The sequence below is a fragment of the Streptomyces sp. NPDC043685 genome (genome assembly GCF_056436585.1).
In genome coordinates, this window is sequence record NZ_JBWKCH010000006.1 from 519,043 (window position 1) to 631,507 (window position 112,465).

Annotated in this window: 99 protein-coding genes and 2 pseudogenes (2 of these 101 running past the window's edge); 43 read left to right on the top strand and 58 right to left on the bottom strand. The window is 72.4% G+C overall.

Annotated features, from left to right (window positions below; all coding sequences use genetic code 11):
• Nucleotides 1–671: the start of an MMPL family transporter gene (locus AC0665_RS22200; protein ID WP_468403065.1), read on the bottom strand. It extends 1,582 nt beyond the left edge of the window; 671 of the gene's 2,253 nt are visible here — the first part of the coding sequence; its start codon is at nucleotides 669–671; its stop codon lies beyond the left edge, outside the window.
• A gap of 342 nt (nucleotides 672–1,013) precedes the next feature.
• Between AC0665_RS22200 and AC0665_RS22205 the strand changes: the two genes are divergently transcribed.
• The 3 genes from AC0665_RS22205 (at nucleotide 1,014) to AC0665_RS22215 (ending at nucleotide 2,936) form a co-directional block, all read left to right on the top strand.
• Nucleotides 1,014–1,562 carry a DUF1697 domain-containing protein gene (locus AC0665_RS22205; RefSeq protein WP_478510352.1) on the top strand — a complete coding sequence of 183 codons (549 nt, stop codon included), beginning with the start codon at nucleotides 1,014–1,016 and terminating at the stop codon, nucleotides 1,560–1,562.
• Nucleotides 1,555–1,929, top strand: coding sequence for a nuclear transport factor 2 family protein (locus tag AC0665_RS22210; protein WP_468403069.1), 375 nt, complete (start codon nucleotides 1,555–1,557; stop codon nucleotides 1,927–1,929). The genes AC0665_RS22205 and AC0665_RS22210 overlap by 8 nt, the downstream gene beginning before the upstream one ends.
• Before the next feature lie 179 nt (nucleotides 1,930–2,108).
• On the top strand, nucleotides 2,109–2,936 hold the full coding sequence (locus AC0665_RS22215; protein WP_478705639.1) for a GvpL/GvpF family gas vesicle protein: 828 nt from the start codon (nucleotides 2,109–2,111) through the stop codon (nucleotides 2,934–2,936).
• 3 nt (nucleotides 2,937–2,939) lie between these two features.
• Here the strand turns inward: AC0665_RS22215 and AC0665_RS22220 are convergent, their stop codons facing one another.
• The 15 genes from AC0665_RS22220 to AC0665_RS22290 form a co-directional block, all read right to left on the bottom strand.
• Nucleotides 2,940–3,692: a sirohydrochlorin chelatase gene (locus tag AC0665_RS22220; RefSeq protein WP_478603959.1), complete on the bottom strand. Its 753-nt coding sequence runs from the start codon at nucleotides 3,690–3,692 to the stop codon at nucleotides 2,940–2,942.
• A 5-nt stretch (nucleotides 3,693–3,697) separates the two neighbouring features.
• On the bottom strand, nucleotides 3,698–4,594 hold the full coding sequence (locus AC0665_RS22225) for an ABC transporter permease (protein ID WP_478510350.1): 897 nt from the start codon (nucleotides 4,592–4,594) through the stop codon (nucleotides 3,698–3,700).
• Nucleotides 4,581–5,369 (bottom strand): ABC transporter ATP-binding protein, encoded by a 789-nt coding sequence (locus AC0665_RS22230; protein ID WP_363119208.1) that lies wholly within the window; start codon nucleotides 5,367–5,369, stop codon nucleotides 4,581–4,583. The genes AC0665_RS22225 and AC0665_RS22230 overlap by 14 nt, the downstream gene beginning before the upstream one ends.
• Nucleotides 5,370–5,415: 46 nt before the next feature.
• Nucleotides 5,416–6,519 (bottom strand): ABC transporter substrate-binding protein, encoded by a 1,104-nt coding sequence (locus tag AC0665_RS22235; protein WP_478705640.1) that lies wholly within the window; start codon nucleotides 6,517–6,519, stop codon nucleotides 5,416–5,418.
• A gap of 222 nt (nucleotides 6,520–6,741) precedes the next feature.
• Nucleotides 6,742–8,076: a sulfate adenylyltransferase subunit 1 gene (locus AC0665_RS22240; protein WP_468403079.1), complete on the bottom strand. Its 1,335-nt coding sequence runs from the start codon at nucleotides 8,074–8,076 to the stop codon at nucleotides 6,742–6,744.
• A gap of 2 nt (nucleotides 8,077–8,078) precedes the next feature.
• On the bottom strand, nucleotides 8,079–9,017 hold the full coding sequence (gene cysD, locus AC0665_RS22245; protein WP_468403081.1) for a sulfate adenylyltransferase subunit CysD: 939 nt from the start codon (nucleotides 9,015–9,017) through the stop codon (nucleotides 8,079–8,081).
• Nucleotides 9,014–9,550, bottom strand: coding sequence for an adenylyl-sulfate kinase (gene cysC / locus AC0665_RS22250; protein ID WP_363119057.1), 537 nt, complete (start codon nucleotides 9,548–9,550; stop codon nucleotides 9,014–9,016). The genes cysD and cysC overlap by 4 nt, the downstream gene beginning before the upstream one ends.
• Before the next feature lie 23 nt (nucleotides 9,551–9,573).
• The gene (locus tag AC0665_RS22255) at nucleotides 9,574–10,284 is read right to left on the bottom strand and encodes a phosphoadenylyl-sulfate reductase (protein WP_478705641.1); all 711 of its coding nucleotides are present in this window, start codon (nucleotides 10,282–10,284) and stop codon (nucleotides 9,574–9,576) included.
• A complete protein-coding gene (locus AC0665_RS22260) occupies nucleotides 10,281–10,460 on the bottom strand; it encodes a hypothetical protein (RefSeq protein WP_363119059.1) in 180 nt (59 codons plus the stop codon). Before AC0665_RS22260 ends, AC0665_RS22255 begins: the two co-directional genes overlap by 4 nt.
• Complete coding sequence (locus AC0665_RS22265; RefSeq protein WP_468403085.1) at nucleotides 10,457–12,154, bottom strand: nitrite/sulfite reductase; 1,698 nt, start codon at nucleotides 12,152–12,154, stop codon at nucleotides 10,457–10,459. Before AC0665_RS22265 ends, AC0665_RS22260 begins: the two co-directional genes overlap by 4 nt.
• Before the next feature lie 129 nt (nucleotides 12,155–12,283).
• The gene (locus AC0665_RS22270) at nucleotides 12,284–12,367 is read right to left on the bottom strand and encodes a putative leader peptide (RefSeq protein WP_311241247.1); all 84 of its coding nucleotides are present in this window, start codon (nucleotides 12,365–12,367) and stop codon (nucleotides 12,284–12,286) included.
• Between the two features lie 126 nt (nucleotides 12,368–12,493).
• A complete protein-coding gene (locus tag AC0665_RS22275) occupies nucleotides 12,494–13,066 on the bottom strand; it encodes a GNAT family N-acetyltransferase (RefSeq protein ID WP_478705642.1) in 573 nt (190 codons plus the stop codon).
• 67 nt (nucleotides 13,067–13,133) lie between these two features.
• A complete protein-coding gene (locus tag AC0665_RS22280; protein ID WP_478603947.1) occupies nucleotides 13,134–14,444 on the bottom strand; it encodes a hypothetical protein in 1,311 nt (436 codons plus the stop codon).
• A 186-nt stretch (nucleotides 14,445–14,630) separates the two neighbouring features.
• Nucleotides 14,631–15,908: a GAF domain-containing protein gene (locus AC0665_RS22285; protein WP_478603944.1), complete on the bottom strand. Its 1,278-nt coding sequence runs from the start codon at nucleotides 15,906–15,908 to the stop codon at nucleotides 14,631–14,633.
• Nucleotides 15,909–16,168: 260 nt separating this feature from the next.
• Nucleotides 16,169–17,803 (bottom strand): acyl-CoA dehydrogenase family protein, encoded by a 1,635-nt coding sequence (locus AC0665_RS22290; protein ID WP_468631801.1) that lies wholly within the window; start codon nucleotides 17,801–17,803, stop codon nucleotides 16,169–16,171.
• A gap of 109 nt (nucleotides 17,804–17,912) precedes the next feature.
• Between AC0665_RS22290 and AC0665_RS22295 the strand changes: the two genes are divergently transcribed.
• Nucleotides 17,913–19,094 carry a YihY/virulence factor BrkB family protein gene (locus AC0665_RS22295; protein WP_468403095.1) on the top strand — a complete coding sequence of 394 codons (1,182 nt, stop codon included), beginning with the start codon at nucleotides 17,913–17,915 and terminating at the stop codon, nucleotides 19,092–19,094.
• Between the two features lie 13 nt (nucleotides 19,095–19,107).
• On the opposite strand, the gene AC0665_RS22300 is transcribed toward AC0665_RS22295, so the two are convergent.
• On the bottom strand, nucleotides 19,108–19,965 hold the full coding sequence (locus tag AC0665_RS22300; RefSeq protein ID WP_478705643.1) for an NmrA family NAD(P)-binding protein: 858 nt from the start codon (nucleotides 19,963–19,965) through the stop codon (nucleotides 19,108–19,110).
• A gap of 110 nt (nucleotides 19,966–20,075) precedes the next feature.
• Here AC0665_RS22300 and AC0665_RS22305 point away from each other — a divergent pair, with 110 nt between their 5' ends.
• Together AC0665_RS22305 and AC0665_RS22310 are read left to right on the top strand one after the other, a co-directional pair.
• Nucleotides 20,076–21,017 carry an AraC family transcriptional regulator gene (locus AC0665_RS22305; RefSeq protein WP_478604597.1) on the top strand — a complete coding sequence of 314 codons (942 nt, stop codon included), beginning with the start codon at nucleotides 20,076–20,078 and terminating at the stop codon, nucleotides 21,015–21,017.
• Between the two features lie 137 nt (nucleotides 21,018–21,154).
• The gene (locus tag AC0665_RS22310; protein ID WP_478603940.1) at nucleotides 21,155–21,844 is read left to right on the top strand and encodes a helix-turn-helix domain-containing protein; all 690 of its coding nucleotides are present in this window, start codon (nucleotides 21,155–21,157) and stop codon (nucleotides 21,842–21,844) included.
• Here the strand turns inward: AC0665_RS22310 and AC0665_RS22315 are convergent.
• Entirely contained in the window at nucleotides 21,824–22,228 is a 405-nt protein-coding gene (locus tag AC0665_RS22315) for a VOC family protein (RefSeq protein ID WP_468631805.1), read from the bottom strand. The genes AC0665_RS22310 and AC0665_RS22315 overlap by 21 nt on opposite strands.
• Before the next feature lie 74 nt (nucleotides 22,229–22,302).
• On the opposite strand from AC0665_RS22315, the gene AC0665_RS22320 reads away from it, so the two are divergent.
• Nucleotides 22,303–22,950 carry a ThuA domain-containing protein gene (locus AC0665_RS22320; RefSeq protein ID WP_478603936.1) on the top strand — a complete coding sequence of 216 codons (648 nt, stop codon included), beginning with the start codon at nucleotides 22,303–22,305 and terminating at the stop codon, nucleotides 22,948–22,950.
• A 257-nt stretch (nucleotides 22,951–23,207) separates the two neighbouring features.
• Complete coding sequence (locus AC0665_RS22325; RefSeq protein WP_468631809.1) at nucleotides 23,208–23,747, top strand: peptidoglycan-binding domain-containing protein; 540 nt, start codon at nucleotides 23,208–23,210, stop codon at nucleotides 23,745–23,747.
• A gap of 94 nt (nucleotides 23,748–23,841) precedes the next feature.
• Here AC0665_RS22325 and AC0665_RS22330 read toward each other — a convergent pair whose 3' ends face one another.
• A complete protein-coding gene (locus tag AC0665_RS22330; RefSeq protein ID WP_478603934.1) occupies nucleotides 23,842–24,213 on the bottom strand; it encodes a VOC family protein in 372 nt (123 codons plus the stop codon).
• A gap of 79 nt (nucleotides 24,214–24,292) precedes the next feature.
• Here AC0665_RS22330 and AC0665_RS22335 point away from each other — a divergent pair, with 79 nt between their 5' ends.
• Nucleotides 24,293–25,138, top strand: coding sequence for an MOSC domain-containing protein (locus AC0665_RS22335; RefSeq protein WP_478603931.1), 846 nt, complete (start codon nucleotides 24,293–24,295; stop codon nucleotides 25,136–25,138).
• A 155-nt stretch (nucleotides 25,139–25,293) separates the two neighbouring features.
• Here the strand turns inward: AC0665_RS22335 and AC0665_RS22340 are convergent, their stop codons facing one another.
• The 3 genes from AC0665_RS22340 to AC0665_RS22350 form a co-directional block, all read right to left on the bottom strand.
• Nucleotides 25,294–25,719 (bottom strand): helix-turn-helix domain-containing protein, encoded by a 426-nt coding sequence (locus AC0665_RS22340; protein ID WP_478510340.1) that lies wholly within the window; start codon nucleotides 25,717–25,719, stop codon nucleotides 25,294–25,296.
• A gap of 188 nt (nucleotides 25,720–25,907) precedes the next feature.
• Nucleotides 25,908–26,330, bottom strand: coding sequence for a RidA family protein (locus AC0665_RS22345; protein ID WP_478705644.1), 423 nt, complete (start codon nucleotides 26,328–26,330; stop codon nucleotides 25,908–25,910).
• A 178-nt stretch (nucleotides 26,331–26,508) separates the two neighbouring features.
• Complete coding sequence (locus AC0665_RS22350) at nucleotides 26,509–27,552, bottom strand: LacI family DNA-binding transcriptional regulator (RefSeq protein ID WP_468403105.1); 1,044 nt, start codon at nucleotides 27,550–27,552, stop codon at nucleotides 26,509–26,511.
• A 388-nt stretch (nucleotides 27,553–27,940) separates the two neighbouring features.
• On the opposite strand from AC0665_RS22350, the gene AC0665_RS22355 reads away from it, so the two are divergent.
• Nucleotides 27,941–29,548 (top strand): carboxylesterase/lipase family protein, encoded by a 1,608-nt coding sequence (locus tag AC0665_RS22355; protein WP_478705645.1) that lies wholly within the window; start codon nucleotides 27,941–27,943, stop codon nucleotides 29,546–29,548.
• Between the two features lie 467 nt (nucleotides 29,549–30,015).
• Here the strand turns inward: AC0665_RS22355 and mmuM are convergent, their stop codons facing one another.
• A complete protein-coding gene (mmuM, locus tag AC0665_RS22360; RefSeq protein WP_478705646.1) occupies nucleotides 30,016–30,948 on the bottom strand; it encodes a homocysteine S-methyltransferase in 933 nt (310 codons plus the stop codon).
• A gap of 130 nt (nucleotides 30,949–31,078) precedes the next feature.
• Between mmuM and AC0665_RS22365 the strand changes: the two genes are divergently transcribed.
• The 3 genes and pseudogenes from AC0665_RS22365 (at nucleotide 31,079) to AC0665_RS22375 (ending at nucleotide 34,438) form a co-directional block, all read left to right on the top strand.
• A complete protein-coding gene (locus AC0665_RS22365) occupies nucleotides 31,079–32,464 on the top strand; it encodes an amino acid permease (RefSeq protein WP_478705647.1) in 1,386 nt (461 codons plus the stop codon).
• A gap of 9 nt (nucleotides 32,465–32,473) precedes the next feature.
• Nucleotides 32,474–33,586 (top strand): aminoglycoside phosphotransferase, encoded by a 1,113-nt coding sequence (locus AC0665_RS22370; protein ID WP_478705648.1) that lies wholly within the window; start codon nucleotides 32,474–32,476, stop codon nucleotides 33,584–33,586.
• Between the two features lie 23 nt (nucleotides 33,587–33,609).
• Nucleotides 33,610–34,438, top strand: a pseudogene (locus AC0665_RS22375) (MOSC domain-containing protein).
• 134 nt (nucleotides 34,439–34,572) lie between these two features.
• Here AC0665_RS22375 and AC0665_RS22380 read toward each other — a convergent pair.
• The 4 genes from AC0665_RS22380 to AC0665_RS22395 all read right to left on the bottom strand — a co-directional run bounded on the left by AC0665_RS22380 (nucleotide 34,573) and on the right by AC0665_RS22395 (nucleotide 37,469).
• Complete coding sequence (locus AC0665_RS22380; RefSeq protein ID WP_468631825.1) at nucleotides 34,573–34,806, bottom strand: hypothetical protein; 234 nt, start codon at nucleotides 34,804–34,806, stop codon at nucleotides 34,573–34,575.
• Nucleotides 34,807–34,988: 182 nt separating this feature from the next.
• Nucleotides 34,989–35,930 carry an ABC transporter gene (locus tag AC0665_RS22385; RefSeq protein ID WP_478705649.1) on the bottom strand — a complete coding sequence of 314 codons (942 nt, stop codon included), beginning with the start codon at nucleotides 35,928–35,930 and terminating at the stop codon, nucleotides 34,989–34,991.
• Nucleotides 35,931–36,079: 149 nt separating this feature from the next.
• Nucleotides 36,080–37,012, bottom strand: coding sequence for an ABC transporter ATP-binding protein (locus tag AC0665_RS22390; RefSeq protein ID WP_468633095.1), 933 nt, complete (start codon nucleotides 37,010–37,012; stop codon nucleotides 36,080–36,082).
• A gap of 4 nt (nucleotides 37,013–37,016) precedes the next feature.
• A complete protein-coding gene (locus AC0665_RS22395) occupies nucleotides 37,017–37,469 on the bottom strand; it encodes a GntR family transcriptional regulator (RefSeq protein WP_468403121.1) in 453 nt (150 codons plus the stop codon).
• 501 nt (nucleotides 37,470–37,970) lie between these two features.
• Here AC0665_RS22395 and AC0665_RS22400 point away from each other — a divergent pair.
• Entirely contained in the window at nucleotides 37,971–39,098 is a 1,128-nt protein-coding gene (locus AC0665_RS22400) for a glycoside hydrolase family 43 protein (protein ID WP_468403123.1), read from the top strand.
• A gap of 1 nt (nucleotide 39,099) precedes the next feature.
• Complete coding sequence (locus AC0665_RS22405) at nucleotides 39,100–40,512, top strand: RICIN domain-containing protein (protein WP_468631829.1); 1,413 nt, start codon at nucleotides 39,100–39,102, stop codon at nucleotides 40,510–40,512.
• A 9-nt stretch (nucleotides 40,513–40,521) separates the two neighbouring features.
• On the opposite strand, the gene AC0665_RS22410 is transcribed toward AC0665_RS22405, so the two are convergent.
• A complete protein-coding gene (locus tag AC0665_RS22410; RefSeq protein WP_478705650.1) occupies nucleotides 40,522–42,186 on the bottom strand; it encodes a rhamnogalacturonan lyase B N-terminal domain-containing protein in 1,665 nt (554 codons plus the stop codon).
• A gap of 190 nt (nucleotides 42,187–42,376) precedes the next feature.
• On the opposite strand from AC0665_RS22410, the gene AC0665_RS22415 reads away from it, so the two are divergent.
• The 3 genes from AC0665_RS22415 (at nucleotide 42,377) to AC0665_RS22425 (ending at nucleotide 46,050) form a co-directional block, all read left to right on the top strand.
• Entirely contained in the window at nucleotides 42,377–43,423 is a 1,047-nt protein-coding gene (locus AC0665_RS22415; protein WP_478705651.1) for a rhamnogalacturonan acetylesterase, read from the top strand.
• Nucleotides 43,424–43,501: 78 nt separating this feature from the next.
• On the top strand, nucleotides 43,502–45,184 hold the full coding sequence (locus tag AC0665_RS22420; protein WP_478705652.1) for a DUF2264 domain-containing protein: 1,683 nt from the start codon (nucleotides 43,502–43,504) through the stop codon (nucleotides 45,182–45,184).
• A 77-nt stretch (nucleotides 45,185–45,261) separates the two neighbouring features.
• Nucleotides 45,262–46,050, top strand: a complete 789-nt coding sequence (locus AC0665_RS22425) for an isocitrate lyase/PEP mutase family protein (RefSeq protein ID WP_478705653.1) — start codon at nucleotides 45,262–45,264, stop codon at nucleotides 46,048–46,050.
• Nucleotides 46,051–46,113: 63 nt separating this feature from the next.
• Here AC0665_RS22425 and AC0665_RS22430 read toward each other — a convergent pair whose 3' ends face one another.
• From AC0665_RS22430 to AC0665_RS22490, 13 genes are all read right to left on the bottom strand, one after another.
• Nucleotides 46,114–46,686, bottom strand: coding sequence for a TetR/AcrR family transcriptional regulator (locus tag AC0665_RS22430; RefSeq protein ID WP_478705654.1), 573 nt, complete (start codon nucleotides 46,684–46,686; stop codon nucleotides 46,114–46,116).
• A gap of 167 nt (nucleotides 46,687–46,853) precedes the next feature.
• A complete protein-coding gene (locus AC0665_RS22435) occupies nucleotides 46,854–48,173 on the bottom strand; it encodes a jacalin-like lectin (protein WP_468403134.1) in 1,320 nt (439 codons plus the stop codon).
• A gap of 117 nt (nucleotides 48,174–48,290) precedes the next feature.
• Nucleotides 48,291–49,085, bottom strand: a complete 795-nt coding sequence (locus tag AC0665_RS22440; RefSeq protein ID WP_478705655.1) for a hypothetical protein — start codon at nucleotides 49,083–49,085, stop codon at nucleotides 48,291–48,293.
• 257 nt (nucleotides 49,086–49,342) lie between these two features.
• On the bottom strand, nucleotides 49,343–49,906 hold the full coding sequence (locus AC0665_RS22445; RefSeq protein ID WP_468631843.1) for a hypothetical protein: 564 nt from the start codon (nucleotides 49,904–49,906) through the stop codon (nucleotides 49,343–49,345).
• The gene (locus AC0665_RS22450) at nucleotides 49,903–50,709 is read right to left on the bottom strand and encodes an ABC transporter permease (RefSeq protein WP_478603900.1); all 807 of its coding nucleotides are present in this window, start codon (nucleotides 50,707–50,709) and stop codon (nucleotides 49,903–49,905) included. The genes AC0665_RS22445 and AC0665_RS22450 overlap by 4 nt, the downstream gene beginning before the upstream one ends.
• Before the next feature lies 1 nt (nucleotide 50,710).
• Nucleotides 50,711–51,514, bottom strand: a complete 804-nt coding sequence (locus AC0665_RS22455) for an ABC transporter permease (RefSeq protein WP_468403141.1) — start codon at nucleotides 51,512–51,514, stop codon at nucleotides 50,711–50,713.
• Between the two features lies 1 nt (nucleotide 51,515).
• Nucleotides 51,516–52,511 (bottom strand): ABC transporter ATP-binding protein, encoded by a 996-nt coding sequence (locus AC0665_RS22460; RefSeq protein ID WP_468404793.1) that lies wholly within the window; start codon nucleotides 52,509–52,511, stop codon nucleotides 51,516–51,518.
• A 126-nt stretch (nucleotides 52,512–52,637) separates the two neighbouring features.
• Nucleotides 52,638–55,511, bottom strand: a complete 2,874-nt coding sequence (locus AC0665_RS22465; RefSeq protein ID WP_478705656.1) for a glycoside hydrolase family 2 TIM barrel-domain containing protein — start codon at nucleotides 55,509–55,511, stop codon at nucleotides 52,638–52,640.
• Nucleotides 55,512–55,523: 12 nt separating this feature from the next.
• Nucleotides 55,524–56,408 carry a carbohydrate ABC transporter permease gene (locus tag AC0665_RS22470; RefSeq protein ID WP_468403145.1) on the bottom strand — a complete coding sequence of 295 codons (885 nt, stop codon included), beginning with the start codon at nucleotides 56,406–56,408 and terminating at the stop codon, nucleotides 55,524–55,526.
• Nucleotides 56,405–57,370: a carbohydrate ABC transporter permease gene (locus AC0665_RS22475; protein ID WP_478603895.1), complete on the bottom strand. Its 966-nt coding sequence runs from the start codon at nucleotides 57,368–57,370 to the stop codon at nucleotides 56,405–56,407. Before AC0665_RS22475 ends, AC0665_RS22470 begins: the two co-directional genes overlap by 4 nt.
• A 20-nt stretch (nucleotides 57,371–57,390) precedes the next feature.
• Nucleotides 57,391–58,653, bottom strand: coding sequence for an ABC transporter substrate-binding protein (locus tag AC0665_RS22480; RefSeq protein WP_468403149.1), 1,263 nt, complete (start codon nucleotides 58,651–58,653; stop codon nucleotides 57,391–57,393).
• Nucleotides 58,654–58,873: 220 nt separating this feature from the next.
• On the bottom strand, nucleotides 58,874–60,121 hold the full coding sequence (locus AC0665_RS22485) for an ROK family transcriptional regulator (protein ID WP_478603892.1): 1,248 nt from the start codon (nucleotides 60,119–60,121) through the stop codon (nucleotides 58,874–58,876).
• A gap of 220 nt (nucleotides 60,122–60,341) precedes the next feature.
• Nucleotides 60,342–61,004 carry an ANTAR domain-containing protein gene (locus AC0665_RS22490; RefSeq protein ID WP_478603890.1) on the bottom strand — a complete coding sequence of 221 codons (663 nt, stop codon included), beginning with the start codon at nucleotides 61,002–61,004 and terminating at the stop codon, nucleotides 60,342–60,344.
• Between the two features lie 236 nt (nucleotides 61,005–61,240).
• Between AC0665_RS22490 and AC0665_RS22495 the strand changes: the two genes are divergently transcribed.
• Nucleotides 61,241–61,591, top strand: coding sequence for a helix-turn-helix transcriptional regulator (locus AC0665_RS22495; RefSeq protein WP_468403155.1), 351 nt, complete (start codon nucleotides 61,241–61,243; stop codon nucleotides 61,589–61,591).
• A 393-nt stretch (nucleotides 61,592–61,984) separates the two neighbouring features.
• On the opposite strand, the gene AC0665_RS22500 is transcribed toward AC0665_RS22495, so the two are convergent.
• Complete coding sequence (locus AC0665_RS22500; protein ID WP_478705657.1) at nucleotides 61,985–63,241, bottom strand: D-arabinono-1,4-lactone oxidase; 1,257 nt, start codon at nucleotides 63,239–63,241, stop codon at nucleotides 61,985–61,987.
• A 184-nt stretch (nucleotides 63,242–63,425) separates the two neighbouring features.
• On the opposite strand from AC0665_RS22500, the gene AC0665_RS22505 reads away from it, so the two are divergent.
• The 6 genes from AC0665_RS22505 to AC0665_RS22530 all read left to right on the top strand — a co-directional run bounded on the left by AC0665_RS22505 (nucleotide 63,426) and on the right by AC0665_RS22530 (nucleotide 71,329).
• Nucleotides 63,426–64,433: a hydroxyacid dehydrogenase gene (locus AC0665_RS22505; RefSeq protein WP_478603881.1), complete on the top strand. Its 1,008-nt coding sequence runs from the start codon at nucleotides 63,426–63,428 to the stop codon at nucleotides 64,431–64,433.
• A 124-nt stretch (nucleotides 64,434–64,557) separates the two neighbouring features.
• Complete coding sequence (locus AC0665_RS22510; RefSeq protein WP_468403161.1) at nucleotides 64,558–65,877, top strand: radical SAM protein; 1,320 nt, start codon at nucleotides 64,558–64,560, stop codon at nucleotides 65,875–65,877.
• A 237-nt stretch (nucleotides 65,878–66,114) separates the two neighbouring features.
• Nucleotides 66,115–67,605 carry a cellulose binding domain-containing protein gene (locus AC0665_RS22515; protein ID WP_478603879.1) on the top strand — a complete coding sequence of 497 codons (1,491 nt, stop codon included), beginning with the start codon at nucleotides 66,115–66,117 and terminating at the stop codon, nucleotides 67,603–67,605.
• Between the two features lie 210 nt (nucleotides 67,606–67,815).
• Complete coding sequence (rsgA, locus tag AC0665_RS22520; protein ID WP_478705658.1) at nucleotides 67,816–68,922, top strand: ribosome small subunit-dependent GTPase A; 1,107 nt, start codon at nucleotides 67,816–67,818, stop codon at nucleotides 68,920–68,922.
• Nucleotides 68,923–69,422: 500 nt separating this feature from the next.
• A complete protein-coding gene (locus AC0665_RS22525) occupies nucleotides 69,423–70,835 on the top strand; it encodes a DNA-3-methyladenine glycosylase 2 family protein (RefSeq protein WP_478705659.1) in 1,413 nt (470 codons plus the stop codon).
• Nucleotides 70,835–71,329 (top strand): methylated-DNA--[protein]-cysteine S-methyltransferase, encoded by a 495-nt coding sequence (locus AC0665_RS22530; protein WP_478510318.1) that lies wholly within the window; start codon nucleotides 70,835–70,837, stop codon nucleotides 71,327–71,329. The genes AC0665_RS22525 and AC0665_RS22530 overlap by 1 nt, the downstream gene beginning before the upstream one ends.
• A 3-nt stretch (nucleotides 71,330–71,332) precedes the next feature.
• Here AC0665_RS22530 and AC0665_RS22535 read toward each other — a convergent pair whose 3' ends face one another.
• A complete protein-coding gene (locus tag AC0665_RS22535; RefSeq protein ID WP_468403171.1) occupies nucleotides 71,333–71,815 on the bottom strand; it encodes a DUF456 domain-containing protein in 483 nt (160 codons plus the stop codon).
• A gap of 210 nt (nucleotides 71,816–72,025) precedes the next feature.
• Here AC0665_RS22535 and AC0665_RS22540 point away from each other — a divergent pair, with 210 nt between their 5' ends.
• The gene (locus AC0665_RS22540) at nucleotides 72,026–73,786 is read left to right on the top strand and encodes a protein phosphatase 2C domain-containing protein (RefSeq protein WP_478705660.1); all 1,761 of its coding nucleotides are present in this window, start codon (nucleotides 72,026–72,028) and stop codon (nucleotides 73,784–73,786) included.
• Between the two features lie 66 nt (nucleotides 73,787–73,852).
• Nucleotides 73,853–75,595 (top strand): pyruvate dehydrogenase, encoded by a 1,743-nt coding sequence (locus AC0665_RS22545; RefSeq protein WP_478510316.1) that lies wholly within the window; start codon nucleotides 73,853–73,855, stop codon nucleotides 75,593–75,595.
• On the opposite strand, the gene AC0665_RS22550 is transcribed toward AC0665_RS22545, so the two are convergent.
• Nucleotides 75,592–76,917, bottom strand: a complete 1,326-nt coding sequence (locus tag AC0665_RS22550; protein WP_478705661.1) for a helix-turn-helix domain-containing protein — start codon at nucleotides 76,915–76,917, stop codon at nucleotides 75,592–75,594. The genes AC0665_RS22545 and AC0665_RS22550 overlap by 4 nt on opposite strands.
• Before the next feature lie 238 nt (nucleotides 76,918–77,155).
• Here AC0665_RS22550 and AC0665_RS22555 point away from each other — a divergent pair, with 238 nt between their 5' ends.
• Nucleotides 77,156–77,779 (top strand): hypothetical protein, encoded by a 624-nt coding sequence (locus AC0665_RS22555; RefSeq protein ID WP_478603864.1) that lies wholly within the window; start codon nucleotides 77,156–77,158, stop codon nucleotides 77,777–77,779.
• Nucleotides 77,780–78,207: 428 nt separating this feature from the next.
• Complete coding sequence (locus AC0665_RS22560; protein ID WP_468403181.1) at nucleotides 78,208–78,690, top strand: ATP-binding protein; 483 nt, start codon at nucleotides 78,208–78,210, stop codon at nucleotides 78,688–78,690.
• Between the two features lie 58 nt (nucleotides 78,691–78,748).
• On the opposite strand, the gene AC0665_RS22565 is transcribed toward AC0665_RS22560, so the two are convergent.
• Both AC0665_RS22565 and AC0665_RS22570 read right to left on the bottom strand, forming a co-directional pair.
• Complete coding sequence (locus AC0665_RS22565) at nucleotides 78,749–79,789, bottom strand: DUF2637 domain-containing protein (RefSeq protein WP_363119116.1); 1,041 nt, start codon at nucleotides 79,787–79,789, stop codon at nucleotides 78,749–78,751.
• 304 nt (nucleotides 79,790–80,093) lie between these two features.
• Entirely contained in the window at nucleotides 80,094–80,945 is an 852-nt protein-coding gene (locus AC0665_RS22570) for a (2Fe-2S)-binding protein (RefSeq protein WP_478603862.1), read from the bottom strand.
• Nucleotides 80,946–81,122: 177 nt separating this feature from the next.
• Between AC0665_RS22570 and AC0665_RS22575 the strand changes: the two genes are divergently transcribed.
• Complete coding sequence (locus AC0665_RS22575) at nucleotides 81,123–81,929, top strand: GntR family transcriptional regulator (protein WP_478603860.1); 807 nt, start codon at nucleotides 81,123–81,125, stop codon at nucleotides 81,927–81,929.
• A gap of 312 nt (nucleotides 81,930–82,241) precedes the next feature.
• Here the strand turns inward: AC0665_RS22575 and AC0665_RS22580 are convergent, their stop codons facing one another.
• Both AC0665_RS22580 and AC0665_RS22585 read right to left on the bottom strand, forming a co-directional pair.
• Nucleotides 82,242–83,009: a hypothetical protein gene (locus AC0665_RS22580; protein WP_468631882.1), complete on the bottom strand. Its 768-nt coding sequence runs from the start codon at nucleotides 83,007–83,009 to the stop codon at nucleotides 82,242–82,244.
• A 165-nt stretch (nucleotides 83,010–83,174) separates the two neighbouring features.
• Nucleotides 83,175–84,848: a PucR family transcriptional regulator gene (locus AC0665_RS22585; protein WP_478705662.1), complete on the bottom strand. Its 1,674-nt coding sequence runs from the start codon at nucleotides 84,846–84,848 to the stop codon at nucleotides 83,175–83,177.
• Between the two features lie 306 nt (nucleotides 84,849–85,154).
• On the opposite strand from AC0665_RS22585, the gene AC0665_RS22590 reads away from it, so the two are divergent.
• The 5 genes from AC0665_RS22590 to AC0665_RS22610 all read left to right on the top strand — a co-directional run bounded on the left by AC0665_RS22590 (nucleotide 85,155) and on the right by AC0665_RS22610 (nucleotide 91,785).
• Nucleotides 85,155–86,045, top strand: a complete 891-nt coding sequence (locus AC0665_RS22590) for an FAD binding domain-containing protein (RefSeq protein WP_468403191.1) — start codon at nucleotides 85,155–85,157, stop codon at nucleotides 86,043–86,045.
• Complete coding sequence (locus AC0665_RS22595; protein WP_478705663.1) at nucleotides 86,045–86,626, top strand: (2Fe-2S)-binding protein; 582 nt, start codon at nucleotides 86,045–86,047, stop codon at nucleotides 86,624–86,626. The genes AC0665_RS22590 and AC0665_RS22595 overlap by 1 nt, the downstream gene beginning before the upstream one ends.
• A gap of 2 nt (nucleotides 86,627–86,628) precedes the next feature.
• Entirely contained in the window at nucleotides 86,629–89,028 is a 2,400-nt protein-coding gene (locus AC0665_RS22600; RefSeq protein ID WP_478705664.1) for a xanthine dehydrogenase family protein molybdopterin-binding subunit, read from the top strand.
• 110 nt (nucleotides 89,029–89,138) lie between these two features.
• On the top strand, nucleotides 89,139–90,596 hold the full coding sequence (locus tag AC0665_RS22605) for an NCS2 family permease (RefSeq protein ID WP_478603852.1): 1,458 nt from the start codon (nucleotides 89,139–89,141) through the stop codon (nucleotides 90,594–90,596).
• Between the two features lie 37 nt (nucleotides 90,597–90,633).
• On the top strand, nucleotides 90,634–91,785 hold the full coding sequence (locus AC0665_RS22610) for an XdhC family protein (RefSeq protein WP_478705665.1): 1,152 nt from the start codon (nucleotides 90,634–90,636) through the stop codon (nucleotides 91,783–91,785).
• Nucleotides 91,786–91,789: 4 nt separating this feature from the next.
• Here AC0665_RS22610 and AC0665_RS22615 read toward each other — a convergent pair whose 3' ends face one another.
• Together AC0665_RS22615 and AC0665_RS22620 are read right to left on the bottom strand one after the other, a co-directional pair.
• Nucleotides 91,790–92,230 carry an SRPBCC family protein gene (locus tag AC0665_RS22615; protein ID WP_468403201.1) on the bottom strand — a complete coding sequence of 147 codons (441 nt, stop codon included), beginning with the start codon at nucleotides 92,228–92,230 and terminating at the stop codon, nucleotides 91,790–91,792.
• Nucleotides 92,231–92,258: 28 nt separating this feature from the next.
• Nucleotides 92,259–93,047 carry a polysaccharide deacetylase family protein gene (locus AC0665_RS22620; RefSeq protein WP_478603846.1) on the bottom strand — a complete coding sequence of 263 codons (789 nt, stop codon included), beginning with the start codon at nucleotides 93,045–93,047 and terminating at the stop codon, nucleotides 92,259–92,261.
• A 191-nt stretch (nucleotides 93,048–93,238) separates the two neighbouring features.
• Between AC0665_RS22620 and AC0665_RS22625 the strand changes: the two genes are divergently transcribed.
• On the top strand, nucleotides 93,239–93,838 hold the full coding sequence (locus AC0665_RS22625) for a D-glycero-alpha-D-manno-heptose-1,7-bisphosphate 7-phosphatase (RefSeq protein WP_468403205.1): 600 nt from the start codon (nucleotides 93,239–93,241) through the stop codon (nucleotides 93,836–93,838).
• Between the two features lie 477 nt (nucleotides 93,839–94,315).
• Nucleotides 94,316–95,293, top strand: coding sequence for a glycosyltransferase family 9 protein (locus AC0665_RS22630; protein ID WP_478705666.1), 978 nt, complete (start codon nucleotides 94,316–94,318; stop codon nucleotides 95,291–95,293).
• A gap of 15 nt (nucleotides 95,294–95,308) precedes the next feature.
• On the opposite strand, the gene AC0665_RS22635 is transcribed toward AC0665_RS22630, so the two are convergent.
• The 3 genes from AC0665_RS22635 to AC0665_RS22645 form a co-directional block, all read right to left on the bottom strand.
• A complete protein-coding gene (locus AC0665_RS22635; protein WP_468631898.1) occupies nucleotides 95,309–95,629 on the bottom strand; it encodes a DUF3040 domain-containing protein in 321 nt (106 codons plus the stop codon).
• Between the two features lie 106 nt (nucleotides 95,630–95,735).
• Nucleotides 95,736–96,683, bottom strand: a complete 948-nt coding sequence (locus AC0665_RS22640) for a polysaccharide pyruvyl transferase family protein (RefSeq protein WP_363119130.1) — start codon at nucleotides 96,681–96,683, stop codon at nucleotides 95,736–95,738.
• A gap of 40 nt (nucleotides 96,684–96,723) precedes the next feature.
• Complete coding sequence (locus AC0665_RS22645; RefSeq protein WP_478705667.1) at nucleotides 96,724–98,166, bottom strand: family 43 glycosylhydrolase; 1,443 nt, start codon at nucleotides 98,164–98,166, stop codon at nucleotides 96,724–96,726.
• Nucleotides 98,167–98,330: 164 nt separating this feature from the next.
• Between AC0665_RS22645 and AC0665_RS22650 the strand changes: the two genes are divergently transcribed.
• Together AC0665_RS22650 and AC0665_RS22655 are read left to right on the top strand one after the other, a co-directional pair.
• Nucleotides 98,331–99,173, top strand: a complete 843-nt coding sequence (locus AC0665_RS22650; protein WP_478705668.1) for a helix-turn-helix domain-containing protein — start codon at nucleotides 98,331–98,333, stop codon at nucleotides 99,171–99,173.
• A 63-nt stretch (nucleotides 99,174–99,236) separates the two neighbouring features.
• A complete protein-coding gene (locus AC0665_RS22655; RefSeq protein WP_478705669.1) occupies nucleotides 99,237–99,692 on the top strand; it encodes a VOC family protein in 456 nt (151 codons plus the stop codon).
• A 22-nt stretch (nucleotides 99,693–99,714) separates the two neighbouring features.
• Here AC0665_RS22655 and AC0665_RS22660 read toward each other — a convergent pair whose 3' ends face one another.
• Nucleotides 99,715–101,244 (bottom strand): MFS transporter, encoded by a 1,530-nt coding sequence (locus tag AC0665_RS22660; protein ID WP_478604595.1) that lies wholly within the window; start codon nucleotides 101,242–101,244, stop codon nucleotides 99,715–99,717.
• A 295-nt stretch (nucleotides 101,245–101,539) separates the two neighbouring features.
• On the opposite strand from AC0665_RS22660, the gene AC0665_RS22665 reads away from it, so the two are divergent.
• The 3 genes from AC0665_RS22665 (at nucleotide 101,540) to AC0665_RS22675 (ending at nucleotide 105,378) form a co-directional block, all read left to right on the top strand.
• Nucleotides 101,540–103,093, top strand: a complete 1,554-nt coding sequence (locus tag AC0665_RS22665) for a Re/Si-specific NAD(P)(+) transhydrogenase subunit alpha (protein ID WP_478705670.1) — start codon at nucleotides 101,540–101,542, stop codon at nucleotides 103,091–103,093.
• Nucleotides 103,094–103,098: 5 nt separating this feature from the next.
• On the top strand, nucleotides 103,099–104,532 hold the full coding sequence (gene pntB / locus AC0665_RS22670) for a Re/Si-specific NAD(P)(+) transhydrogenase subunit beta (RefSeq protein ID WP_478705671.1): 1,434 nt from the start codon (nucleotides 103,099–103,101) through the stop codon (nucleotides 104,530–104,532).
• Nucleotides 104,533–104,691: 159 nt separating this feature from the next.
• A complete protein-coding gene (locus tag AC0665_RS22675) occupies nucleotides 104,692–105,378 on the top strand; it encodes a neutral zinc metallopeptidase (protein ID WP_478705672.1) in 687 nt (228 codons plus the stop codon).
• A 65-nt stretch (nucleotides 105,379–105,443) separates the two neighbouring features.
• Here the strand turns inward: AC0665_RS22675 and argG are convergent, their stop codons facing one another.
• From argG to AC0665_RS22695, 4 genes are all read right to left on the bottom strand, one after another.
• The gene (gene argG / locus AC0665_RS22680) at nucleotides 105,444–106,898 is read right to left on the bottom strand and encodes an argininosuccinate synthase (protein ID WP_468403223.1); all 1,455 of its coding nucleotides are present in this window, start codon (nucleotides 106,896–106,898) and stop codon (nucleotides 105,444–105,446) included.
• Nucleotides 106,899–106,971: 73 nt separating this feature from the next.
• Nucleotides 106,972–107,964: a methylmalonyl Co-A mutase-associated GTPase MeaB gene (gene meaB / locus AC0665_RS22685; protein ID WP_478705673.1), complete on the bottom strand. Its 993-nt coding sequence runs from the start codon at nucleotides 107,962–107,964 to the stop codon at nucleotides 106,972–106,974.
• Nucleotides 107,961–110,147, bottom strand: coding sequence for a methylmalonyl-CoA mutase (gene scpA, locus AC0665_RS22690; RefSeq protein WP_468403227.1), 2,187 nt, complete (start codon nucleotides 110,145–110,147; stop codon nucleotides 107,961–107,963). The genes meaB and scpA overlap by 4 nt, the downstream gene beginning before the upstream one ends.
• Entirely contained in the window at nucleotides 110,144–111,955 is a 1,812-nt protein-coding gene (locus tag AC0665_RS22695; RefSeq protein WP_478705674.1) for a methylmalonyl-CoA mutase family protein, read from the bottom strand. Before AC0665_RS22695 ends, scpA begins: the two co-directional genes overlap by 4 nt.
• A gap of 268 nt (nucleotides 111,956–112,223) precedes the next feature.
• On the opposite strand from AC0665_RS22695, the pseudogene AC0665_RS22700 reads away from it, so the two are divergent.
• A pseudogene (locus AC0665_RS22700) lies at nucleotides 112,224–112,465 on the top strand (ATP-binding protein); its annotated part runs 160 nt beyond the window's last position; the annotation flags it as partial.

A 112,465-nucleotide genomic window follows, 5' to 3' on the forward strand; every position in this document is an offset into this window, starting at 1 on the left:
ATGATCGCGGTGAGCGCCAGCGCCACCGGCAGCAGCGCCGCGACCAGCGCGCCGAACGCGATCAGCAGGATGCCGAAGGCCACCGGCACCGCGGAGTACTCGGCCTTCTGGAAGTCGTTGCCGAACGCGTCGGAGAACGTCTTCATCATGCTGGCGCCGCCGATCTCCTCGATCCGCAGCGACGTGTGGTCCCGCTGGACCTTCTCGACGGCCTTCAGCACCGGCTCGACCCGCTCACCGGCGGTGTCCGGCTCGCCGCGCATGTCGAACTGCACCAGCGCGCTGCGGCCGTCCTTCGAGATCGTTTTCGTGTCGTACGGCGAGGTCACCTCGGCGACCCGGCCGGTCCCCTCCACGGCCCGCACGACGGCGTCGACGGCGTCCCGGAACTCGCGGTCGGTCGCCTTCAGGTCACCGCCCTTCGCCTGGATCAGCACGGTCTCACCGGCCGGCTCGTCGATCCCGGCGTCCTCGATGATCCGCGCGGCGGTGTGCGTCTCGCCCTTCAACTGGTCGCTGTCCTTGACGTCGACCCGGCCCGCCGCCGAACCGAGCCCCATCGCCAGAACGACGAACAGCACCCAGATGCCGACGGCGGCCCATCGGTGCCGGGCGCTCCAGCCGCCGGCCCGGGCGGCGAAACCCCGCACCCGTATGTCTCCGTTCCCCATGACGGGCCTGCCCCCTCGTGATGCGGTGGCGACCCCCTGCCGCCCCCTTCCGATACGAAGGTATGGGCCGGATAAGGCCATCTCGTCGTGCTGCCCGGTGAGGTGACGGGGCCGGACCTCATCCCCGCGGACCGAGCCCTCTCCCCACTGGGGAGGAGCCGCACGGAAGGTGGCCCCTTACACCTATCGGCGGACGGGCCGGGCCGCCCCGGGGTGTGTGGATCCTGAGCAGACGGTTGTGCCCCACAACGACCGGTGAGTAATTTACGGGCCCGGGCAGTCGCCCGGAGCGGCCGTCGTGCCCACCCCCACGGGGCACGACGGCCGCCTTATCGTGAGCGGATGACGACGACATACGCGGCCCTGCTGCGCGGAATCAACGTGGGCGGGAGCAGGAAGGTCCCCATGGCCGACCTGCGCGCGCTCCTGACGGACCTCGGTCTCGACGACGTCCGTACCCACCTCCAGAGCGGCCAGGCCGTGTTCGCCTCCGCCCACGGGGACGAGGAGACGCTGGCCGCGCAGATCGCGCGGGCCGTCGAGAAGCGCTTCGGCTTCCGGGTCGACCTGATCGTGCGCGACCACGCCTATCTGCGGGCGATCGCCGACGCCTGCCCGTTCCCGGCCGCCGACCTGGAGCCCAAGCAGCTCCACGTCACCTACTTCTCCGCGCCCGTCACCCCCGACCGCTTCGCGGAGATCGACCAAGAGGCCTACCTCCCCGAGGAGTTCCGCCTCGGCGACCGGGCGCTGTACCTGTACGCGCCGCAGGGCCTGGGCCGCTCCAAACTGGCCGAACACCTGTCGAAGCCGCGCCTCAACAAGGGCCTGATCGCCACGACCCGCAACTGGAACACCGTCGTCAAACTGGTGGAGATGACAGATGCCTGAGCACAACGCGGCCGTCGAGGCGGCGATGGAGGGCGAACTGGCCCTGCTCACCCCGGAGATCCGGCGTTCGCCCGAGCGGGCCGGGGCGCTGCTGCACCCCGACTTCCAGGAGTTCGGGGCCTCCGGCCGGCACTGGAGCCGCGCCGCGATCATCGCCTCGCTGGCCGCGACCACCGAGCCGGGAGCCCGGCCCGTCGCCGTCTCCGCCCTGCGCGGCGTGCAGCTCGCCCCGGACCTGGTCCACCTGACCTACGACACGGCGTACGACGGCAGCCGCGCCCACCGCAGTTCGCTGTGGCGGCGGACGGAGGGCCGTTGGCTGCTCTGGTTCCATCAAGCGACCCCGTTCGACGTCCGGGCGACGTGACGCCGCGGCTCCCCGTGCAGGGCGCGTAGGAGATCTCCAGCCGGCCCCTTCGTGTCGGGGCCGGCCCGTTCACCGTTCACCTGAACACCTGTGCCGCGCCCGCCGTACCTACGGACGGACGGCACGAGAACGGAGCATCGCGAGAGGCATCGCACGGCCACCGACAGGAGCCCGCAGTCATGAGCGACACGAACCTCGTCTACGCCTACGCGGTCCTGCGCCGCACCCCCGAGGCCGCGGCCGCCACCGCCCGCCTGCGCGGTGTGGCCGGGGAGCCGGTCCACCTGGTCGACCCGGCGATCACCGGCCCCGGCCTCGCCTTCGCCGTCGGCCGTGTCCCGCCCGCCGACTACGCCGACGCTCCCCTCCAGGCCCACCTCCACGACGTGGACTGGATGGAGTCCACGGTCCGCTCCCACCACGCCGTGGTGGCCGCCCTGGCCGCCTCGGGCGCCGCCGTGCTCCCCCTGCGCCTGGCCACCGTCTACCGCGACGAGGACACCGCCCGGCAGGCCCTGGACACCCGCCGCGCCTACTTCCTCTCCCTGCTCGACCGCCTCACCGGCTCCGTCGAACTCGGCGTCAAGCTCTACGCCGCTGCGGACATCACCCCGCCCGGGGCCGACACGGAGCCCGCGCAGGACCCCCTGACGGGCCTCGGCGTCGGACGCGCCTACCAGGTCATCCGCCGCCGCAGACAGCGCAGGAACGAGGAGGCCTGGCGCACCGTCGCCCTGGCCGCGGCCCGCCTCACGGAAACGGCCGACGCCCTCGCCGTCGACCGCGTCGCCCACACCCTCGAACGCGGCAGCCCGGCGGGCCCGGTCCCGGGCACCAACATCGCCAACGCCGCCTACCTCGTCCCGAAGGACCGTGTCGCGGCGTTCCGCACGGGCGTTCTCGCGGCGGCCCGGGGCGTCCCCGGCCTCCGCGTGGACATCAGCGGCCCGTGGGCCCCCTACTCCTTCGCGCTCCAGCCGCAACCGCACGAGGAGACGGCGGCCTGACCGTCAGGCGCTCACAGCCGCCGGCAGCGGCACCCGCGCCGCCTCGTAGCGCTCCAGCACCACCCGCGCCACCTCCGGCGCCGCCCCCAGCACGTCCGCCAGGACGTCCGCGTCCGCCGCGCCTCGGGCGATGCGGTCCGGGAGGAAGCCGGGGGCCAGGACGTACGGGGCGACGGCGACGCGGGAGCAGCCCAGGGCGCGCAGTTCGCGTACGGCGTCCTCGGTGCGGGGAAACCCCGCGGGAGAACCGGCGGAGGCGAACGCAGGCCGCACGGCGCACCAACCGGTGTGCCGCCACTCCCGCGCGATGTCTGCGATCACTGCGATCGCCTCCGGGTCGGTGGACCCCGCCGAGGCCAGGACGACCCCGGTCGAGGACTTGTCGGCGGGGGTCAGACCCGCCTCGTGCAGGCGGCGCTCCAGGGCGGCCGTGAGCAGGGGGGACGGGCCGAGGACGTCCGCCTGGTGGATGCGCAGCCGCGGGGGCGCGTCGGCGAGGACCGCGGGGATGTCGGCCTTCGCGTGGAACGCCCGGGTGAGGAGCAGGGGCAGCGCGACGACATCGCGCACGCCCTGCACCGCGAGGGACTCCAGGACCCCCTGCACCGAGGGGACGTTGAAGTCCAGGAAGCCCGTCTCCACCCGCACGTCGGGGCGCGTCGCGCGCACCCGGCGCACCAGGGCGTGCACCGTCGCGGCATGGCGCGGGTCGCGGCTGCCGTGGGCGATGACGAGGAGGACGGGCTTGTTGTTCATGGGCGTCAGCTCTTCACCAGCAGGCCGCGGCTGCGCAGCACCCACCGCTCCAGCGGGCTGAAGATCAGCAGGTCGATGGCGATGCCGACGATCAGGATGAGCAGGATGGCCTCGAAGACCATGGCCATGTCGCTGGCGTTGCGGCCGTTCTCCAGCAACTGGCCGAGGCCGACGCCGAGGTCGGGGAAGGACGCGATGATCTCGGCGGCCATCAGCGAGCGCCAGGAGAAGGCCCAGCCCTGCTTCAGGCCCGCCACATAGCCGGGCAGGGCGGCCGGAAGGACGATGTGCCAGGTGCCCTTCAGGCCGGTGGCGCCGAGCGTGCGGCCCGCCCGCAGGAACAGCGGCGGCACCTGGTCGACACCGGAGACCAGGCCGTTGGCGATCGACGGGACCGCGCCGAGCAGGATCACCGCGTACATCATCGAGTTGTTCAGGCCCAGCCAGATCACCGCCGGGGGCACCCAGGCGACCGACGGCAGGGACTGCAGGCCCGACAGGATCGGGCCGATCGCGGCGCGGATGAACTTCACCCGGGCGACGATCAGACCCAGCGGCGTGCCGATCACGAGGGCGAGGCAGAAGCCGAGCAGACCGCGCGAGACGCTGGTCCAGATGTAGTCGAGCAACTCGCCCCGCAGCCACGCCGTCCGGACCACGTCCCACACCGCGGACGGAGCGGGCAGCTTGGTCGGGTCGTCGACGACCTTGAAAGACACGAGCGCCTGCCAGACGGCCAGCACCAGCGCGACGGCGAGAACGGGCGGCAGGATCTTCTCGACGAGGGTTTGCCGCAGCGGCGTACGGAGCGTCTGCCGCGACTCCAGCGCGTCGAGCCCCGCCTCCAGACCGGCGAGATCGCTGCCGTCCTTGGCGGCGGTCGTCGAATCAGTGCTGGCCATGACGGCGGATCTCCCCACGCAGTTCTTCGGTGATCTCTACGGACAGCTCCGCCACGGCGGTGTCCTCGATGCGGCGCGGATGCGCGATGTCCACCCGCCATTCGCGGGCGATGCGGCCCGGGCGGGAGGACAGCAGCACCACGCGCTGCGCGAGCCGGACCGCCTCGCGCACGTTGTGCGTGACGAACAGGACGGACACCTGCGTCTCGCGCCAGATCCGGGTCAGCTCGTCGTGCAGCACGTCCCGGGTGATGGCGTCGAGCGCCGCGAACGGCTCGTCCATCAGCAGCAGCTTGCTCTCCTGGGCGAGGGCCCGTGCCAGCGCGACACGCTGGCGCATACCGCCCGACAGCTCGTGCACCCGCTTGCCGTAGGCGCCCTTGAGCCGCACCAGTTCGAGCAGTTCCTCGGCGCGCTCGCGGCGCTCGGGCTTGGGCACGCCCCGCAGTTTCAGGGCGAGCTCGATGTTCTTGCCGGCGGTCAGCCACGGGAACAGCGCGTGCTCCTGGAACATCAGCGCGGGCCGGCCGTCCGTGGCGATCTCACCGGCGGTGGGCCGGTCCAGGCCCGCCACCAGGTTGAGCAGGGTGGACTTTCCGCAGCCCGAGGCCCCCAGGAGGGTGACGAACTCTCCGGGCGCGACATCGAGGGTGATGTCGTCCAGGACGAGCTGCTGCCCGGCGGGCCCTGCGAACGACTTCGACACGTGTGCGATCCGGGCGGCGTGCGTGGCAGCCTCGGTGCCGTCTGCGGCCTTGGCGAGGGTCGTGGCCATGGTCGTCACCTCCTGGGAACTCTTCATGCGGCTTCGGGATGCGGGCTTACTTCACGCCGAGACCGGCGTCGTCGACCGCGGGCTCGCCCTCGGCCTTGAGGACCTTGTTCAGCGGCGCGAGGTCGTAGATGCCCTTCAGGTCCGGCTTCTCGAGCAGCCCGGCCTTGACCGCGTGCTCCGCCTCGGTGTTGAGGGTGGAGGCCAGCGGGTCGTCGGTGAACCGGATCGACTTCCATGCCGGGTCCAGCACGTCGGCGGGCAGCGCCTTGCCGGAGTCCTGCTCCAGCCGCTTGTTCGCCGCCTGCTTCGCCGCGTCCGGGTTGGCGTTGATCCACTTGTTGGTCTCGACGGAGGCCTTGAGCACGGCCTCGACGACCTTCGGGTGCTCCTTCAGGAAGTCCTGGCGCACGATGATGTTCGTGATCACGAACTTCTTGTCCGGCCACAGCGTCGACTCGTCGAGCAGCACCTTGCCGCCCTCGGCGACCAGCTTCGACGCGGTCGGCTCAGGCACCCAGGCGCCGTCGATGGAACCCGACTTGAAGGCGTCAGGGGTGACCTTGTTGTCGCTGCGGACGACCGTGACGTCGCCCTTGCCGCTCTGCGGGTCGACCTTCCAGCCCTGCTCCGCGGCCCAGTTGAGGAAGGCCACGTCCTGCGTGTTGCCCAGCTGCGGGGTCGCGATCCGCTTGCCCTTGACGCCCTTCAGCGACTTGACCTTGTCCGGGTTCACCACGAGCTTCACGCCGCCGGACGCCGAACCGCCGATGATGCGCAGGTTCTTGCCGTTCGACTTCACGTAGCCGTTGATCGCAGGGGACGGGCCGATCCAGCCGATGTCGATGGACTTGGAGTTCAGCGCCTCGATCTCCGAGGGGCCGGCGTTGAAGATGGCCGGCTCGACCTTGGTGGCGCCCAGGGCCTTCTGGAAGATGCCCTGCTGGAAGCCCACCAGCGCGGTGCCGTGGGTGAGGTTGCCGAAGTAGCCGATCTTGACGGTGTCGAGACCGTCGATCTTCTTCGCCCCGGCGGCGACCTTGGCGGCGCCGTCGTCCTCGGCCTGGGAGCCGTAGCCGCAGGCGGCCAGAGTGAGCAGGGGAAGCGTGGCGATGACCGCGAGACTGCGGCGAAGAGCGGATGAAGCAGGCACGGGAGGTGGTCCTCTCGGAGGCCCGGCGGTCACGGTCTTTCAGGTCGTGGCCGGGAGGTCGGCAGGTTTTCGTCTACGGCGGTGGGGGGTGAGGGCGCGCAAGCGGTGCGCGTACGTCAGCGCACACATCGCGCCACTCCGCCCTGCCCGCTGCCGAGAGCACCGCTGCCGACGCGGCCGCCCTCCTTGGCGAACATCGAGTAGAAATCGGGGGAGTTCATGTCAGAAGTCCCACCCGTCGTCGTCGGACCCGTCCTTGACCGGCTCCGGCGCCGCGAAGGACTCGCCGACCATGCCGGCGGTGAGGGTGGTGCCGTCGTTCGGGTCGATCAGGATGAACGAGCCGGTCCGGCGCGAGTCGGCGTAGGAGTCGACCGGCAGCGGCTCGGCGGTTCGGATCTTCACCCGGCCGATGTCGTTGGCGATGAGCTGTCCCGGATGCGGGTGCAGGGACAGGTCGTCCAGCGTGAGGCGGGACGGGATGTCCTTGACGATCGCCTTGACGGTGCGGGTGCCGTGCTTGAGCAGCACCCGGTGCCCGACGGTCAGCGGGGCGTCGGCGACATGGCAGACGGTCGCCTCGATGTCCTGGGTGGTCGCGGGCGCGTCCTTGCTGGGCACGATCAGGTCGCCGCGGGAGATGTCGATGTCGTCCTCCAGCAGGAGGGTCACCGACTGCGTCGTCCAGGCCACGTCCACCGGCTCGCCCAGCAGGTCGATGCCGGAGATCCTCGAGGCGCGGCCCGACGGCAGCACCGTGACGGACTCGCCGACGCGGAAGGAACCGGCGGCGATCTGACCGGCGTAGCCCCGGTAGTCCGGGTGGTCCGCGCTCTGCGGCCGGATCACGTACTGCACGGGCAGCCGGGCGTGGCAGTGGCTCAGGTCGTGGCTGACCGGCACCGTCTCCAGGTGCTCCAGCACGGTCGGGCCGCCGTACCAGTCCATGTGGGAGGAGACGTCCACGACGTTGTCGCCGACGAGCGCCGAGATCGGGATCGCGGTGACCTCGGGGACGCCCAGCTCGGTCGCGTACGCCGTGAACTCCTCGGCGATGGCGGCGAACACCTTCTCCTCGTAGCCGACGAGGTCCATCTTGTTCACGGCGAGGACGACGTGCGGGACGCGCAGCAGGGCGGCGATCGCGGCGTGCCGGCGGGTCTGCTCGACGACGCCGTTGCGCGCGTCGACCAGGATCACCGTCAGCTCGGCGGTGGAGGCGCCGGTCACCATGTTGCGCGTGTACTGCACATGGCCCGGGGTGTCGGCGAGGATGAACCGCCGCCGGGGTGTGGCGAAGTAGCGGTACGCCACGTCGATGGTGATGCCCTGCTCCCGCTCGGCCCGCAGGCCGTCCGTGAGCAGCGCGAGGTCCGGGGCCTCCTGGCCGCGGCTGGCGGAGACGCGCTCCACGGCCTCCAGCTGGTCGGTGAGGACCGACTTGGAGTCGTGCAGCAGCCGCCCGACGAGGGTGGACTTGCCGTCGTCGACGGAACCGGCGGTGGCGAACCGCAGGAGGGTGGTCTCCGCGAGTTCCTCGGTGGTGATGGTGCTCATCTCTAGAAGTACCCCTCGCGCTTGCGGTCTTCCATCGCGGCCTCGGACATCTTGTCGTCGGCGCGGGTGGCACCGCGCTCGGTGAGCCGGGAGGCGGCGATCTCCACGATCACCTTCTCGATGGTGTCGGCGTCGGAGTCCACCGCGCCGGTGCAGGACATGTCACCCACGGTCCGGTAGCGCACCAGCCGCTTCTCGACCCTCTCGCCGTCCTTCGGCCCGCCCCACTCGCCGGCGGTCAGCCACATGCCGCTGCGGGAGAACACCTCGCGCTCGTGCGCGTAGTAGATCTCCGGCAGCTCGATGCCCTCCCGGGCGATGTACTGCCACACGTCCAGCTCGGTCCAGTTGGACAGCGGGAACACCCGGACGTGCTCGCCCGGCGCGTGGCGGCCGTTGTACAGGTTCCACAGCTCGGGGCGCTGGCGGCGCGGGTCCCACTGGGAGAACTCGTCGCGCAGCGAGAACACCCGCTCCTTGGCCCGGGCCTTCTCCTCGTCGCGGCGGCCGCCGCCGAAGACCGCGTCGAACTTCTCCGCCTGGATCTTCTCGGTCAGCGGCAGCGTCTGGAGCGGGTTGCGGGTGCCGTCCGGGCGTTCCTTGAGCACACCGCGGTCGATGTAGTCCTGCACCGAGGCCACGTGCAGCCGCAGCCCGTGCTTGGCCACCGTGCGGTCGCGGTAGTCGAGGACCTCGGGGAAGTTGTGCCCGGTGTCCACGTGCAGCAGCGAGAACGGCACCGTCGCCGGCCGGAAGGCCTTCAGCGCCAGGTGCAGCATGACGATGGAGTCCTTGCCGCCGGAGAAGAGGATCACCGGCCGCTCGAACTCGCCCGCCACCTCGCGGAAGATGTGCACCGCCTCGGACTCGAGGGCGTCGAGGTGGGAGAGCGCGTAGGGGCTTTCCGTCCCCTCGGAAACGGTGGCGACGGTCGTCGTCATGCCAGTCCCCTTTCGCTGAGCAGGGCGTACACGGAAGCGGCGGACTCCCGCACGGTCTGGTTCTGCGACTCGATGCGCAGATCGGGCGACTCGGGCGCCTCGTACGGGTCGTCGACCCCGGTGAGCCCGGTGAGCTCGCCCGCGGCCTGCTTGGCGTACAGGCCCTTCACGTCCCGCTCGCTGCACACCTCGACCGGCGTGGCCACATGCACCTCGACATAGGCGGTGCCGTTCGCCTGGTGGCGCTTGCGGACCGCGTCCCGGCTGTCCTGGTACGGCGCGATGACCGGGACGAGGGCCAGCACGCCGTTGCGGGCGAGCAGTTCGGCGACGAAGCCGATGCGCTGCACGTTGGTGTGCCGGTCCTCGCGGCTGAAGCCGAGGCCCGCCGAGATGAACTCGCGGATCTCGTCGCCGTCGAGCACCTCGACCCGCCGGCCCTCCTCGCGGAGCCGGCCGGCCAGTTCGTAGGCGATCGTGGTCTTGCCGGCGCTCGGCAGACCCGTGAGCCAGACGGTGGCTCCGGTCGTCACGTCACTCTCCTGAATCGTCGTCGTCATCCGTGCAGCCCGCACTCGGTCTTGCTGCGGCCGGCCCAGCGGCCGGCGCGCGCGTCCTCGCCCTGAAGGACCCGGCGGGTGCAGGGGGCGCAGCCGACGGAGGCGTAGCCGTCCATCAGCAGCGGGTTGGTCAGAACACCGTGCTCGGTGACGTACGCGTCCACGTCGTCCTGCGTCCAGCGGGCGATCGGGGAGATCTTGACCTTCTGCCGCTTGTCGTCCCAGCCGACCACCGGGGTGTTCGCCCGGGTCGGGGACTCGTCGCGGCGCAGACCGGTCGCCCAGGCCTGGTAGTCCTTCAGGCCCTGCTCCAGCGGCTGCACCTTGCGCAGCTTGCAGCACAGGTCCGGGTCGCGGTCGTGCAGCTTCGGGCCGTGCTGGGCGTCCTGCTCGGCGACCGTCTGAACGGGGGTGAGCGTGATGAGGTTGACGTCCATCACGGCCTCGACCGCGTCGCGGGTGCCGATGGTCTCCTCGAAGTGGTAGCCGGTGTCGAGGAAGACCACGTCGACGCCGGGCATGGCGCGGGCGGCGAGATGGGCGACCACCGCGTCCTCCATCGAGGAGGTCACGCAGAAGCGCTTGCCGAACGTCTTCGCCGCCCACTGGAGGATCTCCAGCGCGGAGGCGTCCTCCAGATCGCGGCCCGCCTGCTCGGCGAGCCGCTTGAGATCCTCGGCGGTGCGTTCTTCCTGAACGGTCGTCATATCTGTGCCCCTCCGGAATCGGATCGCTTCAGCCCCTGGGCCAGCAGCCCGAGGAACTTCAGCTGAAAGGCTCGACTGCACGCCGCGCATTCCCACGCGCCGTGCCCCTCCTCGCTGGGGCGCAGGTCCTCGTCCCCGCAGTAGGGGCAGTGGAACGGGGCCATCCGCTCGCTCACGACAGGGCCTCCTCGTCGGCCCGGGCCGCCCAGGCGGCGAACCGCTCGCCGTCCTCGCGCTCGGCCTGGAACCGCTTCAGGACGCGCTCGATGTAGTCGGGCAGCTCGTCGGAGGTGACCTTCAGACCGCGCACCTTGCGGCCGAAGCCGGCCTCCAGGCCCAGGGCACCGCCCAGGTGGACCTGGTAGCCCTCGACCTGCTCGCCCTCGTCGTTCAGCATGAGCTGGCCCTTGAGACCGATGTCCGCGACCTGGATACGGGCGCAGGCGTTCGGGCAGCCGTTGAGGTTGATGGTGAGCGGCTCGTCGAACTCCGGCAGGCGGCGCTCCAGTTCGTCGATCAGCTGCGCACCGCGCTGCTTGGTCTCGACGATGGCCAGCTTGCAGAACTCGATGCCGGTGCAGGCCATGGTGCCGCGCCGGAACGAGGACGGGCGGGCGGTCAGGTCGAGCGCCTCCAGGGCCTCGACGAGCGAGTCGACCTTGTCCTCATGCACGTCGAGGACGATCATCTTCTGCTCGACGGTGGTACGCACCCGGCCCGAGCCGTGGGCCTCGGCGAGGTCGGCGATCTTCGTGAGCGTCGCGCCGTCGACGCGTCCGACGCGCGGGGCGAAGCCGACGTAGAAGCGGCCGTCCTTCTGCCGGTGCACACCGATGTGGTCGCGCCACTGGCTGGACGGCTGCTCGGGGGCCGGGCCGTCGGTGAGCTTGCGCTTGAGGTACTCGTCCTCCAGGACCTGCCGGAACTTCTCCGGACCCCAGTCGGCGACGAGGAACTTCAGGCGGGCGCGGTTGCGCAGCCGGCGGTAGCCGTAGTCGCGGAAGATCGAGATGACGCCCTCGTAGACGTCCGGCACGTCGTCGATCGACACCCAGGTGCCCAGGCGCACGCCCAGCTTGGGGTTGGTGGACAGGCCGCCGCCGACCCACACGTCGAAGCCGGGGCCGTGCTCGGGGTGCCGCACACCGACGAACGCGACGTCGTTGATCTCGTGCACCACGTCCAGCAGCGGCGAACCCGAGATGGCGGTCTTGAACTTCCGCGGGAGGTTCGAGTACGCCGGGTTGTTCAGGACGCGGCGCTTCATCTCCTCCAGCGCCGGGGTGGCGTCGATGATCTCGTCCTCGGCGATGCCCGCCACCGGCGAGCCGATCATCACACGCGGGGTGTCGCCGCAGGCGGTGACCGTGGACAGGCCCACGCCCTCCAGCCGGTTCCAGATCTCGGGCACGTCCTCGATGCGGATCCAGTGGTACTGGACGTTCTGCCGGTCCGTGATGTCGGCGGTGCCGCGCGCGAACTCCTGCGAGATCTCGCCGATGACCCGCAGCTGCCGGGTGGTCAGCGCCCCGCCGTCGATGCGGACGCGCAGCATGAAGTACGAGTCGTCCAGCTCCTCCGGCTCCAGTACGGCCGTCTTGCCGCCGTCGATGCCGGGCTTGCGCTGGGTGTACAGCCCCCACCAGCGCATGCGGCCGCGCAGGTCGTTGGGGTCGATCGAGTCGAAGCCCCGCTTGGAGTAGATCGTCTCAATGCGTGTCCGCACATTGAGACCGTCGTCGTCCTTCTTGAACTGCTCGTTGCCGTTCAGTGGGGTGTGGTGCCCCACGGCCCACTGGCCCTCACCGCGGTGACGGCTCACCTTGCGGCGGGGAGTCGCGGCGGCAGGCTTCTGCGGGGTGGCGGCCATGGTTGATACGTCCTTCGGGACAGGCGAAAATGCGGCTCTGACCTGCGCATGCGGGCGCATGGGCATAGGGCGCGTCATTGCGCGGGTGTGAGGCAGGAAGGGAAGATGCCGGGCGTGGGCTGAGTACGCTCAGTGCGCCGGACAGATGGCGCTGGACATGCGGCCGAGGTCGACGTGCCGCCGACTCACCAAGGCAATTCCAGTTCCGGACATGACGGAAGCGTGTCACGGCGATCTGGACACAGTCCAGCTTCGTCCAAGATGCGGACACCCTTGTCTCGCACAGCAAGACAAGGGTGTCCTTGGTCACATCGGGCACCGCTCAGGTGCCCGTCCAGGTCAGCCGGGGAAGGCCCCAGGCCACGGCCCCGGAGCCGCGACCTCCGCCTCCTGTTCGACCTTGGTGTCGAACAGGGTGAAGCCCCGCCGCCGGTAGTTGTCCATCGCGTGCGCGCCGTCCTTGCTGCACGTGTGCAGCCAGACCCGCTTCGTGGGCGCCAGTCCCGCCCAGCGGTCCGCGACATCCCAGGCCCGGGCCGTGCCGTACGACAGCAGGTGCCCGCCGATGCGCCGGCCCCGGAAGGCCGGGAGCAGCCCGAAGTAGACGATCTCCACGACCGCGTCGTCCTGCGCCTCCAGCTCCACGTACCCCGCGGGCGTGCCCCGGTCGTAAGCCACCCACGTCTCCACCCCGGGCCGCTCCAGGTGTTCCACCCACCGCGCGTACGACCAGCCGAGCCGGTCCGTCCAGCGGATGTCGCCGCCCACCGACGCGTACAGGAACCGGCTGAACTCGGGCGAGGCGACCTCGGAGCGGACGACCCGGACGTCCCCCTCCGGCACGGGGGCAGGCACCAGGTCGGTCGGGGCAGTCTGCTCCAGGGACCACGTGGTCACGGCGATGCTGGTCATGCGGGCCAGAAAACCATCCGACCCACACGTCTGTCGATCGGCCCCCCTGCTCCGCGAGCGGCACCGGTCAGCGCAGCGCCCGGTCGATCGACGCCAGCGGCAGCGCGAACAGCATCCGCCCCGACTGGGACCAGACCTCGCCGGTCTCCTGCCAGTAGGACAGGGAGGCGGACCGGCCGCTCCAGCAGTGCCGTGTCTCGTCCGTCCCGCACTCCGCCGCCCGCGCGCCCTCGGTGTCCTGGCGCCACAGCGTCCCGTGCCCGCCGGGGTCGCCCGCCGCGCGGTCCAGGTACCAGCCCGAGCGGTGCGCCAGCACGCCCCGCACATCGGTCGTCTTCGTCTCGTACGCCTCGACCGGGTCCGCCTTCCCGGAGGAGCCGGTGGCGAGCAGGCCGGTGCGGTCCGGGTCCCGGCTCAGCGTGTAGCGCCACAGCCGGGTGCGCCGGTCACCGTCCGCAGGCACCCACTCGCTCGCGACCAGACTGTCGGGGGAGGTGCTGCGGTCCAGGGAGACGGTGGCCGGACGGGGCACGCCGTCGCCGCCGGGCAGCGTGTACGAGGCCACGGCGGGCAGCACGTACCGGGAGCCGTGCGCCGCCCAGCCGCCCCGCACCCGGCCGACCGCGTCGGACGTCACGGTGGCGCGCTGGATACGGTCCATGTCGTAGACGAACAGCGCGTCCCGGTCGCGCTCACGGGTCGTCACCAGCAGCTTGTCCTGGTACCAGACCATGCCGGACAGCGGGGAGACCAGCCCCCGGTAGTCCCGCCCGCCGTCCACCGGGACGGCCAGCAGGGCCCAGGTGTAGCGCAGCCGGGCGGGGTCGTTCGCGTCGACGAAGGCGACCCTGGCCAGGCCCTGCCCCGGAGCCGGGCCGTCCAGTGAGCCGCCCTCGGCGGCGCCCCGGGACCAGCCGGAGAGGATCACGCGGTCGCCGCCCCAGCGGCCGTCATCGTCCGCGTCGCCCGAGGTGGTGACCGCGCCGGCCCGCCAGTCCCGGGTGTCGGATCCCGCGAAGCAGTACGCGCGCGACGCCGCCGGCTCCACCGGCAGGCTGCGGCGCTCGGCGGCCGGGCAGTCGGCCGCCCGCCGCAGCGGGCGGTCGGCGTCCTCCAGCACCGCGCCGACACCGACGGGCCGGCCCATCGCCGACGCGAGCCGGTCCAGCCACGCCCCCGGCACCCGGTGTTCGGCCAGCGGCAGCCGCCCGCCCTCGTCGGACGCGACCGTCCGGAGAGCACCGGGGGCGTCGGCGACGGTGGCCTGCGAGGCGCTGATCAGGGTGGCGGCGGCGGTCAGCGCGAGGGCCGTCCCGGCCAGGGTCGCGCGCAGCGCCCTGCCCCGCCTGCGCCGCCGGTGTCTGCCGCGATGCTTCATAACGTCCTCCCGAGACGGACCAACTGCGCCTGGTGATCCGCACGTTGACGGAGGAGCAGGTGGGGTGGCCCGTACAGGGATGCTACGGCAGGTGAGCGGCGCGGGGGACGAAGACCCCGCAAATATGCGAAAGATGCACTCCTCGGGGCGGCTTGTGACGGCTCCGCCCGGCACACGAAGTGAACCTCAGGGCGCCGGTGCGGCCCCTCGCCGCCTGCTCACCGCCGGTGCCGACGAGTGGGGCAGCAGATCCCGCGGGTCGTCCGGGAGCAGCACCTCCACCTCGGCGTCCTCCGCGAACCGGTACGGCCGGTGCTCCAGGAACGCCCCCAGATACCGCCGCACCCGCGACATCTCGGCACGCACCGTCACCGTGCGGGCCGGGTCGCCGAACAGGTCCCCGGCCAGTCCCGAGGCGCTGCGGCCGGAGCGGTTCACGGCGAGGAGGTACAGCAACTCCGCGTGCCGGGGGCTCAGTTCCCGCGTCCAGGGGCCCGCCCCGCCGAGCACCTCCACCGACCAGCGCCGCGCCCGCCTGAGGTCCAGCACGATCCGGGCCGGGCCGCGCGGCACCGGCTCCTCGGCGACCGCCGACAGCAGCCAGCCCCCGGGCAGCGGCTCCACCGAGCACAGCCCGAGCACCGGCAGCCATCTCGGCCCCGGTGACAGCGACTTCGGCAGGGCCACCCGTCGCACGTACGGCATCCCGCTGACCGCCGCCGTCCAGCCGTCCGGGTCGACCGCCAGGGCACGGCCGCCGAGCCGGGCCAGCACCGGAGCCGCCACCGCCCGCAGCCGCTCCAGCGACTGCGTGTGCATCTCCCGCAGCCGGGCCTCGGCCAGCTTGGCCACCGAGCCGACCCAGGCGAGCGTGGCCGGATGCATGGTCTCCAGCGGCCCGCTCACGTCCACCACACCGAGCAGCCGCCCGTCCCTCGGATCGGTCAGGGGAGCGCCCGCGCACGTCCAGCCGGCCTGGGAGCGCACGAAGTGCTCCGAGGCGAAGACCTGCACCGGCCTGCGCACCACCGCCGGGGTGCCCACACCGTTCGTGCCGACCACGTCCTCACGCCAGTCGGCGCCGAGTTCGAAGCCGAGCCCGTCGGCCTTGCGCAGCACCGGCGGGCTGCCCTCGCGCCACAGCACCCGGCCGTCCTCGTCGGCCACCACCATGATGTGGTGGGCGACGTCCGCGGCCGCCAGCAGTCCCTCCCGCAGCACCGGCAGCACATGGCGCAATACCGACGTCTCGCGCCGCCGCTGCACCTCCCCGCGGGACAGCGGATCCGCCCGGACGTCCCGCTCCGGATCGACACCACTGCGCAGCATCCGCTCCCAGGACCGCTCGATCACCGGACGCGGCGCCAGCGGAGCGGGCTGCCCGGCCAGCCGGGCGGAACGGACCTCGCTGAGGACCCGGGCCGCGCGCGAACTGTCCACGGCGGCCCAGTGCGTGACGTCCATACGCGTGCGCCCCCCGGAGTCGCTTCTGACCGACCGTCCCATAGTGACGCCTGTCCGAGGTCCGCGCGCACCGTCCGCACACAGTCAGCAGCAAGTTGCAACCCCCTGCAACCCTGGTGGACGACCCGGCCGTGGCCGAAAATTGAGCGACGCCGTCCCGAGCGGCGTTCAGTGGCTCGAACGGGCCAGTGCGGCGGGGGTGGTGCCGTGTCGGCGCAGCACCACCCCCGCTCCGCGCCCACCCGGGCCCGCGCGGCGCATCAGGACACCGGCCGGGCCCGCTCCACCACCGCCGCCAGGTCCAGCGTGTGCGGCAGCGTCCCGAAGGCCGCGCCCCCGTCGCCCCCGAGCCGCCCCGCGCAGAACGCGTCGGCGACCTGCGGTGGCGCGAAACGGACCAGCAGCGAACCCTGCAACACCAGTGCCAGCCGCTCCGCCAGCCGCCGCGCCCGCGCCTCCACGCCCTCCAGATCGGCGAGTTCGGTCAGCAGGTCCTTGATGGCCCCGTCCAGGCGGTGATCGGCGCCCCGCGCCTGGCCCACCTCCCGCAGATACGCGTCCAGCGCCGCCGGCTCCCGCTGCAACACCCGCACCACGTCCAGCGCCTGGACGTTGCCCGCGCCCTCCCAGACGGAGTTCAACGGCGACTCGCGCACCAGCCGGGGCATCCCGGACTCCTCCACGTACCCGTTGCCGCCGAGGCACTCCGCCGCCTCCACGGCGACGGGCGCGCACCGCTTGGTCACCCAGTACTTCGCCGCCGGCACCGCGATCCTCAGCAGCGCCCGCTCCCGCTCACCGCCGTCGTCACAGGCCGCCGCCAGCCGCAGCGCCAGGGTCGTCGCCGCCTCCGACTCCAGCGCCAGATCGGCCAGCACGTTGCGCATGAGCGGCTTGTCGAGGAGTTTCCCGCCGAACGCCTCGCGGTGAGTGCAGTGGTGCACCGCCTGCGCCACGGCCTGCCGCATCAGCCCGGCCGAGCCCAGTACGCAGTCCAAGCGGGTCGCCGCCACCATCTCGATGATGGTGCGCACCCCGCGCCCCTCCTCGCCGACCCGGCGCGCCCAGGTCCCCTCGAACTCGACCTCGCCCGAGGCGTTCGACCGGTTGCCGAGCTTGTCCTTGAGCCGCTGGATCCGGAACACGTTGCGCGTGCCGTCCTGGAGCACCCTCGGCACCAGGAAGCAGGTCAGCCCGCCCGGCGCCTGCGCCAGCACCAGGAAACCGTCGGACATGGGCGCCGAGCAGAACCACTTGTGCCCGGTCAGCTCGTAGGTCCCGTCCTCGGCGAGCGGACGCGCCGACGTGGTGTTCGCCCGTACGTCGCTGCCGCCCTGCTTCTCCGTCATGCCCATCCCGAACAGCGCCCCGGCCTTGAGGTGCGCGGGCCGCAGCTCACGGTCGTAGACCATGGACGTCAGCCGCGGCTCCCACTCGGCGGCCAGGTCCGGGTCGGTGCGCAGGGCCGGCACCGCCGCGTGCGTCATCGACAGCGGGCAGCCGTTGCCGGCCTCCACCTGCGTCCACACCAGGAAGGCGGCGGCCCGCCGCACATGCCCCGCCGGCCGGCCCCACGCGGCCGTCAGACCCGCCGAGACCCCCTTGCCGAGCAGCCGGTGCCAGGAGGGGTGGAACTCGACCTCGTCGAGCCGGTTGCCGTACCGGTCGTGGGTGAGCAGCCGCGGCGGGTTGTCGTTGGCCAGCCTCCCCCACTCCTGCACCTGCGCCGAGCCGGAGGTCCGGCCCAGTGCCGCCAGCTCGCCGAGGACCTCCTCGCGCAGCTCCGGATCGCAGTGCCGGCCGACCGCGGCGGCCAGGGCCCGGTCGGCGGAGAAGACGTCGTAGCCGACCAGCGGCGGGACCTGGTTCGTCACGGTGTGCGTGCTGCCTGCCATGCTGCGAAAGTACCCCGCGCCGGCACCTTGGCACCCGGCGGACCCGGCCGGTCCGCGAAGACCCGGCCTGTGGGTGAGTGGGGCGGGGCACGACGGATACCGTTAGGGGGTGCAGCCAGCAAGTGAAACCCCCGACACGCCCTCCGGGCGCCTCCACCGGGCGCGGGCCCTCTACCGGAACGTCTCCAAACGCAGGACCGCCTGGCTGTTGCTCAAGGACACCGTCAACTCCTGCGTCGAGTACCGCATCCTGGGGCTCGCCGCCGAGGCCGCGTTCTTCACGCTGCTGTCGGTGCCGCCGCTGCTGCTGAGCATGATCGGACTGCTCGGCTACGTCGACGCCTGGACCGGCGCCGACACCATCGAGAGCCTCCAGACCAACCTGCTGGTGGCCTCCCGCACCGTCCTGTCCGACCAGGGCGTGCGCGAGATCGCCCAGCCGATCCTGCACGACGTGATGAAGGGCGGCCGGCCCGACGTCATCTCCCTCGGCTTCCTGTTCGCCCTGTGGTCGGGCTCCCGCGCGGTGAACGTCTTCATCGACACCATCACCGTGATGTACGGCCTCGACGGCGTCCGGGGCATCGTCAAGACCCGGCTCATGGCCTTCCTGCTGTTCATCGTGGCCCTGCTCATCGGCTCGGTCGCACTGCCGCTGATGGTGGCCGGGCCGGACGCCGTGGTGCGGGTCGTGCCCTGGTCGACGACGGTCGTGCAGGTCCTGTACTGGCCGGTGGTGATCCTGCTGTCGATCGCCTTCCTGACGACGCTGTACCACGTGTCCGTCCCGGTCCGCTCCCCGTGGATCGAGGACGTGCCGGGTGCGCTCGTCGCCCTCGGCATGTGGGTGCTGGGCAGCTTCCTGCTGCGGATCTACCTGACCAGCACGGTCGAGGGCCCCACCATCTACGGCTCCCTGGCGGCGCCCGTCGCCGTGCTGCTGTGGATCGGCGTGTCCGCGTTCGCCGTGCTCGTCGGGGCCGCGGTCAACGCCGCCATCGACCGGGTCTGGCCGGCCGCCGCCACCGCCGCGGCCCGCGAGGCCAACGAGCGGCTGCGGCAGGCCCAGGTCGCCGAGTACGTCGCCCGCGCCACCGCCGCGGGCGAGGCCGACCCCGACATGCCCTCCGAGTTCCCGGAGCGCTGGTCCCGTTTCCTGCCCCCGGAGGACGTCTCGGCCCGGCTGCGCACCCATGTGAAGAGCGCCCACGTGAAGGCCCCCCACGTGAAGAACAACCACGTCAAGAGCCCGCAGACCGACGGGGAGGGGAAGCCGCCCGGGGCGACGTGACGGAACGCCCCCGTCAGGCCCGCCAGGTCCCGGCCGCGGCCTCCTCGCGCACGAAGTCCCCGAAGTCCCGGGGCGCACGGCCCAGAACCTCCCGCACCCCGTCCGACAGGTGCGCGTTGCGGCCGTCGAGAAGGGTGTCGAAGATCTCCGTCAGGGCCGCCACCTCCTCCGGCGGCACCCCGAACCCGGCCAGGGCCTGACCGTAGTCCCGCGTCGAGACGGCCCGGTAGGTCAGCGGGCGCCCCGTCGCCCCGGCGATCTCCGCGACCGCCTCCCCGAAGGACAGCGACCGCGGCCCGGTCAGCGTGAGCGTCCGCCCCGCGTACCGCTCGCCGTCCGTCAGCGCGGCCACCACCACGTCGGCGATGTCCCGCACGTCCAGGAACGGCTCCCGCACCTCGCCGGCCGGGAACACCAGCTCCCCGCTCTGCCGCAGCTCCGCCACGAGCGGACCCTCGCTGAAGTTCTGCGCGAACCACGCGGCCCGCACGACCGTCCAGTCCGCCCCCGAGGCCCGCAGCGCCTCCTCGGTGGGCAGCGCCTGGTCCTCACCCCGCGCGGACAGCAGCACCAGCCGCCGCACCCCCAGCCCCACCGCCTCCCGCGCGAGCGCGCCGACCACCTCAGCGGCGCCCGGAGCGCCGACGTCCGAGGGGTGGACGAGGTACGCCGCGTCCGCGCCGCGCAGGGTGCCCGCCCAGGTCGAGGCGTCCCACCAGTCGAAGCCCGTGGCCCGCGACGCCGCGCGCACCGTGAGCCCGGCCGCCGCCGCGGCCCGCGCCACCCGGCTTCCGGTACGCCCCGAGGCGCCCGTCACCACCACCGTCATGTCCCGCGTGTCCCGCGCCGTGTTCTGTGTCGTGTGCGTCATGCCCCGAGTCAACCGCCGCCCACCGCACGCAACCATCGCCGAACGGCTCATTCCCATACGCCCGCGTCTACGCTGGCCGCATGGACGCGCCCCCACGCTCGAACTCGCTGATGCGGGGGGACCCCCTCGCAGGTCTCCTGGAGGGCCCCCGCGCGCGGGGCGCGTTCATGATCAGGGCCTGTTTCGACCCGCCGTGGGCGGTGCGCGTGGAGGACCGGGCCCCGCTCACCGTGATGCTCGTCGTCCGCGGCGAGGTCTGGATCGTGCCCGACCGGGGCGAGAGGGCGCGGCTCACGGCCGGGGACCTCGCCATCGCCCGCGGCCCGGACCCCTACACCTGCGCCGACGCCCCCGACACGGCACCGCAGGCGGTGATCCTTCCGGACCAGGAGTGCCGCTACCCCGACGGACGGCCCCTCAACGGCTCCATGGACCTGGGCGTGCGCACCTGGGGCGGGAGGCCCGACGGCGCCACCATGATGCTGATCGGCACGTACCCGATGCGGGGCGAGGTCGGCGGGCGGCTGCTGGACGCCCTGCCGCCGCTGCTCACCCTCACGTCCGACGTGTGGGACTGCCCGCTCACGCCCTACCTCGCCGAGGAGATCGTCCGGGACGAGCCGGGGCAGGAGGTCGTCCTGGACCGGCTGCTCGACCTGCTGGTCATCGCGGCGCTGCGGGAGTGGTTCGCCCGCCCCGACGCCCGGGCACCGGCCTGGTACCGGGCCCTGGCCGACCCGGTCGTCGGCGGCGTCCTGCGCCTGCTCCAGGACGACCCGGCCCACCCCTGGACCGTCGCCGCGCTCGCCGGGAAGGCCGGGGTGTCCCGCGCGGCGCTGGCCCGCCGCTTCACCGCCCTGGTGGGCGAGCCCTTGATGACCTACCTCACCGGCTGGCGCCTCGCCCTGGCCGCCGACCGCCTGCGCGACTCCACCGACACCCTCGACGCGATCGCCCGCAGGGTGGGCTACGGCAGCGCGTTCGCCCTGTCCACGGCGTTCAAGCGGGTGTACGGGGTGAGTCCGGTGGAGTATCGGGGGCGGGGGGCCTAGCGGGACGGGGCCGGGAGTGGCGGGGCGTGGCCGTGCGCGGGATGTGGCACCGGCCCCGAGACCCCGCGAGGGAGCAGAGACGCGGCAGCCAATCCGCCCCCGCCCCCGCCTCCGTCTCCCGGCGTAGCCTGGCCCTCGTGTACGTGGAGCGGGCGGCGCGGCTGCCCGGGGCGGTCGTGTGGACCAACACCCCGTCCCGGGCCGGGGTGGGGCGGGTCCTGCCCGACGGGTGCATGGATCTGCTGTGGCACGACGGGCGGCTGCTGGTCGCCGGGCCCGACACCCGCGCCCACGTGCCGGACGGTACGACCGGTTCCTGGTCCGGGATCCGCTTCTACCCGGGCACGGCCCCGGCGCTCCTGGGCGTACCGGCGCACGAACTGCGCGACCGTCGCGTCGAGCTGACCGACCTGTGGCCGGCCGCGCGGGTGCGGCGCCTGGCCGACCGGGTGAACACGGCCCCCGACCCGGCGAGCGGCCTGGAGGAGCTGGCCCTGCGGGAGGCGGCCGGTGCCGAACCCCCGGACCCGCTGCTCCGGCAGATCGTCGCCGCCCTCGACGCGGGCCGTACGGTCGCCGCCACCGCCGACGAACTCGGCCTCGGAGCACGCCGGTTGCACCGCCGCTCGCTGTCCGCCTTCGGTTACGGGCCCAAGACCCTGGCCCGCATCCTGCGGCTGAAGCGCGCCCTCGCACTGGCCGGGCGCGGTGTGCCCTTCGCGGAGACGGCCACCAGGGCGGGATACGCCGACCAGGCCCATCTGGCCCGTGAGGTCCGGGAGTTGACGGGCCTGCCGCTGGGGGAGCTACTCGGGCGCGGCGGCTAGCGGGGCGTAGAGGTCCACCCCGTTGCCGTCCGGGTCGTGCACCACGGCGTACCGCTGCCCCCAGAAGGCGTCCCAGGGCTTGAGCTCGCCGTGGTACCCGGAGCCGACCAGCTCGCCGTACAACGCGTCCACCTCCTCGGGTCCTTCGCAGCGCAGGGCCAGTGAGGCCCGGCCCCGGCCCACGGGCGGCTGCCAGTGGGGCAGGAAGGAGCGGACCGTCTCCTCGGTGTCGAGCATCAGCCGCAGCCCGCCGGGCAGTCCGGCCTCGGCGTGGGGCAGCTCTTCGGCACCGTCCGGGAAGGCGAACCCGAGCCGGCGGTAGAACGCGACGGACGCGGCCATGTCGGAGACGACCAGGCCGATGGCATCGAATCGTGCAGTCATGGAGCCACCGTAGGCAGGCCGTGATGCCCGGTCTTGAACGAATCGGACACCCGGCCCGGCTAGGTTCGGGTGTCATGGCCCCACGACTGCTCGTCCACACCCGCACCACCGGCTATCGGCACGACTCCATCCCGGCCGGCATCGCCGCCCTGCGCGCCGCCGGGGACTTCGAGGTCGACGCCACGGAGGACCCGGCCGCCCTCGAACAGCCCCTGGACGACTACGCGGCCGTGGTGTTCCTCTCCACCAGCGGTGAGATCCTCACCCCCGCCGGACGTGAACGGCTCGCCGCCTACGTGGAGTCGGGCGGCGGCTTCGTGGGCGTGCACGCGGCGGCCTGCACGGAGGACGACTGGCCGTACTACGGCGACCTGCTGGGCGCGAGGTTCGCCCGCCACCCGCTCCACCAGTCCGGCAGGGCCCTCGTCGAGGACCACGACCATCCGGCGACCCGGCACCTGCCGGCCGTGTGGAACGTCACCGACGAGTGGTACGACTTCCGCACCAACCCCCGGGGCAGCGTCCGCGTCCTGGTCACCGCCGACGAGTCCTCCTACGAGGGCGGCGGCATGGGCGCCGACCACCCCTTGGCCTGGTGCCACGACCACGGCGAGGGCCGCGTCTTCTACACGGCGCTCGGCCACGCCCCCGAGGCCTACGAGGATCCGGCCTTCCGCGCCCACCTCCTGGGCGGCATCACCTGGGCGGCCCGGCTGCCCTGAGCCGCCGGTGCCCGCGGCGAGGCCTGCCGGTGTCCGCCCGCGCCGCGTCCAGCTGCCCCCGACCCGGTCGGACCCACGGTGACCCGCCCTCGCCCGGGACACCGCCGCCCCGCGCCCGAACCGTCCCTGGGCGGCCCGGGGACGCCGCCAGGCCTCGCCGCGGGCGCGTTCGGGCCCTGACGCTGTGCCGTGGCAGACGAGACGAGCCGCCCCGGGGGCGACCCGCCGGGGGACGGCGCTTCGAAAAGGACAACCGCATGAGCATGCGCGATCGGACCGTGGCGATGATGACGGCCGTGCTGCTGGGCGCCGGGGGCACCGGCATCGCCCTGGCGCCGGCGGCGAACGCCGCACCCGCCTACTTCGGCATCGACGGCACGGGTGCCGTGACCAACGACTGGGAGGACGAGGAGAACCTCGGCGTCGACGCCTACGCCAGGGGCAACGCCGTCGCCCTGTGGGAGACCGTGCTGTGGGCGGACGGCGCCCAGTGGGAGGACGACGAGGGCGAGTGGCAGCCCTTCCGCAAGAGCCGCATCGACGGCTCGTTCGGCCCGGAGACCGAGTCGGCCACGCAGTGGTGGCAGAGCCGGCACAACCTCCCCGACACCGACGGCACCGTCGACAGCGAGAGCTGGGACTTCGCCCAGACCCGGCTCCAGAGCCTGCCGGGCAACATCGTCCAGTACAAGGGCCTCGTGCGGAACGTCACCTTCAAGCGCGTGGGCGGCAAGTACCAGGTGAAGCTGAAGAACGTCGGACCGTGGAAGTATGCCCATTACCGCACGCTCGGCTGAGCTTGCGCTCCCGGGGCGGCCGTCCGGGCCGGGGCCCCGTGGGGTGGAGTGATGCCCGCTCCGTCGGTTCCGTCGGGGGTTTCCGAAGACGGGGTCAGGCTCCCTCGGGAGTGATCAGGCAGAAGGGATGGCCGACGGGGTCCGCGTAGACGCGGTAACCGATCGGCTTGTCCGAGCCGTCCAGCAGCGTCGCACCGAGGGCGAGCACCTGGGCCTCAGCCGTATCGAGGTCCGTGACCATCACGTCGATGTGCATTTGTTGAGGACGCGCGGGATCCGTCCACCGCGGCGCGCGAAAGTCGTCCACCCGCTGGAAGAGGACCACCGGGGTGCCCGCCTCGTTCTGGAGCACGACGTAATCGCCGGTGTCGGCCTGTCGTGACAGCGACAGCAGCTTCTCGTAGAAACCGGCGAGTTCATCCGGGTCGGGGCAGTCGATGACAACGGTGTACAGGCGTCCGATCATCCGGCTCACTCTGCCACCGGCCGCCGTCGGGCCGAACAACAGGGGTCCCGACGGCGGGCCGGCGCCATAATCGGTCTCCATGACAACTGTGACGGCGTTATGGCGGTACCCGGTGAAGTCCATGCTGGGCGAGCCGCTCGCGTCCGCGGTGGTGACGCACGCGGGGCTGGCCGGGGACCGGACGCACGCCGTTCTCGATGACTCGGGCGCGATCGGCAGCGCCAAGCATCCGCGCAAGTGGGGGCAACTGCTGGGTTGCCGAAGCCGGGTGACCGAGGACGGCACCGTCGAGGTCGAACTGCCCGACCGAACCGCCTTCACGGCCGGGGACCCCGCTCTGGACGCCCGGCTGTCGCAGCTGCTGGGCCGTCGGGTGCTCGTCTCGGCGAGCGCGCCGGCGCACAGCAGGCTGGAGCGTGCCGTGCCGGAGTACGAAGGTGGCGTCCCGGATGCCGTACGAGCGGCGGCGTCCGTGGACGGCACCGGAGAGAACATCACCGTCGGCAAGGTCGCCCCGGGGACGTTCTTCGACTACGGCCGGGTCCACCTGATCACCACGTCATCGCTGGCGAAGCTCCGCTCCGTCTGTCCGGAAGGGGATGTCGATCCGCGTCGCTTCCGGCCGAACCTGCTGGTGGACACCGGCCAGGCGCCGGCCTTCGTGGAGGACGGCTGGCAGGGCGGGCGGCTGCGCGTGGGCGAGGCGCTGTTTCGCGTACTCGTGCCCACCCCACGCTGCGTGGTGCCCACGCTGGGCCATGACGAGCTGAAGGCCCACCCGGGCATCATGCGTGCGATCGCCCGCGAACACCGGGTGCCGGTCTTCGACCTGGGCCGGCTGGCTTGCTTCGGGGTGTACCTGGAGGTTCTCGAACCCGGCGCCATCCGGCCGGGGGACACGATCACGCGGGAGGACGACGCCTGATCAGGCCGTCCGCCACCGCAGGCGGTGTGGGGGGGGCGACCGGGTCGCGCGACCGGCCCGCCGTGCGGGGATCCGGACGGGCGGTTCGGGACCGGGCACCTGGAGACACCGGGCGCCGGGAGACACCGGCGCCGGGGAGCGGACGGCCGGTCCGGTCATCCGCTCCCCGCCGGCAGCACCCACAACAGCCCCGCCAGCAGCACCACGATGACCCCGAACGACACCAGAGCCGCCGCTCGCCAACGCCGGTACGCCGCACCGGCCGTCGACGCGTCCGCCACCGGCGCCGCCGCCCCGGCCGGCGCCGTCGACCCGTGCGGCCACGTCCGGTCGGCCAGGTCCCACAGCGCCAGCAGCCGCGCCTGGTCCGCCCCCGCCACCCGGCACAGCGCCTGCACCGCGCCGCTCGGCGGCTGCTTGGCCCCGCTGAGGTACCGCTGCCACGACGACTTGCTGTACGCGGTCCGCCGGGCCAGCTCCGCGAGGCTCAGGCCCGTGCGGTCCTTCAGGGCCCGCAGCTGCTCGACCAGGTGCCGTCCCTCCCTCGGCAGTACGTCCGGAAGCGGCTGCCAGCGCGTCATGGTCGTCCCCCCACCGCTCGCCGCCGCCTCGCCCCCGGGCGACGGCCCCTCCCCACCGCATCGTTCGACGCCGGCCCGCCCCGGCCAGTTCCCCTGAACGGCGGGCGCGCGACGCGCACGAGGGGTGTGCGGCGGACACCCGCGCGACCAGGGGCCGGCGTCCCGTGCGCCCGCGGGGACCGTGTCCGTCAGGCCCCGTCCCGCACCGTCGGCCGTACCGCGACCGCGTCGACCTCGAACAGCATCCCCGGCAGCGCCAGCGAGGCGACCCCGCTCAGCGTCTGCGCCGGGAGCCGCTCCCTGAAGCGGGCGTGCAGGACCTTGCCCAGGGTCTCCAGCTTGCCGAGATCGTGGTCCACGATGAACGTGCCGAGCCGTACGACGTGTTCGTAGCCGAGGCCGACCCCCTCCAGAGCCGAACGCAGCCGGTCGAAGGCCAGTTCCACCTGTGCGGCGAAGTCGCCCGGCACCGGCGCGCCGGTGGGGTCCGAAGCGTACTGACCGCCGATGAAGACGGTTTCACCCGGCGCCGACACGGCGTGACTGTAACCGAAGGGCGTGGGGTCGTGGAGCGTGACCGGGTTGGTGATCGTGCGCTGATCGGGCGTCATGACCGGCGTCCTCTCGCTGACTGCGGCCGCCGTCGCCCCGACGGCGGCACCCTGACACCACGCTCAACTCCCGTCGCACGTAAGCGCATTCCCGCCGTGGAGACACCATCGGCGCGACGTCCGGCACCGGCACGCGAGGTCCGTCCGCGACCGGCCGAAGGCGTTTTCGCGGCACCTCCTACGCGCGCGGCGCCGCTGTGCTCGCCCGTTCCACCAGCCGCGTCGACAGCTCCGTGCGTGTGCTCTCCGGATGGTGGCCGTCCATCATGCGCAGCAGCGACCGCAGGGCCGTCGCGGCCATCTCGGACAGCGGCTGGCGGACGGTGGTCAGACCGGGGGAGGCCCAGCGGGCCTCGGGCAGGTCGTCGAAGCCGACCACACTGATGTCGTCCGGCACGCTCAACCCGCGTGCGGCCAAGGCCTCGTAGACGCCCAGCGCCATCCGGTCCGAGCAGACGAAGACGGCGGTCGGCGGCTCGGGCAGATCGAGCAGTTCCAGCATGCGGCGGCGGGCCACGGCCTCGTCGAAACCGGCGTGCCGGACGTACTCGGGGCGGTGCCGGATCCCGGCGGACGTGAGCGCCGAGCGGTATCCGGCGACCCGGGCGCTGCTGCACAGCGTGCGCCGGGGCCCGGCGATGACGGCGACCCGCTCGTGCCCCAGGGACAGCAGATGCTCCGTGGCCGTCAGACCGCCCTGCCAGTTCGCGGCCCCGACCGAGACGACACCCTCCGGCGGTTCCTGCACCGGGTCGATCATCACGAACGGGATGCGGTGCTGCTCCAGCCACGCGTACTGCGAATCGCTGAGCTCGGCCAGGTTGAACAGGACCCCGGACGAGCCACGGGCGACCAGTTTGTCCAGCCAGCCGCGTTCCGGGCGCCCGACCCGGGAGCGGATCAGCGCCGCCGACACCACGACCTCCAGGCCCGCGTCGTGCGCCGCCTCCTCCACCCCGTGCAGCACCGCGCCCGACCAGGAACTCTCCAGCGAGTGCACGACCAGATCGACGAGCCGGGGCGCCTTCGCCGCGTCGAAACGGGGTCTGCGTACGTACCCGAGCCGGTCGAGCGCCTCGGTCACCCGCCGCCGGGTCTCGGGCGCCACGTCCTCGCGGCCGTTGACCACCTTGGACGCGGTCGGCACCGACACCCCCGCCTCGCGCGCCACGACCGCCAGTGTCGGACCGGCCGCCACGCTCGCACTCGCCGTACGGACCATCGGGAACCCACCTCTCCGGCCCGCCCGAGGGCCGTGGAAAGTTTCGACCAGCGCTGCACACGGCGATCACGGGATCCGGCCGGGCAGAAAGCGCTTCCTACTGTAAGTGCGGCGCAGGGCGGCGGGAAGGGAAAGTGAATTCACCGCCGCGCGCCGGTCAAAACTTTCGAAACCCCGAACAGCACCCTCGGCCGGGTGGGCAGGTCAGTCGAAACCCGGTGAATTCCGCCGTGAACGCCGCGTCCATCAGGTGCCGGGCATGGATCGCCACGAAGCAGCCGTGTACGCCGAACAGCCCTCCCCGCCGCCCGTGCGCCGGAATACCGGGCGACCATGAGTTGCTCTGATCTTCACGGTGCACGAGCGCGGTGAGGAGGCTGGTGGACGGATGACGGAAGACCAGGCGGACCCCGTGGTGAGCACGCCGTACGGTGCCGTGCGGGGCCGGTACGAGCGCGGTGTCGCGGTCTTCCGCGGCATCCCCTACGCCGCCCCTCCCTCCGGCCCCCGCCGCTTCCGCCCGCCCGTGCCGCCGCCGCCCTGGGACGGCGTGCGCGACGCCGGCGCCTTCGGCCCCACCGCGCCGAAACCGCCGTACTCCGACGCCTTCGCCCCCTATCTGTCCGACCCGGTCGTGCCCGGCGACGACTGCCTCAACCTCAACGTCTGGACCCCGCAGCCCGGCCCCGGGGCCCGCCTCCCCGTCCTGGTCTGGCTGCACGGCGGCGCCCTGACCAGGGGATCGTCGGCCGTACCCGTCTACGACGGCCACGCCTTCGCCCGTGACGGCGTGGTCTGTGTATCGATCAACTACCGGTTGGGTGTCGAGGGCTACGGGCTGTTCCCCGACACACCCCCGAACCCCGGCCTGCGCGACCAGATCGCCGCCCTGACCTGGGTGCACGAGACCATCGAGGCCTTCGGTGGCGATCCCGGACGCATCACCCTCGCCGGACAGTCCGCCGGGGCCATCAGCGTCGGCGCCCTCATCGCCGCCCCGCAGACCCAGGGCCTGGTCCGCCGGGCCGTCCTGCAGAGCGGGCCGCCCGAGGTGTCCGAGCGGGCCCGGGTACGGCGGATGGTGCGCCGGATGGCGACCCGGCTGAAGATCCCCGCCACCGCCGAGGCCTTCGCCGCCGTCGACCGCGACCTGCTGCTGCGCACCCAGGCCGACGTGGGCAGACTGAGCAGCCCGGTGATCGGCGGACCCGCCTTCGGCCTCGTCGTCGACGGCGACGTCGTCCCGTGCGACCCCCATCAGGCCCTCACGGAGGGGGGCGCCGCGGCGGGCGTGGAACTGCTGCTGGGCTGGACCCGCGACGAGCACCGGCTGTGGCTGGTGCCGGGCGGCCTGATGGAACGCGTCGACCGGCTCGGAGCCGTCGCCTTCGCGGGCGCCATGGCCCGCTGCCGCTGCGGCAGCGAGGTGCCGCGCGGCTACCGCACCCTGCACCCCCGGGCGGGCACGGCGGACCTCGTCGGCCGGCTCGTCACCGACCACCTGCTCCGCATCCCCCTGCACCACCTGGCCGACGCCCGTGAGGAACCGACGTACGTCTACGAGTTCGCCTGGCCCTCGAACCTGCCGGGGCTCGGCGCCTGCCATGCACTGGAGCTGGGCTTCGTCTTCGACACCGGGCAGGCCGAGGAGTCCCGGAAACTGGCGGGGGAGGGGGCGCCGCAGGAGCTCGCGGACGCGATGCACTCGGCATGGGTGCGGTTCGCGGCGGACGGCGACCCGGGCTGGGAACGCTGGAACGAGGACCACCCGGTACGGGTGTTCGGGGACCGCGCGCCCGGCGCCGACGACGGCCCGGCCCACACCGCCCACGGCCCCCACGACCGCGAACTGGCCCTCTGGCGGGCCGACGCCCTCCGCCCGCCCGAACCGCCACCCGCACCGGTCCCGTCCGACGGCGGCGCGCCTGCCCGCAGCACGGAACTGCGCTCAGCCGTGCGACGCCTGCGCCGCTCCGGGGCGCTCCGCCGGCAGTGACGTCGCGCGCCCGCCGAGCGGCCGGTGCGAGGGAGTAGGCCCCACCGAGTCCCTCACCACCACATGCGTGCCCGGCGACAGGTGCTCGTCCGGGGCGCCCCGGGGCGCGGTCCGGGGCCGTGCGGACGGCGAGGCGGCCGACTCCCTCGTAGGGCACGTCGACCGCCCTTGCGAAGTCGCCGTGCAGCACCAGGGACGGGTCGGGAGTGAGGCCGCGGGCCCGGTGCGCGGCGAGGCAACCGCGTTCACGGCCCGGGGAGGTGGTGTGGTCCGCCCGGCCGCCGAGGTGGAGCACGCGGCGGTGGCCCCGCGCGAGCACACGGGCCACAAGCGGGTGGGCGCTGCCCTCGTTGTCGTACCTGCGGCAACGCCGATGGCCATCCGTTCCCACGGTGGAGGCCGGTAGCGGGGGAGAGGAAGGGGGGCTGCGCGGACCGGCCGTCCTCGGCGGTGACCGCTGCGCGAGGTCAGGCCGGGGTGCCGTCGCCGCGCGCCGCCGCCAGCGTCCCCGTGATGCCGGTGATCGCGTCCGGGCCCACCCGGCAGCAGCCGCCGATCAGCCGCGCCCCTGCCCGCTGCCAGCCCTCCACCTGGCCGGCGGTGAAGGTCGAGCGGCCGGTCCAGGCCCGGGCCGCCGCGTCCCAGGTCTCCCCGCTGTTGGGGTAGACGACGACCGGCTTGCCGGTGACCCGCGCCGCCGTCGCCGCCGCGGCCTCCACGTCCTGCGGCGCGCAGCAGTTCACCCCGACCGCGATCACCTCGTCCGCCTCCGCGGCCAGGGCGAAGGCCTCCTCCAGCGGCTGCCCGGCCCGCGTGCGGTCACCGGCGACGGAGTACGTCAGCCAGGCCGGCACCCCGAGCCCGCGCACCGCCCGCAGCAGGGCCGTGGCCTCGTCGGCGTCCGGGACCGTCTCCAGCGCGAGGACGTCGGGACCGGCGGCGGCCAGCACCTCGAGGCGCGGCCGGTGAAAACGCTCCAGTGCGTCCACGCTCACCCCGTAGCGACCCCGGTACTCCGAGCCGTCGGCGAGCATCGCACCGTACGGACCGGCCGACGCCGCCACCCACAGGGGCCGTGAGACCCCCGCCCGCCGGGCCGCCTCCCGGGCCGACTCCACGCTCAGCGCCATGAGTTCGGCCGCCCGGTCACGGCTGATCCCGCGCTGGGCGAACCCCTCGAACGTGGCCTGGTAGCTGGCGGTGATCGCCACGTCCGCGCCCGCCCGGAAGTAGGCCAGGTGCGCCTCGGTCACCGCCTCGGGCCGTTCGGCGAGCAGCCGCGCCGACCACAGCTCGTCGCTCAGGTCGTGCCCGGCCGATTCGAGCTGGTTGGACATGCCGCCGTCCAGGACGACCGTCCCGGCGGCGAGGGCTTCAGCGAGGGTGAGGGTGCTGGTCATGCCGACGACGGTAATCGAGAAACGCCGGCGCGCCCCAGCCGAGGGTGTCCATTACATGAACAGGTCGACCAGCATGTGGGACAGCGGGTTAGGATCGCCGCCCTCCCCCTCCGCTCGTACAGGAACGCCCATGACCGTCCCCCGCCCCACCGAGGCCGCCGACCCCACGACCTCCGGGCCGGCCGCCGCGCCCCCGTCCCCCCGCCGCACCTTCGGCCTGGCCGCCGCCACGGCCCTCGTTATGGGCAACATCATCGGCGGCGGCATCTTCGCCCTGCCCGCCACCGTCGCCCCCTACGGCACGGTCAGCCTGCTCGCCTTCCTCGTGCTCTCCGTCGGAGCCGTCCTGCTCGCCCTGCTCTTCGGCAGGCTCGCGCGGCGCAGCCCCGTCACCGGCGGTCTGTACGTGTACCCGCGCGACGCCTTCGGCGAGTTCGCCGGCTTCCTGTCGGCCTGGTCGTACTGGACGATGTGCTGGGTCAGCATCGCCGCCCTGGCCGTCGCGGTCGTCGGCTACGTCGACGTCCTGATACCCCTGCACGGAAACCACGTCCTCCAGGCCCTGGTCGCCCTCGCCGCCCTGTGGCTGCCCGCCGCGGCCAACTTCGCGGGCACCCGCTGGGTCGGCGCGGTGCAGGTCGTCTCCACGGTCCTGAAGTTCGTCCCGCTGCTCCTGCTCGCCACGGTCGGCCTGTTCTTCGTCGACGCGGACAACTTCGGCCCGTTCAACGCCTCCGGCCAGAGCGTCTCCGGCGCGCTCGCCGCCTCCGCCGCGCTGCTGCTGTACAGCTTCCTCGGGGTGGAGTCGGCCGCGGTCAGCGCGGGCGAGGTCCGCGATCCCGAGCGCACGGTCGGCCGGGCGAGCGTCCTGGGCACCCTGGCCTCCGCCCTCGTCTACGTCCTCGGCACGGTCGCCGTCTTCGGCCTGGTCCCGCACGACCGGCTCGTCGACTCGGGCGCCCCCTTCGCCGACGCCGTGAACGCGATCACCGGCGGCGGCTGGGGCGGCACCGCCATCGCCCTGGTCGCCGTCGCCTCGATCACCGGCTGCCTCAACGGCTGGATCCTCATGGCCGCGCAGATGCCCTACGCCGCCGCACGCGACGGCCTCTTCCCCGCGCCCTTCGCCCGCCTCGGCAAGGGCGGCGTCCCGGGGTTCGGGGTGTGGGCCTGCGCGGTCCTCGGCAGCCTCCTCATCGCCCTCAACTACACGGCCGGCCCGGACACCACGTTCCGCGTCCTCGTCCTGATCACCACGTTCACCGGCTGCGTGCCGTACCTGCTGTCGGCCGCGGCCCAGCTGTACTGGCTGGCCCGCGGCACCCGCGAACGCGTCCGCCCCGCAGGCCTCGCCCGGGACCTGACGGTGGCCGCGCTCTCCTTCGGCTTCTCCTTCTGGCTGATCGCCGGTGCCGGTTACGCGGCCGTCTACCAGGGGGTGCTGTTCCTCTTCGCCGGAATTCCCGTGTACGTGTGGCTGCGGGGACGCAAGGACACCGCGGGGGCGCAGGCATAGCATCGGGGGATGGTCGCCGCAGAGCACGCCGAAGTACGCGAGGTCCTCAAAGTGCGGGCGGACCAGGCGGTGTTCCGGCCGCTCCCGCACAACCCGGGCAACGGCGTCACGGCCGGGGTGTGGCGGGTCAGCGGCGGCGACCGCTCGGCTGTCCTGAAGGTGCTGACGCGGACGAAGGAGACCGGCGTCGCCTGGGCGGCGTCCAACGACCCGCGCCACTGGAACTTCTGGCGCCGTGAGGCGTACGTCTACCGGTCCGGTCTCGCCCAGGTCTGGCAGCGGCACGGCATCCGCGCGCCCCGGCTGCTGGAGTGCGCCGAACGGCCGGACGGGGACGTGGCGTTGTGGCTGGAGGACGTTCCCGGTGAACCGGCCACCGCCTGGTCCTTCGCCCGCCACGTCGACCACGCCCACCGCCTCGGCACCGCACAGGGAGCGGTCGGCGCGGGGGAGGACACCCCGTGGCTGTCGCGGGGCTTCCTGCGGGACTACATCTCGGGGCAGACGAAGGGGCAGGACCTGCTCGACGCCGACGAGGCGTGGCGACACCCCCTGATCCGGCGGCACTTCCCGCCCGGCCTGCGCGAGGACATGGTCCGCCTCCATCATGACCGCGCGTGGTTTCTCACGGTCATGGAGTCGCTGCCCCGCGCCCTGTCGCATCTCGACCAGTGGCCGGCCAACCTCAGCTCCGACGGCTCCGGCTCCGGCGTCCTGCTCGACTGGGCCTTCACCGGCGACGGCGCCCTCGGTGAGGACCTCGGCAACTACCTGCCCGACTGCGTCTTCGACCTGTTCCTCCCCGCCGCCGACCTGCCGGGCCTGGCCAAGACGGCCTACGACGCCTATGTGCAGGGCTTGCGCCGGAGCGGCTGGCGGGGCGACGAACGCCTGGTACGGCTGGGCGTGTGCGCCTCCGCGGTGAAGTACGACTGGCTGACGGCGCTGATGCTGGCCAGGGCGGACGAGGAGCAGGTGGCCTACGGAGGGGAGAACACCGTCCCGGCCGAACTCCGCTACCGGGAACGGGGTCTGGCCCTGGCGTTCCTGGCCGACTGGGCCGCCGAGGCGCGGCTCCTGGCACCCCAGCTCGGCTTCCCCGAAGCCCCCAGCGGCCGTTGAGCCGCGTGACGGAACGGAAGAGGATGGCCCGAGTCGTCGAGTTGTCGTACTACCCCGTCAAGGGCTGCGCCGGGGACGTCGGCGCACGAGGCGCTGCTGACCCCGGCCGGACTGGCGCACGACCGCAGCTTCATGGTCGTCAGCGACGAGGGCGTGTACCGGACACAGCGCCGCGATCCGCTGCTGGCCGTCATCCGCCCGCTGATCACTCCCGACGGCGAGCACCTCACGCTCACCGCGCCCGGGGTGGACCGTCTCCGCCTCAAGGTGGACACCACCGGCACCCGAAAGCCCGTGGATCTGTTCGGAACCGCTTTCCAGGGCATCGACCAGGGCGACGAGGCGGCGGACTGGCTCTCGGGCGTGCTCGGCGCCCGGAGCCGGCTGGTGCGGGTCCCGCCCGGACACGACCGGGTGACCGACGGCCTGACGCCGGGCACCTCCGGCTACGCCGACAGCTGTGCCCTGCACGTCCTCTCCCGCTCCACCCTCGCCCTGCTCGACAGCAAGCTGACCGAACGCGGCGCCGGTCCCCTCCCCGCCGACCGTTTCCGGCCCAACCTCGTCGTCGACGGCTGGGACGAGCCCCACACCGAGGACCGCGCCCACCGCCTGCGCATCGGCACCGCGGAACTGGGCTACGCCAAACTCGCCATCCGCTGCGCGGTCACCCTCGTCGACCAGCGGGCCGGGACCCGGGCGGGTCCGGAACCCCTGCGCACCCTCGCCGGCTACCGCCGCGCCACCCAGGGCGGCGTCGCCTTCGGCACCAAGTACGCGGTACTGCGGCCCGGCACGGTGGCGGTGGGGGACGAGGTGGACGTCACGGTGTGGGGCGAGTCCGAGCTGTGAGAGGGCGGTACGTAAGTTGATGTCCGTTTCGCACTTTCGGGAGGGGGGCGCGGGCCGGCCGCGACGTCGCCGGCACCGTCGGATCGCCGGACGCCGGCGATACCGAAGAGGGCGGCGGAGCTGGGCAGGCGCGCTTACTTGGTCGTCCTGTCGTCGAAGATCTCCTGGTTGTACTGGCTCATGGTCTTGGCGTCGACGCCGTCGCATGCGTCGGGGCGCTTGCCTTGTTCGCTGTTCTTGGCGTCCTTGAACTGCTTCTCCATGGCGGCCTTGCAGGCGGCGAGGTCGGGCTTGTCGCTGCTGCTGCAGGCGGCTGTCGTAGCGGCGAGGGCGAGCAGGACGGCTGTGATGGCTGTACGGGTGCGCATATTTCCTCCTGGGACTGTTTGGCACTATGGGCATCGTTCGGCACGTGGGCGCCTGGTGAAGATGCTGCGTCGGGGTCGTGTCGGGGGCCGCGGAGGTGAGCGGGGGCGTCGAAACCTCACCCGCTCGTCTCCTTCGGCGGGGTTGCGGAGAGGGAGTGCCCCCGTGGGATCTGAACGGCTGTTCAGACGAGCCGCTTACGTCCCCAGATGAAGAGGAAGGCCACGATGCCGGCGGTCAGGGCGAACAGAATCGATGCTCCGAACCACTGCATACCGCTCATCTGTGAGATGGGGATGTAGTCGATCGACCCGCCGACGATGTCCGCTTTCTTCATGCACGACGTGGTCGCCTCCTCCGACAGCGTGTCCGTACACGTGGTCAGGTCGAACAGTTTCCCGTTGCCGCTGACATACGAGGCGTCGAGCACGTGCGCGGTGCGGGGCACCTCCGGAAATGTGATCCGGCCGCCGGGGCTGATGGGCTTGCTGGTGGCTGTGACGATGTCGCCGAGCGACAGCTTGAAGTAACCCCAGACGGCCTGGAGGGCGACGGTGAATCCGAGGGTCACGACCATGGCCGCCAGCGTGCGGCGCAGGATCACACCGATCAGCACCCCGCCGAACACGGAGAGGAGGGAGAGGGCGACGGGCACCGGACCCGTGGTGTTGAAGAACTCCCGGGAGGTCCAGTCGACGTCCGCGTAATCGAGCTTGATGGGGCTCCACCACCAGGCGAACACCGCCGACAGCGTGACCGTGGTCACCGTCACCACCAGTCCGGCCAGCGCCAGCTTCGTGGCCAGCCAGCGGTTGCGGCTCACGGACTGGGCGGCGATCAGCTTGGCCGTGCCGCTCTCCAGGTCGCTCGCGAGCAGCGGGGCGCCGAGGAGGACACCGAGTATGACGGGTATCGCCGTGAGACCGGTGGTGACGGAAGAGAACGCGCCGGCGTAGGGGTCGAACCGCCTTCCCGCGTCGTCGAGGTTCTTGGCGGGAAAGCCGTAGGCGTTGAGGAAGTCCATCATCTGGGCGCGCTGGTAGATCATCCAGGCCACGCAGAGCACGGTGGCGGCGAGGATGGTCCAGAAGGCGGCCCGGTGCTGGCGCCAGACCAGCCACGTCATACCGCTGAGGCGGGGGCGCCCAGTGGCCTTCGTGGTGCTCGTGTTCCCGGCCCCGTGCCTGGGTCCGTTCCTGGTTGCGTTCATCGTCCCGTTCATCGTCCGGTTCGCCGTCCCGTTCCTGCCGTCGGTCGAGGGGTTGGTGAAGGTGCTCATGCCGCCACCGTCCCGGTGCCGAACGCCTGGCCCCGGACCTGGGCGGTGGGAGTGATCAGCGGTGGCGCGTCGGGTGAGCGGAGATAGGCGAGCAGGAGTTCCTCCATGCTCGGGGCGGCCACCTCCCAGGGGCCGGTGGCCGGGCCCTCCGGGCGGATCAGCGCGGTGAACTGCCGTCCGCTGGTCCGGGCCTCGACGAGGGTGTGGTACCCGAGGACGGCGGGCAGGCCCTCGCCCTCCCTGACCCCGGTGACCACGGTGTGCATGGCCATCAGCTCGTCCACGTCACCGGCGAGGCGCACTCCGCCGCCGGAGACGACGACGAGGAAGTCGCACACGTTCTCCAGCTCGGCGAGGACGTGGGTGGACATCACCACGGTGGTGCCGCGCTCGCCGGCCTCGGCGAGGAGGGTGCCCATGAGTTCGTGGCGCACGACCGGGTCGAGGTCCGACATCGGCTCGTCGAGCAGCAGCAGGTCGGGGCGCTTGCCGAAGGCGAGGGCGACCGCGACGCGGGTGCGCTGGCCGCCGGAGAGGGTGCCGATCTTCGCGTCGAAGGGCACATTGCCGGCGCGGACGATGTCCTCGGCGGCGCGCTGGTCCCAGCCGGGGTTCAGCTCCCGCCCCAGCCGCAGGGTCTCCGCCACGGTGAAGCGACGGAACAGCGGCTTCTCCTGCGCGAGGAAGGCCGTACGCCGACCGGACTCCACCGAGCCCGGCGCCTCGCCGAACAGACTGAGCGAACCCTGCGTCGGCTTCACGACATGGGCCGCGATGTTCAGCAGCGTGGTCTTGCCCGCCCCATTGGGGCCTACCAACCCGCAGACCCTGCCCGCCGGAAGCCGGAAGGTGCAGTCCCGCAGCGCCCAGCCCCGCCGGTAGCGCATCCCCAGTCCGTGCGCCTCGAGCGCCGGCTCCCCCGCGTACATGACATCACTCACCTGTGCTCCTCGTTGTCGTGGCCCCCGTGACCGCCGTGGTCCCGGTGGCGTACTGCTGCTCCAGCGCCGACGCGACCAGCGCGGCCACGTCCTCCTGCTCCAGGCCGGCCCCGGCCGCCTTCGACATCCACGCCACCAGCTCCCCGTACAGCGGCGAGTCGGTGCCCGTCTCGGGGCGGCCCAGCGTGCGGCGTACGAAGGTGCCCTGGCCCGGTCGCGGTTCGACCAGGCCCTCGCGCTCCAGCTCGCGGTACGCCTTGAGGGTGGTGTTCGGGTTGACCGCGCTCGTCTCGGAGACCTCCTTGGCGGTGGGCAGCCGGTCACCCGGCACCAGTACGCCCAGCCGCAGGGCCTGCTTGGTCTGCTGCACGATCTGCTGGAAGGCGGGGACACCGCTTCGCCTGTCGATGCGGTACTCCACGGCCACCATCCCTTCCATCATCATTCCACTACTCGATTAGTGGAATGATGATGGAAGGGAGTGACGGCAGTTGTCAACGGGGTCCGGGAACGAGCCGGAAACAGATCAGGAGAGAGGGAGAGGTAAGGGCGAGGCGAGCTCCGGTGTGTCCGAACGGGGCCGCCCCGGCACACGGGCCGCAGGGTGAACACGGGTCGACGGGCCTGACGAACTGTCCGACGGTCACCGTCGACGGCACGGGGGCCTCGCCGTCCGGTCCCGCGTGAGGGCGCCGCGGCCGCTGCCGAGGCGTGGATGACGCTGCGCCCGTGAATCGGAGACGCCCCAGGTCCGCGCCGATAACAGAAAATGCGGCCGCCGCGAATTCCGCGGCCCGCCGCACCTGTTGGTCCCGTCAGACCCGTTGACCTGCTCGTGTCACGCCCTTACCTTTTCGGCGTTCGTCATGACAGATGGCGTCCGATATCTCGACCAGATGGGGATGTCGACGCCATGTGTTCCCAATGAGAGGCAGGCCCCCTGCGCATGAGCCGCGACCGCGACCACGCTCTGCCCGAACCCCCCAGCCGCAGACTGCTGCTGAAGGGCGCCGCAGCCGCCGGTGCCCTGGCCGCCGTCCCCGCCCTCCCCGGCGTCGCCGAGGCGGCCCCCGGGGCGGACACCGCCACCGCCGCCACGACGCCCGGCAGGCACCCGAAGCCGGCCCCGTTCGTGAACCCGCTCGTCCGCAACCGCGCCGACCCCCACATCCACCGGCACACGGACGGCCACTACTACTTCACCGCCACCGCCCCCGAGTACGACCGCATCATCCTGCGCCGCTCGCGCACCCTCGGCGGCCTCGGCACCGCGGACGAGTCCGTCATCTGGCGCGCCCACGCCACCGGCCCCATGGGCGCCCACATCTGGGCGCCGGAACTGCACCGGATCGGCGGCAAGTGGTACATCTACTTCGCCTCCGCGCCCGCCGAGGACATCTGGGCGATCCGCATATGGGTGCTGGAGAACGCCCACCCCAACCCCTTCCAGGGCACCTGGGTGGAGCGGGGGCAGGTCAAGACGGCCTGGGAAACCTTCTCCCTGGACGCCACCACCTTCACCCACCGGGGCAAGCGCTACCTCGCCTGGGCCCAGCACGAACCCGGAATGGACAACAACACCGGCATCTTCCTCTCCGAGATGGCCAACCCCTGGACCCTGAAGGGCCCCCAGGTGCGGCTCTCCACCCCGGAGTACGACTGGGAGTGCATCGGGTTCAAGGTGAACGAAGGCCCGTACGTCCTCAAGCGCAACGGCCGCCTGTTCATGACGTACTCGGCCAGCGCCACCGACTTCAACTACTGCGTGGGCCTGCTGACCGCCGACGCCGACAGCCACCTCCTGGACCCGGTGAGCTGGACCAAGTCGCCGACCCCGGTGTTCACCAGCAACGACACCACCAAGCAGTACGGTCCCGGGCACAACTGCTTCACCGTCGCCGAGGACGGCCGCACCGATGTCCTCGTCTACCACGCCCGGCAGTACAAGGAGATCAACGGCGACCCGCTGAACGACCCCAACCGCCACACCCGCGTGCAGAAACTCGGCTGGAAGCGCGACGGCACCCCCGACTTCGGCGTCCCGGTCGCAGACACGGTGAAGGTGAGTGACTGACATGAGACGTGCCTACGCGACCCTCCTCGCCCTGTGCCTCGGGCTGTTCGGCGCCCTCGCCACCGGCGGCCCCGCCCAGGCCGCACCCCAGACCGTCACCAACGGCACCCAGTTCACGGACACCTCGGGCAACCCCGTCCACGCGCACGGCGGCGGCGTCCTGAAGGTCGGCACCTACTACTACTGGTTCGGCGAGCACCGCAACGCCGACAACACCTTCCGGTACGTCGACGCCTACCGCTCGACCGACCTGAAGAACTGGGAGTTCCGCAACCACGTCCTCACCGAGGCGAGCGATCCGGAGCTCGCGACCGCCAACATCGAGCGGCCGAAGGTCATGTACAACGCCTCCACCGGCAAGTTCGTGATGTGGATGCACAAGGAGAACGGCACCGACTACAGCGAGGCCCGCGCGGCCGTGGCCGTCTCCGACACCGTCGACGGCAATTACACCTGGAAGGGCAGCTTCCGGCCGCTCGGCCAGCACATGTCCCGCGACATCACGGTCTTCGTCGACACCGACGGCGCCGGCTACATGATCTCCGCCGCCCGCGAGAACTACGACCTCCAGATCTACCGCCTCACCGCCGACTACACCGGCGTCGCGAGCCTGGTCGCCAACCCCTGGCCCGGCGGCCACCGCGAGGCCCCGGCGCTGTTCAAGCGGAACGGCGTCTACTTCATGCTCACCTCGGGCGCCACCGGCTGGAACCCCAACCAGCAGCAGTACGCCACGGCCACCAGCATCGCCGGCCCCTGGTCGGCCATGAGGAACATCGGCGACGCGACGACGTACGGCTCGCAGACGGCCTACGTCCTGCCGGTGCAGGGCACCTCGGGCACCTCGTACCTGTACATGGGCGACCGCTGGGGCAACTCCTTCGGCGGGACGGTCAACGACTCGCGCTACGTGTGGCTGCCGCTGACCTTCTCCAACTCGACCACCATGTCCATGTCCTGGTCGCCCGAGGTCACGATCGACACGACCGCCGGAACCGTCACGGGCACCAGCGCCACGTACAACACGCTGATCGCCCGCCACTCCTCCAAGTGCGCCGACGTCACGAGCCAGTCACTGTGGCCCGGCGCCCAGCTCAAGCAGTACGACTGCAACGGCGGCACCAACCAGAAGTACTGGTTCAAGTCCGTCGGAAGCGGCTACTACCAGCTGATGGTCAGGAACAGCAGCCTCTGCGTGCAGGACAACGCGACCACGGTCACGCAGGAGAACTGCAACGGCTCCGCCACCGCCCAGCAGTGGTCACTGGCCACCACCGGCTCGTACGTGAACGTCAAGTCCCGCGCGAGCGGCAGGTGCCTGGACGTGAACGGCGCGTCCACCGCCAACGGCGCCGCGCTCATCACGTACACGTGCAACGGCGGCACCAACCAGCAGTGGACGCGCGGGACATGACGACCGCCGCTACACCAGCAGGTCGATCGCGTCGATCGCCGTCCCCGCACTGAGGAACCCGCTCGCCCCCGACCCGCTCACCACGTCGATCCTGAGCACGTTGTACTGACTCGTGTCCGTCTTCCAGGCGGACGCCGGGACGTTGTACGTGAACGTGTGGTTGTTGCCCCGGTAGGAACCGTTGGTCAGCGACCGGGTGTCCGGCTGGGTGGGCGGGGCGGGGACCGCGGAGGTCCAGGAATCGTTGACGGTCACCTGCGGCCGGCCGTTCGCGTACGCCGTCGTCACGCCGATGCGCAGGGTGTGCGCGGCGGCCGCCTGGGCCGAAGTCAGCCGGAAGTACACCAGGATCCCGCTGTTGACGTCCTTCCAGAGGTAGCAGGGGAAGGCCGCCGTCTCGCCGCTGCCGACGACGACGTTCCCCGTCCAGGACGCCGCCCGCACGTCGGACGGATGCGCGTACGTCATCAGGCCGGCGTTCTTGAAGCCGCCCGGGGTGCCGTCCCAGTCCCCGATCCGCCAGATCGCGCCCGCCTCGGACGGGTCGTTGGAAACCGGTATCGCGATCGTGTTCAGGGCCGTCGTGCTGCCCGCCGAAACGCTCACCGACGTGGTGTACACCGCCAGTTCGCCCTTGAAGACGGTCAGGGTGTACGTCCCCGGCAGCACACCGGACAGGGAGAACCAGCCGTCCGAGGAGCGCGCCGAACCCCAGTACTGCGCCGAGGGGTTGGCGATGCCGACGGTGTACGGGTGTGCCGTGTCCCGGCCGGTGATCCCGACGCCCGTCACCTTGCCCCGGCCGCTCGCCGGCACGTACCCCGCGATGCCGAGCGAGTCGGCCCACGGCGTCGTCAGCGTCCCCGCGTACAGCGCCGGGGAGGGTGCCCCGCCGTCCGTGAAGGCGATGACGTACGGCCCCTGGAGGCCGAAGCGCTGCGCCTCGGTCTGGTTCTGCCCGTAGTGGAGGATCTCGTACAGGCCGCCGCCGTCCGCGCTCTGGTGCCGCAGCAGGGAGCGGTAGAACGGCCCGCCGGAGGCCTTCTCGTGGTTGCTGCGCACTATCCACAGGCCGACGCCGCCGGCGGACCAGCCGACGTGGTCGTAGTCCATGACGCGCCGCCCGGAGTAGTGCTTCGAGCGGGTCTGGCCGTCGGGTTTCCGGAACACGTCCGAGGCCTCGATGGCGGTCGGCGCGTAGGTGTAGGAGTCGGGTTCGTCGTTGAGGAACGCGCCCTTCCTGACGCGCAGGATGAACCGGGTGGCCGAGACGGAGGTGTCGGCCGTGTTCGTCCAGAGGTAGACGTTGTTCTCACCGCTGCGGGCCGCGTAGTAGTGCTTCAGGGTGCCGTGCGCGACGGAGATCAGGATCGTGGAACCGGACTGTTTGATGCCGACGGTGGAGGCGCCGAGCCCGGACTCGATGTGGGAGTTCCGGCCGTCGTAGCCCTGGTACTCCGTGCCCCGGTAGACCAGGGAGGTCAGGTCGCCGGTGGACTTGGAGACCTTGAGGACCAACTGGGCGCCGGTGTCGACGACGTAGTTCGCGCCGTCGTCGGTCCAGCCGAAACCGGCGGCCTGCGCCGGGCGGGTCAGGGCCGCGCCGACGGCGCCGGCGGTGGCGGCGAGGACGACGGCGCGGCGGCCGACGGCTGCGTTCGTGGCTCGGGGCATGGGGAGTGCCTCCTGCGCTGGGTGGGGGGAGCGAGACGCAAGCGAGGGTGACAGTTGAATCGATTTCGCGAAAGGGCTTTCACTCATGAAGGGCCGGAGTTCTGGTGAATGCTGCTCTGGGTCTAGAAAGCGCTTGTCCCGACCGGTACGGTCCCCCTCCAGGTCTTGTCGTGTGCTGGGAGGAGCCCGAGTGAGACGTTTCAGCATCGCCGTCGTGGCAGCGGTGACCCTGGGGACCGCGTTGTCGTCCGTACCCGCTCACGCGGGCGACGGGAGCGGCGCGGGCCGGGGGCTCGCCCACTGCGCCGCCGACAGCTGCCACTTCGACGTCCCGCCGGGCACGTACGACGTACGGGTCACGCTCGGCGGCAAGGCGGCCTCCAGCACGAGCGTCAGCGGTGAGACCCGCCGCTCCCTGCTCCCGGAGACGGCCGCACCGGCCGGAGAACGCGTCACGCGCAGTTTCACCGTGAACGTCCGCACCCCCGAGGGCGAGCCCACCGGCCCCGCGGGAACCCCCGGCCTCGACCTGCGGATCGGCGGCTCCGCCCCGGCCCTCGCCGGAATCCGGGTCACCCGGGCCCGGCACGCCCGCCAGATCTTCCTGGTCGGTGACTCCACCGTCTGCGACCAGCCCGGCGCCCCGTACTCCGGCTGGGGCCAGCAGCTGCCCCAGTTCCTCCGCAAGGGCGTGTCCGTCGCCAACTACGCCGATTCCGGGGAGAATACAGTCACGTATCTGGGGAACCCGCAGTTGTGGGCCACCGTACGGCCCCTGATCCGCCCCGGTGATCTGGTCCTGGTCCAGCTCGCGCACAACGACAAGACCACGGACGAGGCCACCTACCGGGCCAACCTGGAGGCGCTGGTCGCCGGTGTCCGGGAGCGGGGCGGGCAGCCGGTCCTTGTCACTCCCATCGTGCGGCGCTGGTTCAACTCCGACGGCACGCTGAACAACGGAACCGCGCTCCTGGTCAACGGCCTCGGTGTGGACCACCCGGCCGTCATCCGCTCGATCGCCGCGGCGCGTGACGTCCCGCTGATCGACCTCACGGCCAGGACCAAGGCCCTGGTGGAATCCCTCGGCCCGGAAGGCTCCAAGGCGCTGTACCTCACCAACGAGGCGCGGGACAACACCCACACCTCCGTGCGCGGCGCGACGGCCTTCGCGGGCCTCGTCCGCGACGAACTCGTCACCCTGCATCTGGTGCCGAAGGGCACGGTGCGGGTGGGATGAACCCCTGGGGCGCCCCGACCGGAACCGGGGCGCCCCAGGCCCGACCCTTCCGACCGGCCCCCGCACGAAAGACCTCCGATGCACCTGCCTCCCGCCGACCGCACGACCTCCCCGATCACCGGCTACACCCGCGCCCACTGGGAGGCGGCGGCCGACTCCCTGCTCGCCGCCGTCGAGCCGTACGCGAGCGAGGACCGCGCGCTCTACCACCTGCCCGGCGACCGGGCCAGCTGGTCGGGCCGCCTCTCCGACGGCCTGGAGGGCTACGCCCGCACCCTGCTGCTCGCCGCCTTCCGCCGTGACGAGAAGGCCCTGGAGCGTTACGCGGCCGGTCTCGCCGCCGGCGTCTCGGGCGTCTGGCCCCGCATCGAGGACCGCAGCCAGCCCCTGGTGGAGGCGGCCTCCATCGCCCTGGCCCTCCGCCTCACCCGGGACCTGCTCTGGGACCGGCTGGACGACGGCGTACGCGGGCGGGCGGCCGACTGGCTGGCCGACGCCCTCACCGCCGAACCCTGGCCCTGCAACTGGGAGCTGTTCCCCGTCACGGTGGGCGGTTTCCTCGCCGAGATCGGCCACGAGCCGGAGGCGTCCCGCGCGGCGATCGACCGCGGCCTGGAACGCATCGAGCGGTGGTACGTCGGCGACGGTTGGTACACCGACGGCGACGGCCGCAAGTACGACTACTACAACGGCTGGGCGATGCACCTCTACCCGGTGCTGCACGCCTGGCTGGAGCAGGACGAGCGGCTGCTGACGCTCTACGGCGACCGCCTGGACCGCCATCTGCACGACTACGCCCGCCTGTTCGGCGGCGACGGTGCCCCCATGCACCAGGGCCGCTCGCTGACGTACCGCTTCGCGACGACGGCCCCGCTGTGGCTGGGCGCGCTGACCGGCCGTACGCCGCTGGCGCCCGGCGAGACACGGCGGCTGGCCTCGGGCGCGCTGAAGTACTTCCTGGCCAGGGGCGCGGTGGACGACCGGGGCCTGCTGTCCCTCGGCTGGCACGGTCCCGACGAGTCCGTCCTCCAGGGCTACTCGGGCCCGGCCTCCCCCTACTGGGCGAGCAAGGGATTCCTCGGCCTGCTCCTGCCTGAGGACCACGAGGTCTGGACGGCGCCGGAGGAATACGCCCCCGTCGAACGCGCGGACTCCGTCACCCCCGTAGGACCGACCAACTGGCTGCTCCAGTCGACCCGTTCGGACGGCGTGGTCCGCCTCCACAACCACGGCAGCGAGGACGTCCGCTACGACCCCTACTACACGCGGCTGGCGTACTCCACCGTGACGGCACCGTCCAACTCCCACGACAACAGCGTCCTGGTCGCCGGGGACCCGGCCCGCACCGGCATCGAACCGCTCGGCGTGGGCGACGGCTGGGCGGCGTCCCGGCACACGGCGGGCGGGGGAGCGCGGGTGACCAGCGTGGTGCTGGCGCGCGGGGCGGCGGAGGTGCGCGCGCACCTGGTCACCGGCGCGCAGCCGGGCACGGAGGTCCGCCTGACCGGCTGGAGCGCGACGGACGGCGTCCGGTCGGAACTGCTCCCCGCGATCGGGCTCGACGACGACCTCACCGGTGTCACGACGGGGCACTCCACCCTGTTCGTCGCCCTGGCCCGGCTCACCGCCGAGGCCGCTCCTGCCCCGCTGGCGGAAACGGTCGCCGTAACCGCGGCCGGTGAGGGGGAGTTCACGGTCCGCTGGAGCGAGGGGCCCGAGGTGCGGGTCCGGCTGGACGGGGACGGGGTGCGCGTCGGCTGAGGTCTCCCGCTGCCCGGTTCGCCGGCGGCTGCCACGGTTCGGTCCGTGCCGAAGCGAGCCGGGCCTAGCGTGGCGGCATGACCGCAGATCCCCGACGAATGCCACCCGGCGGGCCCGTGACCGCCTTCGCCGCCCTCCACCGTGCCGGGGAGCCGCTGCTCCTGCCCAACGCCTGGGACCACGCATCCGCCCAGGTCTTGGCGGGGCAGGGCTTCCCGGCGATCGGGACGACGAGCCTGGGCGTCGCGGCGGCCGCGGGGCTGCCCGACGGGGCGGCGGCGACCCGCGAGGAGACGCTGCGGCTGGCCGTGGCCCTCGGGTCCGGGCCCTTCCAGCTGTCCGTCGACGCGGAGGGCGGGTTCAGCGACGACCCCGACGACGTGGCGGAGTTCGCGCGGGAGCTCCACGCGGCCGGAGCGGTGGGTGTCAACCTGGAGGACGGCCTGGGGCCGGCCGCCCGGCACGCGGCGAAGATCGCAGCGGTCAAGCAGGCTGCTCCCGGCCTGTTCGTCAACGCCCGTACGGACACGCACTGGCTGGGCGACGGTGACGGCACCCTCGCACGCCTCGACGCCTACCGCCGGGCGGGCGCGGACGGGGTGTTCGTCCCCGGTCTCACCGATCTGCGGGCGATCGAGGCGTTGCTGCGCCACCTGGACGTGCCCCTCAACGTCCTCTACTCGCCCGGCGGCCCGTCCGTCCCGCACCTGGCCGACGCGGGAGTCCACCGCATCAGCCTCGGCTCGCTGCTGTACCGGCGGGCGCTGGGCGCGGCCTCGGAGGCGATGGCGGAGATTCGCGCCGGCCGGACACCGACGGGCACGACACCGTCCTACGACGCCGTGGCGGGGCTCGCCTCCCGCTAGGGCCGACTGCCGAGCGCGGCGACCAGCCGGGAGACGGCCGTGAGGCCGGCGACCCCGAGTCCGCTACCCGCGGGGCCAGTTGCGGAGCAGTACGTGCAGGGCGTCGATCGCCCGGTCCCAGGACGCCTGTACGTCACGGGGGGCGCCGAAGGCTCCGGTGGACTCCAGGGCGCAGTAGCCCTGGAAGGTGCTGCGCAGCAGGCGTACGGCGTCGGTGAGGTCGGGTTCCGTCAGGTCGTAGGCGCGGAGCATGCCGTAGGTGACGTCGGCCGTGCGGCGCAGGGCGGGGGAGTCGGCGACGAGGTCCTGGTCGATCCGGATCTGGGTCGCCGCGTAGCGGCCCGGGTGTTCCAGGGCGTAGGACCGGTAGGCGGAGGCGAAAGCGGTGAGGGTGTCCTTGCCGGGCTCGCGTCCCTCGACCGCCTCCGCGATCCGGTCGATCATCTCGCCGCCGACGAGGAGGGCCATGCGGGTGCGCAGGTCCCGCAGGCCCCGGACGTGGGTGTACAGGCTCGCGTCCTTCACCCCGAAACGGCGTGCCAGGGCGGAGAGGGTGACGCCCTCGTAGCCGGCCTCGTCGGCGAGTTCGACCGCGGCCGCGACGAGGCGCTCGGGGGTGAGACCGGCTCTGGGCATGGGGGTTCCGGGTACCTCTCGCAGAGGGCCGTGCCGGGGCGGGGCCCATGGACGCAGGGAGCGCATCGTAGCCGCCGGGGCAGGCGTGGGGGCGTCACACCCCGTCCCTCACACCTGCCGTTGCGCGATCGCCCGGGCGGGTCCGCCGGTCGGCGTGGCCGGCCCGCTCAGCGGATCGGCGCGTACACCACCCCCAGCTTGTCGAGCTCGTCGCCCGCGCGGCCCGTGAAGCCCACGATCTGCCAGCCGGAGGGGGCCGTGAAGGTCTTCGCGTCGGAGGTGGCCGTACCCGCGGAGAGGCCGCGGTTCCTGTCGGTCGTGAACGCCGCCGAGAACAGGCGCGTGCGTCCGTCCTTCTGGCCCTGTGTCAGTCTCACCGAGGTCAGGTGCTCGCCGGCGGCCAGGGTCAGGGAGGTCGCGGTGCCGCCCGTGCCGCCGTGGGTGAGGGTGGTACCGCCGTCGTGGGTGAGGGACACGGCGTCCAGACGGGTGCTGCCGCGCAGCGTGAGGGTGCGCGGAGAGGGGACCGCCGGCAGGTCGTCCGCGTCGTTGAAGGCCGTGCCGTGCGGGCCGCCGAAGAAGTCGCTCGCGCGCAGCGACGCGTTGAGCGTGTAGGAGAAGTCGACCGCGTGCGGGAAGTGGTCGGAGAGGTTGCCGCCGGCCGGGTCCAGGAAGGACGCCCAGGCGTTGGCGTAGCGGGTCGCGTTCAGGCTCAGCAGCTTGCTGCCGCGGTAGAGGACCTTGTCCACGACCTCGCAGTCGTCCGGCGGGGCCGTGGTGGGGCAGACGAGCGCGGCGCTGCCCTGGGCCGGGGGCGTCCCGCCCTTGACGCGCTGCACCCATGCGTCGGTCAGGCCGTTCTCGCTCACGAGCGTGCGGATGTTGTCGCCGGAGCGCGTGTAACGCGTGTTCGTGTCGCCCATGACGATCACCGCGTTGCCGGACGAGTTCGCCCGGATGAAGGCGGACAGCTGCTCGATGTTGGCGCGGCGGGCGGCGAGCGCGTCGTCGGTGTCGTCGGCGTTGGTGTGCACGTTGTACAGGTCCACGAAAACACCCTCGGCGAGCCGGACTCGCGCCAGCGAAAAGCCCTTCGGGGTGAGGCAGTTGGTGCCGGTGCACTTGGTCCACTTCACCCGCTGGAAGTCCTCGAAGGGATGGTCCGAGAGGGTGTTGAGGCCGTCTCCGAAGGGGACTCCGCCGCTGGTCGCGGTGCGGTGGGCGTGGTCGTCGCCCGCGTACAGGGCGGCGTGGTAGTTGAAGTCCTCCTGCACGTTGACGATGTCGTACGCCCCGAGGCGCGGCGAGATCAGCGGAGTGTTCTTCTCCGGGTGCCCGGAGCTCAGGCCCTCGGGGAGGCCCGCGACGTTGTAGGTGAGGACGTCGAAGGAGCCGGATTCCGCGGCGGCGGCGGGAGTAGCGCCGGTGGTGGCCAGGCCCGTGACGGCCAGGGACGCGGCCAGGGCGGTGCCGATGAGTCTCTTCATGGGGGGTGTCTCCGGTCGGAGCAGACGAGGGGGACGAAGGTGAACGGTGCTCAGGTTCGAGGGCAACACCCCTGGTGCGCAAGGGGAATGGCGCGAACAGTGGGAGACGTCCTGGCGTCAGGAGTGCCGCAGCAGGTTCAGATCCGTGCCCCAGGAGTCGAGGACCTCGCCGTGCCCGGCGTCGCGCGCCGCCCCCTCGATCTCGGTGAAGAGCGCGCGCTGGGTGCCCGGGTCGCCGTCACCGAGGATGCGCCGCAGGACCGGCAGGAGACGGTCCGCGGCCCACCGGGGGTCGCCCAGCGGCCGCCGCTCCAGCTCCCACCGCAGGTACTTGTTGTACGGCCGGACACGGCGGTGCAGGGCGAACAGCACCTCCAAGGCGTACGGGACCGCCTCGGCGGCGTCCAGCCGGCCCGCCTCGGGGCGGTCGTCGCGGTAGCTCTTCAGGGAGCGGTAGGTCTGGTTGACGTAGGCGTCGAGCCAGCCGGCGGCGGCCGTGCGGGCCTCTTCGGCCGTGCGGGTCCGCTTCTCGTCGAGGATCCGGGCGATCGTCCCGTCGAGGCGGTCGAGCAGCACCTCGGCATGGACGTAGGAGTACCGCGCGAAGCCGTCCGGGCTGCCGGGCATCCCGCGGGCGCGGAACTCCTCCAGGGACAGCACCACGAGGTCGAGGTGGGACGAGCGGAACCGGTCCAGCGCGTCGAGAGCGCGGGTCCGCCGGTCCCGGAGGACGACGTGCAGGTCGTAGTCGGAGCGGTCGGTCGGCATGCCCGCGTGGACCTGGGAGCCGCTGAGGACCAGGCCGACCACGCAGGGGTCGGCGCTCGCCCGTGCGACGAAGGTCCGCAGGGTCTCCTCGGGGGTTCGCCCGAGCACGACGTCCGGGACGGGGGAGTGCTGGTCGCGCACCATTGATCTCTCCATGCGGGAACGCCCGTTGCCTGCCGGCACGGGAACGGGATCGGTTCGCGTCTGCGGCACCGGGGCACCGCCGGAGAGATCACTTCACGGTGCCGAGGCTATCCGTCCGGGCGTGCCGTGTCAGCCCGTCGGACGGACGCGTGGCGGGACGGGGCCGCTGTGGACGCCGTCCGGACGCGTGGCGGGACGGGCCGCTCCTGACAGCATCCGGACGCGTGGCGGGAGGGCCGCTCCCGACACCGTCCGGCTCACGGGCAGTCGCCGCCGTCCCGCAGCGCGTCCAGGGCGGCCCAGCACGCCCCGGGCGCGTCACGGGGGAACACCGCCGGGGCGCGTTCGGGACCGAACACGACGTATCCCTCCGCCAGGAACGACAGGGCACCCCACTCCTCCCGTCGGTGGGACCGGGCCAGTACCCGCCCGCAGGGCGCGCAGGCGATCCACGGCACCAGCACCGTCGCGGCGAGCGGGTGCCCCGGCAGCACGAATCCGGCGGGCCGGGTCTCCTCCGCCCCGTCCGGGACCACCCGCAGCCGTCCGGCCTCCTCGCCGGCACCGGGCAGGGCCGCGATCCGCGCGCCGAGCCAGTCCCACTCCCCCCACTGCTCGGCCATCACCGCGAGCTCGGCGCGGGCCGGCTCCTCGACGCCCGTGCCCTGTCCGAGCAGCCGGTCGACCAACAGCTCCAGACCGGCCTCCTGCTCCCCGATGTCCCAGCAGCCCTGGACCTCCTCGCGGTCGCCGGGCGCCGAGAGCAGCCCGGCCAGCCGGCTCCACACGACGGCCTCCGCGGCGTACTCCTGCGCGCTCATCCGTTGATCCCGCTGTAATGCCGCAGGCTCCAGCTCCACAGCAGCCGCGCCGCCAGATACGCCAGCAGTCCGAGCAGCGGTGCGGCCGCCGCGAGCCAGTAGGGGACGCCGGTGGCATGGCCGTGGCCGGTCAGGACCGCCGCCGGGAAGTAGGCGACGAACGCGAGCGGCAGGCCGTAGGTCAGGAAACCGCCCACCGCCCTGGGCAGGACGTTCAAGGGGTAGCTGCCGAAGGTGCCGAGGAGTTCCTCCAGCCAGCGGCCCCACATGTCGGCGGCCGGGAAGCGCAGGGACGCGCTCGCCACGACCGTGAACAGGGCCGCCTCCAGCAGCATGCCGCCGAGGACGGCCGCGACGAGGTAGCCGACACGGCCCGCCGTCCAGTCCAGGTCGCTGCGGGAGAGCGCGCCCACCATCAGGCCCGCCGCCACCGTCAGGTCCCCGATCGCGTTGGTCGGGAAGAACGCCAGCTGGATCTGGCGGTGGACCGGCATCGGGCGCATCAGATAGATGTCGATGCGGCCTTCCTGGACCTGCCGCCCGGCCCAGTGCATGCGCCCCAGGAACAGGACGAACAGGCCGTGCGCCAGCATCCGCGTCGCCGGGATCAGCAGCACGTCGGAGCTGTCCCAGCCGCCCATCCCGGCGAACCGCGACAACAGCACCGTCGCGAACACGATCACCGACACCTGCCAGATCGCCCCGATCGCGATCATCAGCAGGAACTCGGTGCGGTACTCCAGCTGCGCGCGGAAGTTGAGCGCCGTCACGCGCCACACGATCCGCAGTGCCTTCCACGACATCTCAGCCTCCCTGCGAGATCACGCGCCGGGCGGCCCGCCGCCACAGGAACCGGGTGAACAACGCCAGCGCCACCACCCAGGCGGCCTGCACGGACAGCTGGAACGCCGCGTCGGACAGGGGAATGCGCCCCACGTACAGCGACAGCGGCACACTCAGCGTCGCCTGGAAGGGCAGGAACGCGCTCATCGTCACGAACCAGTCCGGGAAGAACCACAGCGGCGCGTACACCCCGGACAGAAGGTTCTGCGCGAACAGCAGGATGAGCATGGCCGCGGTGTTGCGGATCGTCCAGAAACACAGCTGGTCCAGGACCAGCATCACGTAGTACAGCACCCACTGGCCCAGCAGCATGCTGAGCAGGAACACCCCCGCCACGCCTGCCGACGCGGGCGGCTCGACGGCGCCCACGGCCAGGCAGATCAGGTATCCCGTCAACGCCCAGGCGAATCCGTACAGTTGCTCTCCGGCGGCCCGCAGGGCGTAGTAGCGCTGCGGCGGCAGCGGCCGCAGGTACCAGTACACGATCGTCCCGAAGTGCATGTGCTGCAGGACGGTGTCCCGGCCCGCGTACTGGTCCAGCTCCCGCAGCCGGGACGCCAGTACGGCCAGCACGGCGTACGTGACCGCCTGGTCGCGGCTCAGCCCCGCGGTCGTGCCGGTCTGCGCGTACAGGCCCCGCCACAGCGACCAGACCAGCACCACCTGCACGGCCAGCCGCAGGGCCACCGCCGTCATCCGGGGCGGTGCGTTCAGCTCGCCGAGCGGGGTGACCCGGGCGGCGCGCCAGGCATGGAGCACGGCCACCTCAGACCTCCCCGGCGTGCGCGTACGCGGCCCGCATCACGTCCTCGAGGTCCGCCTCGTCCAGCGCGATGTCCGTCACCTCGAACCGCTCGATCACCGCCTTCAGCGCCTGCTGGACGGTGAGCGCGTCCGGGCCGCCGGGGCCGAGGACGATCTGGGCGCCGGTGTGCCGCAGCAGCGTGGTGCCCGGCGGCGCCACGACCTCGGTGTGCGGGTCGGCCAGGGTGGCCCGCACCTGCCAGGTCGAGCCGAACTTCCGGCGGATCTCGTCGAGCGAGCCGTCGAGCATCAGCCGGCCGTGGTTGACCAGCACGACCCGCTCGGCCAGCCGCTCGACCTCCGTCATGTCGTGCGTGGTCAGCAGGACCGTACGGCCGCGCTGCTCCACCTGGTGCCGCAGGAACTCCCGCACCTGCTCCTTGACCACCACGTCCATGCCGATGGTCGGCTCGTCGAGGAACACCACCGGCGGGTCGTGCAGCAGGGCGGCGGCCAGGTCGCTGCGCACCCGCTGTCCGAGCGAGAGGTGGCGCACCCGGGTGTCCCAGAACGACGACAGGTCCAGGATGTCGTCGAACTCCGCCAGGCGGGCGGCGTGTTCGGCCTTCGGCACCTCGTAGATGTCCCGCAGGATCGCGAACGACTCGCGCACCGGCAGGTCCCACCACAACTGGGTGCGCTGCCCGAACACCGCCCCGACGTTGCGGGCGTTGCGCTCCCGCTCCCGGTACGGCACCACGCCGGCGACCCGGGCCTCGCCGGACGTGGGCGTGAGGATCCCGGTGAGGATCTTGATGGTGGTGGACTTGCCGGCGCCGTTCGGGCCGAGCAGGGCGAGGAGTTCGCCCCGCGCCACGTCGAAGGTGATGTCGGAGACGGCGTGCTTGGCCACCCGCTCGGGATTGACCAGCGAGCGGACGGCGCCCGTGAAGCCGGGGCGGCGGACGGTGGTGTGGAAAGTGCGGGACAACCCGCGGACCTCGATGGCGACACTCAACTGACCCATCAACTCCCTTGCGCCGCACGCAGTCGCGGCCGGTCGGCTGCGGGAGCCGACCGGCCGCGGATGACGTCACGACACTGTCAAAATGTCGATCAATCGGTCAATCCATTAATCAACTTCTTACCTGGCGGTCGAGAACACGAACGAGAACTCCGACGGTTCCGCCTTCAGGGAGTACTGCGGCAGCGGGCCCGGGCCGCAGGACTGGGAGCCGATGCCGTGCAGCCCGTGGTCCAGGTTGACCCACACCGTGTCACCGGGAGTGAGGTCGGTGCGGTGCCGTGCCGCGTCCAGCTGCTCGGTCGTCCAGCGCCGCGCGGTGAACCAGAACTCCGGGTCGCCCTCGATCCTGAGGCCGCCGAGCTCCACCCAGCGGACGTCGGCGCGGGCACCGTTCTCCTGCGGGCGGACGTACGGCGTCTGGAGCCCGTCCACCGTCGACTGCCAGCGGCCCACCATGGACGCCTTCGCCGTGTCGGGGTACGCCTCGCCGGGGCCGCCGCCGAACCACTCCACGCGGTCCGCCTCGGCGAGCCCGAAGCGGACGCCGAGCCGGGGCAGCGGCACCGTCCAGTCGCCCTCGGGCGTCACGGACACGGTCAGCCGCAGCCGCTCCCCGTCGGACGTCCAGCGGTACACCGTGTCCAGACCCACCTCGCGGGCGGCGGGCGCCACCCGGGTGCGGACCGTCAGCGCGTCGTCGCCCGCCTCGACCGAGACCAGGCGGTGGCGCATCCGGTGCAGACCGAGCGTGCGCCACAGCACGCCGTAGCGGGTGTCGGTCTGCCACTCGGCGCCGTCGTCGTTGTCGGTCGGCGCCCGCCACACGTCCAGCCGGGGCGCCGCGGTGACCTCCACCCCGTCGACCGAGAGCAGCGCACCGGTGCGCGCGTCGAACCGGGCCGGGCCCAGCGTGATCCCGCCGTCGTCGAGGACGGGCCGGTCGGTCGCCGGGAGGGACGGCAGCGGCCGCGCCCCCACCGCGAACTGGCCCCAGGCCACCACGTGGCCCTTCTCGGCCCACGACGTGTCGTCCGCGAGCAGCGCCCGCACCGTCCACTGCCGCTCCCCGCCCCGGCCGTCCGCGGGCGGTTCCGGCAGCTTGACCTCGGCGCTCTCGCCCGGCGCGAGCGCGGGCACCGCGAGCGAACCCGACTCGACGGTCTCGCCGTCCACCTGGCACGACCACTCGAAGGCCAGCGCGGACAGGTCGGCGAAGTCCTGCTTGTTGGTGACCCGCACGATGCCGTTCGCGCCGTCGCCCTCGATGTGGACCGGCTCGATCACCTTCTTGTACTCGATCAGGCCCGGCGACGGAGTCCGGTCCGGGAAGACCAGGCCGTCGCACACGAAGTTGCCGTCGTGCAGCTCCTCGCCGAAGTCACCGCCGTAGGCGTAGCCCAGCTCGGCGTGCCGGACGCCGTGGTCGATCCACTCCCAGACGAACGCGCCCTGGAGCCGGTCGTACTTCTCGAAGAGCTCCTGGTAGTCGGCGAGTCCGCCCGGGCCGTTGCCCATGGCGTGCGCGTACTCGCACTGGATGAACGGCAGCTCGCGGCGCCTGTGCGTGCCACCGTCGAGGCGCTGCCCGATCTTCTCGACCTCGTCGTGGAAGGCGTACATGCGCGAGTACACGTCCGTGTCGCGGCAGTTCCAGTCGCCCTCGTAGTGCACCAGCCGCTCGGGGTCGCGGTCGTGGATCCACTCCGCCATGGCGGTGAGCCCGCGGCCGGTGCCGGCCTCGTTGCCCAGCGACCAGAACACGATCGAGGGGTGGTTCTTGTCCCGCTCGACCATGCGGGCGGCACGGTCCAGCAGGGCCGGGGTCCAGCGGTCGTCGTCGACCGGGTTGTCCCGCCAGTCCTGCTCGGTGAAACCGTGCGTCTCCAGGTCGCACTCGTCGATGACCCACAGGCCGTACTCGTCGCACAGGTCCAGGAAGGCCGGGTGCGGCGGGTAGTGCGAGGTGCGCACGGCGTTGAGGTTGTGCCGCTTCATCAGCAGCACGTCCTCGCGCATGGTCTCCAGGTCGAGCGCGCGGCCCCGCTCGGGGTGCCACTCGTGCCGGTTGACGCCCTTGAAGAGGACGGCCCTGCCGTTGACCTTGATCAGCCCGTCCTCGAGGACGACCGTACGGAAACCGATCCGCAGCGGCACCCGCTCCCCGCCCGTGGCCAGCACCCCGTCGTAGAGCATCGGCGTCTCGGCCGTCCACGGCTCGACCGGAACCGTCACCGGTTCGCCGGTCGCGACATCGATGTCCAGGGCCGGCACGGTCACCCGGCCGTCGACGTCGGAGTCGACGCGCAGGGTGCCCTCGCCGGTGGTGTGGTCGTAGGAGGCGTGCACGAAGAAGTCGCGCACGCTGTCCGCCGGGCGGTGCAGCAGCGTCACGTCACGGAAGATGCCCGGCAGCCACCACTGGTCCTGGTCCTCCAGGTACGACCCCGCCGACCACTGGTGCACGCGTACGGCCAGCACGTTGCCGCCCGGCTTGAGCAGCTCGCCGACCGCGAACTCGTGCGGCAGCCGGGAGCCCTTGAACTCGCCGAGCTCCGTGCCGTTCAGCCAGACGCGGGCGCAGGACTCGACGCCGTCGAAGCGCAGCACCGCCCCGCCGTCCGACGGCCAGTCGGACGGCAGGTCGAAGACGCGCAGATGGTCACCGGTCGGGTTCTCCGTCGGAACGTACGGCGGGTCCACCGGGAAGGGGTAGAGGTGGTTGGTGTAGATCGGGGAGCCGAACGCCCCGTCGCCCTGGAGGACCCAGTGCCCGGGGACCGTGACCTCGGCCCAGTTCCCGGCGTCGTAGCCCTCCTCGGCGAACGAGTCGTCCTCGGCGTCGGCGGTGGCCGACAGCCGGAAGCGCCAGCTGCCGTTCAGCGACAGGGCTCGTGCGTCCGAGGACGCGTACCAGGCACGGGGCGGCAGGGCACCGCTGCCCGGAGAGACGTCCTCGACGTAGTCGACGGATGGGGTCGTGCGGAAAGACATCGGTCTCCTAGCTCAGCCCTTGATGCCGGTCTGTGCGATCCCCTGCACCAGCCAGCGCTGGAGGAAGAGGAAGACGAAGATCAGGGGCAGGATCGAGATGGCGGTGGCCATGAAGATCAGGTGGTAGTTGACGGTCTGGTTCGTCATATATGACGACAGGGCCACCTGGACTGTCCAGGCACTCGGATCCTGTCCGATGACCAGGGGCCACAGGAAGGCGTTCCAGCCGTTGATGAAGGTGATCGTGGCGATGGCCGCGAAGAAGTTCAGCGAGTTCGGCACGACGATCCGCCAGTAGGCGCCCCAGTAGCCGAGCCCGTCCACGCGCGCCGCCTCCTCCAGCTCCTTCGGGAACCCCAGGAAGTACTGCCGGAACAGGAAGCACGTGAAACCGCTGAACAGGCCCGGGATGATCAGGCCCCGGTAACTGTCCACCCAGCCCAGCGACGAGACCAGCACGAAGCTGGGCACGAAGGTGACCGCCGTCGGAACCATCAAGGTCACCAGAACGGCGTAGAAGACCTTGTTGGCGTGCTTGTACGGGATGCGGGCCAGGCCGTATCCGGCCATCGAGCAGATCAGCAGGATGCCGGCCGTGTGCAGGACGGCGACGACCACGGAGTTCCACAGGGACTGCGCGAAGTCGACGGTGACGTCGTCGAACGGCTCGCTGATGTTGCCCCACTGGATGGACGTGGGGAACCACTTCCAGGTCTCGCCCGTGATCTCCGGGTCCGTCATCAGCGCGTTGCGGACGATCAGATAGAAGGGGATCAGGAAGAGGACCGCGGCGACGCCGGTCGCGAGGTACAGACCGGTGCTGCCCATGACGCCGCCGCCGCGCTTGGCCTTGGCCGGCTTCGTCGCCTTGGTGATGTCGGGTGCTGTGGTGGTCACTTGGACTCCTCACCCCTTCCGAAGCCCATGATCTTGCCCTGGAGCAGTGTGACGACGCAGATGAGCAGCGTCAGCACGACCGCGCCCGCGCTGCCCGCGCCGTAGTTCTGGTTCTGGCCGAGGGCCACCTTGTACAGCTCGACCAGCGGGGGCTGGCCCCAGGTGGCCTTGGGGAGCAGGTTGAAGAACTCGTCGAAGGCCTGGTAGGCGGCCACGAGCAACAGCAGGATCACCGCGGTGGTGGTCGCCCGCAGCTGCGGCAGCGTGATGTGCCGGAAGGTCTGCCACCCCGGCTTGGCGCCGTCGATGGAGGCCGCCTCGTACAGCTCCCGCGGGATGTTCTGCAGCGCCGCCAGGAACAGGATCATGTAGAAGCCCGACTGCAGCCACAGGCGCACGGTCACGATGACCAGCCAGTACCAGGGCGGATCGGGGTTGGCGAGCCAGGCGATGTTGTCGATGCCGAACCAGCCGATGACCGTGTTCATCAGGCCGAAGCGGACGCCGTTGAAGATGGACATCTTCCAGATCAGCGCGGCGGCGACATAGCTGACCGCGGTGGGCAGGAAGAACACCGACCGGAAGAACGCCCGCATGAACCGGAGCCGGTTCACCAGCAGCGCCAGGCCCAGCGACATGGCCCAGGTGGCCGGCACGATGAACGCGGCGAACACGGTGAAGGTGACGAGGGAGTTCCTGAAGTTCTCGTCCGACAGGATCTGCACGTAGTTGTCGAAGCCGACGAACTCGCTCGGCGTGACGGTGAAGCGTGCCTCGAAGAAGCTGAGCCAGATGCTCCAGCCGATGGGCACGAAGACGAAGATGACCAGGCCGATCAGGAACGGCCCGGTGAACAGCCAGAAGTTGAAGGTGCTGCTCGCCCTCAGGCCCCGCCGCGGCCGAGGCGTGGAGGCCTTGGCCGCGGCGGGCTGGGCGACCCCGCGCGTGGTGGTGGTCGACATGTCGAGATCCGTCCGGCGGTCTAACCGAAGAGCTTCTTGAGCTCGGCGTCGACCTTCTTCTCACAGGCGTCGAGCGCGGCCTTCGGGTCGCCGTTCTTGCGGACGGTGTTGGCGATCACGTCCCAGAACGCCGCGATCATGGCCTGCGTCCAGCCGATGTTGTCGAAGTGGCCGAACTCGTTGAACAGCTTGACGCCCTCGGCCGGCAGGCCGGACTTCAGCTTGGTCGCGGACTGGGCGAGCGAGGTGCGCGGCGGGATGTGGAAGCCGTAGGAGGTGGCGAAGTCCTCCTGGTACTTCTTCTGCTCGATCCACAGCCACTTCACGTACGCCTTGGCCGCCTCGACGTTCTTGCTCTTGGCGTTGACGAACATCGACCAGCCGCCGTTGTAGACCGACTGCTTGCCGGCCGAGCCGACCTTCGGGAAGGGGAAGATGCCGATGTCGTCGCCGAGCGCCTTCTGCATGGCCGGCATGGCCCACATGCCGCACCACTGGATGGCGGTCAGGCCCTGGATGAGGGCCGAGGGGTCCCACGAGTCGGCGGGCGCGTCCAGCAGCAGGTTGCCGCTGGTGAACAGGGAGCGCAGCTGCTTGAGGCCGTCGGCGACGGCGTCGGTGTTGAAGGCGGGCTTGTTGTCCGCGGTGAGCGTGTCGGCGCCGGCCGACCAGATCAGCGGGCGGTCGATCGCCGTCAGGTCGTTGCCGAGGAAGATGCCCTTGACCTTGCTGGTGGTCAGCTTGTCGGCGGCCTCGATCAGCTCTTCCAGCGTGGTCGGCACCTCGACCCCGGCCTTCTTGAACAGCGAGGGCCGGTAGAAGAAGAACTGCGGGTCGTCGATCATCCGGACGCCGTATATCTTGCCGTCGACCGTGTGCGACTTGATGTCGGCCTGGTTGAAGTCGTCCTTGACCGGCTCGATGATGTCGGTCAGGTCGGCCACCTGACCGCTCTTGATGAGCTGGATCTGCGGGTGGAACTCGAAGACGTCGGGAGCGTTGTCGGTGAGCAGCGCGGCGAAGAGCTTCTGCTCGAAGTTGTTGCCCGTGATCCACTGCGTGGTCACGTCGGCGTCCTTGTAGGCCTTCGCGTAGCGCTTCACGGCCTGCTCGACACCGGGCTCGCCGTACGCGTGGAAGTACTGGACGAGGCCGTCACCCGAACCGCCGTTGCCGCGTCCGGTGTTGCTGCCGCACGCGGCGAGTCCGCCGGCGGCGGCCAGGCCCATCGCGGCCCGCATAAGGGTTCGGCGGTCCATGTTGGTGTTGCTGAATGCCGACATGCTGACGTCCTTGTCTCGAGTGCGGCTGCGGCTCTGCGGCTCACTGCCTGATGGCTCACGGCCCGGGGGCTCGCGCCAGATGGCTCAAAGAAGGGTGCGGTGCGGGACGCTAGAGCTTCGGCTAAGGCTTCGGCAAGGGGTTGGACGAAGTCTGCACGAAGCGTTGCGTCCCGTTCGCGATTTCGAACGCGCGGGGGGTGCGGAGGAGTTGGTTCCGCCCCTACGGGGAGGGGGTGGTGGCGCGTCTCCTCACGGGGGCGGTGCGTTTGCCGTTCTTCTGCCCGACGACCTGGAGGGCGCCCTCCAGGGCGAACGTCGCCGCGCCGAGGCACACCGGGTCGGTGGGGATCGGGGAGAGGACGACCCGGGTGGCGGCCAGCGGCCGGGGCAGCGCGTGCCGGGTCACGGCCTCGCGCACTTCGTGCAGCAGCGGCTCGCCCAGGGTGCGGGCCACCCAGCTGCTCAGCACGACGATCTCGGGGTTGAACAGGTTGACCAGGTCCGCGACGCCGGCGCCCAGGTAGCGGGCGGTGTCGTGGACGACGCGGCGCGCCACGGGGTCGCCCGCCGCGACCCCACGGGCCAGCGCGTCGATGGTCGCCGTCTGGTCCTCGGAGTGCAACAGCGCGCTGTCGGGGCTGAGTTCGCGCAGGTTCAGCATGATGCCGCGCGCGCCGACGTACGCCTCCACACAGCCGTGGTTGCCGCAGCGGCACAGGCGTCCGTCCAGCACCATCGTGGTGTGGCCCCACTCGCCGGCGCTGTTGCTGACGCCGCGGTGCAGCCCGCCCCCCAGGACGAGACCGGCGCCGACGCCGGTGCCGAGGTTGACCACCACGGCGGTCCCGGCTCCGCGGGCCGCCCCGAACCAGAGCTCGGCGACCGCGCTGGCGCGCAGCGGGTTGTCCAGGTACAGCGGATAGGCGATGTGCTCGGTGAGCAGGTCGAGCAGCGGTACGTTGTGCCAGTCCCAGTTGGGTGCGTACTCCGCGATGCCGGTGGCGCGGTCCACCTGGCCCGGCACGCTCACGCCGACTCCGAGCACCCGGGCGCCCTCGATGCCGGCCTGGGTGACCACGGAGCCGACGGCGGTGGCCACGTGGGCGACCACCTGCTCGGGCAGGCTCTCGCTGGGGCGGACGTCCTCCTCGGCGCGGGCCAGCACGTTCAGCCCCAGGTCGAACAGCTCGACGTGGACGTACGTCTCGGCGATGTCGACGCCGATCAGCGCGCCGCCCGAGGTGTTGACCGCGACCAGGCCGCGGGGGCGGCCGCCCGCCGAGTCCTCGAAACCGACCTCGGTGATCATGCCGAGGTCCAGCAGCTCGCCGACGAGGGTGGCCACCGTCGCGAGGCTGAGCCCCGTGGCCGCCGCCAGCTCCTGCCGGGAGGTGGGTGACTCCGCGATGATCTGGCGCAGCACCTCGTAGCGGTTCGCGGTGCGGATGTCACGTGATGTGCGCTTCACCGGGGTGCCCCATTCCTTCCCAGAACGGCCGGGCCGGGTCGGACGTCGGCACCGGCGCGGCGCAAGGCTATGGGCTGCCCGGACTTTCGACAAGGGGTTAGGAAAGGGGCTTTATAAAGTGCTCGCCCCGGTGGGGCAGTTGACGGCCGGGCGTGGCCGACGGCCGACGGTGGCCCGCCCATGATGCCTCAGGGCGCACGCGGGTGCGGGGCGGGGACGGTCAGTCCCCGTTCTCGGCAGCGCCCACGGGGCAGGCCGCCCGCTCGCCCGGGTGGCTCGCGCCGGCGACCGCGGCGGCCAGCTGTCGCTGCACCTGCTCCGGCAGTGTGGTGCCGTGCACGGTGCCCACCAGGTCCTGGGCCAGGTTGTGGAGCTTGGTGTTGGTGTTCTGGGAGGTCCTGACCAGCACGCTCCAGGCCGCCTCGGGGCTCAGGCCGAAGGAGGCCATCAGGATGCCGCGGGCCAGGTCGATGGTGGGCCGCGTCTGCATGGCCCGGCGCAGCTGGGCGACCTCGGCGCGCAGGTCCTGGTCGTCCTCCCGCACCGGGGCGGCGGGAGGCGCGGCCGGTCGTGCGGTGTCGCCCCGCGGAGCGGTGTCCGCGAACAGCTCCCGGGTGCCGGTCAGCTCGAGGAGGCGCTCGACCGCGATGCCGCAGGACCGGACGGTGACCGTCTTGCCCTGATCGACGGCACGGGCGCGCAGGTCCAGCAGCGCGTTGAGGCCCGAGCAGTCACAGAATCCGATCGCGTCCAGGCGCAGGTCGATGCCGCTGCCCGACAGGGTGAGCATGTCGTACAGCTCGGGCAGCAACCGGCGGCTGCCGAGGTCCAGTTCACCCCACATCGTCACGGACATCCGATCGCCGTCCGGTGTGACGTCCATGGTCGCCATGCACGGCGGGACCGCCGCCGGCGCGCTGTCGCCCGCCACGGCCGCGGCGCCCTCCCGCGTGTGAGAGCGCGCAGTGTACGCAGGCTCCGGCATGGCTCTGTTCTCCCTCGTCTGTACGCCTTGCCTCCGCTTCCAGCGTTGCCCCTCTACCCCACGCACGTCAATCAATACATGAAATGAAGTACGTGTTTTTGAGTGCGTGAATGTTCTGTCGCTAGAGTTGAGGCATGGATGGAGTGCCCGAGCCACACACCGGATGGACGTTCCTCACCAACCATGCCCGAGTGCTGGCCGCGATCGCCGACAATCACAGCGCCCGCATCAGGGACATCGCGGCCCGCTGCCGGCTCACGGAACGGGCCGTGCAGAAGATCATCGCCGACCTGGAACAGGACGGTTACCTCTCCCACACCCGGGAGGGGCGCTCCAACACGTACCGGATCGACCCCGGCAAGGTGCTGCGCCACCCGGCCGAGGCGGGTCTGACCGTGGCGTCCCTGATGTCCCTGCTGGTCAAGGACGAGGCCGACCGCGCCACGACCACGGCCTCCCGGGGCCGGCCCCACGCCACGGCCTGACCGGGCGATCGCCGCGACCCGCGCGACGGGGCCCGGGCCGCGCGTGCGGTGCCGGTGCTCGCCGCGTCGGGCGCGGCGGGCCGGTGTGACGACCGGCCCGGTGCCCGGGGTGTGCCCTGGCGAGCGAGCAGGGCCCGGACGAAGGCGTTGCTCTGTCCCCGGCGGGTCCAGGGACGCCCGCGCCGCGAGTCGTCGTGGTGATCGGCCAGATGCCCAGACCGTGCCCCGGCACACACGCCCCGCACGAAGGTGTTGCCTCGGCGGGTCCAGAGATCGCCCGCGCCCCGAGTCGTCGTGACGCCCGCCCGGTGCCCGGACTGGGCCCGGCGCGCACGCCCCGCGCGAAGGTATGGCTCCCTTTCGCCGGCGGGGGCCGGAAACCGCCCGCCCCGGCTACGCCCCCGCCAGCACGTCCCGGACGAAGGCGTTGCTGAATTTCCCCGAAGGGTCCAGCTCCCGCGCCAGCGACCGGAAGTCACCGAGTCGCGGATACAGCCCGCTCAGGGCAGCCGCGGGCACCGTGAACACCTTGCCCCAGTGGGGCCGGGCGGCGAAGGGGGCCAGCGCCTCCTCGACCCGGCGCACCACCGGCAGCACCGCCTGCGTGTCCTCGATCCAGGTGAAGTGCGCCGCGACGGTGTCCCGGCCGTGGGAGGGGCTCAGCCACTGGTCGTCACCGGCCACCGTGCGCACCTCGCAGGTCTGCAGGACGGGCGCGACCGTCCCCCGGATCGCGTCGAGCGCGCGCAGCACCTCCACGGCGTGCCCGCGCGGCAGCAGGTACTCCGACTGCAGCTCCGCCCCGCTGCTCGGGACGAACTCCGCCCGGAAGTGCGGCAGCCGCTGGTGCCAGGGCCCCGGCACGCCGAACTGCTCGGTGCAGTTGAGCGCGGGCATGCCCGGCACCGGATGCATCTTCTCCGTGGCGGGAGCGGCCCAGGGGAAGGCAGGCAGCGGCTGGTCGGTGCGCCGCTTGAGCCACACCTGCCTGAAGCCCGGCTCCCGCCAGTCGGTGAACAGGCTGACGCTGTACCCCGTCGCCATCACCGTCTCGAACGTCCCGGAGTCCAGGCCCTGGAGCGGCAGTTCGGTGAAGACGTACTGCTCCACCTCGTAGGCCGGCTCCAGGTCCAGGGTGAGCGCGGTGACGACGCCGAGCGCGCCGAGCGAGGTGACGGCCCCGCCGAACCGCTCCTCGTCCCGGCCTATCGTGACCGTCGAGCCGTCGGCCGTGACCAGCTCCACCTCGCGCACGGACGCCGAGAGCGGCCCGTTGAGCACCCCTGAGCCGTGGGTCCCGGTGGCGACCGACCCGGCCACCGAGATGTGCGGCAGCGACGCCATGTTGTGCAGTGCCAGTCCCTGACCGTGCACCCGGCGGGCCAGTTCCGCGTAGCGCACACCTCCGCCGACGCGGACCGTACGGGCGGCCGTGTCGACGTCCACCTCCGGGGGCAGGCCGGCCAGCGACAACAGGAGGCCCTCGGGGCCCGGTTCGGCGATCGCGTTGAACGAGTGCCCGCTGCCCAGGACCCGCACCCGGTCGCCGTCCGCGACGAGCGCGCGCAGCGCGGTGAGCGAGCCGGGCCGGTGCACTTCCTTGGCCGCGTAGGTGATGTTGCCCGCCCAGTTGGTCACGGTCCCGTTCATCGCGTCGTCCTTCCCCGAGGCAGCGGGGGACCGGGATGCCCCCGCCGGAACCTACCCCGGGCCCGGCGTCCATTGCCGCCGCTGCCCGGCCCGGCCTACGGTATGCAGCGCAGAGAGCGGTTTCTACCCGCGTTGCCGGAACCGTTCCCGCAGCGCCCGCCGCCCGAGCCGGAAGGTCACCTCCTTGAGCCAGCGCCCCCAGGGACTGTTCGCCATGGCCGCCGAGAACGTGCCGCAGGTCTTCCCGCCCGAGGTGCTGGCGCGGCTGCGGGAGTCCGTCGACGTCGACCCGGGCCTGGTGGCCGAGGACTTCACCGACCCGCGTGTGCTCGACGTGCTGGCCCGGACCGAGATTCTGGTGACCGGCTGGGGATGCCCCCGCCTCGACGAGAAGGTCCTCGACGCCGCTCCCCGGCTGCGGGCGGTGCTGCACTCCGCCGGCTCCGTGAAGTCCTTCGCCACCCCGGCCCTGCGCGAGCGCGGCATCGCCCTCTCGTCGGCGGCCGCCGCCAACGCGCTGCCGGTCGCCGAGTACACCCTCGCCATGATCCTGCTCGCCGGGAAGGACGTCCTCGCCGCCCGCGAGCGGATGCGCACCTCCCGCACGTCCGCCGGCTGGGGCGTCATCCCCGGCATCGGCAACTACGGCCGCCGGGTCGGCGTCATCGGCGCCTCGCGCATCGGCCGCCGTGTCCTGGACCTGCTGCGCCCCTTCGATCTGCGGCCGGCCCTCAGTGACCCGTACGTCGACGAACGGCAGGCCGCCGCGCTCGGTGTCCCCCTGCTGCCCCTGGACGAGCTGCTGCGGACCTGCGCCATCGTCACCGTCCACGCCCCCGAGACGCCCGAGACCCACCACATGATCGGCCGCCGCGAGCTGGCCCTGATGCCCGACGGGGCGGTGCTGATCAACACCGCGCGCGGCGCGCTGGTCGACCACGACGCCCTGGTGGCGGAACTGCGCACCGGGCGGCTCACCGCGATCCTGGACGTCACCGACCCCGAGCCGCTCCCCGCCGACTCGCCCCTCTACGACCTGCCCGGCGCCTTCGTCACCCCGCACCTCGCGGGCTCCCAGGGCAACGAGCTGGCCCGGCTCGGCCTGACCGTCGCCCAGGAGGCGGAGCGGCTGCTGGCCGGGGAGAGCCCGGCGCACGCGGTGGACTGGGCGGCACTGGCGCGCGAAGCCTGAACCGCACCCCCGCGAAACGCCACGAACGGGGCATTCCGTCGGCTCGGGGGGACCCGGTACCGGCCGCGTACACCCATGGGCATACCGTGAGGAGTCGTACGTCCGAACCGGGAGGAGCAACGGGATGGGCAGCCGTACCGCGCTGGTCGAGGATCTGATGGAGCGGTTCCCGCACGTACCGCGGGAGGCCGTCTTCAAGGAGGACCTGCTCCGCGGCGGCGTCGCCTTCGACCCGTCCGCGCTCAGCGACAACGAGGGTGGCGAGGTCAAGCCGAAGTCGTACTTCATCTTCTCCTTCGACCACGGCACCCTGCCCGAGCTGGGCGAGGCCGCGCTGCGCCGGCCGCCCGAGGAGATCATCCTCACCGGCGGTCCCTACGACCTGCGCCGCACGGTCGTCTCGGTCCGGGTGAACCCCGCCTCGCCCTACCGCGTCGCCGCGAACGAGGACGGCGTGCTCGGCCTCTACCTCGACGGCAGGCGCATCTCCGACGTCGGCGTGCCGCCGATGCCCGAGTACTACCGGCACACCCTCTCCAACGGGAAGTCGGTCATGGAGGTCGCCCCGACCATCCAGTGGGGTTACCTGATCTACCTGACGGTCTTCCGGGTCTGCCAGTACTTCGGCGCCAAGGAGGAGTGTCAGTACTGCGACATCAACCACAACTGGCGCCAGCACAAGGCCGCCGGCCGGCCCTACACGGGCGTCAAGGACGTGGAGGAGGTCCTGGAGGCGCTGGAGATCATCGACCGCTACGACACCGCCAAGGCCTCCACCGCCTACACCCTCACCGGTGGCGCCATCACCAAGACGGTTTCCGGCCGCGACGAGGCCGACTTCTACGGCCACTACGCCAAGGCCATCGAGGAGCGCTTCCCCGGCCGCTGGATCGGCAAGGTCGTGGCCCAGGCGCTGCCGCGCGACGACGTCCAGCGCTTCAAGGACTACGGCGTGCAGATCTACCACCCCAACTACGAGGTGTGGGACGAGTACCTGTTCAAGATGTACTGCCCCGGCAAGGAGCGCTACGTCGGCCGCGACGAGTGGCACAAGCGCATCCTGGACTCGGCGGAGGTCTTCGGCGCGCGCAACGTCATCCCCAACTTCGTGGCGGGCGTGGAGATGGCCGAGCCGTTCGGCTTCAAGACGGTCGACGAGGCCATCGCTTCCACCACCGAAGGCCTGCGCTTCTTCATGTCGCACGGCATCACGCCCCGCTTCACCACCTGGTGCCCGGAGCCCACGACGCCGCTCGGCAAGGCCAACCCGCAGGGCGCGCCGCTGGAGTACCACATCCGGCTGCTCCAGGCCTACCGGCAGACCATGGAGGACTTCGGCCTCTCCTCGCCCCCCGGCTACGGTCCGCCCGGTGCCGGCAACGCGGTCTTCTCCGTCAGCTCCTTCATGGACAGCCTCCCGGCCGACGCGCCGACCACTGTCTGATAACGCTTCGGTGACGTCTTCCTCGGAGACGCCACGGCATTGAGTCGCAGGGCGGCCGTACCCGTATGACACTCCGACACCGGAGTCATGGGGGTGCGGCCGTCCTGTCGTGATATCTGAACAGGGCGCTTGTCAGTTGTGTGAGAGGCGTGAAAAGCTCTTGCCCTGCCGCGAGGGTTCCCCCCAACTCCGATGCCGATGTGGTGAGTTGACCTCGCTTGTGGATGCAGGAGACTCATGCCCGACCTGCCGACCCCTCAGGACGCCACCGAGGCCGCGCTGTTCTCCGAGTGCTGGGACGCGGTCCTCGCGTACGCCGATCTGTGCACCTCCGGCTCCTCCGCCGCCGCACAGCTGGGCCGCGAGGCGTTCGCACGCGGCATACGTGAGGCCCGCGCCGCGGAGACCGGCCCGGTCCGCGGCACCGGCCGCCGCGCGGCCCGACTGCCCCGCATACCCCTGCTGCTGACCGCCGTACGCACCACGGCCGCGGCCTGGGAGGAGGAGGGGCAGGGCCACAAACTCGACCCCGACCTGCGGCTGTGGCTCAACTCGGACAAGGCCGCCCGCTACACCGGCCCGCCGCTGCAACGCCCGCTCGCGCTGCGCGGACTGCGCGATCTCCAGCAGCCCGACGCCGAACTGCTGTGGTTCGCCGAGGTGGAGGCGCTGCCCCTGCCCCTGGTCGCCCGCCGTCTGGGCCTCGACCCGGCCGGCGCCGCCGAGGAACTCCAGCAGGTGCGCACCCTGTTCAGGGACCGCTGCCACCGCAACCACCTCGACACGCCGATGGACGCCGGGTGCCGCAGCTACGCCCGGCTGCTGGACGCCGTCACCCGTTCCTCCGCCGCCGACACCCCCGGCGACCTCTCCCGCCACCTCGCCACCTGCGTGCAGTGCGCCGAGGCCGCCGCCTGTCTGCGCCTGCACGGCGGCGGGCTGCCCGGTGCGCTGGCCGGCGGGGTGATCGGCTGGGGCGGCCTCGCCTACCTGGAGCGCCGCCGCCGAGCCGCCGAGGTGCGCCTCGGCGCCGGACGGCCCGGCGCGGCCGACCAGAAGGGGGGAGAACCGGAGGACGCCGAGCAGAAGACCCGCGTGGCCCGCAACGGCCTCCTCGTCGCCGCCGTCCTGGTCTCCGCGCTGGCCCTCGGCGTCTCGCTCATGCCTTTCGGCGGCGAGGGCGACGACCTCGGTGCACCCGGCGGCGACCGTCAGCCGGTGGCCGACCCCGGCCCCTCCCTGCCGTCCGCCCCGTCCCTGCCGCCCGCGACCTCGAAACCGGCCGGCCGGAACACCGAGCGCACCAAGCGGTCGGACCCCTCCGGCAAGCCGGACGGCGAGAACCGCCACACCGAACCCCAGGGCACCTCCTCGCCCACCCACCGGAGCGAACCCGACGAGAAGGACGAGCCCGTCTGCCGGGTCGAGTACGACCTGGTCAACCAGTGGCCCGACGGCTTCCAGGCCACCGTCACCGTCACCAGCACCGAGCCGCTCGACTCCTGGCGCGTCGCCTGGTCCTTCCGGGACGGCCAGCAGGTCGGCCAGATGTGGGACGCCTCCGTCGCCCAGAACGGCTCCCGCGTCACCGCCACCGCCGCCGACTACAACAAGTCGGTCCCCGCGGGCGGCGATCTGGCCTTCGGCTTCCTCGCCTCCTGGCGCGGGAAGAACTCCCCGCCGTACGGCTTCGAACTGAACGGCCATGCCTGCGCCAAAAACAGTTGACGCGCCTCCGCCGTGACGCGATAACGTGACGGCGGTTCCGCGCACTCGGCGGTTCCGGACGAGAAGCAGACCAAGAGGGACGAGGAGGTGTCGACCGATGGCTGTCATTGCGATGAGCGCTGCTCGCATCCAGATCATCACGTCCACCTCCAAGGCCGCCGGCTGATCCGACCGACCGTCGGGCCGGGGCCGACCTGAGAAGGGTCACCCTTGTCTTCCTCTTCTGCCGCATCCGTTTTCTCCGCGCTCGCTCCCTACGGCTGGGACGAAATCTGGGCCGAGGCGTTCACCCCGTACGAGACCGAAGGGCTGCTGCCCGGCCGGGTCGTCCGCGTCGACCGCGGGCAGTGCGATGTCGTCACCGCGGGCGGGCTGCTGCGGGCCGACACCGCGTTCGTCACCCCGCACGACCCCCTGCGGGTCGTGTGCACCGGCGACTGGGTTGCCGTCGACCCCGGCGGCAACCCGCGCTACGTGCGCACCTACCTGCCGCGCCGCACCGCCTTCGTCCGCTCCACCTCCTCCCAGCGCTCCGAAGGGCAGATCCTCGCGGCCAACGTCGACCACGCCGTCATCGCCGTGTCCCTCGCGGTCGAGCTGGACCTCGGCCGCATCGAGCGCTTCCTCGCCCTCGCCTGGGAGTCCGGGGCGCAGCCCGTCGTCGTCCTCACCAAGGCCGACCTCGTGCCGGACGCCGTGACCCGCTCGCACCTCGTCCAGGACGTGGAGACCAGCGCGCCCGGCGTGCCGGTCGTCACCGTCAGCTCCGTCGACGGGGACGGGCTCGACGTGCTCGCCGCGATCGTCGGCGGGGGGACGTCCGTGCTGCTCGGGCAGTCCGGCGCGGGCAAGTCGACCCTCGCCAACGCGCTGCTCGGCGAGGACGTCATGGACGTCCAGGCCACCCGGGACGTCGACGGCAAGGGCCGTCACACCACCACCACGCGCAACCTGCTCGCCCTGCCCGGCGGGGGCGTCCTGATCGACACGCCCGGGCTGCGCGGCGTCGGCCTGTGGGACGCCGGGACCGGCGTCGGGCAGGTGTTCTCCGAGATCGAGGAACTGGCCGAGCGGTGCCGCTTCCACGACTGCGCCCACGAGGCCGAGCCGGGCTGCGCCGTGCTCGCCGCGGTCGAGACCGGTGACCTGCCGGAGCGACGGCTGCAGAGCTACCGCAAGCTGCTGCGGGAGAACCAGCGCATCGTCGCCAAGACCGACGCCCGGCTGCGGGCCGAGATCCGCAAGGACTGGAAGCGGAAGGGGGCGATGGGCAAGGCCGCGCTCGAGGCGAAGCGGGGAGTGCACTGGCGCGCGTGACGCTCCCCGCCCTGCGGTGGGACCGGGTTCCCCGGCGGGCCGTTGTCCTTGCGGGGGCGGCGCCGCCGGGGCTCGGCGTTCCGTTGCGGGGACGGTGTCGCCGGGGTTCGGTGTCCCATTGTGGGCCGGTGCTGCCGGGGATTCGGTGTCCCGTTGTGGGGCCGGTGCCGCCGGGCCTGTCGTTCCGTTGCGGCGTCGGTGTCACGGGGGTCCGGTGCGCCAGTGCCGGGCCGGTGTCGCCCGGGGGCTCGGTGTTCCGTTGTGGGCTGGTGCTGCGGCAGCCGGGTGTTCGCTGTCGGGCCTCTCGCCGGGGGCCCGTTGTCCCCTGGGGCGCCGGTGTCGCCGGGGGGCTCGGCGTCCCGCGGCCGGGCACGTGTCGCCCGGGGCCAGGTGTCCCGCCCCTCGGGCGGGGCAGCGGGGGCCGTTCACCCCGCCCCCGGCCCCATCTCGGTGTCCGATTTCCGCCAGCGGCCGTTCCGCCGGCGTCGGAGACTGGAGTCGTGAGAGACCAAGCGACGGATGAGGACACCAGGTACGAGGCCGTACGCAGCCGCGACGCCCGTTTCGACGGCGTGTTCTTCTTCGCCGTGGAGACGACCGGCATCTACTGCCGGCCGAGCTGCCCCGCGGTCACCCCGAAGCGGGCCAACGTGCGGTTCTTCGCCACGGCCGCCGCCGCCCAGGGCTCCGGATTCCGGGCCTGCCGGCGGTGCCGACCTGACGCCGTGCCCGGGTCCGCCGAGTGGAACGTACGCGCGGACGTGGTCGGCCGTGCCGTGCGGCTGATCGCCGACGGCGTGGTCGACCGGGAGGGCGTCGCCGGGCTCGCCGGACGCCTCGGCTACAGCGCACGGCAGGTGCAGCGGCAGCTCACCGCAGAGCTCGGCGCCGGACCGGTCGCTCTCGCCCGGGCCCAGCGGGCCCACACCGCGCGCGTCCTGGTGCAGACCACCGAGCTGCCGATCACCGAGATCGCCTTCGCGTCGGGCTTCGCCAGCGTGCGGCAGTTCAACGACACGATCCGCGCCGTGTACGACTCGACCCCGAGCGCACTGCGCGCCGCCGCGCCCAAGCACGGCCGGGGCCGCCGCACCGCCACCCCGAACGCCGGCATCCCGCTCCGGCTCGCCCACCGGGGCCCCTACCGGGCCGGCCCCGTCTTCGACCTGCTGGAACGCGAGGCCGTGCCCGGCATCGAGGAGGTGAGCGGCCCGCCCGGCACCCGCACCTACCGGCGCACCCTCCGGCTGCCGTACGGCACCGGCATCGCCGCCGTCGACGAACGCCCCGGCACCGCCCGGACCGGATCCGGCGCCCACCCGGGCGGCTGGCTCGACGCCCGGCTGCACCTCACCGACCCGCGCGACCTCACCAACGCCGTCCAGCGGTTGCGGCGGCTGTTCGACCTCGACGCCGACCCCTACGCCGTCGACGAGCGCCTGGCGGCCGACCCGCGGCTCGCACCCCTGGTCGCCGCCCGGCCCGGACTGCGCTCACCGGGCACCGCCGACCCCGAGGAGCTCGCGGTGCGCGCCCTGACCGGCCCGGCGGAGGCGGAACGGCTCGTACGCCGCTACGGCAAGGCCCTCGACGCCCCCTGCGGGAGCCTCACCCACCTCTTCCCGGAGCCCGCCGTCCTCGCCGGCGCCGAACCCGGCGGCACCCTCGGCGCGCTCACCGCCGCCCTCGCCGACCGGGCCGTCCGCCTCGACCCCGGTGCCGACCGGGACGCCACGCGGCACGCCCTGCTGGCCGTGCCCGGCCTGGACGCCCGCACGGTCGCGGTCATCCGCACCCGTGCCCTCGGCGACCCGGACGTGGCGCCGCCCGGCCTCGACGCCCCCGACCATTGGCGCCCCTGGCGCTCGTACGCTGTGAACCACCTGCGCGCAGCAGGGGAGTGGGAGTTGTGATGACCGACCCGACCTACTGGACCACCGTGCCCGGCCCCCTCGGGCCGCTGCTCCTCACCGCCGCCCCGACCGGCGAGCTGACCTCCCTGTCGCTGCCCGGCCAGAAGGGCGGGCGCACCGTGCGCGACGACTGGCGGCGCGACCCCGGGCCCTTCCGGGAGGCCGAGGAGCAGCTCGCCGCCTACTTCGCCGGGGAGCTGAAGGAGTTCCGCCTGGCCCTTCGCGCCGAGGGCACGCCCTTCCGGGAGAAGGTCTGGGCCGCGCTGGACGACATCCCGTACGGCTCGACCGTGACGTACGGCGAGATCGCCGCGCGCATCGGGGCGCCCCGGGCGGCCGTACGGGCCGTGGGCGGGGCGATCGGCGCGAATCCGCTGCTGGTGGTCCGGCCGTGCCACCGGGTGATCGGGGCGGGCGGCGCACTGACCGGATACGCGGGCGGCCTGGACCGCAAGGTGCGGCTGCTGACGCACGAGGGTGTGCTTCCGGCCTGAGGCTCAGCCCCAGAACACCGCGCCCACCCAGGCCGCCGCGATCAGCTGGCAGGTGAACAGTTCGGCCAGGACGCTGGAGCCGCCCGCGCGCATGACCGTGCGCAGGGCGGCGACCGCGTCGGCGTGACGGCCCAGGCGCAGCCGTTCGAAGAGGTACACCCCGCCCAGGAATCCCGGGATCGCGCCGAGGACGGGTACCAGGACGAAACCGAGAAGGGAACCGGCTCCGGCGCAGGCCAGCATGCGGCGGGTGGTGCCGTTCATCCGCAGCCGCCGCGGCGGCAGGGTCCAGCGCGCGGCCTGGGAGGCGAGCAGCAGGACCGTGGCGCCGACCAGCACCCACCAGGCGACGGGCTGCGCATCCTTCAGCGCCCACCACAGGACCGCGGCCCACACCAGCCACGATCCCGGCATGGCGGGCAGCAGCACTCCGCACAGCCCGAGCAGGATGACCAGCCCGACCAGCAGGAGGTCCCACACTCCCATCTGACCAGACTGCCGGAACCCGCGAGAACGCGCAGGTCAGGAGCCTGGCCGCGGCCCAGACCCGCAGGTCAGCCGCTCGCGCCCCGCCGGTATCCGATTTCGCATGGCCGTTCTACGACTCACTCGACGTGCCGTTCACGGGGCCGCGGTGGGCCGGTTTTTTCCACAAGCCCCGTTTTCATCCCGCTCGTGCGGTGGACAATGACGGGCATGAGCCAGCAGGGGGGAAGGCCCACCGGTCACGAGGACGACTGGTGGAGGCAGTTGTACGACGACTCCACCGACGACACCGGCCCGGCACCGGCACCGGATTCCCTGGACGACCGGTTCGCCTCGGCGTCCGGAGCGGTGGGTGACGGGCCGCGAGGGCGGTCCGGTCCCGCGGAGGGGCGGACGGCGCGGCCGTACGGAGCGGAGCCGGTGGTCCCGGCGCCGCGGGCCGGAGCCGACGACCTCCCCGACGCGCTGCCCCCGGCGGACCGGACTCCAGCACGCGCCCCCTGGGAACCGCCGCCCCGCCCACCGGGGCCGGCGAGCTTCCCGGCAGCGTCCCCTCCCCCCGCCGGCCGGGACGAGGCGGCTCGGCCGGGGGCCGACCCCGGTGGGCTCCCACCGGGGGGTACGGGCGGTGCGGCTTCGCCGGGTGGCTCCGGTGGGGCCCCGGCCGGCCCGGGGCGGCCCCCCTCTTCCGCGCCTCCGGTCCCCCCGCCCCGCACGGCGCCTCCCACCTGGCCGGACCTCGGGTCCCGCTCGGCCACGGTGGACGACGCGCCGGTGATCCCCACCTCTCCGGCCGTGCCGGAGGCCTCGCCGGCCAGCCCCGGGGAGCTGCCGCCCCTGCCCCCGCGCCCGGCCGGGCCACCGCCCACGGCTCCACCCCCCACGACCCCACCCCTCACGGCTCCACCCCCCACGGAACCCCCCTCGGCGCCGCCACGCCCCACCGAGCCGCCGGCCCCGCCCGAACAGGCCGGCCCCCGGATCGAGCGGCCCGTGTCCGTCCCCCACTCCCGTGGCCACGTGGGGACCCGGCCGCCCACCTATGACGCCGAGCCCACGGCTCTCCCGGCCGCCGATCCGGACGACCTCGACGACCTCGTGGCGGACACCGTGCTCGACGGGGCCCGGTACGGAGCTTGTACGGTGCGGGCCGTCTCGGTGCGGGGCGACTCCGCGCGGTACCGGGGTGAACCCCGCAGGGACTCGCTGCTCACGGCCCGGTTCGGCACCGGGGAGCGCGCGCTGCTGCTGGTGGCGATGGCGACCGGGACCCGGGCCGCACCCGGTGCGCACCGGGCCGCCGCCGAGGCCTGCCACTGGATCGGCAGGGCCGTCGGGCGCAGCCACGCACGCCTGGTCGAGGACATAAGGGACGGCCGTCGCGGTGACCTGAAGTCCGGGCTGCACCGGCTCACCGACCGCAGTCTCGGCAAGCTGCGGGCCAGCGCCTCCGAACAGGGCGTCGACCCGGAGGAGTACGCGGCCAGCCTGCGCTGTCTGCTGCTGGCGGCCGATCCCGCCTGCCGCACCCGCGTGTTCTTCGGGGTCGGCCCGGGCGGACTGTTCCGGTTGCGGGAGGGGGAGTGGCAGGACATAGAACCGCCCGTCACCGACGTCAGGGGCGAACCCGTCGTGGGGTTCGGCTCACCGCCCTCCGAGACGCCCGAGGGCGACCGGCTCACCATGGACCTGGGCATCCCCACCCCGCCCAGCCCCTACGAACCGGCCCCGGAGCCGCCCCGCGAGCCCTTCCGCTTCCGCACCTCCGTCGCCCGCCCGGGTGACACGCTCCTGATGTGCAGCGGCGGCCTCGCCGAACCGCTGCGCGGTGAGCCCGAACTGGGCGAGTACCTCGCCGAGCGCTGGTCCCGCCCCGAACCGCCCGGCCTCGCCGCGTTCCTCGCCGACTCCCAAGTACGCGTCAAAGGTTATGCGGACGACCGTACGGCCGCCGCGGTGTGGGAGGCGTGAGCGCGAGCGGTGTGACTTGATGGAACCCGGAGGGATCCCAGGAGACCGAAGGGGCAGACGAGAACCATGGCCAAACAGAACGTCGCGGAACAGTTCGTCGACATCCTGACCCGTGCCGGGGTCAAACGCCTCTACGGCGTCGTCGGCGACAGTCTCAACCCGATCGTCGACGCCGTCCGCCGCAACTCCGCCATCGACTGGATCCACGTCCGGCACGAGGAGACCGCCGCCTTCGCCGCCAGTGCCGAAGCGCAGATCACCGGCGGCCTCGCCGCCTGCGCCGGTTCCTGCGGCCCCGGCAACCTCCACCTCATCAACGGCCTCTACGACGCCCACCGCTCCATGGCCCCGGTGCTCGCCCTGGCCTCGCACATCCCCTCCAGCGAGATCGGCCTCGGCTACTTCCAGGAGACCCACCCCGACCGGCTGTTCGCCGAGTGCAGCCACTACAGCGAGATGATCTCCAGCCCGCAGCAGATGCCGCGGCTGCTCCAGACCGCCATCCAGAACGCCGTCGGCCGCAGCGGCGTCAGCGTCGTCACCCTGCCCGGCGACATCGCCGACGAGCCCGCCCCGGAGCAGGCCGCCGAGACCGCCCTCGTCACCTCCCGGCCGACGGTCCGCCCCGGTGACGCCGAGATCGACCGGCTCGCCGAGATGATCGACGAGGCCGGCAAGGTCACCTTGTTCTGCGGCAGCGGCACCGCGGGCGCGCACGCCGAGGTCATGGAGTTCGCCGGGAAGATCAAGTCCCCGGTCGGGCACGCCCTGCGCGGCAAGGAGTGGATCCAGTACGACAACCCCTTCGACGTCGGCATGAGCGGACTGCTCGGGTACGGCGCCGCCTACGAGGCGACCCACGAGTGCGACCTGCTGATCCTGCTCGGCACCGACTTCCCCTACAACGCCTTCCTCCCCGACGACGTGAAGATCGTCCAGGTCGACATCCGGCCGGAACACCTGGGCCGCCGCTCCAAGCTGGACCTCGCGGTGTGGGGCGACGTACGGGAGACACTGCGCTGTCTGATCCCGCGGGTGAAGGAGAAGAAGAACCGCCGCTTCCTGGACCGGATGCTGAAGAAGCACGCGGACGCGCTGGAGGGGGTGGTGAAGGCCTACACGCGCAAGGTCGAGAAGCACACGCCCATCCACCCCGAGTACGTGGCGTCCGTGCTGGACGAAGTGGCCGCCGACGACGCCGTGTTCACGGTCGACACCGGCATGTGCAACGTCTGGGCCGCCCGCTACATCTCACCCAACGGCCGCCGCCGCGTCATCGGTTCCTTCTCCCACGGCTCGATGGCGAACGCGCTGCCCATGGCGATCGGCGCGCAGTTCACCGACCGCAAGCGGCAGGTCGTGTCGATGTCCGGCGACGGCGGCTTCTCCATGCTGATGGGCGACTTCCTGACGCTGGTGCAGTACGACCTCCCGGTCAAGGTCGTCCTGTTCAACAACTCCTCCCTCGGCATGGTCGAGTTGGAGATGCTGGTCGCCGGCCTGCCGTCGCACGGCACCGCCAACAAGAACCCCGACTTCGCCGCCGTCGCCCGCGCCTGCGGTGCCTACGGGGTGCGCGTGGAGAAGCCCAAGGACCTCCCCGGGGCGCTGAAGGACGCCTTCAAGCACAAGGGCCCGGCCCTCGTCGACGTCGTCACCGACCCCAACGCGCTGTCCATCCCACCGAAGATCAAGGCCGAGATGGTGACCGGCTTCGCCCTGTCCGCCTCGAAGATCGTGCTGGACGGCGGCGTCGGCCGGATGCTCCAGATGGCCCGGTCCAACCTGCGCAACGTGCCGCGGTTCTAGTCGTAGGGCGTCCACGCGCGCGCCGAGGTGTCGTACACGTAGCGGGGCAGGCCCTTGATGCCGCTGGTCCGGAACGGGCGGCCGCCGTCGTCGATGCGGACCGTGCCCGTGCGGCCCTGGGAGGACCAGTCCAGCTCCAGGTACCAGCGGCAGTCGCACGCCTGGGTCCTGGCGTTGACGAGCAGCACCTCCGGGTCCCGGGCGGAGACGCGGTAGGGCATGCGCACCGCCGGGATCGGCGTACCCGTGTCGTTCCCGGCGACCGCCCGGGCGATGGGGCGGTCCTTGTCGAGGTTCACGTCGAAGGAGCGCGGGGTGAGGGCACCGCCGCAGCCCCGGTCCATGGCGTAGGCGTTCCCCTGCGCGGGTGCCGTGCGTCCCACCACGCGCACCCGCAGCGCCTCCAGCACGACCGCCGTGTCGGTGCGCCCCTGGACGGACAGCCGCACGAGTGTCTCGCCGCCGTGCACCGCGTTCTGTGAGCCGGCCCAGACCCCGGCGTCCTGCGGGACCGGCGGCGGTGGCACCTCCCCGGGCGGCGCGGCGACGACGTAGTCGTGACCGCAGCCCAGCTTCCACGCCTGGGAGTCGGCCGACCAGGTGAGCGGGGCGGTGGAGTCGTCCGCGTCGGAGGGAGGGGTGGCGCGGGCGGAGGAAGAGGGGGCGGCTGGCTTCTTCGTCGCCGTGGCGGAGGGCGAGGGCCGCTCGGGGGCGGGGGAGCCGCCGTTCGGGGTGGGGGAGGCGGTGCCGGCGCGGTCCGGGGCCTTCGGCTCCGCCGTCACGGCCGGGGCCGGACCGGCCGACGGGGCGCGGTCGCCGGCGGACGCACGCCGCCCGTCCGGCAGCGCGGCGAGGCTCCCGAGTGCCGCGAGCACCGCGCAGGCCACCACCAGGCCGACCGCGACGCGTCCGCGGCGGTACCAGGGACGGCGGGGGAGCGGCGCCGCCTCGTCGGCAGGGCCGTCGGCGGCGCGCGGTGCGGGCTGCGGTTCCTCCGCCTCCGCGGCGACCGCGCCCTGTTCGTCGTCGGCCGTGACGGCCGGGCCCGCCGCCCGGGGCCGCTGCCGTGCCGCCACCGCAAGGAGCCACCGGCGGTGGAGCTCCAGACGCTCCTGCGGGGACGCCCCGCACAGGGCGGCGAAACGCTCCACGGGGGCGAAGTCCACCGGCACCGCCTCGCCCGCGCAGTAGCGGTGCAGGGTCGAGGTGTTCATCGCCAGACGCCGGGCCAGCGCACCGTAACTGCGGTCCGTGCGCTCCTTCAGCGTCCTCAGCAGCGCCGCGAACTCCCCGACGTCGTCGACGTCCTTGTCTGCCGACACCGTTCCCCCGTCCTCAGGTCCGACCCGGCCCGGAACGGCATCCCAGGCACCTCATGTACCTGCACGTCAGACGGGCTGGGATGGTTCCACCGCGCCGGATCGGCCGGGGGCCGTTGCGTCCGCCCCGTGTGACCGCTGATGCTTGTGGTGTCGCACCGAGCGGGTCCGGGCCGACCAGCCGGACTCTCGGTGGCATCGACCATCCACGCATTCATTCCTGCACCCACGGGGGACACCCATGCCCAAGCACGTCCGAGCGAGCGCGCTCGCCGCACTCACCGTCGCCGCCCTCGCGGCGGGCACGGTCCTCACGGCACCGGCCGCCGGTGCCGCGCCGAAGGCCGCCGCACCGAAGTTCCTGTCGGCGTCCGAGCTGCCGCCGCACCCGAGCTCGGCCTGGACGGCCGGCCCGGTCACCGAGGGCTTCCCGGAGTCGCTCGGGTCCTGCGTGAGCACGGAGGGCGTGCTCTCCTACACCTACCGGCACCGCGAGTTCCGGACCGAACTGGAGACGGGCGCGGTGCAGTTGACGGTCGTGACCGGCACAGCCGCTCAGGCCAAGGCCCTGGCGAAGCACTACGACGATCTGATCCGCACCTGCGCCGACCGGATCGAGAAGTCCGACCCGGACATCGAGGCCGAGGGCCGGGACTACGGAACGCTGCCCGTCGAGGAGGGCGCCCGTGTCCGCGGCCTGCACACCGAGACGTCCTGGGGTGCCACGGACATCTCGCTGCTGTCCGTCGGGCGTGACGGCAGGACGGTCACCGTCGTGAAGTGGGGCCAGATGGGCGACTTCGAGGACGCCCCCGTCGGTGCCTTCAAGAAGACGACGACCACCGCCGTCAACAAGCTGTACTGACCGCGCCCGACGCGAGACCGGGGGCCGTCCTCCCGCCACGGGGGTGAGGGAGGGCGGCCCCCGCCCTGCTCGTGGCGGCCGTGCGGACCGTCGTACTTCGGCCAACTTCACGGCCGCGCCGCACACTCCGGCCCGGTGCCCCGGCCCCTCACCGCGTACGCAGGGATCGGCAGCCGGCCGTCGGCCCATCGTCCGATCTCCGGCGGTCAGGATCCGTCCGGGGACGATGACCGGCTACCCTCTTGTCTCCCTCCCCTCCGTCGCCGTACCGCTCGGCGACCCGCCGCCCGGCCAGGCCGCTCCCTTCCGGTGGCCGAACACCCGGTCGTTGACGATCCGACATGACTGCCGCGTGCCCGTTGGGGCATGGATCCCCGTGAACGTGTTCGAGCAGGAGGGGAACCGACATCGGCGCGCGGGCGGGGGACATGGAGAGGCAGGCACGACGAGGCGGTCCCATAGCGATCGGGGGCTTCGCGACGAAGACGGTGGAGGACGGCACCGACGACATCATCGAGCAGGCGCCGGTGCCGCAGTTGCGGCGCAGACTCGGGCGGGCGGACCTGCGGGCCGTCCCGGAGGCCCGCAGAGCCCTGCGGGAACTGCTCGGGCAGTGGGGCAAGCACGGGCAGTCGGACGTGGCCGAACTGCTCACCAGTGAACTCGTCACCAACGCGATCGTCCACACCGACCACGACGCGGTCCTGACGGCCACCGTAGGACCTCGCGGACTGCGGGTGGAGGTGCGGGACTTCGTGGCCCGCCTGCCCCGGCCGCGGGTACCGGCCGCCGACGACGGTACGAGCGGGCGGGGCCTGTTCCTGGTGCAGTCCCTCGCCGACGCCTGGGGGGTCCGGCCGCACGGCGTGGGCAAGGCCGTCTGGTTCGAGCTGGAGGCGGAGGCGGCGTGAACGCCGAGGGGGCGCGGCCCGCAGGCCACGCCCCCTCGCCGCTCCTGACGCGGCTCGGCTAACCGAACTGCTGCTCGAGGTCCTTGAGCTTGCGCTCCAGGGAGTCCAGCCGGGGCAGCGCCATGGTGTCGTCCTCCGCGGTGAGGTCCACGGTCACGGGATCAGTCCCTTTGCGCACCGGCTGAAGGGAGGGACGCGAGCGGACGGGCAGGGGCTCCGGCGCCGATATGGCAGGCTCCGCGGAGACCTGCGAGGAGCCGCGCTCCACCTGGACGTCCAGCTGCCGTCCGCCGCCACGGCCGAAGTGACCGCGGTGGCCGCGGCTGATCGCCTTCAGCTGGGCCCGCTCCACGCGCTGCTGGTCACGCCGCCGCTGCCGGGTCTCTTCCTTCTTGCGCTTGTCCTCGCGCACCTCGTCGACGGCCTCGTCCAGGCTGCGCACACCCTCGAGGAGCATCAGCGACCAGGCGCGGTAGGTCTCCCGGGGGGCGCGCAGCCAGCGCACCATGCGGATCTGCGGCAGCGGGCGGGGCACCAGGCCCTGCTCCCGCAGCGCGGCCCGGCGGGTCTGCTTCAGCGCGCGGTCGAACAGGACCGCCGCCGACAGGGACATGCCGGCGAAGAAGTGGGGGGCACCCGCGTGGCCGGCGCCCCGGGGCGCGTGCACCCAGTTGAACCAGGCCGCGGCGAAGGCGAACGTCCAGACCAGTATCCGGGAGCCGAGCGCCGCGTCACCGTGGCTGGCCTCGCGCACCGCGAGGACGGAGCAGAACATCGCCGCGCCGTCCAAACCGAACGGGACGAGGTACTGCCAGCCGCCGGAGAGCCCGAGGTTCTGCTCTCCGAAGCCGACCAGGCCGTGGAAGGAGAGCAGGGCGGCGACGGCCGCACAGCAGAAGAGCAGGAGGTAGGAGAGGGTGCCGTAGAGGGCTTCCTTGCGTCTGCGGCGTTCCTCGCTGCGCTCCCAGGAGTCGTCCGCGCTCGCGTTCTTGACCGAGGAGCGCTTGCCGCGCGCGAGCACCGCCACCGCCGCCAGCATGCCCAGGAGCAGCACGGCGCCCGGAAGCAGCCAGTTCAGCGATATGTCGGTCAGTCTCATCTGGGTGGTCCCTTGCATTGGGATAGGGCGTAACGCCCGCCATAGTGGCCCAATCCCATCGGCCCTCAGAGGGTTTCGGGGCAAGAGGCCGCCAAGGAAGTGCAAGGGAATGCCCAGGGCGGCGTTCTGCTCGAACTGCCGCTTGAGGGGCGGGAGTTGAGTTCGAACAAGACTACCCGTACGAGTGGTTCCCCGGAAAGTTCCCGTGATCAGTGGGGAGTTTGTGAATCGCGGGTGGGCATGTGGGTGCCCGGTATCGCGATGATCTTACGGGACGGCGGGGGTGATCGGCCCCGCCCGTGCGTCAACCGGCCGTGGCCAGCAGCTTGGTGACACGCTCCGCGTCGCAGGTGCGCGGGCAGGTGGCGCAGGTGTCCTCGGGGCGCAGCGTGTAGAACATGCAGCAGCTCGCGCGGTCCCGGGTGAGCAGGGGCTCGCCGGCGGGGCCGGTCAGCTCCCGGAACGCCGGCGTCCCCACGTACGGCTTGGCCGCGCCCGGCAGGAGCAGCTCGAGCTCGCGCATCGCGCGCCGCTCCTCGGTCTCGCCGAGCAGCTGGGCGACGTACCACAGGCCATCGACGATCTCGTCGGTCGCCATACCCCACAGGGCGCGTCCGCGGCGCCGCATCCGGGGCCCGAAACCGGTCAGGACCGGCTCCAGGTGCTCGGCGACCGCCGACCGCACTTCCGCGCGCAGCGCCTCCTCGTCGGGGACGACCCGGGCGCCGGGCAGTGCCGCCGCCTCGTCGCCGGGCAGGCAGGCGAAGCCCGCGGGACGGACGGCCAGGTGTCCGATGGCGTGGCCGGGGGTGGTGCGGTCGTACGAGACATGGGTCACGGGGTAGCGGGGGACCCGGCGGTGCAGGAACCACGGGACGGTGATCAGTAGGCAGGCGGGCCAGGCGTAGCGGTGCAGGCCGAAGCCGGCGACGACGTCGGGGCGGGCCCGCCGGCCGTAGTCCCGTTCGATCTGGTCCACGTCCCACGCCAGGAAGCGGTCGAGGGCGGGGCCCGCGGCCGCGAGGTCGGCGGCGGTGGTCCAGCCGGCGCCGCGCGGCGCCTCGTCGCCGGTGTCCAGCTCGGTGACGGCGAGCCCCGGGAGGATCTCGGCCAGGCGGGTGTAGGCGCCGGAGACGGCCGAAAGGGGCGCGGGCATGTGATCACCGATCCGTCGGGGTGAAACGGGGCTCTTGAAGGTAAGCCTAACCTTACCCAAGATCCGCGGACATCGAACTGGGATGTGAACTGGGGGCCGGTGCGCTTATGGTGCTTGACGGACGAGTAACAACCGGCCGTAATGACCCCAAGTACCGACACATCCGGAGGAGGCCCCGTGAAGCAGGGAGCGCAGGGCTCCGCGGACACGGGGACGCCGTGGGCGGCGGCGCGGGTGGCGGCGGAACCGGCCGGGCCCACGCGGGTTCCGCCTCAGGCCGCGGAGGTGCGGGGGGAGCACACGCACGGTGAGCCGGCCGCGCCGGGGGCCCCGCGGGTCCGGCCGGTGATCCAGCGGGCCTCGGTGCGCGGGCAGATCCTGGACGCGTTGCGGGCCGCGCTGGTGGCGGGGGATCTGCTGCCCGGAGAGGTGTACTCGGCGCCGGTGCTCGGCGAGCGGTTCGGGGTCTCGGCCACGCCGGTGAGGGAGGCCATGCAGCAACTGGCCCTCGAAGGCGCCGTCGAGGTCGTCCCCAACCGCGGGTTCCGCGTGGTCGAGCGGGGAGTTCGGGAACTGGCGGAACTGGCCGAGGTCCGGGCGCTGCTCGAAGTCCCGGTGATGCTGCGGCTGGCCCGTACCGTCCCCGCCGAACGCTGGGCCGAGCTGCGCCCTCTCGCCGAGGCCACGGTCCGCGCGGCGTCCTCCGGCTGCCGCGCGACCTACGCGGAGTCCGACCGCGGGTTCCACCGGGCCCTGCTGTCCCTCTCGGGCAACGGGCAGCTGGTCCAGATCGCGGAGGATCTGCACCGCAGGGCCCAGTGGCCGCTGGTCGGGGGTGGGCCGGCGGGCCGGGGGCGGGCCGACCTGGTGGCCGACGCGCACGAACACACGGCGTTGCTGGACGCGCTGATCGCCCGGGACCTGGACGTGGTCCGGGCGCTGGTGGGCGAGCACTTCGCGGGTGCGGGTGCGGGCTCCGCCTGACCGCCGGGTGGTGGGTCGGGGCCGCGCCGGGGGGTGTCCGTCCTCGGAACGGCGCGATGGGCTTGCGTGCCGACTGACTGTTCGTTGACGCGCCAACCGCTGCGGGCGGACACCCCCCGACACGGCCCCTTCTCGCCGTACGCGGGTGCGGGTCCGCTCAGCCTGCGGGCATGCGTGCCGCCTGGGGCGGCACGGGTGGGCGTGGGGGTCCCCCCTGCTCGAGCGAAGCCGAGAGCTTGGGGGAGGCACCCCGTTCCGCCGGGTTGCGAACCCACCCGGCCTCAGCGACAACGCCGAGTACCTCGCACCCCCTCAAGCCGTCGCAGCCGGCGGAACCGGCGGAGCCAACTGGCGGGACAGCCACGTCGGCACGCCCCCGAGCAGCCGGAACAGCCGCCGGGCCTCCTCACGCAGCCGGGACGCCTCCGGTTCCGTCTCGGTGTCGGCGAGGGACACCAGCGCCGGTGCCGTGCCGACGAGATAGCCCAGCTCCTCCCGGATCCGCAGCGACTCGGCGAACCCGTGCCGCGCCTCCGCCAACTCTCCGTCCCGCAGGGCGAGTCCGGCGAGGTGGCGCCAGGTGAAGGAGAGCAGCAGGGGGTCGGAGTGGGCCGTCGCCCCCGCGTGGGCCCGGCGGTACGCGGCCCGCGCCGCCTGGGGCGCGCTCGTCAGGTTCTCCGCGAGGAGACCCCGGCGGAAGTCCAGCAGGGCCCGCGCCGGAGCCCCCGGAGGAACCAGCGCCGCCGCCCTCCCGAGCGCGGCCCGCGCCTCGTCGGCCCGGTCCCGCACCGCGAGCAGCGTCGCCGCGTAGGCCAGGTAACCGCGTTCACAAGCGGCCGCGCCGCGTTCGTCGTCGCTGTGGGCCATCGCCTCGGCCGTGCGCAGCGCGTCCTCGGCCTCCTCCCAGCCCTGCTCGGTGTACAGACACCGTTCCACCAGCAGCGACGCGCGTTGGAGCGCCGCCGCCGGTGTGGCCGGCAGCAGCAGGGCGGCCGCGTCGGACCAGCACCCGCGCGAGCGCAGCCGCCATACCGCGGTCTGGAGGGGATCGTCACCGGCGGTCGTTCCGTTACCAGACATGGCGGTATGCGCCACGTTGCCCTCCCCGAGCACGCCATCGAGCTGTTGAGTGGTGGCGGCATCTCAGCATGAATCGGCGGGCCGGGCCAAGGGGGCGGGTGAAGGATTTCACAAAGTCGTGGGACACGGGGGTGCCCCGGGTTTGCCGCCGGGACACCCCGTGTATCAGCTCATGCGCAGTGCCAGGAAGAAGTCCAGCTTGTCCTCGAGGCGCGACAGGTCACGACTCGTCAACTGCTCGATCCGGCCGATCCGGTAGCGCAGCGTGTTGACGTGCAGGTGCAGACGGGCGGCGCAGCGGGTCCAGGAGCCGTCGCAGTCGAGGAAGGCCTCCAGGGTGGGGATCAGCTCGGCGCGGTGGCGGCGGTCGTAGTCGCGCAGGGGGTCCAGCAGGCGGGCCGTGAAGGCCCGGCGGACGTCGTCCGGGACGAACGGCAGCAGCAGGACGTGCGAGGCCAGTTCCTGGTGGCCCGCCGCGCAGACGCGGCCCGGGCGGGCCGCGGCGACGCGCCGGGCGTGGCGTGCCTCCTCCAGCGCGCCGCGCAGACCCTCCGCCGAGTGGACGGCCGCGCTGACGCCCAGGGTGAGGCGGCCGTCGCCGTCGAGGCCCGCCGTGAGGGGGTCCCGTACGGCTTGCAGAAGCGTGTCCGCGAGGATCCCCGCCTCGGAGCCGTCGTGCTCGGTCGAGACGGCAGGCAGGGGGACCAGGGCGATGGCCTCGCCGCCCGCGTGCGCCACGGCGATGCGGTCGGAGTGCTCCGGCCCGGCGGCCGCGGGGTCGACGAGGACCTCTTCCAGCAGGGCCTGCGCCACCGGGCCGCCCTCGATGCCCTCGCCGTCCCAGTCGACGCGGGCCACGACCACCTGCCAGTGCGGCGCGGCGCCCAGGCCGGGCAGCAGCACCGGCGCCGCGACGCGCAGACGGGCGGCGATCTCGGCGGGGGCCGCGCCCGTCTGGACCAGTTCCAGGACCTCCTGGGCGAGGCGGCGGCGGACCGTGCGGGCCGCGTCGCGCCGGTCCCGTTCGACCGCGATCAGCTGGGTGACGCCGTAGAGCAGGTCCAGGCGCTCCTCGGGCCAGTCCGCGGCGTCCGCCTCGACGGCCAGCAGCCAGTCCGACAGGACGGACTCGCGGGCGTCCCGGGAGGGCTGCGGGGAGCGGCCCGTGGAGCGGACCGGGAACAGGGAGTACGTGGTGGCGCCCAGGACGGCGCGGTGCGGGCCGCGGCGGCCCGTGCGGGTGGCGGCCAGGTGTTCTCCCGCGAGCCTGGCGCACGTCCCGGCCGGCAGGGCGGGGCCGGCCGCCTTCGAGCCCGCGATCAGGCGGCCGGTGGGGGACAGGACCCAGGCCCGCAGGTCCAGGTCGGTGCCGAGCAGGTCCAGGACCACGTCCGGGCCGCCGCCCGCCGGGCCGGAGGTCATCATCCGGCGGTGGCGGTCCACGACCGCCGCGAGGTCCCCGGCGCGCTCGCCGGAGACCTGCCGTACGACGTGCTCGGTGATCGTCGCGAACGCCACCGACTCGTGCACCGCGAAGAGCGGCAGACGGTGGCGGGCGCAGGCCACGACCAGGTCCTCCGGGACGTCCCCGAGCTCGGCCTCGCCCGCGGCCAGGGCGGTCACACCCGCCTGCACCAGGATCCGGACGAACGGCTCCGAGTCGTCGGCGTCCCGGCGCCAGGCCAGGCCCGTGAGCACCAGTTCGCCGCCCGCGAGGTAGCGGCTGGGATCGCGCAGGTCGGTGGTCATCACACCCCGCACCGTGCGGTCCAGCTCCTCCTCGCCGCCGAGCAGCTTGAGGCCCAGCGCGTCGGTGTCCAGCAGTGCGCGCAGCCGCATTCTCGTCGCCGCCGTTCTTTGTCTCGAAATCAAGCCCTGCCCCGGCTGTGTTCCAGGTCACGCGGCCGAGTCGCGCGTTTCCACAGGAGAACGAGGAGGTTTCCCAGGGGCTCTGTTCATACGAATCTACAAGATGCCTTACCTGGCCAGCCAACTCCTTCATGGTTTCCGTGACTGACTCGCTCGGCGCAGCGCGCTGTGTACTGAGTCCACTACGCGTCAACAGCACATGAACGAGCCGGGACCGCCGCACACGGATTGGCTCAATCTGAACGCCCCACGAGAAGACGAAGAAGAGAGCCGGTCATGGACTTCCTTCGCCCCGCCAGCTGGGAGGAGGCGCTCGCCGCGAAGGCGGAGCACCCCTCGGCTGTGCCGATTGCGGGTGGCACCGACGTGATGGTCGAGATCAACTTCGACCACCGCCGGCCCGAGTACCTCCTGGACCTGAACCGCATCGGCGACCTGACCGAGTGGGAGGTCGGCGAGGAGAGCGTGCGGCTGGGCGCCTCCGTGCCCTACACGAAGATCATGGAGAACCTGCGCGCCGAGCTGCCGGGGCTCGCCCTCGCCTCGCACACGGTCGCCTCCCCGCAGATCCGCAACCGCGGTGGTGTGGGAGGCAACCTCGGCACCGCCTCCCCGGCCGGTGACGCCCATCCCGCCCTGCTCGCCGCGGGCGCCGAGGTGGAGGTGGAGTCGGTGCGCGGCAGCCGCCTCATCCCGATCGACGAGTTCTACAAGGGTGTGAAGCGCAACGCGCTGGAGCCCGACGAGCTGATCCGCGCCGTGCACGTGCGCAAGGCCGACGGGCCGCAGCAGTTCTCCAAGGTGGGGACCCGCAACGCCATGGTCATCGCCGTGTGCGCCTTCGGGCTCGCCCTGCACCCCGAGACCCGGACCGTGCGCACCGGCATCGGTTCGGCCGCTCCGACACCCGTTCGGGCCAAGACCGCCGAGGAGTTCCTGAACGCCGCGCTGGAGGAGGGCGGCTTCTGGGACAACGGGCAGATCATCACCCCGTCGGTCGCCAAGCAGTTCGCGGACCTGTGCTCCGCCGCCTGCAACCCGATCGACGACGTCCGGGGCACGGCGAGCTACCGCCGCCACGCGGTCGGCGTCATGGCCCGCCGCACACTGACCTGGACCTGGGAGTCCTACCGCGGCGCCCGCCGCGCCACCGAGGGAGCTGCGTGATGCGCGTCAACTTCACGGTCAACGGCCGTCCGCAGGAAGCCGACGACGTGTGGGAGGGCGAGTCCCTGCTGTACGTGCTGAGGGAACGGCTCGGCCTGCCGGGTTCGAAGAACGCCTGCGAGCAGGGCGAGTGCGGCTCGTGCACGGTCCGTCTGGACGGCGTGCCGGTGTGCTCGTGCCTGGTCGCCGCCGGGCAGGTGGAGGGCCGCGAGGTCGTCACCGTCGAGGGGCTCGCCGACTTCGCCAAGCAGCGTGCCGAGGGCGGCTGCGCGTCCGGCGCCTGGGGTACGTCGTTGCAGGACGCCCAGGGATGGCAGGCCAGGAGCGCCGACTCGCACACCGGCGAGGGCGGCGACCTGTCCCCGATCCAGCAGGCGTTCATCGACGCCGGCGCCGTCCAGTGCGGCTTCTGCACCCCCGGGCTGCTGGTCGCCGCCGACGAGATGCTGGAGCGCAACCCCAACCCGACCGACGCGGACATCCGCGAGGCGCTGTCGGGCAACCTGTGCCGCTGCACCGGCTACGAGAAGATCATGGACGCGGTCCGCCTCGCGGCCGCCCGGCAGTCGGAGGCGGTCTGATCATGGTGTCCCCCAGCGGAACCCCCACGAAGATCACCCAGGGCTCCCGGACCAAGGGCGGCATCGGCGAGTCCACCCTGCGCCCCGACGGCACCCTCAAGGTCACCGGCGAGTTCGCGTACTCGTCCGACATGTGGCACGAGGACATGCTGTGGGGGCAGATCCTGCGCTCCACCGTCGCGCACGCCGAGATCGTCTCGATCGACACGAGCGAGGCGCTGGCCACGCCGGGCGTCTACGCCGTCCTGACCTACGACGACCTGCCCACCGACGTGAAGAACTACGGGCTGGAGATCCAGGACACCCCGGTCCTCGCCCACGGCAAGGTCCGCCACCACGGCGAGCCCGTCGCCCTGGTCGCCGCCGACCACCCGGAGACCGCGCGCCGGGCCGCCGCGAAGATCAAGGTCGACTACCGCGAGCTGCCCGTCATCACCGACGAGGCCTCCGCGACCGCCCCGGACGCGCTCCTCGTCCACGAGAACCGCGACGACCACCACGCCGGTCACGTCCCGCACCCCAACATCGTGCACCGCCAGCCGATCGTCCGCGGTGACGTGGCGGCCGCTCGCGAGCGGGCCGACGTGATCGTCACGGGCGAGTACACCTTCGGCATGCAGGACCAGGCCTTCCTCGGCCCCGAGTCCGGCCTCGCCGTGCCGGAGGAGGACGGCGGCGTCCACCTCTACATCGCCACCCAGTGGCTGCACAGCGACCTGCGCCAGATCGCGCCCGTGCTCGGCCTGCCCGAGGACAAGGTGCGGATGACGCTCTCCGGCGTCGGCGGCGCGTTCGGCGGCCGCGAGGACCTGTCGATGCAGATCCACGCCTGCCTGCTGGCCCTGCGCACCGGCAAGCCCGTCAAGATCGTCTACAACCGTTTCGAGTCCTTCTTCGGGCACGTCCACCGCCACCCCGCCAAGCTGTCCTACGAGCACGGGGCCACCAAGGACGGCAAGCTCACCCACATGAAGTGCCGGATCGTCCTGGACGGCGGCGCCTACGCCTCCGCCTCCCCGGCCGTCGTCGGCAACGCCTCCTCCCTGTCCGTCGGCCCCTATGTGGTCGAGGACGTGGACATCGAGGCCATCGCCCTCTACACCAACAACCCGCCCTGCGGCGCGATGCGCGGCTTCGGCGCGGTCCAGGCGTGCTTCGCCTACGAGGCGCAGATGGACAAGCTCGCCGCGAAGCTCGGCATGGACCCGGTGGAGTTCCGCCGGCTCAACGCCATGGAGCAGGGCACGCTGCTGCCGACCGGGCAGCCCGTCGACTCCCCGGCCCCCGTCGCCGAACTGCTGCGCCGCGTCAAGGCGATGCCGATGCCGCCGGAGCGCCAGTGGGAGTCCAGCGAGGGCGCCGACGTACGGCAGCTGCCGGGCGGCCTGTCCAACACCACGCACGGCGAGGGCGTCGTCCGCGGGGTGGGCTACGCGGTCGGCATCAAGAACGTGGGCTTCTCCGAGGGGTTCGACGACTACTCCACCGCCAGGGTGCGCCTGGAGGTCGTCGCCGGCGAGCCCGTGGTCACCGTGCACACCGCCATGGCGGAGGTCGGCCAGGGCGGCGTCACCGTCCACGCGCAGATCGCCCGCACCGAGCTGGGCGTCACCCAGGTCACCATCCACCCGGCCGACACCCAGGTGGGCAGCGCCGGTTCGACGTCGGCCTCGCGGCAGACGTACGTCACCGGCGGCGCGGTGAAGAACTCCTGCGAGCTGGTCCGCGAGAAGGTCCTTCAGATCGGGCGCCGCAAGTTCGGCTCCTACCACCCGGCCTGGGCGACGGCCGAGCTGCTCCTGGAGGGCGGCAAGGTCGTCACCGACGGCGGTGAGGTCCTCGGCGACCTGGTCGACGTCCTGGAGGACGAGGCCGTCGAGGTCGAGGCGGAGTGGCGGCACCGGCCCACCGAGCCCTTCGACCTGCGCACCGGTCAGGGCAACGGGCACGTGCAGTACTCCTTCGCCGCCCACCGGGCCGTCGTCGAGGTCGACACCGAGCTCGGCCTGGTCAAGGTCGTCGAGCTGGCCTGCGCCCAGGACGTCGGCAAGGCGCTCAACCCGCTGTCGGTGCTCGGCCAGATCCAGGGCGGCACCACACAGGGCCTGGGCGTGGCGGTGATGGAGGAGATCGTCGTCGACCCGAAGACGGCGAAGGTCAAGAACCCCTCCTTCACCGACTACCTGATCCCGACCATCCTCGACACGCCGACCATCCCGGTCGACGTCCTCGAACTCGCCGACGAGCACGCCCCGTACGGGCTGCGCGGCATCGGCGAGGCACCCACCCTGTCGTCGACCCCGGCCGTGCTCGCGGCCATCCGGAACGCGACCGGGCTCGAGCTGAACCGGACCCCGGTGAGGCCCGAGCACCTGACGGGCACCCAGCTCTCCGAGGGCTGAGCAGTCACGTTGCCCTGGGGGGCACCAGCCCCCCAGGCCCCTGTTCGTCTCGGGCCGTCCCCCGGGTCGTGAACATCCCAACCCCCTTTGAAACTTGGGAGACGGCACCCATGACCCAGCAATCACTGGAGCCGAGGGCCACAGCCGAAGACGCGGGTGGAGGCACCCGCGTCCCGGCCGGACGGTCCTGGCTCGACCGGTACTTCCACATATCCCACAGAGGGTCCACGGTCGCCCGTGAAGTGCGCGGCGGCATCACGACCTTCATGGCGATGGCGTACATCCTCCTGCTCAACCCCCTGATCCTGTCCGGCAAGGACGCGGCCGGGGCCACGCTCGCCCAGCCGGCCCTGATCACCGCGACCGCGTTCGCGGCGGCCTTCACCACCCTGCTGATGGGCTTCGTCGGCAAGGTGCCGCTCGCCCTCGCCGCGGGACTGTCCGTCTCCGGGGTCCTCGCCTCCCAGGTCGCGCCCGAGATGACCTGGCCGCAGGCGATGGGCATGTGCGTGATGTACGGCGTGGTCATCATGCTGCTGGTCGTCACCGGCCTGCGCGAGATGATCATGAACGCGATCCCGCTCGCGCTCAAGCACGGCATCACCATGGGCATCGGGCTGTTCATCGCCCTCATCGGCTTCTACAAGTCCGGCTTCGTGCACCAGGGCAAGGCCACGCCCCTCGCGCTCGGGCCGGCGGGCGAACTGGCCGGCTGGCCCGTCCTGCTGTTCGCAGGCACCCTGCTGCTGATCTTCATGCTCCAGGCCCGGAACGTGCCGGGCGCCATCCTCATCGGCATCGTCAGCGGCACGGTCGTCGCGGCGATCCTGAACGCCGCCGGTGTCATCGCCCCCAGGCAGTGGGCGGGCGGCGCACCCGAACTGCACGGCAGCGCCGTCTCCATGCCCGACTTCTCGCTCTTCGGGGACGTGGAGTTCGGCGGCTGGGGCGAGGTCGGCGCGATGACGGTCGGCATGATCGTCTTCACGCTGGTGCTCGCCGGGTTCTTCGACGCGATGGCCACCATCATCGGCGTCGGCACCGAGGCCGAGCTCGCCGATGACAAGGGGCGCATGCCGGGCCTGTCCAAGGCGCTGTTCATCGACGGGGCCGGCGGCGCGATCGGAGGCGTGTCCGGCGGCTCGGGCCAGACGGTGTTCATCGAGTCGGCCACGGGCGTCGGCGAGGGCGCCCGCACCGGCCTGGCCTCCGTGGTGACGGGCCTGTTCTTCGCCGCCTGCCTGTTCTTCACCCCGCTCACGGCGATCGTGCCGCAGGAGGTCGCCTCCGCCGCCCTCGTCGTCATCGGCGCCATGATGCTGATGAACGCCCGGCACGTGGACTGGGCCGACCGGGCCACCGCCGTCCCGGTGTTCCTCACGGTCGTGCTGATGCCGTTCACCTACACCATCACCACCGGTGTCGCGGCGGGCGTCATCTCCTACGTCGCCATCAAGACCGCCCAGGGCAAGGTGCGCGAGATCGGCGCCTTCATGTGGATCCTCACGGCGGTGTTCCTCGTGTACTTCGCCCTCAACCCGATCGAGAGCTGGCTGGGCGTCCACTGACGCCCCGCCCGCCGCAACCCCGAGGAGACCGAGACAGATGCTGGACATCGCCGAGGAGCTGAACCGGTGGGTCGAGCAGGGCCGTGACTTCGCCGTGGCCACCGTGGTGGCCGTCGGCGGCAGCGCGCCCCGGCAGCCCGGCGCCGCGCTCGCGGTGGACACCGAGGGCACGGCCATCGGCTCGGTCTCCGGCGGCTGCGTGGAGGGAGCGGTCTACGAGCTGTGCGAGCAGGCGCTGCGGGACGGCGAAACCGTGCTGGAGCGCTTCGGATACAGCGACGACGACGCCTTCGCCGTGGGCCTGACCTGCGGCGGCGTCATCGACATCCTGGTCACCCCGCTGCGGGCCGCCGATCCGGTCCGCCCGGTGGTCGCGTCCGCGCTCACCGCCGCCGCCCGAGGGGAGGCGGCGGCGGTGGCGCGGATCGTGTCGGGCCCGCCCGAACTGACGGGCCGCGCCCTGCTGGTCCGCCCCGACGGTTCGTACGACGGCGGTTTCGGCGCCCATCCGGAACTGGACCGCACCGTCGCCGCCGAGGCCGGCGCCTTCCTCGACGCCGGCCGCACCGGCACCCTGGAGATCGGCGCACAGGGCTCCCGCTGCGGAGCGCCCCTCACGGTCCTGGTCGAGTCGTCGGTCCCCGCGCCCCGCATGATCGTGTTCGGGGCGATCGACTTCGCCTCCGCCCTGGTCCGCATGGGCAGGTTCCTCGGCTACCACGTCACCGTGTGCGACGCGCGCCCCGTCTTCGCGACCCGGACCCGCTTCCCGGACGCCGACGAGATCGTCGTCGACTGGCCCCACCGCTACCTGGAGCGCACGGACGTCGACGCCCGCACGGTCCTGTGCGTGCTCACCCACGACGCCAAGTTCGATGTGCCCCTGCTGAAGCTGGCACTGCGGCTGCCGGTGGCGTACGTCGGTGCCATGGGCTCCCGGCGCACCCACCTGGACCGCAACGCCCGCCTGCGGGACGTCGGCGTCAGCGAGAGGGAGTTGAGCAGGCTGCACTCGCCGATCGGCCTGGACCTCGGAGCCCGTACGCCCGAGGAGACGGCCCTGTCGATCGCGGCGGAGATCGTCGCCCGCCGGCGTGGCGGCAGCGGTGTCTTCCTGACCGGGGCGCACACGCCGATCCACCACGAGCCGCGATCGAGGACGGCCGGGCGGATCGGGTCGGTCGCCTGAACCGTCAGGGCTGTCGGAGCAGGCGGTTGAGGGCCCGCCCGAACACGTACCGCGAGGAGCGCCGCACCACACCGTCGAAGAGCGACGGCAGGAACCTGACCCGGATCTCCTCCCGCCAGATCACCCGCGCGCGGCCCCCCGGCCCCGGCCGCACCTCCAACTCGGCCCACCCGAGCACCACACGGCCCCGCTTCTCCAGCCGGCACACTCCCGCGGCCCCGCCCTCGGGCGGCTGCCACACCGTGACCTCCATCGGATCGTCGAAGACCAGCGGCCCGGCGCCCGAACGGGCCACGACCAGGGTGCCCTCGCGGGTCGGCCCCGGCGGCTCCACCCGGACCACGGTCAGCGGCACCGCCTCACCGTGCCGGGGCCACCGCGTGATCCGCCGCCACGCCTCGTCGAGGGGGAGCGGGGCCGTGCGTTCGAGCTGGATGTTCGCCACGTCCCGATCGTAGGGAACCCGCGGAGCGTCAGCGGTACACCTCGCCCGGCTCCGCCTTCCCCGGTGCCAGCAACTGGGGCACCGTCACGAAGACGTACCCGCGCTCCTTCAGCGCGTCGATGATGCCCGGCACGGCCGGCACCGTGCCGTCGTACAGGTCGTGGAGGAGGATGATCCCGTCCCGGGAGGACTGCTTGAGGACGCGGCGGGTGATCAGGTCGGAATCGGTCGTCTGGTAATCCTTCGCCGTCACGCTCCACAGCACCTCGGACAGGCCCAGTTCGCGGCAGATGGCGTGCACGGTGTCGTCGGTGCGGCCCTGCGGCGGACGCATCAGGGTGGGGCGCCGGCCGGTGAGGCGTTCTATCTCCTCGTTGGGGCGTTCCAGCTCCTCGCGTATCTCCTCAGGTCTCAGGCTGGTCAGGATCTTGTGGTCCCAGGTGTGGCTGGCCACCTCGTGCCCCTCGTCGGCCATGCGCCGCACCAGCTCCGGGTACTTCACGATGTGCCGTTTGCCGAGGAGGAAGAAGGTCGCCGGAACCTTCTTCTCCTTGAGGATGTCCAGCAGCCGTGCGGAGTGCTCGCTCGGCCCGGCGTCGAAGGTGAGGGCGATGCACCTGACTTCGCGGCAGTCGGCGGTGCCGAAACCGGCCGTCCGCAGGTCGGCGGCCGGCCGGGCCCGGACGGCGCTGGGGGCGGTGGGGTCGGTCCCCGCGCAGCCGGTCAGGGCGAGGGTGAGGGCGGCGGTCGCCGCGAGCGCTCCGGCCGTTCGGAACGCGGTCCCCGTTTTCTTCATCTTCTTGCTCGGAGAAGGCATGCCGGGACTATACATCGCGCGTATACACGCACTGTATAGTCTCTCCGGCGTTCCCCGACGGGCCTGACGCGGTGTTTGAGCGCGCCCTCGCGCGGCACTCGCGAGCACGGCAGTCCCACCGCGACCCGGCACCGGCCGGCAGGTGCCCGGCGCCACCGACCCACCCCCGCCCGGCAGGAGGAGGCCACCCCGTGAGTCCGGTCAAGGCCGTGCTGTTCGACCGCGACGGCACGCTCGTCGAGGACGTCCCCCACAACGCCGACCCCGACCGCGTACGCCCGGTCGAGGGTGCCCGCGAGGCACTCGCCCTGCTGCGCGAGCGCGGCATCCGCACCGGCGTGATGACCGACCAGCCCGGTGTCGCGGACGGGTCGCTCACGGACGCCGACGTGCGCCGTGTCAACCACCGCCTGGACGAACTCCTCGGTCCCTTCGACGTCTTCGCCGTCTGCTCGCACGGCCCCGGCGAGGGCTGCCACTGCCGCAGGCCGCAGCCCGGCATGCTGCTGTGGGCGGGCGGACGCGTCTGCACCGGGCCCGCCGAGCTCGTCGTCATCGGCTCCGGGGCCGCCGACGTCGAGGCCGCGCGCCGGGCGGGCGCCCACGCCATCCTGGTCCCGAACGGCCGCACCCGCCCCGAGGAGGCCACGCGGGCCGACCACGTCGCCCCGGACCTGCTCACCGCCGTCCGCGCGGTACTGGACGGCCCGCCCAAGGGCCGCGTCCTCGCCGACGAACGCCCCATCCAGGAGGCCTTCACGACCGGCCGGGGGCCCGGCGGGTGCCGGTGAGGGGCTCGGGCGCATCAGGCGGTCACCGGGCTTGACGGGCCGGGTGGCCGTTGCCGGTGGGCCCGCCCAGGGTGTGCTGAACGCCCGCGCCGACGGCGCCGGTGAGTGTCCCGGGCGCTTCGGGCGGTCGCCGGGCTTGACGGGCCGGGTGGCCGTTGCCGGTGGGCCCGCCCAGGGTGTGCTGAACGCCCGCGCCGACGGCGGCTCACGAGCGGGTGCCGGTGAGTGTCCCGGGCGTAATCGGGCGGTCGCCGGGCCGGTGTGGTGCCGGCCTGACCGGCCGAGGCGGGCCGGGACGGGCGGGCAGGAACCGGCCGGGAACACCGGGAGAGTCCCTCACCGGCGGGTGCCGGTGCCGTGAGGGCCTCGGGCGCACCGGTCGGCCGCCGGTGCTGACCGGACGTGCGGGTGTGCCCGTGGGCACCGGTTGGGTGGTCTGCGGCGGCGTACCCGGTGCGGGCACGGCAGGCTGCTGGCATGACCCCGGAACGGACAGCGCAGAGCGCCCGCCCCCGTCTGCTCGTCCTGCGCGCCCTCGGGCTCGGCGACCTCCTCGCCGGTGTGCCCGCGCTGCGCGCCCTGCGGCGTGCCTACCCGGAGCACGAGCTCGTCCTCGCCGCACCCGCGGAACTCGCGCCGGTCGCGGCGGCGACCGGGGCCGTGGACCGGCTGCTGCCCGCCTCCGCACCGGGCCGGGCCGTCCCGCGCACCCTCGACTGGACCGGCCCGCCCCCGGACATCGCCGTCGACCTGCACGGCAACGGCCCGCCCAGTCACCTGCTGCTCCTGGCCCTGCGCCCCGGCAGACTGCTCGCCTTCGCCCACCCGGACCTGCCCGGCATCGAAGGCCCGCCCTGGTACGCGCGGGAACACGAGCGCGACCGCTGGTGCCGGCTGCTGCGGGCCTACGGCATCGAGGCCGACCCGGCCGATCTGCTGCTGCCCCGCCCGCGGGCCGCGTCCCCGGCGCCCGGCGCGGCCGTGCTGCACCCCGGCGCCGGATCGCCCGCGCGCTGCTGGCCCGTCGAGCGGTACGCGGCCGTCGCGGCGGGACTGCGCGACCGGGGCCTGCGCGTGGTGGTGACCGGCGGCGCGGCCGAGGGAGACCTGGTGGCCCGGCTCGCCAAGCAGGCCGGCCTGCCCGACACCGACGTGTTCGGCGGCGGACTGCCCTTCGACCGGCTGTCCGCCCTCGTCGCCGGTGCCCGCGTCGTGATCAGCGGCGACACGGGCATCGCCCACCTCGCGGTCGCCCACGCCGCGTGCTCCGTCACCCTGTTCGGGCCGGTCGCGCCCAGTCGCTGGGGCCCGCCGCCCGACCCGCGGCACCGCGCCCTGTGGTACGGCCCGCAGGGCGACCCGCACGGCCGCCGGCCCGATCCCGCACTGCTGCGGATCACCGTCGGGGACGTCCTGGACGCCGTGGACGAACTGCCCGGCGCCGGGCGGCCCTAGCGGACGGAACCCCGGTCAGCTCCCGCACCACCGGCACATCAGCCGGAACGCGGCGAACAGCGTCACGGGCCACAGCGCGGCGAACGCCCAGATCACACCCGGCTCGGACGTGACGATCCCGGCCACCATCAGGGCGACCGACACCGCCAGCAGGACCGCCACGGTCCAGCCACGGGGACGGTAGGAGCCCAGACGGGCCAGGACGCGGGCGGGGTCGGGGCGGCGGCTCACTCGGTGGGCGCGCAGCCTGCGGGCGAGGCGACGGTCGCGGCGCAGGGCCCGTTCCATCTCGTCCAGGATGCGCTGCTCGTTCTCGGGAAGTCGGCCGATGGACACGCTTCACTCCTTCCGGGCGGCCGGACCGTCTCTCCTCCCGGGGGGACGTGCGGCAGGGGAAGTACAGCGGGGGACGTACAAGCGGATGCCCCGCGGTGGCCCAGCGCTAACCGGGTCCCGACCGTGCCAGCGCCTCGACGAGCCGGTCCGCGCTGTCCGGCACGGTGCCCTCGCGGAACCCGTCCCGGATCTGCCGGGCGGTCACCCGGCCGCCGGTCAGGCACCAGTCCCACCAGCGGTCCAGTTGCCGCACGTCCAGCCGCTCGGCGGGCACCAGCGCGGGCCAGCCGCAGGCACGGGCCTGCGCGGTCAGCTTGGCGCCGCCCGCGACCGGGTCGACGGCCAGCACCGGCGTACCGACCCGCAGCGCGATCACCAGCCCGTGCAGCCGGTCGGTGACGACGAGGTCCAGCCGGGCCAGCACGGACTGCAACTGCGCGGGCGTCGCGCTCAGATGCCAGTCGTGGGTGTCGAGCCGGGTCTCCAGCTCCAGCCGGCCGCAGTCCTTCGCGGCGAGCCAGCGCGTCACCTCCTCGGCGACCTGCCCGTGCCGCCTCAGCTGTCCGTACTCGTGCTGCCCGTGCGCCAGGATCACCCCGACCACGGGCCGCGCCGGCACGTCCGGGGCGCGGGCCGCCAGGTCCTCCACCGGCTCGCTGTCGGGCCCGTCCCGGGGCAGGACCCGGTGGAAGCCCGTGACGGCGGCGCTGCCGGGGTCGATCACCGAGGTGCCGACGGCGATCCGCACACAGTGCGCGAACCGCCGGTGCAGCTCCTCGACCTGCGGCCCGTGCAGCGGGCCGCACACGAACACCAGGTGGCTGTAGTCCTCGGGCCACAGCCGGTCCAGATGCAGCGCCTCGGGACGGAAACGTGGACTCCAGGCGACGTCGTAGGGGATGCCCGTCCCCATCAGTACGTCCTCCACCCGGCGCAGGGCCAGCACGTCCCCGGCGGTCGCCTCCCTGTCCCGGAAGCTGAACCACCCGGTGAGCAGCACCCTGCGCGGTCGCTTGCCCTGTGGTGTGTGCACCTGCCCCGAGTGCCCGCCCACGGGTCGGACATTCAGGGCATTACAGGCATCGGCCTTGTCGTCACTGGGTGTAGAAGGTGGCGTCCGCCCGGTCGGTCGCCGTGCTCACCGCCTGCACGTTCAGCAGGTACTCCCAGTGGCGGACATAGCGCCCGGGGTAGTTGTAGGACTCGTACGAGACGCCCGCGGCGTCCGCCAGTCCGGCGCGCTGGTGGAACGTGGCGTCGGACGCGAACTGCGCGCTTCCGTCGTTCTTCTCCAGCCACACCTCGAAGTTCTTGTGCCGCAGGTAGAAGCCCGGGAAGTTGGCCGACTCCAGCGAGACGGTGCCGCTGCCGGCGAGGCCCGCCACGACGCGGAACTGCGAGTCGGCGAGCTTGGTGACGTTCGCCTCGATCCTCGCCCGGTAGTCGTAGTGGCGGACGAACCGGTCCGGGACGTTGTACGAGGAGAAGCGCTGCGGGGTGACCCCGTCGGCCACCGGGATGCCGAAGTTCGGGGTGCCGTCGGCGTTCCAGTAGACCTTCTGCACGCGGGTGCGGCGGTTGGGGTCGTTGAGCGGGTCGCCGCTGATGTCCTTGTAGCTGCGGTCGTGGTAGACGAGGATGTCGCTCTTGCCGTCCTCGGAGACGGTGAACGAGTTGTGGCCCGGGCCGTACTGGCCGGTCGTGGCGTTGCTGGTGAACACCGGGGTCGCGCTCTTGCTCCAGGAGGCCTGCCTGAGCAGGTCGGCGCCCGCGGAGGCGGTGAGCATGCCCAGGCAGTAGTTGGAGTCGGTGGCGCTCGCGGAGTACGTCATGAAGACCTTGCCGCCGTGCTGGATCACGGCCGGACCCTCGTTGACCTTGTACCCGACGGTCTCCCAGGAGTAGGTGGGCCGCGACAGCATCACCGGAGTGCCGGTGATCGTCCAGGGGTTGGCCATCTTCGCGAGGTAGATGTCGGTGTTGTTGTTCACGGACGGGTCGCGCTGCGCCCAGGCCAGGTAGCGCACGCCGTTCACGACGAAGGTCGTGGCGTCCAGGGAGAAGCTCTCCCACTGGGTCTTGATCTGGCCCTTCTCCGTCCAGGAGGCGGTGAGCGGGTTGGCGCCGGTGCCCTCCAGGACGTACATCCGGATCGCCCAGACGTCGTTGGTGGCGCCGGCCGCGAAGTACACGTACCACTTGCCGTCGATGAAGTGGATCTCCGGTGCCCAGATGTGGGCGCCCATCACGCCGCTGGCGTGCTTGGTCCAGATGGTGGTCTCGGGCGCGGTCCTCAGGCCCTGGAGGGTGGTCGCGCGGCGCAGCACGATGCGGTCGTACTCGGGGACGGTCGCGGTGAAGTAGTAGTAGCCGTCGGTGTGTTTGACAATGTGCGGATCGGCCCGCTTCTCCGCGATCGGGTTGGTGTACGTGACGCCGGGGGAGTCGGGCACGGCGGCCTGGGCGGGCGCGCCGGCGAGGCAGGTCGTGAGGGCGACGAGGACGGCCAGGAGCAGCCGTACGGCGGTGCGTCTCAAGGAGGTTCTCCGGGGATAGGGGAGCGAGGACAAGGGGCTTGTCCGTGATATCGAACGCGGTTCGTCAATTCGACCAGGAGGTGCGTCAGAAGATAAGGGGGGCCCTTACCCCCGTCAACGGTTCGGACGAAGGGTCCTGCCCGAAGGGGCCGTAGGCTGGACGCATGGCCCGTACGGCGGGGGAGCCGCCCGTCTCGCTCACGGTCCGCCCCTCGGCGCCCGCGCTCGTCGCGCTGATCGGCGCGATGGGCTACGCACAGGGGCGGTTCGCGCACTCCGCGGAGCTGGCCCTGCCGACCGGCGGGGCGCAGTTGCTGGTGAACCTCGACGGGGACACCCTGTCCTCCTCGCCGTCGCGGGGCGCGGACCGGCGCACCGGCGGCGCGGCCCTGCACGGGCCGTCCTCACAGCCGGCCGTGATCGACCCGGCGCAGCAACGGGCGGTGCTGTGGGTGGCGTTCCGGCCCGCGGGCGCCCGGCCCTTCCTCACCGCGCCGGTCTGCGACGTCCGCGACGAACTCGTCGGCCTGGACGAACTGTGGGGCACGGACGGTGCGGTGCTGCGCGAGCGGCTGCTGGAGGCCGTGGCCGGCGGCGGCCCGCGGGCCGGGCTGGGCGTGCTGGAGACCGTCCTGCTGGGCCGGGCCGTACGCGCCCCGGAGCCCGACCCGGCCGTCCTGCGCGCCGCGGCCCTGCTCGACCGCGGCACCCCCGTGGGCGAGGTCGCCGACCGGCTCGGCTGGACCGCCGGACGGCTGACCCGCCACTGCACCGGACACCTGGGCCTGACACCCAAGCGGTACGCGCGGATCCGCCGTTTCCAGCGCCTGCTGGGCCGTGTGAACTCCGGGCACGGGCCGCCGGACTGGGCGGCCCTCGCCGCGGACTGCGGCTATCACGACCAGGCGCATCTCATCCACGAGTTCCGGGCGTTCACCGGGATCACCCCGACCGCGTACGCGCCCCGCTCGCCGCGGGAGGCCAACCACGTACCGCTCCCCGGGTGAGGCGCGCCGGGACTGGTCGTTTTCTACAATCCACCGCCCCGGTGCACCGGCCATCGTGGCGGCATGACGAACGCAAGCGGCAAGCCCGCCCTCACCCGGCTCTACCCCCGGCTCGTGGTCTCCGACGGGTCCGGGGCCGTCGACTTCTACCGCACCGCGCTCGGCGCCGAGGAGGTCGAGCGGTACACCGGCCCCGGGGGCCGGATCGTGCACGCCCTGCTGCGGCTCGGCGACGCGGTGATCGCCGTCAAGGACGCCGCCGACGGCGACCCGGCGCCGACCGATCTCGGCGGCACCCCGGTGATCATGGCCCTCGACGTGTCCGACGCCGATGCCGTCGCCGACGCCATGCTGCGCGCCGGCGCGAGCGTCGTGCACCCCGTGGCCGACCAGCACTACGGGCAGCGCGGCGGACGCCTGGCCGACCCGTTCGGGCACCAGTGGATGATCTCCCATCAGATCGAGGACCTGACGCCCGATCAGATCCAGCAACGTACCGACGAGTTGTTCTCCGCCTGAGGCGGCCGTCCCCGGGCGGCGGTCAGAGGCGGCCCGCGACCGGCTCCTCGGCGGGGGCCCGCGCGTCCACCTTGCCGCCCGGGTGGCGCAGGGCGCACAGGAAGGCGATGCCCAGGGCGACGGCCATGCCGTAGAACACCCACTGGTTGGCCTCCGCGAAGTCCACGCGGATCGCGGACATCGCGTCCCGGGTCGCCTCGGCGGCGGTGCCGGTGCCGGTGGGCGGCCGGGCGTCGCCGTTGCCCGTGACCGACTCGGTGACGTCACGCGCCACGCTCCGCGCCGTCCCGGCCGGCACGCCCCGGGACTCCAGCGTGCTCGTCACCTTGTCGGTCGTGACGTGCGTCAGGATCGTGCCGTAGATCGCCATGCCCACGCTGGCCGCGAAGTTGCGCACCGTCTGGGTGATGCCGGTGACCTCGCCGTAGGAGGTGCCGATGGCCCGGTTCACGGCGTCCGTCGACGCCGGCGCCAGGATGAAGCCGATCCCGGCCCCCGCGAGCGCCGCGTAGAGCCACTGGTCGTGCATGCTCAGGTCGGTGAGCTCGCCCGCCCAGAGAGCGAACCCGACGGCGCCGACCACCGCGCCCAGTTTCAGCGCCGGGCGGGCGCCGCGTGTGTCGAGGATCCGGCCGCCCCACTGGGAGGCGATCGCGAAGCCCACGAAGAAGTACAGCAGGAACAGCGCCGCCTGGTTCGGCGAGGCGCTCAGCGACACCTGCGCGTAGACGGAGGCGAAGAAGAACAGCGGGACGAACGCGAGCATCGCGAAGAACAGCACCAGCGCGTCCACGCTGAACGCCTTGTCGCGGAAGACCCGCAGGTCGATCAGCGGGTGCTCCACCCCGCGTTCGTAGCGGACGAACCCGGCCAGCACCGCCAGGCCGCCCGCGATGCACACCCAGGTCGCCCAGCTGTCCCAGCCCCAGGAGAACGCCTGCTGGAAGCCGAGGACGCTCAGCCCCATGCCGATGGCGATGAGGACGGCACCCGGAACGTCCAGCGTGCCGGACCGCCGCCGGTCGGGGACGTGCGCCAGGGCCGTCAGCACCAGCGCCACGATCGCCACCGGGACGTTGACCCAGAACACCGCCCGCCAGGTCCAGCCGGTCAGCCAGCCGCCCAGGAGCGGGCCGATGGCGGTCAGCGCACCGGTGACACCGAAGAACAGGGCCAGGGCCCGGCCGCGCCGCTCGACCGGGAACACCGCCACCACCACCGCCAGGGCGGCGGGGAACAGCAGAGCGGCCCCCAGTCCCTGGGTCGCCCGGAAGACGATCAGCCAGGCCTGCGCGGCGTCGCCCTCGGGGACGCAGCCGCACAGCACCGACGAGACGACGAACACCAGCGTGCCGATGACGACGACCCGGCGTGGCCCGTACAGGTCCGCGAGCCGCCCGCCGAGCGCGAAGAACGCCGCGAGGGCCAGCAGGTAGGCGTTGACCACCCACTGCATCCCGGACGACGACAGACCCAGTTCGCGCACGATGTCCGGAGCGGCGATCGACACGATGGTCTGGTCGATGAAGGTCATGGCGACGGCGAACATCATCGCCGCCAGTGCCAGCGTCTGCTGTGGCGCGGTTCGGGAGGGGGACGCGGTCCCGCGCCCCGGGGGCACGTTGCTCACACGCTCAGTCTGCGCCCGCCGGAAACATGCCGCATCACGGGGCAACTGCCGCCTCTCCCGTCACGGCAATACCGCCGGACGGCCCAACCGGCAACCCCTCGGTCGTGTGAGGACGGCCTCCCCGGCCATGTGACCGCGGTCCGCCACGGATGCCGCGTCGACCGTGCAGGATGCGGGCACCAAGGAGGACAGACACATAAACGAGGAGAGGCAGACGATGGTTCCAGCGGAAGCTGAACCGCAGAGGATCGGCATTCCGGCCGAATCGACTGCGGGCGAGACCAGGGTGGCGGCCACACCGGCCACCGTGGGCAGACTCGTCGCGCTCGGGTACGACGTGGTGGTCGAACCGGGAGCGGGAGCCTCGTCCCGCTTCTCCGACGCGGCCTACGAGGAGGCGGGCGCCCGGCTCGGCGACCCCTGGCAGGCGGAGATCCTGCTCAAGGTCAACGCCCCCTCGAGCGAGGAGACCGCCCGGCTGCGCGACGGGGCGACGCTGATCGCGCTGATCAGCCCCGCCTTCCAGCCGGAACTGGTCGAGGAGCTGGCCCGGCGGCCGATCACCGTGCTCGCCATGGACGCCGTACCGCGCATCTCCCGCGCCCAGTCGCTGGACGTCCTCAGCTCCATGGCGAACATCGCGGGCTACCGGGCCGTGGTCGAGGCCGCGCACGCCTTCGGCCGGTTCTTCACCGGCCAGGTGACCGCCGCCGGCAAGGTGCCGCCCGCCAAGGTCCTGGTGGCCGGTGCCGGAGTGGCCGGCCTCGCGGCGATCGGCGCCGCCCGCAGCCTCGGCGCGGTGGTGCGCGCCACCGACCCCCGGCCCGAGGTCGCCGAGCAGGTCCGCTCGCTGGGCGGGGAGTTCCTCACCGTCTCGACCGAGCAGGAGGTGAGCACCGACGGCTACGCCAAGGCCACCTCGGAGGACTACGACCGGCTCGCCGCACAGCTGTACGCCGAGCAGGCCGCCGACGTCGACATCATCATCACCACCGCCCTCATCCCGGGCCGCCCGGCGCCGCGGCTGATCACCGCCGGGGACGTCGCCCGCATGAAGCCCGGCAGCGTCATCGTCGACATGGCCGCGGCCCAGGGCGGCAACGTCGAGGGCACGGTCGCCGGGAAGGCCGTCGTCACCGACAACGACGTGACGATCATCGGCTACACCGACCTGCCCGGCCGGCTCCCCGCCCAGGCCTCGCAGCTGTACGGCACCAACCTCGTCAACCTGATGAAGCTGCTCACGCCGGGCAAGGACGGCCGTCTCGTCCTCGACTTCGACGACGTGGTGCAGCGTTCGATGACCGTGGTCCGCGACGGCGAGAAGACCTGGCCGCCGCCCCCGGTGCAGGTGTCCGCCGCGCCCGCCCCCGCCGTGAAGGAACCGGCGGCGCCCGCGGCCCAGGCACCGGCGAAGCCCGCCCGCCCCGCGTGGGCCTCCTACGCCCTGGTCGCCGCCGGGGCCCTCGCGCTGTTCCTGGTGACGGCCTTCTCCCCGAGCGAACTCCTCGGCCACTTCACGGTGTTCGTCCTGGCGATCGTCATCGGCTTCTATGTCATCGGCAATGTGCACCACGCCCTGCACACCCCGCTGATGTCGGTCACCAACGCCATCTCCGGGATCGTCGTGGTCGGCGCGCTGCTGCAGATCGGGCAGGGGGACACCGCCGTCACCGTGCTGTCGTTCGCCGCGATCCTGCTGGCGAGCATCAACATCTTCGGCGGATTCGCCGTGACCCGCCGCATGCTCGGCATGTTCTCGAAGGGCTGATCAGGATGACCACAGACACGGCCGCACAGGCCGCCTACGTCGTCGCGGCGCTGCTGTTCATCCTCAGCCTCGCCGGTCTCTCCCAGCACCGGACCTCGCGTTCCGGAGTCGTCTGGGGCATGGCGGGCATGGCCGTCGCGCTCGCCGCGACCGTCGGGCTCGCCTCGCGCAGCATCACCGCCACCGGGCTGGTGCTGATCGCTGTCGCCACGGCTGCCGGAGCGGGCATCGGCCTGTGGCGGGCCCGGGTCGTCGAGATGACCGGCATGCCCGAGCTGATCGCCATCATGCACAGCCTCGTCGGCCTGGCCGCCACGTTCGTCGGCTGGAACGGCTACCTCGACGTCGACACCGAGCTGTCCGGCTCGCTGCTCGGCATCCACCACGCCGAGGTGTTCATCGGGGTGTTCATCGGCGCCGTCACCTTCACGGGTTCCGTCGTCGCCTACCTGAAGCTCTCGGCGCGCATCGCCTCCCGTCCGCTGACCCTGCCGGGCAAGCACGTGCTGAACATCGGCGCTCTGGTCGCCTTCGTGGGGCTGACCATCGCGTTCGTGGCCCGTCCGAACATGGGGCTGCTCATCGCGGTCACCGTGGTCGCCCTGGCGCTCGGTGCGCACCTGGTCGCCTCCATCGGCGGCGGCGACATGCCGGTGGTGGTCTCCATGCTGAACAGCTACTCGGGCTGGGCGGCGGCCGCCTCGGGCTTCCTGCTCGCCAACAACCTGCTCATCGTCACCGGCGCGCTGGTCGGCTCCTCCGGTGCCTACCTGTCGTACATCATGTGCAAGGCGATGAACCGGTCCTTCATCTCGGTGATCGCCGGCGGCTTCGGCACCCCGGCCGCGGCGGCCGAGGAGGGCGAGCAGGGCGAGCACCGGGAGATCAGCGCCGAGGAGACCGCGGAACTCCTGCGCGACGCCTCCTCGGTGATCATCACCCCGGGCTACGGCATGGCCGTCGCCCAGGCGCAGTACCCGGTCGCCGAACTGGCGCGCAAGCTGCGCGAGCGGGGCGTCGAGGTGCGCTTCGGCATCCACCCGGTCGCCGGCCGGCTGCCCGGGCACATGAACGTGCTGCTCGCCGAGGCCAACGTGCCCTACGACATCGTCCTGGAGATGGACGAGATCAACGACGACTTCGCCGCCACCTCGGTCGTGCTGGTCATCGGCGCCAACGACACGGTCAACCCGGCCGCCACCGACAACCCGTCGAGCCCCATCGCGGGCATGCCGGTGCTGCACGTGTGGGAGGCGGCGAACGTGGTCGTCTTCAAGCGGTCCATGGCCGCCGGGTACGCGGGCGTGCAGAACCCGCTGTTCTTCCGGGAGAACACCCAGATGCTCTTCGGCGACGCCCGGCAGCGGGTGGAGGACATCCTGCGCGGCCTGGACGCCCTGGACACCCCGGTCCGGGAGATGGCGAGCACGACACGATGAGCGCGCTGCCCCGCCGGTACGGTCCGGCGGGGCACGGGGTTCGGGGATGCGGGCGGCGGCGTATCGGCGTTGACTGGTGGGGAGAGGCGCCGCGGCAACGCCCGGTACGCACGAACTGACGTTGCCACGGGGAGACATCGTCCTGTTGCGGAGTCAACCATGCCCCATCAGCAGCGGATACGCGTGTGCGCGGCACTGGCCGCCGCGGTGCTGACGGTTTCCGGTGGTTACGCCTCCGCCGAGCCGGCCGACACGATGACACAGGACATCGAGTCCGCGGTGCGGGGCGTCGACACGTTCTGGGACGGGCACTGGTCCGAATACTTCACGGGAACGTACGTCCCGCCCGCCGTCCTCGGAGCCTACGACGGCGCCGCGCCGGACGTCCCCACCTGCGGCGGCGAGCCCCTGGCCGACGACAACGCCTCCTACTGCACCACCACCGAGGACTACGTCGCCTGGGACACCGACCTCATGAGCGACGGCTACCGGTACGGGGACGCGTTCGTGTACCTGGTCGTCGCACACGAGTGGGGGCACGCCATACAGAACCGTCTCGACGTCGAACTGCAGACGGTCGACGGTGAGTTGCAGGCGGACTGCCTGGCGGGGGCGGAACTGGAGGGCGCCGCCCGGGACGGCACGATCGTCTTCGAGTCCGGGGACGCCGAGGAGGTGGAGACGGCCCTCGTCCGCGACGCCGACAAGACCCCGTGGACGAAGGTCGGGGACCACGGGAGCGCCTCCGAGCGCGTCGACGCCTTCGCCCTGGGGCAACAGCAGGGGGTCGAGGGATGTCTGCCGCAAGAGGTGTCCACCGAAGGCGCGGCGGCCCACGACCGGTAGGTCCGACACCGCCGAGAGGCCGGCCCGACGCGATGTCGGGCCGGCCTCTCGGCGGTGTCGCGGGGTCAGTCCGTGCCGGACTCCATCGCCGCGCGGTCCAGCCAGGCGTCCTCCTCCGAGACCTCGCCGCGGGAGGCGATGGCCTCGGCGCCACCCTGCGGCAGCTCCGGCATGGTGCCGATCAGCCCGGTCGCGGCGGCCTGGGAGGCGCCGATGGTGGGGCTGCCGGTGCCGATCAGGCCGATGCCGGCGTACTGCTCCAGCTTGGCGCGCGAGTCGGCGATGTCCAGGTTGCGCATGGTGAGCTGGCCGATCCGGTCCACGGGGCCGAACGCGGAGTCCTCGGTGCGCTCCATGGACAGCTTGTCCGGGTGGTAGCTGAAGGCCGGGCCGGTGGTGTCCAGGATCGAGTAGTCCTCACCGCGCCGCAGCCGCAGTGTCACCTCGCCGGTGACGGCGGCGCCGACCCAGCGCTGGAGCGACTCGCGGATCATCAGCGCCTGCGGGTCCAGCCAGCGGCCCTCGTACATCAGCCGGCCGAGGCGACGGCCCTCGGTGTGGTACTGGGCGAGGGTGTCCTCGTTGTGGATGGCGTTGACGAGGCGCTCGTAGGCGGCGTGCAGCAGGGCCATGCCCGGGGCCTCGTAGATGCCGCGGCTCTTGGCCTCGATGATGCGGTTCTCGATCTGGTCGGACATGCCGAGCCCGTGCCGGCCGCCGATGGCGTTGGCCTCCATGACCAGGTCGACGGCCGAGGCGAACTCCTTGCCGTTGATCGACACCGGGCGGCCCTGGTCGAAGCCGATCGTCACGTCCTCGGCGGCGATCTCCACCGACGGGTCCCAGAACTTCACGCCCATGATGGGCTCGACGGTCTCGACGCCGGTGTCCAGGTGCTCCAGGGTCTTCGCCTCATGGGTGGCGCCCCAGATGTTGGCGTCGGTGGAGTACGCCTTCTCCGTGCTGTCGCGGTAGGGGAGGCCGTGGGCGAGCAGCCACTCCGACATCTCCTTGCGGCCGCCCAGCTCGGTCACGAACGCCGCGTCCAGCCAGGGCTTGTAGATCCTGAGGTGCGGGTTGGCGAGCAGGCCGTAGCGGTAGAACCGCTCGATGTCGTTGCCCTTGAAGGTCGAGCCGTCGCCCCAGATCTGGACGTCGTCCTCCAGCATCGCCCGCACCAGCAGCGTGCCGGTGACGGCCCGGCCGAGCGGGGTGGTGTTGAAGTACGCGCGGCCGCCCGAGCGGATGTGGAACGCGCCGCAGGTCAGCGCGGCCAGGCCCTCCTCGACCAGCGCGGCCCGGCAGTCGACCAGGCGCGCGATCTCGGCCCCGTAGGTCTTCGCGCGGCCGGGCACCGAGGCGATGTCGGGCTCGTCGTACTGGCCGATGTCGGCGGTGTAGGTGCACGGGACGGCGCCCTTGTCGCGCATCCACGCGACCGCGACGGACGTGTCGAGGCCGCCCGAGAAGGCGATGCCGACGCGCTCGCCGGCGGGCAGGGAGGTGAGGACCTTGGACATAGAAAGAGTATGTCTCACTTTGCATAGTCATGCAAGCCGGGTATGCGGAATCGCCGTCCCCGCCGGCCGGAGCTCAGGAAGACGCCGCTCCGGTACCGCCCAGCGCGCCGAGGATCCGCTCGGCCGCCAGGGTCGGGGTCAGCTCGCCCTGTCTGACCTGTTGTTCCAGCACCGGCGCCAGCGCCCGGACCGCCGGGTCGGCCCGCAGCCGGCCGAGGAGTTCGTCGCGGACCATGGTCCAGGTCCAGTCGACCTGCTGGTCGCGGCGCTTGACGGTGAGCCGGCCCGTGGAGTCCAGCAGGGTGCGGTGCTGCTCCAGGCGCTCCCACACCGCGTCCAGGCCGGTCGCCTCGCGGGCACTGCAGTGCAGCACCGGCGGCGTCCAGAAGGCGTCCTTGCCGTGCATCAGCCTCAGCGCGCCCGCCAGTTCCCGCGCGGCGGCCCGGGCGTCGCGCTCGTGCGGCCCGTCCGCCTTGTTGACGGCGATCACGTCGGCCAGCTCCAGCACACCCTTCTTGATGCCCTGGAGCTGGTCGCCGGTGCGGGCGAGGGTGAGCAGCAGGAAGGTGTCGACCATGTTCGCGACGGCCGTCTCCGACTGGCCGACGCCGACGGTCTCCACCAGGATCACGTCGTAGCCGGCCGCCTCCATCACCACGATCGACTCGCGGGTGGCCTTGGCGACGCCGCCCAGCGTGCCCGCGGTGGGGGAGGGGCGCACGAACGCCGCCGGGTCCACGGCCAGGCGCTCCATCCGGGTCTTGTCGCCCAGGATGGAGCCGCCCGTGCGGCTGGAGGACGGGTCGACGGCCAGCACCGCGACCCGGTGCCCGAGCGAGGTGAGCAGCGTGCCGAAGGCGTCGATGAACGTCGACTTGCCCACGCCGGGCACCCCGCTGATCCCGATCCGCCGGGCCCGGCCGCTGTGCGGCAGCAGGGCCGTCAGCAACTCCTGGGCCAGCGCGCGGTGTTGGGGCCGGGTCGACTCGACGAGTGTGATCGCGCGGGCGATGATCGCCCGCTTGCCGTCGAGCACGCCCTTCACATACGCGTCGACATCGATCACAGGTCGTGCCCGAGGTCGTCCGACAGCCGCTTCACCAGGTCGTACGCCGCGTCCGGGATCACCGTCCCGGGCGGGAAGACGGCCGCCGCGCCCATCTCCAGGAGCGTGGGCACGTCCTGCGGCGGGATCACACCGCCGACCACGACCATGATGTCCTCGCGGCCCTCCTCGGCCAGCGCCTCGCGCAGCGCCGGGACGAGGGTGAGGTGACCGGCCGCCAGCGACGAGACGCCGACGATGTGCACGTCCGCCTCGACGGCCTGCCGGGCCACCTCGGCGGGCGTCTGGAACAGCGGGCCGACGTCCACGTCGAAACCGAGGTCGGCGAAGGCGGTGGCGATCACCTTCTGGCCGCGGTCGTGGCCGTCCTGGCCCATCTTGGCGACCAGGATGCGCGGGCGGCGGCCCTCGGCCTCCTCGAAGGCGGACACCAGGGTGCGGGTGCGGTCCACGCTCGGGGAGTCTCCCGTCTCGTTGCGGTACACGCCGGTGATGGTACGGATCTGGCTCGCGTGCCGGCCGTACACCTTCTCCAGGGCGTCGGAGATCTCCCCGACGGTGGCCTTGGCGCGGGCCGCGTGCACGGCCAGCTCCAGCAGGTTGCCCTCGCCCGCGGCGGCCCGGGTCAGCGCGTCCAGCGCGTCCCGGCAGGCCGTCTCGTCGCGCTCGGCGCGCAGCCGCCGCAGCTTCTCGATCTGCTGGGCCCGCACCGAGGAGTTGTCGACCTTCAGCACGTCGATCTGCTCGTCGGTCTCGACCCGGTACTTGTTGACGCCGATGACCGGCTGGCGGCCCGAGTCGATCCGGGCCTGGGTGCGGGCCGCGGCCTCCTCGATGCGCAGCTTGGGGATGCCCGCGTCGATGGCCTTGGCCATGCCGCCCGCGGCCTCGACCTCCTGGATGTGCTGCCAGGCCCGCCGCGCCAGGTCGTACGTCAGCCTCTCCACGTACGCGCTGCCGCCCCACGGGTCGATGACCCGGGTGGTGCCGGACTCCTGCTGCAGGAGCAGCTGGGTGTTGCGGGCGATGCGCGCCGAGAAATCGGTCGGCAGGGCGAGCGCCTCGTCGAGCGCGTTGGTGTGCAGCGACTGGGTGTGGCCCTGGGTGGCCGCCATCGCCTCGACGCAGGTGCGCGTGACGTTGTTGAAGACGTCCTGCGCGGTCAGCGACCAGCCGGAGGTCTGCGAATGGGTGCGCAGCGACAGCGACTTGGCGTTCTGCGGGTCGAACTGCTTGACCAGCTTCGCCCACAGCAGGCGCGCCGCGCGCAGCTTGGCGACCTCCATGAAGAAGTTCATGCCGATCGCCCAGAAGAACGAAAGGCGCGGCGCGAACGCGTCCACGTCCAGGCCCGCTTCACGGCCCGCCCGGATGTACTCCACGCCGTCCGCGAGGGTGTACGCCAGCTCCAGGTCGGCCGTCGCACCGGCCTCCTGGATGTGGTAGCCGGAGATGGAGATGGAGTTGTAGCGCGGCATCCGCTGCGAGGTGAAGGCGAAGATGTCGGAGATGATCCGCATCGACGGCTTCGGCGGGTAGATGTAGGTGTTGCGGACCATGAACTCCTTGAGGATGTCGTTCTGGATGGTCCCCGCCAGCTTCTCCGCCGGTACGCCCTGCTCCTCCGCCGCCACGATGTACAGCGCCAGCACCGGCAGCACGGCGCCGTTCATCGTCATCGACACGGTCATCTTGTCCAGCGGGATCCCGTCGAACAGCTGCCGCATGTCGAGGATCGAGTCGATGGCCACGCCCGCCATGCCGACGTCACCGGTCACCCGCGGGTGGTCGCTGTCGTACCCGCGGTGCGTGGGCAGGTCGAAGGCGACCGACAGGCCCTTCTGGCCGGCCGCCAGGTTGCGCCGGTAGAAGGCGTTGGACTCCTCGGCCGTGGAGAAACCGGCGTACTGGCGGATCGTCCAGGGCTGGTTGACGTACATCGTCGGGTACGGGCCGCGCAGGTACGGCGCCGCTCCCGGGTAGGTGTCCAGGAAGTCCAGGCCCTCCAGGTCACGGCCGGTGTACAGCGGCTTGACCGCGATGCCCTCCGGGGTCTCCCACAGCAGGTCGTCGCCGCCGGAGGCGTTCTTGACCGCCGCGCGCCACTCGTCGGGGCTGCCGTCGGCGGCCGGGGTACCCAGCTCGATCCCGGAGAAGTCGGGGATGCCATGAGGGGCGGTCATCGGGCAACTCCCAGGCGGTCGAGGGTCGCGGACAGCACGGCCACGGCGTCGCAGCCCGCGAAGACGTAACCGTCGACGCCCGGGTACTCCCCTGGACGCCCGGCGAGGAACACGTGCGAGGCACCCGCCTCCTTCAGCTCCGCGGCCCGGGCCGCCGCCTGCTCCTCGTACAGGGCGTCGCTGGAGCACAGCACGGCCTCGCTCGCGCCGCTGTCCGCGAACGTGCCCCCGGTGACCGGCTCGATGCCGCCCGCCTGGAACAGGTTCGAGGCGAAGGTCAGGCGCGCGGTGTGGGCGGAGGCCGGGCCGAGCGCGGCCAGGTGGATGCGCGGCCGGGAGCCGGTCGCGGCGAGGTGGGCGTCGGACCGGGCGCGCAGCGCCTCGAACGCCTCGTCGCGCCGCACCCGCGGCAGCCCGCCGGACGGCCGCTCGGGCGCGGGCTCGCGCACGACCGGCTTCTCCGCGAGGAAGGGGAACTCGCTGACACCGGTGACGGGTTCGCGCCGCCTGGCCAGCCGGCCGGTGCGCTCCCGCCAGGTCTCGGCGAGGTCCCGCTCGACGTCCCCCGAGCGCAGGGCGGCCGCCATGCCGCCGAGCCGCTCGATACGCTGGAAGAACTCCCAGCCCGCGTGGGCGAGTTCGTCGGTGAGCCGCTCCACGTACCAGGAGCCGCCCGCCGGGTCGATCACCCGGGCCAGGTGCGACTCCTCGATGAGGATCGTGGAGGTGTTGCGGGCGATGCGGCGCGCGAACGCGTCCGGCAGGCCGAGGGCGTGGTCGAAGGGCAGCACGGTCACCGCGTCGGCCCCGCCCGCGCCCGCGGCCAGCGTGGCGATCGTCGTGCGCAGCATGTTCACCCACGGGTCGCGGCGCGTCATCATCACCGGCGAGGTGACGACGTGCTGAAGCTGCGCCCCGGCGCCCGGCGCGCCGCACACCTCGGCGACCCGCGCCCACAGCCGGCGCGCGGCCCGCAGCTTGGCGATCGTCAGGAATTGGTCGGCGGTCGCGGCGTAACGGAACTCCAGTTGCGCACAGGCCTGTTCGACGTCCAGTCCGGCTCCGTTCAGCTCCCGCAGGTACGCCACGGCGGTGGCCAGTGAGCAGCCCAGCTCCTGCGCGGCCGAACCGCCGGCCTCGTGATACGGCAGCGCGTCCACGGTGAGCGCCCGCAGTCCCGGGTACTCCCCGGCACACAGCCGGGCGAGTTCCACCGCCGGCCCGGCCTCGCAGCGCTGCCCGGTGCGGGCTTCGTGCCCGAGCGGATCCGCGCCCAGGTTTCCGCGCGCCGCCTCCGGGGCGACCCCCCGCTCTTGGAGGATCCGCAGCAACTCCCGCGCGGCGGGCTCGCTGTCGCGCCCCGCGTCCAGGACGACGGGCGCCAGATCGAGATACACGCCGTCGAGGACCCGGCCGAGGTCCGGCACCGCGATGCCGCCCTCCCCGACCGTCAGCCAGAGGGAGGTGACCCCGTTCTCCAGGTCCCCGAGCACCGCGTCACGGTCGGCAGTGGAGTGCCGTTGCCGTACGTCCCAGCCGCCGACCGTGTTCCCCTCCGCACGACCACCGCGCACAAAGGGGGTGAAACCGGGGAGGCCCGGCTCCGGCGCGGCATCACGGGAGGTGTACAGGGGACGGGTGCGCAACCCGTCCTCCAACGCGGTGGACAGGGCTTCCTCGGCCTCGGCGCCCTCGACGTCCTTGCCCGACCTGCGCAGCACACCCGCCACAAGGCGCTGCCACTGCTCATGGGGCACGTCAGGGAACTCGCCGGCCAGCTCAAGCCCGTCGTCAGGCAGGACCGTCATGCTCGGATGCTAGGTCACGGACACGAACGAGCAGCAGAGGGTGCGGCTGTGACCTTGCCCTCGCCGAGAATGTGGCCCCGGTCTCTCCCGCCGCCCCGGATCCCGCGCGGGGAAGGACGGCCGGGCGCGGGCCGGGGGAGTGCGGCGCAGAGCACACCGTATCGGGGGGTCATCGGCAGTATGTGCGGTCCGCGTCTGGGTAAGCGAACGACCGAAAGACCCCGGCACCACGAACAACAACGAAAGAGCCCCCATGGTCATCCCGCTTATGAAGCAGGCGGAAGATGAGCCGGGTGCGGACGAGCAGGCCCCCTTGCGCTGCGGCACGGTCTGGGCCGAAGGCGCGACGTGCGCGGTCGAGGCCCGCCGTGCCCTGCAGGCATTCCTCGCGCATGTCCCCCGCACCGGCCGCCCTCCCGTCCCGGCACCCCTGGCGATCGACGCCGAACTCGTCGTGAGCGAACTGGTCACCAACGCCATCCGGCACGCTCCCGGCCCCTGCGGAATGAT

What these genes read in the sequence shown, in the direction of transcription:
- AC0665_RS22205 (WP_478510352.1), top strand. Translation starts at nt 1,014, where the DNA reads ATGACGACGACATACGCGGCCCTGCTGCGCGGAATCAACGTGGGCGGG.
- AC0665_RS22210 (WP_468403069.1), top strand. Translation starts at nt 1,555, where the DNA reads ATGCCTGAGCACAACGCGGCCGTCGAGGCGGCGATGGAGGGCGAACTG.
- AC0665_RS22215 (WP_478705639.1), top strand. Translation starts at nt 2,109, where the DNA reads ATGAGCGACACGAACCTCGTCTACGCCTACGCGGTCCTGCGCCGCACC.
- AC0665_RS22220 (WP_478603959.1), bottom strand. Translation starts at nt 3,692, where the DNA reads ATGAACAACAAGCCCGTCCTCCTCGTCATCGCCCACGGCAGCCGCGAC.
- AC0665_RS22225 (WP_478510350.1), bottom strand. Translation starts at nt 4,594, where the DNA reads ATGGCCAGCACTGATTCGACGACCGCCGCCAAGGACGGCAGCGATCTC.
- AC0665_RS22230 (WP_363119208.1), bottom strand. Translation starts at nt 5,369, where the DNA reads ATGGCCACGACCCTCGCCAAGGCCGCAGACGGCACCGAGGCTGCCACG.
- AC0665_RS22240 (WP_468403079.1), bottom strand. Translation starts at nt 8,076, where the DNA reads ATGAGCACCATCACCACCGAGGAACTCGCGGAGACCACCCTCCTGCGG.
- cysD (WP_468403081.1), bottom strand. Translation starts at nt 9,017, where the DNA reads ATGACGACGACCGTCGCCACCGTTTCCGAGGGGACGGAAAGCCCCTAC.
- AC0665_RS22255 (WP_478705641.1), bottom strand. Translation starts at nt 10,284, where the DNA reads ATGACGACCGTTCAGGAAGAACGCACCGCCGAGGATCTCAAGCGGCTC.
- AC0665_RS22265 (WP_468403085.1), bottom strand. Translation starts at nt 12,154, where the DNA reads ATGGCCGCCACCCCGCAGAAGCCTGCCGCCGCGACTCCCCGCCGCAAG.
- AC0665_RS22270 (WP_311241247.1), bottom strand. Translation starts at nt 12,367, where the DNA reads ATGTCCGGAACTGGAATTGCCTTGGTGAGTCGGCGGCACGTCGACCTC.
- AC0665_RS22275 (WP_478705642.1), bottom strand. Translation starts at nt 13,066, where the DNA reads ATGACCAGCATCGCCGTGACCACGTGGTCCCTGGAGCAGACTGCCCCG.
- AC0665_RS22280 (WP_478603947.1), bottom strand. Translation starts at nt 14,444, where the DNA reads ATGAAGCATCGCGGCAGACACCGGCGGCGCAGGCGGGGCAGGGCGCTG.
- AC0665_RS22285 (WP_478603944.1), bottom strand. Translation starts at nt 15,908, where the DNA reads ATGGACGTCACGCACTGGGCCGCCGTGGACAGTTCGCGCGCGGCCCGG.
- AC0665_RS22290 (WP_468631801.1), bottom strand. Translation starts at nt 17,803, where the DNA reads ATGGCAGGCAGCACGCACACCGTGACGAACCAGGTCCCGCCGCTGGTC.
- AC0665_RS22300 (WP_478705643.1), bottom strand. Translation starts at nt 19,965, where the DNA reads ATGACGCACACGACACAGAACACGGCGCGGGACACGCGGGACATGACG.
- AC0665_RS22305 (WP_478604597.1), top strand. Translation starts at nt 20,076, where the DNA reads ATGCGGGGGGACCCCCTCGCAGGTCTCCTGGAGGGCCCCCGCGCGCGG.
- AC0665_RS22315 (WP_468631805.1), bottom strand. Translation starts at nt 22,228, where the DNA reads ATGACTGCACGATTCGATGCCATCGGCCTGGTCGTCTCCGACATGGCC.
- AC0665_RS22320 (WP_478603936.1), top strand. Translation starts at nt 22,303, where the DNA reads ATGGCCCCACGACTGCTCGTCCACACCCGCACCACCGGCTATCGGCAC.
- AC0665_RS22325 (WP_468631809.1), top strand. Translation starts at nt 23,208, where the DNA reads ATGAGCATGCGCGATCGGACCGTGGCGATGATGACGGCCGTGCTGCTG.
- AC0665_RS22330 (WP_478603934.1), bottom strand. Translation starts at nt 24,213, where the DNA reads ATGATCGGACGCCTGTACACCGTTGTCATCGACTGCCCCGACCCGGAT.
- AC0665_RS22335 (WP_478603931.1), top strand. Translation starts at nt 24,293, where the DNA reads ATGACAACTGTGACGGCGTTATGGCGGTACCCGGTGAAGTCCATGCTG.
- AC0665_RS22340 (WP_478510340.1), bottom strand. Translation starts at nt 25,719, where the DNA reads ATGACGCGCTGGCAGCCGCTTCCGGACGTACTGCCGAGGGAGGGACGG.
- AC0665_RS22345 (WP_478705644.1), bottom strand. Translation starts at nt 26,330, where the DNA reads ATGACGCCCGATCAGCGCACGATCACCAACCCGGTCACGCTCCACGAC.
- AC0665_RS22350 (WP_468403105.1), bottom strand. Translation starts at nt 27,552, where the DNA reads ATGGTCCGTACGGCGAGTGCGAGCGTGGCGGCCGGTCCGACACTGGCG.
- AC0665_RS22355 (WP_478705645.1), top strand. Translation starts at nt 27,941, where the DNA reads ATGACGGAAGACCAGGCGGACCCCGTGGTGAGCACGCCGTACGGTGCC.
- mmuM (WP_478705646.1), bottom strand. Translation starts at nt 30,948, where the DNA reads ATGACCAGCACCCTCACCCTCGCTGAAGCCCTCGCCGCCGGGACGGTC.
- AC0665_RS22365 (WP_478705647.1), top strand. Translation starts at nt 31,079, where the DNA reads ATGACCGTCCCCCGCCCCACCGAGGCCGCCGACCCCACGACCTCCGGG.
- AC0665_RS22370 (WP_478705648.1), top strand. Translation starts at nt 32,474, where the DNA reads ATGGTCGCCGCAGAGCACGCCGAAGTACGCGAGGTCCTCAAAGTGCGG.
- AC0665_RS22380 (WP_468631825.1), bottom strand. Translation starts at nt 34,806, where the DNA reads ATGCGCACCCGTACAGCCATCACAGCCGTCCTGCTCGCCCTCGCCGCT.
- AC0665_RS22385 (WP_478705649.1), bottom strand. Translation starts at nt 35,930, where the DNA reads ATGACGTGGCTGGTCTGGCGCCAGCACCGGGCCGCCTTCTGGACCATC.
- AC0665_RS22390 (WP_468633095.1), bottom strand. Translation starts at nt 37,012, where the DNA reads ATGTACGCGGGGGAGCCGGCGCTCGAGGCGCACGGACTGGGGATGCGC.
- AC0665_RS22395 (WP_468403121.1), bottom strand. Translation starts at nt 37,469, where the DNA reads ATGATGATGGAAGGGATGGTGGCCGTGGAGTACCGCATCGACAGGCGA.
- AC0665_RS22400 (WP_468403123.1), top strand. Translation starts at nt 37,971, where the DNA reads ATGAGCCGCGACCGCGACCACGCTCTGCCCGAACCCCCCAGCCGCAGA.
- AC0665_RS22405 (WP_468631829.1), top strand. Translation starts at nt 39,100, where the DNA reads ATGAGACGTGCCTACGCGACCCTCCTCGCCCTGTGCCTCGGGCTGTTC.
- AC0665_RS22410 (WP_478705650.1), bottom strand. Translation starts at nt 42,186, where the DNA reads ATGCCCCGAGCCACGAACGCAGCCGTCGGCCGCCGCGCCGTCGTCCTC.
- AC0665_RS22420 (WP_478705652.1), top strand. Translation starts at nt 43,502, where the DNA reads ATGCACCTGCCTCCCGCCGACCGCACGACCTCCCCGATCACCGGCTAC.
- AC0665_RS22425 (WP_478705653.1), top strand. Translation starts at nt 45,262, where the DNA reads ATGACCGCAGATCCCCGACGAATGCCACCCGGCGGGCCCGTGACCGCC.
- AC0665_RS22430 (WP_478705654.1), bottom strand. Translation starts at nt 46,686, where the DNA reads ATGCCCAGAGCCGGTCTCACCCCCGAGCGCCTCGTCGCGGCCGCGGTC.
- AC0665_RS22435 (WP_468403134.1), bottom strand. Translation starts at nt 48,173, where the DNA reads ATGAAGAGACTCATCGGCACCGCCCTGGCCGCGTCCCTGGCCGTCACG.
- AC0665_RS22440 (WP_478705655.1), bottom strand. Translation starts at nt 49,085, where the DNA reads ATGGTGCGCGACCAGCACTCCCCCGTCCCGGACGTCGTGCTCGGGCGA.
- AC0665_RS22445 (WP_468631843.1), bottom strand. Translation starts at nt 49,906, where the DNA reads ATGAGCGCGCAGGAGTACGCCGCGGAGGCCGTCGTGTGGAGCCGGCTG.
- AC0665_RS22450 (WP_478603900.1), bottom strand. Translation starts at nt 50,709, where the DNA reads ATGTCGTGGAAGGCACTGCGGATCGTGTGGCGCGTGACGGCGCTCAAC.
- AC0665_RS22465 (WP_478705656.1), bottom strand. Translation starts at nt 55,511, where the DNA reads ATGTCTTTCCGCACGACCCCATCCGTCGACTACGTCGAGGACGTCTCT.
- AC0665_RS22475 (WP_478603895.1), bottom strand. Translation starts at nt 57,370, where the DNA reads ATGTCGACCACCACCACGCGCGGGGTCGCCCAGCCCGCCGCGGCCAAG.
- AC0665_RS22480 (WP_468403149.1), bottom strand. Translation starts at nt 58,653, where the DNA reads ATGTCGGCATTCAGCAACACCAACATGGACCGCCGAACCCTTATGCGG.
- AC0665_RS22490 (WP_478603890.1), bottom strand. Translation starts at nt 61,004, where the DNA reads ATGGACGTCACACCGGACGGCGATCGGATGTCCGTGACGATGTGGGGT.
- AC0665_RS22495 (WP_468403155.1), top strand. Translation starts at nt 61,241, where the DNA reads ATGGATGGAGTGCCCGAGCCACACACCGGATGGACGTTCCTCACCAAC.
- AC0665_RS22500 (WP_478705657.1), bottom strand. Translation starts at nt 63,241, where the DNA reads ATGAACGGGACCGTGACCAACTGGGCGGGCAACATCACCTACGCGGCC.
- AC0665_RS22510 (WP_468403161.1), top strand. Translation starts at nt 64,558, where the DNA reads ATGGGCAGCCGTACCGCGCTGGTCGAGGATCTGATGGAGCGGTTCCCG.
- AC0665_RS22515 (WP_478603879.1), top strand. Translation starts at nt 66,115, where the DNA reads ATGCCCGACCTGCCGACCCCTCAGGACGCCACCGAGGCCGCGCTGTTC.
- AC0665_RS22530 (WP_478510318.1), top strand. Translation starts at nt 70,835, where the DNA reads ATGACCGACCCGACCTACTGGACCACCGTGCCCGGCCCCCTCGGGCCG.
- AC0665_RS22535 (WP_468403171.1), bottom strand. Translation starts at nt 71,815, where the DNA reads ATGGGAGTGTGGGACCTCCTGCTGGTCGGGCTGGTCATCCTGCTCGGG.
- AC0665_RS22540 (WP_478705660.1), top strand. Translation starts at nt 72,026, where the DNA reads ATGAGCCAGCAGGGGGGAAGGCCCACCGGTCACGAGGACGACTGGTGG.
- AC0665_RS22545 (WP_478510316.1), top strand. Translation starts at nt 73,853, where the DNA reads ATGGCCAAACAGAACGTCGCGGAACAGTTCGTCGACATCCTGACCCGT.
- AC0665_RS22555 (WP_478603864.1), top strand. Translation starts at nt 77,156, where the DNA reads ATGCCCAAGCACGTCCGAGCGAGCGCGCTCGCCGCACTCACCGTCGCC.
- AC0665_RS22560 (WP_468403181.1), top strand. Translation starts at nt 78,208, where the DNA reads ATGGAGAGGCAGGCACGACGAGGCGGTCCCATAGCGATCGGGGGCTTC.
- AC0665_RS22565 (WP_363119116.1), bottom strand. Translation starts at nt 79,789, where the DNA reads ATGAGACTGACCGACATATCGCTGAACTGGCTGCTTCCGGGCGCCGTG.
- AC0665_RS22570 (WP_478603862.1), bottom strand. Translation starts at nt 80,945, where the DNA reads ATGCCCGCGCCCCTTTCGGCCGTCTCCGGCGCCTACACCCGCCTGGCC.
- AC0665_RS22580 (WP_468631882.1), bottom strand. Translation starts at nt 83,009, where the DNA reads ATGTCTGGTAACGGAACGACCGCCGGTGACGATCCCCTCCAGACCGCG.
- AC0665_RS22585 (WP_478705662.1), bottom strand. Translation starts at nt 84,848, where the DNA reads ATGCGGCTGCGCGCACTGCTGGACACCGACGCGCTGGGCCTCAAGCTG.
- AC0665_RS22590 (WP_468403191.1), top strand. Translation starts at nt 85,155, where the DNA reads ATGGACTTCCTTCGCCCCGCCAGCTGGGAGGAGGCGCTCGCCGCGAAG.
- AC0665_RS22595 (WP_478705663.1), top strand. Translation starts at nt 86,045, where the DNA reads ATGCGCGTCAACTTCACGGTCAACGGCCGTCCGCAGGAAGCCGACGAC.
- AC0665_RS22600 (WP_478705664.1), top strand. Translation starts at nt 86,629, where the DNA reads ATGGTGTCCCCCAGCGGAACCCCCACGAAGATCACCCAGGGCTCCCGG.
- AC0665_RS22605 (WP_478603852.1), top strand. Translation starts at nt 89,139, where the DNA reads ATGACCCAGCAATCACTGGAGCCGAGGGCCACAGCCGAAGACGCGGGT.
- AC0665_RS22610 (WP_478705665.1), top strand. Translation starts at nt 90,634, where the DNA reads ATGCTGGACATCGCCGAGGAGCTGAACCGGTGGGTCGAGCAGGGCCGT.
- AC0665_RS22620 (WP_478603846.1), bottom strand. Translation starts at nt 93,047, where the DNA reads ATGCCTTCTCCGAGCAAGAAGATGAAGAAAACGGGGACCGCGTTCCGA.
- AC0665_RS22630 (WP_478705666.1), top strand. Translation starts at nt 94,316, where the DNA reads ATGACCCCGGAACGGACAGCGCAGAGCGCCCGCCCCCGTCTGCTCGTC.
- AC0665_RS22650 (WP_478705668.1), top strand. Translation starts at nt 98,331, where the DNA reads ATGGCCCGTACGGCGGGGGAGCCGCCCGTCTCGCTCACGGTCCGCCCC.
- AC0665_RS22655 (WP_478705669.1), top strand. Translation starts at nt 99,237, where the DNA reads ATGACGAACGCAAGCGGCAAGCCCGCCCTCACCCGGCTCTACCCCCGG.
- AC0665_RS22660 (WP_478604595.1), bottom strand. Translation starts at nt 101,244, where the DNA reads ATGATGTTCGCCGTCGCCATGACCTTCATCGACCAGACCATCGTGTCG.
- AC0665_RS22665 (WP_478705670.1), top strand. Translation starts at nt 101,540, where the DNA reads ATGGTTCCAGCGGAAGCTGAACCGCAGAGGATCGGCATTCCGGCCGAA.
- pntB (WP_478705671.1), top strand. Translation starts at nt 103,099, where the DNA reads ATGACCACAGACACGGCCGCACAGGCCGCCTACGTCGTCGCGGCGCTG.
- AC0665_RS22675 (WP_478705672.1), top strand. Translation starts at nt 104,692, where the DNA reads ATGCCCCATCAGCAGCGGATACGCGTGTGCGCGGCACTGGCCGCCGCG.
- argG (WP_468403223.1), bottom strand. Translation starts at nt 106,898, where the DNA reads ATGTCCAAGGTCCTCACCTCCCTGCCCGCCGGCGAGCGCGTCGGCATC.
- scpA (WP_468403227.1), bottom strand. Translation starts at nt 110,147, where the DNA reads ATGACCGCCCCTCATGGCATCCCCGACTTCTCCGGGATCGAGCTGGGT.
- AC0665_RS22695 (WP_478705674.1), bottom strand. Translation starts at nt 111,955, where the DNA reads ATGACGGTCCTGCCTGACGACGGGCTTGAGCTGGCCGGCGAGTTCCCT.